Consider the following 115,343-nt stretch of genomic DNA (forward strand, 5'->3'; position numbering starts at 1 on the left):
CCCCCGGGCCCCCGGCACTACCATTGCGAATTCGCCGGGCCATGCCCGGCGGATGCGGATCAACCGGTGTTCTGCACGCCCTGCGCAACACCGTTCACGCAGGCCACCAGCGCGCGCAGCAACCCGTCATCCTCGCGCCCGCTGGCCCGCCAGCGCTGCAACAGGTCCACCTGCAGCACGCTGATCGGATCGACGTAGGGATTGCGCAGGCGGATCGACAGCGCCAGCCGCGCATCGTGGTCGAGCAGCGTCCGCTGGTCCATCAGCGCCAGCAGCCAGTGCCGGGTGAGTTCCAGTTCGCGCTGCACCTGCGGGAAGAAGTGCCCGTGCAGTTCACCCGACAACAGCGAAAACTGCTCGGCGATGGTGATATCGCCCTTGGACAGCACCATCGCGATGTCGTCCAGGAAGGTGCGGAAGAACGGCCAGTCCCGCGCCATCTCGCGCAGGGTCCGTTCGTGGCCGGCAGCAACCGCCGCCTGCAGGCCACTGCCCACGCCGTACCAACCAGGAATCACCGCGCGCGCCTGGCTCCAGGCGAACACCCAGGGAATCGCACGCAGGTTGCCCAGCGCGGCGTCCTGGCCGAGCCGGCGCGATGGCCGCGAGCCCAGCGTCATGCGTTCGATCACGTCGATCGGCGTGGCGGTGCGGAAGTAGTCCATGAAACCGGCCTGGCCAACGAACGCGCGATACACCTCGCTGCTGGCCGATGCCACCGCGTCCATTACCGGTCGCCACTCATCCTCGCGCGGCTCGGCGGCACGCGGGCGCAGGCTGGCACGCAGCACCGCACCGGTGGCCTGCTCCAGCGAGCGCAGGGCCAGCGCACGGATGCCGTACTTGCGATGGATCACCTCGCCCTGCTCGGTCACCCGCAGGCGGCCATCGATGCTGCCGCGCGGCGATGCGTCCACCGCGTGCGTGGTCTTGCCGCCACCGCGGCTGATCGAGCCGCCACGGCCATGGAAGAAGGTCAGGCGGATGCCGGCCTCGGCCGCCACCTCCAGCAGTTCCACCTGTGCACGCTGCAGGCCCCAGCGCGATGCGGCGATGCCACCGTCCTTGCTGCTGTCCGAATAGCCCAGCATCACCATCTGCACGTCATCGCGCGCTTGCAGGTGCGCGCGATAGATCGGGTCGGCCAGCAGATCACGCAGGGTCGCGGTGCCGCGCTTGAGGTCCTCCACCGTCTCGAACAGCGGCGCGATATCCAGCGGTACTGATCCGTTCTCTTCCACCAGGCCGCCACGGCGCGCCAGCGCCAGCACCGCCAGCACGTCGCTGCGGTCATGTGCCATCGAGATGATGTAGCTGCCCAGTGCATCGCCACCATGCCGCGCACGGGCATCGGCCAGCGCGGCGAACACGGCGTCCAGTCGCCGGTTGCCTTCGTCGTCGCCCTTCGGCAACGGCGCGTCACCACTGGCATGCGGCGCCAGCAGGCGCGCGCGGCCCACTGCATCCAGGCCGTCCCACGCTGCGTCGCCGCCCAGCACCGTGGCCAGCGCGCGCGCGTGCACGCTCGATTCCTGGCGCACGTCCAACCGCGCCAGGTGGAAGCCGAAGGTCTTCACCCGCCACAGCAGGCGCTGCACGGCGAAGCCACCGGCATGTTCGCCGCGGTTGGCGCGCAGGCTGTCGAGGATCAGCTGCAGGTCGTCGATCAGTTCGTCCGGGCCGGCGTAGGCGCCCTCGCCATCGTCCAGCGTTGCCTGCAGGCGTGCGCGCATGCGGTCGTTGAGCAGGCGGTACGGCATGTCGGCATGGCGCGGGCGCGACTGCACCTGCGGCAGCAGCTGCTGGTAGTGCGCCACGCGCGCCTGCAGCGCCTCGCTCACGCCCACCCGCTCGGTGGACTGGCTGAGCAGGCTGGCCAGCTGCAGCAGTTCCTTCTGGTAGCGACCCAGCACGGCCTGCCGCTGCGCGTCCAGCGTAGTGCGGATGGTGTGGGCATCCACGTTCGGGTTGCCGTCCATGTCGCCGCCCACCCACGTACCGAAGCGCAGCAGGCGCGGCAGCGGCAGTTCTTCGCCGTAGGTATCGCGCAGCGCCTGCTGCAGCGATTCGTACAGCACCGGGATCACCCGGTACAGCACCTGCACCAGATAGAAGCCGACGTGCTCGCGCTCGTCATCGACGGTAGGCCGCACCGGCGAGGAATCGGTGGTTTGCCACGAAGCGGTCAGCGCCATGCGGAAGCGCGCAGCATCGGCGGCCGCTTCCCCCGGCGTGCGCTGGCCGTCGAGGTTGTCGACCAGGCTGGCCACCATCAGCTGCTCTTTCTCCAGCAGCGCGCGGCGCACCGCTTCGGTCGGGTGCGCGGTGAACACCGGTTCGATGTCGATGCGCGGCAGCCACTGCGCCAGCTCATCCAGGCCCACGCCCTGCGCCTTCAGATGCTGCAGCGCATCCTGCAGGCCGTCGGGCTGCGCCCCGGCGGTACCGGCACGCTGGTAATCACGGCGGCGGCGGATGCGATGCACGCGCTCGGCGATGTTGACCACCTGGAAGTAGGTGCTGAAGGCCCGCACCATGGTCTCGGCCTGCTGCGGCGTGCGCCCGGCCAGCCCTTCGGCCAGCTCCGACAGCGGCGCCTGGTTCTCGCGGCGGGCAATGGCGCGGGTGCGCACGTCCTCGACATCGTCGAGAAAAGCGGCCGAAACCTGTTCGACCAGCAGGTCACCGACCAGTGCGCCGAGCCGGCGCACGTCATCGCGAAGCGGAAGATCGGGGGAAGCAAACTCGATGCTGCTGCGGTACTCGTTCATCGGCGACGCACAGGCCTCGGTCAACGGATCCAGACCCCAAGCCTATCCCAGATCGGGCGTCGTGCTGCGATGCAAGAATGGTTTCATCTGCACGTATCCATGGCGGACGCAGCCGAGCATGGGCTCGGCTCTACAAGCGTCATGGCGCGTGACACCGTGTAGCGCCCGAGCCCATGCTCGGGCGGCGGCGCAGCCGCACAGGCGGCCGCTGTTGCAGCGGCCACCCTCATGCACGTATCAGCGCTTCTTCTTCGCCGTGCCCTGCTCGGCCGGGCCGATGGTCTGCTCCAGCCAGCGCTCGCTCTCGGCCAGCATGGTCATGATCGATTCGCGTGCGCGGTAGGCATGCGATTCGTTGGGCAGCATCACCAGCCGCGCGGTGCCACCCAGGCCCTTCACCGCCGCGAACATGCGCTCGCTCTGGATCGGGAACGTGCCGGAGTTGTTGTCGTCCACGCCGTGGATGAACAGGATCGGATCCTTGATCCTGTCGGCGTAATTGAACGGCGCCATCTTCTGGTAGACGTCCTGCGCCTGCCAGTAGTTGCGCTCCTCGGCCTGGAAGCCGAACGGCGTGAGCGTGCGGTTGTAGGCGCCGCTGCGCGCAATGCCCGCCTTGAACAGGCGGGTGTGTGCCAGCAGGTTGGCCGTCATGAACGCACCGTACGAATGGCCACCAATGGCGATGTGATCGCGGTCGGTCACGCCACGCCGCACCACTTCATCCACGGCCGCCTGCGCATTGGCCACCAGCTGTTCGATGTAGGTGTCGTTCGGCTCCTTGTCGCCCTCGCCGATGATCGGCATCGACGGGCTGGCCAGCACCACGTAACCCTTGGCCAGGAACGCCTGCGGACCCCAGTAGCTGACCGCATTGAAGCGATACGGCGAATCGGTCACCTGGCTGGCCGCGGCCGCGCTCTTGAACTCGCCCGGGTAGGCCCACATCAGCAGCGGGCGCGGGCCGTCGCGCTTCGGGTCGTATCCCGGCGGCAGCAGCAGGGTCGCGGTCAGGTCGACGCCGTCCTTGCGCTTGTAGCGGATCTGCTCCTTCTGCACACCCTTCAGCTGCGGCAGCGGATGCGCGAAGTGGGTCAGCGCACGCGGCGCAGCACCGGCATCGGCCAGCGACTGCACGTAGAAGTTGGCCGGCTCGTCCGGGCTCTCGCGGCTCAGCAGCAGCGAGCTGCCCTGCTTGTCCAGCAATGCCACCGGCAGCGCATAGCTCGGCGCCTGCGAGTGGAACAGGCGCGTTGCCTTGCCCGTGGCGATGTCGAAGCGGTCCACGAACGGACGGTCGCCTTCCGGCGAAGCACCGGCGCCGGCCAGGTACAGGCTGCCGCCATCGGCGCTGGTCTGCAGCAGCGAACGGCCGCGCTCGTCGCTGGCCCGCAGCGGCCGGCCCGGATCGGCGTAGCGGTCCTGCGCATCGCGATCCCACAGCAGGCGCGGTTCGGCGCTGGCATTGTCCGGGGCGATCAGCCAGGTCTTGGTCCTGCGGGTCTTCCACCACGATTCGGTCAGCAGGGCCAGGTCGCCACGGCCCCAGCTGATACCGGCCAGGCGGCTGCCCAGCTGGGCCAGCGTCACCGGCGGCGTGTCGAACGGCGCGGCCTGCATCAGCACCGCATCGCGCACCTTGGCATCCCTGTTCGGGTCGCCACCATCCTGCGCTTCGGCCCAGACCAGGGTCGCGTCGGCATCACCACGCCAGCCGATGTCACGCACGCCGGTCACTTCGGCGTCGTTGCCGGTCGGCAGGCCTTCCACCAGTGGACGCACGGCCACGGTATGCACCAGCTTGCCGCTGGCACGGTCGATCACTTCAATGCGGCGCGGGAAACTGCTCACCGGCACCACGTAGGAATACGGGCGCTGCACCGGCTGGCGCAGCACGAAGCGGCCATCCGGCGACACGGAGAAGCCCATGAAGATCCCGGCCGCGCCGATCGGGCGGGTGCTGCCATCCAGGCTGACTTCCACCGGCTGTGTGGTGGCGTAGTAGTCGAACTGGCGCGCGTCAGCCTCGTTCTTCAGCAGGTCCTGGTAGGTACGGATCGACACCACGCCATCGCCCCGGCGGGTCTGCTGCACGGCCGGGCCGGTCGGGATGCCGTCGGTGGCCGGGGCCGCACCGAGGTTGGCCGGGCGGGTGAACACCACCAGCCCGCGGCTGTCCGGCAGCCACTGGTAACCGCTGCCGATCACCGTGTTCAAGCCGGCAACCAGGCGGCGGGCGCTGCCGGCGGCCACGTCCACCAGCCACAGTTCGTTGGCGCCGCTGGTGGCGTCGACCTGGTTGAAAGCGAGCCACTTCTGATCCGGAGACCACATCAGGCTGGCGATCGACAGCGTGGCCGGCAGGCCGCTGATCTGCCGTTCCTTGCCATCGGCCACGTTCATCAGCCACAGCTTCTCGCCGAAGCTGAAACGGCTGTCGGAGAACGTGCGCGGGTTGATGCGCAGGCCGGCCAGCTTCAGTTCCGGCTGCGCCACCACCCGGATCGACGGCAGCGACGGCATCTGCATCAACGCGGCCATGTCGCGGCGAGGCGACAGGTGCAGCGACGGCGCGCGCGGTGCGTCGACCACCGCCTGCAGCGCCGCCGAGGGCAGTTCGTAGCCATTGGCACCCTGCGCCTGTGCTGCAGCGGGCTGTGGGGCCAGCGCCCAGGCCAGCGGGGCCACGGCCAGCAGTCCCATCGACAGGACCAGGCCGGTCCAGCGCCGCGTACGGCGCGCGTGCATACTCATCGTTCTACCTGCGTGATGCGTGAAAGCACCGACCTTAACAGGCCGTGCACGCGCCCCCATCTGCCGATGGTTGGGTCATCCGGATGTCATGCCGGGGCCGCGATATAATGGGGGTTCTCCCCTGCCGAGGGGCGCTGCGACCGGATCCGATGAGGCCCGGCCAGGCTCGGTAAGGTGGCTTTGTAACAACGGCGCCCGGCTAGATGCGAGCACCCGCTCGCCCACAACCGGAGCACACGAATGAACGCTGTTGCCAAGACCTTCTCCACCGAAGGTGATTACAAGATCCGCGACATCACGCTGGCCGACTGGGGCCGCAAGGAACTGGACATCGCCGAGCACGAAATGCCGGGCCTGATGTCGATCCGCCGCAAGTACCAGGCCGAGCTGCCGCTGAAGGGCGTGCGCGTGACCGGCTCGCTGCACATGACCATCCAGACCGCGGTGCTGATCGAGACCCTGAAGGACATCGGCGCCGACGTGCGCTGGGCCTCGTGCAACATCTTCTCGACCCAGGACCACGCGGCTGCCGCCATCGCCGCCACCGGCACCCCGGTGTTCGCCTGGAAGGGCGAGACCCTGGAAGAGTACTGGGACTGCACCCTGGACGCGCTGACCTTCACCCTGGCCGACGGCACCCTGACCGGCCCGGAACTGGTGGTGGACGACGGCGGTGACGTGACCCTGCTGATCCACAAGGGCTACGAACTGGAGAACGGCAGCGACTGGGTCAACACCGCGTCCGCCTCGCACGAAGAACAGGTCATCAAGAACCTGCTCAAGCGCGTCGCCAAGGAGCGCCCGGGTTACTGGGGCCGCGTGGTCAAGGACTGGAAGGGCGTCTCCGAAGAGACCACCACCGGCGTGCACCGCCTGTACCAGCTGGCCCAGGCCGGCACCCTGCTGATCCCGGCGATCAACGTCAACGACTCGGTCACCAAGAGCAAGTTCGACAACCTGTATGGCTGCCGCGAGTCGCTGGCCGACGGCCTGAAGCGCGCGATGGACGTGATGCTGGCCGGCAAGGTAGCCGTGGTCTGCGGCTACGGCGATGTCGGCAAGGGCTGCGCCGCGTCGCTGCGTGCCTACGGCGCGCGCGTGATCGTCACCGAGATCGACCCGATCTGCGCCCTGCAGGCGGCGATGGAAGGCTATGAAGTCAACACCATCGAATCGACCCTGGGCCGTGCCGACCTGTACGTCACCACCACCGGCAACCGCGACATCATCCGCATCGAGCACCTGAGCGCGATGAAGGACCAGGCCATTGTCTGCAACATCGGCCACTTCGACAATGAGATCCAGGTCGACGCACTGGTGTCCTTCGCCGGCATCAAGCACGTCAACATCAAGCCGCAGGTCGACAAGTACATCTTCCCGAACGGCAATGCGATCTTCCTGCTGGCCGAAGGCCGCCTGGTGAACCTGGGCTGCGCCACCGGCCACCCGAGCTTCGTGATGTCCAACAGCTTCGCCAACCAGACCCTGGCACAGATCGACCTGTGGGCGAACAAGGACAGCTACGAGAAGAAGGTGTACCTGCTGCCGAAGAAGCTGGACGAAGAAGTAGCTCGCCTGCACCTGGAAAAGATCGGCGTGAAGCTGACCACCCTGAGCCAGGAACAGGCCGACTACATCGGCGTGCCGGTGGAAGGCCCGTTCAAGCCGGACCACTACCGCTACTGATCGTGCGCGGTGCCGGCCAGCGGCCGGCACTACCGGCGCAGGCGGGGTCGGATCCCTTTCCGCAGGAAAGCGCTCTGACCCCGGCAACAGATGCAGACAGAACGGGCGCCTTCGGGCGCCCGTTCTGCGTTGCGTCGCCCCGCAGCAGATCCGCGCGCCCTGTCACAGTGCCCTAAGAAGCCGCTTGCTAGTCTCTATGCCCCCATGGACTGCCAACTGCAGGCCATGCGCCGGGACGCAGACAGCAAAGGACAGGACATGCCGCGCAACAATGACCGAGTGACCCGGGCGATGAAGCCCCTGATGATCCTGTGCTGGGTGGCCCTGCTGGCCGCCTGCAGCCCGCCTGGCAGCGATGCCGGTGCCAGCGCGCCGGCAGCGAACACCGGCCAGGCAAGCACCGACGGCAAGGCAACCAGCACCCCGGCAGCGGCCACGGGCAGCAGCGCTGCCTGCGCCGAGGGGGCATCACAGGTGCAGACCCTGATCTGCAACGACCCCGCCCTGTTGCAGCAGGAAGGCGAGCTGGCCAAGGCCGAAGCCTCCGCACGCGACACCCTCGATGCCGCCGGCAAGGCCAAGCTGCAGGCCGAGCAGCAGCGCTGGATCCAGCATACGCGCGACCTGTGCGGTGACGCGCACTGCCTGCAACAGGTATTTGCCGATCGCCTCAAGGTGCTCTCGGCCACGCGCGACGGCCTGGTCGACCAGGACGCCTGCGAAGTGCCCGACGGCCAGCAGCAGTGCGTGGACCTGCTGGTGCTGCGCGACCCCAACAGCCGGTTGGCGAACTTCAACACGCTGCTGGGAGAAAACGGCCAGGAAGGCCGCCTGCTGGGCTGTACGGCCGCCACCAACGTGGGCGGTGGCCCCAATGCCGTGCTGGCGGCCAACTGCATCCAGGAAACCACCGCCGGCAAGCGCAACGTGCAGTTGTGCAGCAACCAGATGGTCGGCCAGTTCGCCCTCGAACCGGCATCGGCCGCCTACGGCACCCAGGCCGTCCGCCAGCTGCTCGGCTTCACGCAGCAGCACTGCGCCGGCTGACATCCGCTGGGTGCGCCCGGCGCTTTTTCCCACATTGAAGGACGATGACCATGGCAAAGGATTCCACCCTTACCCGCGAACAGCTGTCCACGCTGTTCCTCAACACGGAGCTGGGCGGCAACACCCGCCACCTGGACCACTTCTCATACGCGCAGAAAGGCGCAAGCACCTACTCGTTCGGACTGGTGCAGTTCGATGTCGGCGGCAATCCACAGGCCAGGCGTTTCCTGCGCGACAACGGCTTCACCGCCGCTGACATCGAACTGCTGTCCCAGCAGGGCGGATTGAGCACCCGGCAGCTGGCGGCGCTTGACGCCAAGTTGCAGGCCATTCCGCAGGCGAAGATGGACCAGCTCACCAACGACAAGCTGGACAGCGCCATCGAGCGCGTCGATGAAGCCATCGCCAAGGTGCGTGCCACCAACCCGGCCGCCGCCGATGCCATCGCGGCCAACCCCGAACTGCAGCTGGCCATGGCCGACTATGACAACCAGTTCGGCGGCATGGGCCCGCAGTTCATCAGCTATCTGGCCGGCAACGCGGAAAAGCTGCAGGGCGGTACGGTCCAGGCCGGCAATCCACCGACCCGCGGCGACGTGCAGAACTTCGTCGATGCCACCAAGTACGGCATCCAGTCGCCGGCCGCGGTGACCAGCCGCGATGAGCGCTTCGACCGGGCCATGACCCAGCTGGGCATCACCCCCACCCATGCCCCCTCGCACGGGTCGCCCGGCGCGCCCGGCGGCAACGGCGTACTGGTCAGCGGCGCCAGGGGCGATGAGGTAAAGGCGATGCAGCAGAAGCTGGCCGACCTGGGCTATCTGGGCAAGGACGGCAAGCCACTGGTAGCCGATGGCGATTTCGGGCCCGGCACCCTGGAAGCGGTCAAGCAGTTCCAGCATGAGCACCAGCTCACCGTCGATGGCAAGGTCGGCGCCACCACCCTGGGTGCGCTCGACAAGGCCATCGCGCAACAGCAACAGCAGGCCGCCGAACCGACCATGGCCACCCCCGGCCACGCCGACAACCCGCGTTACCAGCAGGTCGTGGAAAAGCTGGAAACGCTGGAAGAACAACGCCGCCAGGGTGGCCTGGCGCCACTGTTCAATGACCGCAGCCAGCTCGAGAACGCCGCAGGCCTGGTGGCTTACGAGTCCAAGCTGGCCGGCATGAGCCAGGTCGATACCGTGCTGGCGCGGCCGGACAACCAGGGCGTGTTCGCCGTGCAGGGCCAGCTTGGCGATCCCGCCATGCACCGCACTTACGTCGATCTGTCGCAGGCGGCGAACCACACGCTGCAGGACAGCACGCGGCATAGCCAGGCGCTGGACAACGAACTGTCGCAGCGACAGACCCAGGAACAGATTCAGACGCAGCAGTCGATGTCGCGCTGACGCGGGATGCCGACGATCACAGCCGGGACGGGCGCCTTCGGGGGCCCGTCCTGCGTTGATGCGCGAGTTTCGGTCAAGGCAATATCCCTACCTCGCGCTAGGATGCGCCCATGACCCCGGCCATCAACCTGCTCAAGCGCGAGAAGATCGCCCACACCGTGCGCAGCTACGTGCACGACGCCCACGCCGAATCGTATGGCGGCGAAGCCGTCGACAAGCTCGGCCTCGACCCGGCCCAGGTGTTCAAGACCCTGCTGGCCAGCACGGAAGCACACGAACTGCTGGTGGCGATCGTGCCGGTCGCCGGCCAGCTTGACCTGAAGGCGCTGGCCGAAGCCGCCGGCTGCAAGAAGTGCGAGATGGCCGCCGCCGATGCCGCACAGCGCGCGACCGGCTACCTGGTCGGTGGCATCAGCCCGCTGGGGCAGAAGAAGCGCCTGCGCACGTTCCTGGACGCCAGTGCCGAAGCGCTGCCCGCGCTGCATGTCAGCGCCGGGCGCCGCGGCCTCGAGGTAGAACTGGCACCGGCCGACCTTCTGCGCCTCACCGCCGGCCACTACGCTGCCATCGGCAAGTCACGCTGATGCGCTGGCCGTGGTCTGCAGCGCCGGTACCCCGGCTCGACGATGCACAGGCCGACGTGCTGCTGCAGGACCTGCTGTCGCGCGATGCCACGCGCATCACCGATGCCGCACGCACGGTGGCACGGCTGTTCAGCACCGCATCGTTGGACGCGTTGGTCGCACATGTGGATACGATCGAACGCAACTGCGAGGGCATCGCACTTGGCGGCATGCTGATCAGCAACCAGGCGCACCTGAAGGCGGCCCTGGAACGGCTGCGCTACTGGCGGGCGCGTGAGGGGTGCCTGTGCGCACTCTACCCTTCCTATGTGTTCTTCAACCCTGCACCGCTGCTGGAACAGGGCCACGTGCTGCTGCTCGGACGAGGCGAGGCCGAGGATGGCTGGGGTGAGTGCTACCGGGTGACGTGCACGTCCTGCACGCAGCCGTGGAGCGCCACCGAGCGTGAATACCACTACCCGTGGTGGGAGTGGAAGCGCCTCTGACAGTGATGCAGCCACGCACGGCGTGGCTCCGCTGCGGTACGTCCAGATCCATGCCATGCGTGGATGACGCTCACTCCACGAATTCATACCGCATCGGCATGCGCACGAGGGTCAACGCCGGCACCGTACCCTTCGCATCGGCGCGGCTGAAACGCCAGCCCTGCAGCTCCTCCGCTGCAGCGTCATCCAGCAACACATGACCGCTGGAGGTCTCCACGATCACGGCCGCAACGCGCCCCCGCGCATCGACCAACGCCTTCAGCATGCTGCGGCCGGACAGCCCCTGCCGCATGGCCTCCACCGGATAGCGCGGCGACACGCCGCGTGGAGGCAGCCAGGGAATACCTTCACCCGCGAACAGATCCCGGTTGCTGCGTGCCGCGCAGGACGTCGGCAGGCGCAGCTGCAGGGATACCTGCACCTCATTCACGGTCACGTGCGCCGGCGCGGCACAGGCATGCTGCACCAGCGCCTCCAGCATTCGTTGCTGCCGACGCAGCGCGTTGCCATTGGCCGCAGCCACTTCAATCACGCAGCGGCCGTCCTGCGGCTGCATCGACAGCGCGGTCACGCCTGCATCGCGCAGCCCGGGAAGGCGTGCCATGGGTTCGCAGGCCATCCCGGCAGAGGGCTTCGCGGCCAGTACCGGGGTGGCGGGCAGCGTGCCCGCCAGCAACATCAGGATCATCCTTGCCCAGACCGCCATGCCCTGCCCTCCTTGGGTTTGCCTGGCCCGATCATAGCGCGCGCCTGGGGTCGGATCCCCTCCTCAGGGAAAGGCTTCGACCGGGGGCTCGAATGATCGGGTCAGAGCCCTGCGATGCGGGGATCCGACCCCGGCCGCCAGTTGGCGTTGTTCTCCCAGAACTCCACCGAGCGCCGGTAGGCCTCCTTGTCCAATGGCACGCCGGAACCGCCCTCCTCCACTCCCAGCGCATTGCGCATCATGGTGATCGGCGCCATCGGCACTTCTTCCGGTTCGGCGGTATAGATGCAGCCGACGATGCCCCAGTCGGCTTCGATCGGTGAGCCTTCCCTGGCCAGCTGCTCGGCGTTGTACAGGATCACCACCAGGTAGTTCGCGCGCGGCGACTCCACGCCCTCGAACCAGCGCACCAGTACCGGCAGTTCCTCGCGGTTGCGCGCTTCGTAGCCGCTGCGCAGCTGGTGGCGGTTGGCCTCGGTGACCGGCACCGTCAGGCAGCGCGTGCTGGTCCAGTTCTCGTAGACGAACAACTTGCAGAACGGGGCGTAGCCGTCGAGCACCTTCAGCGGCGCGTGCGCATTGAGGTGTGCCTCGAACTGCTCGGCAGTGCAGTCCTGGATGGTATTGCCGCGTGGCACGCGCGGGAACAGGCGGGGACGGGCGAAATCGGTGAGGACGATGGACATGGCGCGGCGTGATCTGGGAATCCGCTGCACAGGGTAACCGCTGGCAGCACCTACAACGCCATCCGCTCGCGCAGCTCGCGTGCCTGCCGCCGCGATACCTCCACCTCGCTGCCATCATCCAGCGTCAGGTCATAGCCGTCGCCGATGCTGGGCGACACCCCACGGATACGGCGCAGGTTGACCAGTGTGTTGCGGTTGGCGCGGAAGAAAAGATCCGGCGGCAGGCGTGCTTCCAGCGCGCTCAGGCTGCGGGTCAGCAGTGCGTTCTGGTCGCGGAACCACAGCCGCGTGTAGTTGCCATCCACCACCAGCCGACGGATCTCGGAGACTGCCACGAACCAGCAGCGTTCACCCTCGCGCACGAACACCTGGTCGTGCGCGCCCAGCGTGCCGCGCGATTCCGGCACGTCGGCCGCAACCGCCTCGCACTGCCGCGCCCGCTCGAGCGCTTCCAGCAGCCGCGGCGCCTCCACCGGCTTCACCAGGTAGTCCAGCGCGTTGGCCTGGAACGCACGCACCGCATAGGTGTCGTAGGCGGTGACGAAGACCACGGCCGGCACCGTGTCCAGGCCGTCCAGCACGTCGAAACCACTGCCGGAGGGCATCTGCACATCCAGCAGCACCAGGTCCGGTGCCAGCGTGGTGATCGCCTCGCGTGCGGCGGGCACGTCGTCGGCCTCGCCCACGCACTGCACCCACGGCAGCGCCGACAGCAGCGTGCGCAGCTCCTGCCGGGCCAGCCGTGCGTCATCGACGATCAACACGCGCAGCATGCCAGTCATTGCGGAATCTCCAGCAGGGCCTGCATGCGGTCACCGGCCGGTTGCAGCACGAATCGGCCACGCATGCCCAGCTGCGCACGCAGGTAGGCCAGGCCGACGCCATGGCCATGGGTGGGTTCGCTGCCGGTTGGAAGTGGATTGTCCACCTGCAACCGCAGCACGTCATTGTCCAGCGTGGCGCGGATCTGCACCTCGCCGCCGCCGGGTCGGCTGGCGATACCGTGCTTGATCGCGTTCTCCACCAGCAACTGCAACGCCATCGCCGGCAGCTGCGCCTGCGTGGCATCGGCATCGATCTGCTGCCGCACCTGCAGGCGCTGTTCGAAATGGACCGCCTCGATGGCCAGGTAATCATCGACCACCGCCAGTTCCTCGGCCAGCGTGACCTGCTCGCTGCGGTTGTGGGCGAGCGCCTGGCGCAGCGTGCGCGACAGGCGGGTGACCATGTCACGGGCCCGTTCCGGGTCTTCCAGGATCAGCGCACGCAGGTTGTTCAGCGCATTGAACATGAAGTGCGGATTGAGCCGCGCACGCAGTGCGTCACGTTCCAGCGCACTGCGTTCGGCTTCGGCGCGCAGGCGTGCCAACTCGCTGTGGCGTGCCCGCCGCAGGCCGTGCAGGCCCGCCCACAAACCGGTCCACACCAGCAGGAACAACGCGGTGTTCATCCAATACAGCAGCACCGAAGACCACTGGTAATCCGCATGGCCGCCAGGCAGCTGCACCCAACCCAGCGCCAGCGCCGGCAGCAGCAGCGCCGCCGTTACCGCCTGTGCGACGCTGGCCCCGAGCACCACGCCGGCAGCCAGTTTCAGCACCAGGCTGCCCAGGCTGCCCTCCCACCAGCGCTGGCGCAGTGCAACCGAACGCAATGCGCCGCTGCACAGGCAGAGTGAGACCGCGACGCTGACGGTGATCAGCACGATGCCACTGAACACGATGCCGCCACCGATCCGCATGCCGACCCACAGCCCGTACAGCGCATAGCCGGCCCATGCCAGTGCATTGAGCGTCCAGAAACGGCGGGAAGGCGTGGTGGCGTCCATGCGGGCTCTCGGCGGTGGCAGGAGGGCGGACAAGGGTCAGGGATGCGCGGCGAGGAAACGCTGCACCTGTTCCTGCAACCAGCGCGGATCATCCCACATCAGGAAGTGGAAACCCTGCGCGCTCATCGCGATCTGCACGCCCTGCAGTTTCGCGTACTGGGCCTGGAACACCGCACGCGTGCCGTCCTCGGTGCCGCCCATCGGCTGGTAGCCGGCCCAGCTGCCGAGCACCAGCGTCGGCGCGGTGATCGAAGCGATGCTGTCGCGCAGGTCGGTGGTCATCACCGCATGCATCGCATCGGCCGTGGTCTGGCGGTCGCTGGCTTCGCCCCAGCGGCCCAGTTCGGCCTGGCGCCGCGGATCGCGGGTCATGCCCGGCAGGCCCGCCTTCAACTGCGCCTGCCATTGCGCGGCGTCGGCGGCCAGCATGCCCTTGCGCAGCTGGTCGGCCATCGGCCGCACGCTGTCAGCGGTGGCACTCGGGTCGCGCGCCGCCGGCAGGAACGGCAGGGCATCGACCACCACCAGTGCGCTGATCGCCTTCGGCTCGGCCTGCGCCATCTGCAGGCCCAGCACGCCACCGAGGCTGTGGCCGACCACCACCACCGGCCCCAGGTGCTGGTCATGCAGGTAGGCCAGCAGCTGCCCGCGCATCGCCGGCAGGAAGCCGGCCGGGCGCGGGTCGGCCGCTGCCGCGCCAGCAAAGCCCGGCAACTGCACCAGGTGGCACTGCACGTCCTTCAGGGCCAGGCAGGTCTCGCGCCAGGCCTCGGCGCTGCTGTTGAGGCCGGGGATCATCAGCAGCGGTCGCCCCATGCCGACCACCTCGACCTGTACCTTGCCAGCGGCCGAGCCGGTGGCGGCATGCGCGGAACCGGAGCCGAGCACGGCCATCGCCATGCCGATCATCGCCAGCCGGGCCAGGGCCTTCATCGCGTACCAGAGTGCCAGGAAGATCTTCATCGTGTGCTCCTTCATCAGGTGGGGGGTGCCGGGATGGGAGCAGCGTGCGCCCGGCTACGGCAGCCAGGTTGCGATTCCGGAGCAACGGCCGCAGACCCGGGCAAACGGTCGCCGGCGGCGGACGGTGCCAGTCCATGCAGCCAACTAACATCCATCTTGATGAAGCGATATACTGACCCGCACCCGCCGCTGCCGCCCGTGCCATGACCGCCATCAGCTTCGAGTTCTATCCGCCCAAGACCGACGAACAGCGCAGCCAGCTGGACCGCGCCGCGGCCAGGCTGAAGGACTACGGCCCCGAGTACGTGTCCTGTACCTTCGGCGCCGGTGGCTCGACCCTGAGCTATACCTCCGAGACCGTGCGCCACCTCAACCAGCACCACGGCTTCGAGGCTGCACCGCACCTGTCCTGTGTCGGCGGCACCCGCCAGGAAATCCGCGAACTGCTCAAGCTGTACCGCGCCATCGGCTGCCATCGCCTGGTCGCGCTGCGTGGCGACCTGCCCTCCGGCATGGGCTTCCCCGGTGACATGCGCTACGCCGCCGAGCTGATCGACTTCATCCGCGCCGAACACGGCACCGCCTTCCGCATCGAAGTCGGTGCCTATCCGGAGACCCATCCACAGGCCTCCGATGCACTGGCCGACCTGAAGCACTTCAAGGCCAAGATCGATGCCGGCGCCGACGCGGCGATCACCCAGTATTTCTACAACCCGGATGCGTACTTCCACTTCGTCGATGCCGTGCGCCGGCTCGGCGTGCAGGTGCCGATCACGCCCGGTATCATGCCGATCGCCAACTTCAGCCAGCTGCGCCGCTTCTCCGAGCAATGCGGTGCGGAGATCCCGCGCTGGATCAGCCGCAAGATGCAGGCCTATGGCGATGACGCCGAATCGGTGCGGGCGTTCGGTATCGAAGTGGTGGCCAAACTGTGCCAGCGCCTGATCGAGGGCGGCGCGCCGGGCCTGCACTTCTACACCTTGAACCTGGCCAAGCCGACCACTTCAGTGCTGAAACTGCTGCGGGGCTGAAAGCACGCCATGCGGACCGGATCGGCGCTACCCTGCGAGGATGATCCGGCTTTCCTTCCTGCTGTTGCTGCTGCCGCTATGCGTGCTGTCGAGCGTCGCCCGCGCACAGTCCACGCGCCTGAACCGCTGCACCGATGCGCAGGGCCAGAGCGTGTATACCGACCGGCCCTGCGACAGCGTGGGTGCACGGTCACGGCTGCCGCCGCCCTCCCCGACCGGCAATACCGCAGCGCGCGACACGCTGGGTGCACGCTGCCCGCGCCGGCTGAGCGAGCTCGTGGACGCATTGCGCAACGGCATCCTCAGCAACGACGTCAATCGGCTGTCCTCGCTGTACCTGTGGGGCGCGGTTTCTGATGCGGGCGCGCAGCGCATCCTCGGCCAGCTGGAATCGTTGGCGCGGCGGCCGCTGGTGGACGTGGTGCCGGTGTATCCGCGGCAGGACCAAGTCGCAGTGCCGGAGGAGGGTCAGAGCCCTGCTGCGCAGGGGTCCGACCCTGAGCCGCCGGCCGTGCGCCATCCGGTCGGCCTGCGCCTGGAGCAGACGCTGCCCGGCAGCGCGTCGCGAGCGTCCACGGTGCTGGGGTTGCGGCGGCAATACGGATGCTTCTGGATCACGTTGTGATCGGGAGGGGTCGGATCCCTTTCCAGCGGAAAGGGCTCCGACCCCGGATTGCCGCGATGGGGTCAGAGCCCTGCTGCGCAGGGATCTGACCCTGCATGCCGGCTCACGCCGGCCACAGCCCACGAATCGCAGCGATGCCCTGCCCGCCATGCCGACGCGCTTCGGCGATATGGCCGGCGGCCATGCCGCCCAACGCGTAGATCGGCAGCGATACCTGCGCGCGCAGCGCAGCGAAGGCCTCCCAGCCCAGCGGCACTGCCACGGGATGGCTGGCCGTGGCCTGCACCGGGCCGAGCACCGCGAAGTCGCAGCCCAACTGCTGCGCCGCCTGCAGCTGCTCCAGGTCGTGGCAGGACGCGGCGACCAGCTGTCCTTCCGGCAAGGGCCGCTCCTGCAGGGCCAGCAACTGCTCGCTGCCCAGGTGCACGCCCACGCCCAGTGTGCGGGCCAACGCGACATCGCGGTTGAGCAGCCACTGCACGCCGCGACGATGCGCGCGCACGGCCTGTTCGATCATCGCCTGCCGTTGCGGATGCTCCGGCGGCAGGCGCAGCTGGATGCGCTGCTGGCCCGCCGCCACTGCCTGCTGCAGCCGTTCATGCCAGTGCTGCACGCCGCCGGCATCTTCGGCCGGCGCCGGCGTGATCAGGTAGCGATCCGGTTGGCGCAGTGCGGCCACCACCGGCAGGTCGGCCGGCGGCATGGAATAGCGGCCCAGCTTGTCCTGCGCCACCCAGGTGATCGCCTGGCCCTCGCGCCCGCGCGGTGTGCCCTTCCAGCTGCGCACGTGGCGCACTTCCAGGGTCAGGTGCTTGTCCGGATAGCGCTGCGGCACATCCATCAGCCAGGGCCCGACATCGGCCTCGATGCCCAGCTCTTCGCGCAGTTCACGCACCAGCGCCTGTTCGGAGGTCTCGCCGGATTCGCGCTTGCCGCCGGGGAACTCCCACAGGCCAGCCATGTCGCGGTTCTCGGTACGGCGGTTGAGCAGCACGCGGCCACGGGCGTCGGTGATGACGGCGGCCACGACATGGATCGATCGGGTGGGAGAAACCATGGGGCCAGCATGCCCAGAACAGGGCGGCCAGCGCAATCACGAATCCGCGCCGGATCGCCCGCGCCAAAGCAGAAGGCCCCGCTTGCGCGGGGCCTTCCGGGGTCAGCTCAGCTGGCCGTGGCAGTGCTTGTACTTCTTGCCACTGCCGCACGGGCACGGATCATTGCGGCCGATCTTCGGCTCGTCGCGCTGCAGCGTGGCCACGCCCTGCTGGGCGGCTTCGACCTGCGCGGCTTCCTCGTCGGCGCTGTAACCGCCGGCATCCTGGTGCTGGAACTGCGACTGGCTCAGGCGCGCCTGCGCCTGCTGGCGCTCGGCCGCTTCCAGCGCCTGCACTTCCTCGTCGCTGCGGATGCGCACGCGGGCCAGCAGGGTCACCACTTCGCGCTTGACGTTCTCCAGCATGTCCGAGAACAGCTCGAAGGCTTCCTTCTTGTATTCCTGCTTCGGCTGCTTCTGCGCGTAACCACGCAGGTAGATGCCCTGGCGCAGGTAATCCATGCGCGCCAGGTGCTCCTTCCAGCTCTGGTCCAGCACGGTCAGCATCACGTGCTTCTCCAGCGCGCGCATGGTTTCTTCGCCCAGGCCGGCTTCCTTCTCGGCGAAGTGCTGGTTGACGCGCTCCTGGACCTTGGTGGCGATGGCCTCGGCGTCCAGCTCTTCGTGTTCCTTGACCAGGTCGGTCAGCGACATCTGCAGGCCGAAGTCCGACTCCAGGGTCGCTTCCAGGCCGCGCAGGTCCCACTGCTCGTCGATCGAGTTCGGCGGCACGAAGCGCGCCACGATGTCGAAGATCACGTCGTCGCGGATGCCATCGACATTCGCCTTCACAGACTCGGCATCCAGCAGCTCGTCGCGCTGGGCGTAGATCACCTTGCGCTGGTCGTTGTTGACGTCGTCGAAGTCCAGCAGGTTCTTGCGGATGTCGAAGTTGTGGGCCTCGACCTTGCGCTGCGCCTTTTCGATCTGGCGGCTGACCAGGCGGTCCTCGATGACGTCGTCTTCCTTCATGCCCATCATGCGCATGGCCTTCTGCACCCAGTCGGAGGCGAAGATGCGCATCAGGTTGTCTTCCAGCGACAGGTAGAAGCGGGACGAACCCGGGTCACCCTGGCGGCCCGAACGGCCGCGCAGCTGGTTGTCGATACGACGCGATTCGTGGCGCTCGGTGCCGACGATGTGCAGGCCGCCCGCCGCCTTCACTGCCTCGTGGCGCTTCTGCCATTCGGCCTTGACCGCTGCCTTCTGCTCGTCGGTCGCGTCCTCGCCCAGGGCGTGGATCTCGGCTTCCAGCGAACCGCCCAGCACGATGTCGGTACCGCGGCCGGCCATGTTGGTGGCGATGGTCACTGCGCCCGGGCGGCCAGCGTTGGCGACGATGGTCGCTTCGCGGTCATGCTGCTTGGCGTTGAGCACTTCGTGCTTCACGCCGGCCTTGCTCAGGTGCTCGGACAGCATTTCCGAGGTTTCGATCGAGGTGGTACCCACCAGCACCGGCTGGCCGCGCTTGGCGCACTCTTCGATGTCGGCCAGCACCGCATTGAACTTGCCCTTGCGGTTGAGGAACACCTGGTCCGGACTGTCCTTGCGGATGGTCGGGCGGTTGGTCGGGATCACCACCACTTCCAGGCCGTAGATGCTCTGGAATTCGAACGCTTCAGTGTCGGCCGTACCGGTCATGCCGGACAGCTTCTTGTACATGCGGAACAGGTTCTGGAAGGTGATGCTGGCCAGCGTCTGGTTTTCGCGCTGGACCGGCACGCCTTCCTTCGCTTCCACCGCCTGGTGCAGGCCGTCGGACCAGCGGCGGCCGGCCAGGGTACGACCGGTGAACTCATCGACGATGACCACTTCGCCGTCGCGCACGATGTAGTCCACGTCACGCTGGTAGATCGCGTGCGCGCGCAGGGCGGCGTTGAGGTGGTGGACCACGGTCAGGTTCTGCGCCGCGTACAGGCCTTCGGTCTCGCCGTCGAGGATGCCGGCTTCAACCAGCAGCTGCTCGGCGTGCTCCATGCCCGCTTCGGACAGGTGCACCTGCTTGCCCTTCTCGTCGACCCAGAAATCGCCCTCGCCGTCTTCCGCTTCCTGCTTGACCAGGTGCGGCACGACGCGGTTGACGCGGATGTACAGCTCCGGGGAATCATCGGCCGGACCGGAGATGATCAGCGGGGTACGCGCTTCGTCGATCAGGATGGAGTCGACTTCGTCGACGATGGCGTAGTGCAGGCCGCGCTGGTAACGGTCGGCCTTGGACAGCGCCATGTTGTCGCGCAGGTAGTCGAAGCCGAATTCGTTGTTGGTGCCGTAGGTGATGTCGGCCGCATAGGCTTCGCGCTTGTCGCTGTGCGGCATGCCCGGGTACACCACGCCCACGCTCAGGCCCAGCCAGTTGTACAGCTTGCCCATCTGCGCGGCGTCGCGGCGGGCCAGGTAGTCGTTCACGGTGACCACGTGCACGCCCTTGCCTTCCAGCGCGTTGAGGTACACCGGCAGGGTCGCCACGAGGGTCTTGCCTTCACCGGTGCGCATTTCTGCGATCTTGCCCAGGTGAAGCACCATGCCGCCGATCAGCTGCACGTCGTAGTGGCGCATGCCCAGCACGCGGCGGCCGGCTTCGCGGCAGACCGCGAACGCTTCCGGCAGCACCTTGTCCAGGGCTTCACCGCCGGCGATGCGCTGCTTGAACTCCGGCGTCTTGGCCTGAAGCTGCTCGTCGGAAAGCTTCTCGATCTCCGGCTCCAGCGCATTGATCTTGGCGACGATGCGGTTGAGCTGGCGCAGCTGTCGTTCGTTACGACTGCCAAATACGCGGGTAAGCAGGCTGTTGATCATTGAAGGAACCGGGTTGGATGGACACGACGCCCGGCCTCCCCCTTGGGATCCGTCCGCCGCAAACGAAACAGGGCGCCTGGCGCCCTGTCGATGGCAACACCCATTGTAGCTTGGGACGGGCGGCTGAGGTTTCAAGCGCCAATCCGGTCGCAATCGCCCCGGATTCGGCAAAGAAACACGGATGCGGGGTCGGACCCCTTTCGCCATGGCGAAAGGGCTCTGACCCCAGCCCTCAACCGAATCGGGTCAGAGCCCTTCCGCGGCGCGGAAGGAATCCGACCCGGGCATCAGCCGCGGCTGACGCGGCCGACCGGCGTGTTGCCGCCGTCGCCGAGGAACTTGCGCGGGTTGACCACGTTGCCGTTCTCCCACACCTCGAAGTGCACGTGGGCACCGGTCGAACGGCCGGTGGAACCGGCCTTCGCCACTTCCTGGCCGGCGCGGACCAGGTCACCGGCCTTCACCACCAGGCGCGAATTGTGCGCGTAGCGGGTGACATAGCCGTTACCGTGGTCGACATCGACGACGTTGCCATAGCCGCCCTTCACACCAGCGAAGCTGACCACGCCTTCGGCCACGGCCATCACCGGGTCACCGACCTTGGCGTGGAAGTCCATGCCCTTGTGGGTGGCGGCGCCGCGGCCGAACGGGTCGGCACGGGTGCCGAAGCCGGAGGTCACGTAGCTGTTGCGGATCGGCATGCGCGACGGCACGGCGTTCTGCTGCAGCTGGTGGTCGAACATCAGCGATTCCATCACCGACAACTGGCGGCCTGAAGCAGCGAAGCGCTGCTCCAGCACCTGTAAGTCGGCGTTGACGTCCTTGACCGGGATGTCGCTGGTCGGGCCGCCGGCGTCGCCGTCACCGAGGCCGGGGGTCTCGTTGAAGTCGAACTCGCCATCTTCCAGCTTGCCCATCTGGGTCAGCCGTTCGCCGAGGGCGTTCAGGCGGGTGGCCTGCGCCTGCAGCTCGCCGAGGCGGGCGGCCAGCGCGTTGACCTGGGTCTGCGCATCGCGCTTGACCTTGGCCAGCTCCGCATCCTGGCGCTCGACCTTGGCCTGCAGGCGCGAATCATTCAGCGCACTGGCGCCAATGCCGCCGGCAAGGCCGATAATGCAGCCTACCCCGAGCACGCTGCCCAGCAGGGCGCGGGGGCGGTCCTCGAAATAGAACCGCAAACGCGTGATCGGCGACGCCTTGGCCTGTCCTTCACGCGTTTTGATTACGATCTTTTTGAATGCCATCAGTGAGTTTTCATGTCTGAGCCGAAATCCAGCGTTCGCCCCGCGTCAGTGCCGAAACCGGCGCTGGATGCGGTAATGGCGGACAAAAGCGGGAACCCGCTGCGTCGGGCCTTGTGGCTCGACGCGCTGGACCGGCAGTTGCGCCCCCAGTTGCCGCCACCTCTGCGCAGCCGCTGCCGGCTGGCCAATGTGGACGGGGAACACCTCGTTTTTCTCGTCGAGTCCCCGGTCTGGCATGCCAAGTTGCGGCTTGCCGAAGCCCAGTTGCTCGACGCGGCCCGTTCCATCGGGCTGAAGGCCACCAGGGTGACCATCAAGACTGCGTCCACCACTCCCTCACGCTCCCCAGCGATCGACAACCGGAATGGCCCCCACGCAGTTTCAGCCGCCACGCACAAAGGGCTACGCGACGCCTTGGCTTGCCTGCAGGACGTTCCCTCGAAGCCGAAGAAGCGATCCTGATGGCAACGGAGCATCCGGCTCCGCTCCCCGTCGCGCGTGTCACCACGGCGTGAAACATTTCGGGGGCCGGGTCGCATCCTAGCGGCCATCCGGAGGCCTGTCGTTAGATTGAAGTTAAAACTCCGTTAAATTCAGGCTTCCGATCCAACAGGTTCACAAAACCGTGACCTTGAACCGGCCTTGACGCCTTTCAAGCACGCTGAATGCGTCGCAAGCGCCGGAAACAACGACGCCGCCCTGGAAGGCGGCGTTTTTATCTTGAAATTCAACGATCTACGGAATCAGGCGTAGGCCGGGGTGGCATATTCCACCGGATCCGGGGTGGTCGGCGAGTCGAAGCTGACCCATTCCCAGGCGCTGGCGTCGGCCATCAGGGCCCGCACCAGCTTGTTGTTGAGCGCGTGGCCGGACTTGAAGCCCTCGTAGGCGCCCAGCACCTGGCCACCGGCCAGGTAGAGGTCGCCAATGGCGTCAAGGATCTTGTGGCGCACGAACTCGTCGGCGTAGCGCAGGCCGTCTTCGTTGAGCACGCGGAACTCGTCCAGCACGATGGCGTTGTCCATCGAACCGCCCAGGCCCAGGTTGCGCTCGCGCATGTATTCCAGGTCGCGCATGAAACCGAAGGTGCGCGCGCGGGAGATTTCCTTGGTGTAGGCCAGCGTCGAGAACTCGATTTCCTGCCGCGACTGCTTGGCCGGGATCATCGGGTGGTCGAACTGGATGGTGAAGCCCAGCTTGTAGCCCTCGTACGGGGTGAAACGGGCCACCTTGTCGCCCTCGGTCACCTCCACGGTCTTGAGCACGCGGATGAAGCGCTTGGGCGCATCCTGTTCGATGATGCCCGCCGACTGCAGCAGGAACACGAACGGGCCGGCCGAACCGTCCATGATCGGCAGCTCGGCCGAGGACAGTTCGACGATGATGTTGTCCACACCCAGGCCGGCCAGCGCCGACATCAGGTGTTCGACGGTCTGGATCTTTGCGTCGTTGCAGGTCAGGCCGGTGCACAGGGTCACTTCGGTGACCAGTTCGGCCTTGGCCGGCACCTCCACCACCGGGTCCAGGTCCACGCGGCGGAACACGATGCCATGGTTGACCGGTGCCGGGCGCAGGGTCATGTAGACCTTGTCACCACTGTGCAGGCCAACGCCGGTGGCGCGGATCGTGTTCTTGAGGGTGCGTTGCTGGATCATGGGGGATGGACCGGAAGTGACACATTAGATTAACACGCGCACTCCCCTACCCCGGCTGAAACGCCAGTTGCAGCCACCGGCAGAATCCACCGGCACGCCGCTGGAAAGCGCGTGAAGCAGGGCGGCCGGGCCCATCCTGGCCCGGCGCCCGCGTTTTCAGGACATGGTGGCGCAACCCGGGGAGGACAACCCCGGGCCGCCCCGCTTAGTCCGCCTGGCGGCGCAGGAACGCCGGGATGTCCAGGTAATCGTTCGGCAGTTCCGCCGCCGCCGGGGCCGAAGCGGCCGGGGCCGAAGGGGCGGAGGCCGCTGCGGTATCGCTGCTGGCGCGACGCAGGCCCAGGCCCATGCCACCCACCGCCTTGGAGACGGCATCGCCGCCGTTGTCGAACTCGCCGAACTCCGGCTGGCCGGTGGTGGCGTTGCGGACCAGCTTGATCGGCGCACGCTCGCCCGGACGCTGGGTCTTGCTGGCCGAGACGCGGTTCAGGCCGGTGGCCACCACGGTCACGCGCACTTCGTCCTGCATGTCCGGATCGAGCACGGTGCCGACCACCACGGTGGCATCTTCGGAAGCGAAGCCATCGATGGTGCGGCCGATCTCGTCGAACTCGGCCATGGTGAAATCGGCGCCGGCGGTGATGTTGACCAGGATGCCGTTGGCACCAGCCAGGTTCACATCGTCCAGCAGCGGGTTCTGGATCGCCGATTCGGCAGCGGCCTGGGCGCGGTCATCGCCACGGGCGGTGCCGGTACCCATCATCGCCAGGCCCATTTCGGACATGACGGTGCGCACGTCGGCGAAGTCGACGTTGATCAGGCCCGGACGCACGATCAGGTCGGCGATGCCCTGCACGGCGCCCTGCAGCACGTCGTTGGCAGCGCGGAAGGCCTGGATCATGGTCGCGTTGCGACCCAGCACGGTGATCAGCTTCTCGTTCGGGATGGTGATCAGCGAGTCGCAGTGCTGGCTCAGTTCCTCGATGCCCTTCAGCGCCACCTGCATGCGGCGACGGCCTTCGAACGGGAACGGCTTGGTGACCACGGCCACGGTCAGGATGCCCATTTCCTTGGCCAGCTGTGCCACCACCGGCGCAGCGCCGGTACCGGTGCCGCCGCCCATGCCGGCGGTGATGAACACCATGTCGGCGCCCTGCAGCGCGTCCATGATGCGCTCACGGTCTTCCAGCGCGGCCTGGCGGCCGACTTCCGGGTTCGCGCCTGCGCCCAGGCCCTTGGTCACGTTGGTACCCAGCTGCAGCTGCAGCTTGGCACCACAATTCTTGATGGCCTGCGAGTCGGTGTTGGCAGTGATGAATTCCACGCCATCCACCGCCGAGTTGACCATGTGCGCCACGGCATTGCCGCCGCCGCCGCCCACGCCAACCACCTTGATCACCGCATTGGGTGCCATCTTTTCGATCAGTTCAAAATGCGCCATGTCCGTGTCCTCGTTGTATCCGCTTTGGCTGGCATGGGCATTCGGGCGTCCTGCCGTCCTGCTGCATGCCGACGTTGCGGCTGTGTGGGTTGTGTGTAGCCGGTATTGCGTTGTGATGCGGGTACTGCGGGTGTTGCGCCCGGGCGAGGCCCGGGTTTACGGGTTCCGCGTCAGAACTCGCCGCGGAACCAGGTCTTGAGTTTCTTGAACATGCTTCCGGCGCGCCCGGTGGGCAGCGACGGCCGCCGCGGGTGCTCGATCTGGCTGCCCATCAGCAGCAGGCCCACGCCGGTGGCGTGTACCGGGTTGCCGACCACTTCGCCCAGGCCGGTGACGTGCTGCGGGATACCCACGCGCACCGGCATCTGCAGCATTTCCTCGGCCAGTTCGACCACGCCTTCCATCTTCGACGCGCCACCGGTCAGCACCATGCCGGCGCGCACCAGCTCCTCGAAGCCGGAGCGGCGCAGTTCGGCCTGCACCATCTCGAAGATTTCCTCGTAGCGGCCCTGCACGGCCTGCGCCAGCGAATGGCGCGGCATGCGGCGCGGCGGGCGGTCGCCCACCGACGGCACCTGGATGCTCTCCTCGGCCGTGGCCAGCTGGGCCAGGGCGCAGGCATAGCGCACCTTGATCTGCTCGGCTTCCGGGGTCGGCGTGCGCAGCATGTGCGCGATGTCGTTGGTCACGTGGTCGCCGGCGATCGGCAGCGAGGCGGTGTGGCAGATCGCACCCTGCACGAACACCGCGATGTCGGTGGTGCCGGCGCCCATGTCGACCAGCACCACGCCCAGCTCGCGCTCGTCGGCGGTCAGCACCGCCACGCTGGAGGCCAGCGAGGACAGCACCAGGTCGTCCACCTGCAGGCCGCAGCGCTGCACGCACTTGCTGATGTTGGCCGCCGCCGACTGCGCGCACACCACCAGGTGCGCATGCACTTCCAGGCGCACGCCGGTCATGCCGACCGGGTTGCGGATGCCTTCCTGCGAATCGTCCAGCACGTACTCGCGCGGGATCGCGTGGAGGATCTTCTGGTCGGCCGGGATCGCCACCGCCTTGGCCGCGTCGAGCACGCGATCCAGGTCGCCCCAGGTCACTTCACCGTCGCGGATCGGCACGATGCCCGGCGAGTTCTTGCACTGCACGTGGTTGCCGGAAATCGAGGCGTACACCGAACGGATCTCGCAGCCGGCCATCAGCTCGGCTTCTTCCACCGCGCGCTGGATCGACTGCACGGTCGATTCGATGTCCACCACCACGCCGCGCTTCAGCCCGCGCGATTCGTGCGAGCCGATGCCGATCACTTCGATCGGGTTGCCCGGCGAATACTCGCCCACCAGCGCCACCACCTTGGAGGTGCCGATGTCCAGGCCAACGATCAGCGATTTGTCACCCTTGCGATTCATGTCCTTTCCTGCGTGCTTCTGGCCGGGGTCGCCGGCGTTTTCGCCGGCGTGGCCGGGGTACCCCAGCTCAGCGTGAAACCATTGGTGTAACGGAGGTCGGCGCGCTCGATCGGCGCGTCCTGACGGTTGAGCTGCGGCAGCACCTTGACGAAGCGCTGCATGCGCGAGCGCGCGTCGTCGCGGCCGACCACCACTTCGGTGCCGTTACTCAGCACCAGCGACCAGCTGCCGCGTGCGTCCATCGTCACCCGGCGCACATCGACGCCGGCCGGTGCGAACAATGCACGCGAGTCGCTGTACAGCTTCATCACTTCCGCGGTCTGGCTGTCCGGGCCATCCAGCTCCGGCAGCGCCAGGTCGGACAGCTTCTTCGGCGTGGGGAACAGCTTGCCCTGCTCGGACACCAGGCGGTCGGTACCCCAGCGGGCGAACGGCTTGTGCTCGACCAGGGTCACTTCCAGCACGTCCGGCCACTGCTTGCGGACCTGCGCGCTTTCCACCCACGGCAGCTTTTCCAGGGCGTCCTGCGCGTCCTGCAGCTTGACCGCGAAGAAACCGGCGCGCGCATACGGCAGCAGCACCTGCTGCAGCTGTTCGGCCGGCACCCGCTTGAACTCACCATGCACGCGTAGCTTCGCCAGCGGCCAGCGCTCGGCGCCGACCCAGCCATTGACTACGGCCACCACCGGCAGTGCAACCACCGACAGCGCCAACAGCCAGACGAAGATGCGCAGCACCGCATTCATGCGTGCGAGGCCTCCAGGGTCTGTTCCAGCACGCGCCACACCAGTTCCTCGAAACCGATGCCGGCCTGGCGGGCCGCCTTGGGCACCAGCGAATGGCTGGTCATGCCCGGCGCGGTGTTCACTTCCAGCAGGAAGAAACGGCCGCTGTCGCGATCGCGCATCACGTCCACGCGGCCCCAGCCACGGCACCCGGCGGCACGGAACGCGGCCAGCGCGATGCGCCGGATGTCCTCTTCGTCGCCACCGTCCAGGCCCGGACACAGGTACTGGGTGTCCTCGGCGATGTACTTGGCGTTGTAGTCGTACCACTGGCCCTTGGGCACGATGCGGATCGACGGCAGTGCGACGTCGCCAAGGATGGCCACGGTCAATTCGTCGCCGACCACCATCTGCTCCATCAGCAGCTGGCCGTCGTAGCGCGCAGCCAGGGCCACCGCTTCATCCAGCCCGGCGTCATCGGTGACCCGGCTGATGCCCACGCTGGAGCCTTCGTTGGCCGGCTTCACCACCACCGGCAGGCCGAGTTCGGCGGCATTGGCGTGCACGTCCTCGGCAGTGACCTTGCGGTACTGCGGGGTCGGCAGGCCCAGCGACAGCCACACCTGCTTGGTGCGGATCTTGTCCATGCTCAGCGCCGAACCCAGGACGTTCGAGCCGGTGTACGGCACGCCGAAGGCGTCCATCAGGCCCTGCACGATGCCGTCCTCACCGCCACCGTTGTGGCCGTGCAGGATGTTGAAGACGCGATCGATGCCACCGGCGGCGAGCGCGCTGGCGAGCGCCGGAATGCCGTCCACCGCGAACGCATCGACGCCACGCGACTGCAGGGCTTCGAGCACGTTGCGGCCCGAATCCAGCGACACCTCGCGTTCGCTGGAACTGCCGCCCAGCAGCACGGCGACGCGGCCGAACTCGGCCGGGTCGGTCACGCGCAGCGGCGGGAAGGTCAGCGTGCTCACGCCTGGCCCTCCCCCTTGAAACCTTCCACCGCGATATGGGTGGCCACGGCACCGATGTCGCCGGCGCCCATCATCAGCAGCAGGTCACCGTCCTGCAGCACGTCCGGCAGCACGCTGGCCAGCTCGGCGGCCTTGCCCACCACCACCGGCTCACTGCGGCCACGCGCGCGGATGGCACGGGCCAGCGCGTGCGAGTCGGCGCCGGCAATCGGTTCTTCACCGGCCGGGTAGACCTCGCTCAGCACCAGCGCATCAACGCTCGACAGCACGGCGGCGAACTTGTCGAACTGGTCGCGGGTACGGCTGTAGCGGTGCGGCTGGAAGGCCACCACCAGGCGCTTGTCGGCCCAGCCACCACGAGCGGCGGCGAACACTGCCTCCAGCTCGCTCGGGTGATGGCCATAGTCGTCGATGATGCGGACTTTGGCGCCACTGGCGGTGGTCACCTCGCCCAGATCGTTGAAGCGACGGCCGACACCGGCGAAGCCCTCCAGCGCGCGTGCGATCGCGTCCGGGGCCACGCCCAGCTGCCAGCCCACCGCAGCGGCGGCCAGCGCGTTGAGCACGTTGTGCCTGCCCGGCAGCGCCAGCACCACTTCCTGGCTGGTGCCCTGCGGCAGGCGCAGGGTGAAGCGCATGCGCGACCCTTCCTGCACCACGTTCTCGGCGCGCACGTCGGCCTGCGGGCTCATGCCGTAGCTCATCACGTGGCGCGGGGTCCTGGCGGCCAGCGCGGCGACTTCCGGATCATCGATGCACAGTACCGCCAGGCCGTAGAACGGCAGGCGCTGCAGGAACTCGGCAAACGCCGCCTGCACGCGGGCGAAATCGTTGCCGTAGTTTTCCAGGTGGTCGGCATCGATGTTCGTGATGATCGACATCAGCGGGTTCAGGCGCAGGAAGCTGCCATCGCTTTCATCGGCCTCGGCCACCAGCCACTGCCCGCCACCCAGCTTGGCGTTGGCACCGGCGGCCAGCAGCTGGCCACCGATCACGAACGTCGGGTCCAGGCCACCTTCGCTCAGCACCGCAGCGGTCAGGCTGGTGGTGGTGGTCTTGCCATGGGTACCGGCCACGGCGATGCCGCGGCGGAAGCGCATCAGCTCGGCCAGCATCGCCGCACGCGGCATGATCGGAATGCGCTGGCTGCGTGCTTCCATCAGTTCCGGGTTGTCCTCGCGGATGGCACTGGAGACCACCACGCAGTCGGTGCCCAGCACGTTGGCCGCGGAGTGGCCGCGCATGATGCGCGCCCCCAGGCTGGCCAGGCGGCGGGTCGCCACGTTGTCGGCGTTGTCCGAGCCGGACACTTCATAGCCCAGCGTCAGCATCACTTCGGCGATACCGCTCATGCCGGTGCCGCCGATGCCGACGAAATGCACGCGCGGGAACGCGCGCACCAGGTCGTTGGTGTCGTGCAGGCGGCGGATCATGCGCGGCCTCGCGCAGGGCAGGCGCGGTGGCATGCCTTCTTCATACAGCTTCCTCGAGAATGATATCGGCGATGCGCTCGGCGGCATCGACCTTGGCCAGGGCACGCGCGGCTTGCGCCATCTGCATGCGGCGGGCGGGATTTTCGGACAGATCGCGCAGCAGTGCGGCAATGCCGTCGGCCAGCGTTCCGTCCTGCTTCAGCAACACCGCCGCGCCGCGCTCGACCAGGTACTCCGCGTTGCGGGTCTGGTGATCGTCGACGGCAGCGGGGAATGGCACCAGCACGCTGCCGACACCGACCGCGCACAGCTCGGCCAGCGTGGACGCGCCGGCGCGGCAGACAACCAGGTCAGCCCAGGCAAAGGCTTCGGCCATGTCGGCGATGAACGGCGTGATTTCCGCCTGCACACCGGCCTTGGCGTAAGCCTCCACCGCTTCGGCATGCATCTTCTCGCCGCTCTGGTGGCGCACCTGCACCGGCAGGCCGGCGCCCAGCGCGGCAATCGCCTGCGGCACGCCGGTATTGAGGGCACGCGCGCCCTGGCTGCCGCCCACCACCAGCACCCGCAGCGGGCCCTGCCGGTCGGCGAAGCGCTGTTCCGGCGGCGCGATGGCAGCGATTTCCGCGCGCACCGGGTTACCGACGAACTCCTCGCCCTTGGCGAAGGTGCCCGGGAAACCGGTCAGCAGGCGACGCGCATAACGCGACAGGATGCGGTTGGTCAGGCCCGGCGCACGGTTCTGCTCATGCACGATCAGCGGCAGGCCATGCAGGCGCGTGGCCATGCCACCGGGGCCGGAGGCAAAGCCACCGAAGGCGACCACCGCGCGCGGCTGGCGCTGGCGGATGATGAGCCCGGCCGCGCGCAGCGCGCGCATCAGCCGCCACGGCGCCGCCAGCAGGGCCAGCTTGCCCTTGCCGCGCAGGCCAGTGATGGCCAGCGTATCGATGGCGATGTCGTGCTGCGGCACCAGGCGGGTTTCCATCGCACCGTCGGCGCCCATCCAGGTCACCGGCACGCCGCGCTGGCGCAGCACGCGGGCCACGGCCAGGCCGGGAAAGATGTGACCGCCGGTGCCTCCGGCCAGGATCATCACCGGGCGCCCACTCTCGGTGGCTGCACTCATGACAGCCTCCCGAAGGTCGGTTCGATGCGCGACTGCAGGCGGCTGGTGCCACGTGCGGCGCTCGCTGCAGCGGACGCGGGTGCGACCGGCTCGGCACGCATCGGCACGCTGGCGTCCACCGCTGCGGCGGGCTTGTCCATCGGTTCGGCCGCGGCGTCTTCGGCGCCACCGATGCGCACGGCCTGGCGGCGCTCGGCGCGCTTGAGTTCATACGACACGCGCAGCAGCAGGCCCATCGCCACGCAGGTCATCAGCACCGACGAACCGCCGGAGGAGATCAGCGGCAGGGTCAGGCCCTTGGTCGGCAGGATGCCCAGGTTCACGCCGATCGAGACGAAGGTCTGCATGCTGATCCACAGGCCGATGCCGAAGGCGATGTAGCCAGAGAAGTGGCGCTTCATTTCCACGCAGCGCATGCCCAGCCAGAAGGTGCGGCCGACCAGCAGCGCATACAGCGCCACGATCACGCAGGTACCCAGGAAACCGAATTCCTCGGCGGTGACCGAGAAGATGAAGTCGGTGTGCGCTTCAGGCAGGTAGTACAGCTTCTGCACGGAGTTGCCCAGGCCGACGCCGGTCCATTCACCACGGCCCACCGCCATCAGCGCGTTGGACAGCTGGTAGCCGTCGCCCTGCTGGTCGGCCCACGGGTCCAGGAAGGAGGTGATGCGGCGCATGCGGTACGGCTCGATGATCGCCAGCGCGCTCATGCCGACCAGGCCGATGATCACCGGCATCGACATGCGCGGCATGTTCACCCCGCCCAGCACCAACATGCCGGCGGTGATCGCCAGCAGCAGGGTCGAGGAACCGAAGTCCGGCTGCAGCAGCAGCAGCACCACCAGCGCACCGGCCACGCCCAGCGGCTTGAGCATTGCCGGCCAGGTCGCATTGACCTCGTCGCGGAAACGCACCAGGTAGCTCGACAGCCAGACGATGTAGAGCACTTTCACCGCTTCGACCGTCTGGAACTTGGAAATGCCCAGGTTGATCCAGCGGCGCGCACCGTTGACCGTGCTGCCCAGTCCCGGTGCGAACACCGCCAGCAGCAGTACGAAGCAGCCCAGCAGCAGCATCTGGTTGTACTGCTCGATCGACTTCAGCTCGGTGCGGGCGGCAATGACCGCCAGCACGATACCCACCGCCAGGAAGATCAGGTGGCGGTTGAGGTAATAGAACGGGCTGCTCATCAGCGCGATCGAGCTGGAGGCCACCATCACCACGCCGACACCGGTGAGCGCGATGATCGCGCCCAGCAGCCACTTGTCGTAGCTGCCTTCGATGGCTTCAAGGCGTGTTGCCTGGCGGGACAGGTCGTTCATCTCAGCGCACCTTCAACGTGGCCAGGCCGATCAGCACGAGCACGACGGAGATGATCCAGAAACGCACGATCACGCGCGGCTCCGGCCAGCCCTTCAGTTCGAAATGGTGGTGGATCGGCGCCATGCGGAACACGCGCTTGCCGGTCAGCTTGAACGAGGCGACCTGGATCATCACCGACAGCGTTTCGATGACGAACACGCCGCCCATGACCACCAGCACCAGCTCCTGGCGGGTGATCACCGCGATCGTGCCCAGCACCGCACCCAGTGCCAGTGCGCCGATGTCGCCCATGAAGACCATGGCCGGGTAGGTGTTGAACCAGAGGAAGCCCAGGCCCGCGCCGGCGATGGCCGCACAGATGATGACCAGCTCGCCGGCGCCCGGGATCTGCGGGATCTGCAGGTAGTTGGCGAACACCACGTTGCCCGAGGCGTAGGCGAACACGCCCAGCGCGCAGGCCACCAGCACGGTGGGCATGATCGCCAGGCCGTCCAGGCCGTCGGTCAGGTTCACCGCGTTGGAGAAACCGACGATCCAGAAGTAGGCGATGGCCACGAAGCCGATGCCGGCCAGCGGCAGCGCGACCGACTTGAACATCGGGATGTAGAAGGTCAGCGCCGCCGGCACGTCGGCCGTGTAGAACAGGAACAGGCCCGCAGCCAGGCCGAAGATCGACTGCAGCAGGTACTTCCAGCGCGACTTCAGGCCGTTCGGGTCACGGCGGACGATCTTGATCCAGTCGTCATACCAGCCGATGGCGCCGAAGCACAGCATCACCGCCAGCACCAGCCACACGTAGCGGTTGCGCAGGTCGGCCCACATCAGCACCGACAGGGTGATGGTGAGCAGGATCAGCGAACCGCCCATGGTCGGCGTGCCGGCCTTGGAGAAATGGGTCTGCGGACCGTCCTTGCGGATCGGCTGGCCGCCCTTGAACTGGGCAAGCTTGCGGATCATCGCCGGGCCCAGCCACAGCGACAGGAACAGGGCCGTCAGCGCGGCAAGGATGGCGCGGAACGTCTGGTAGTTGAACAGCCCGAACAGGCTCTCCAACTGCTGCAACCATCGAGCCAGTTCATACAACATGCGGGGATTCCTCTCCTTGCGCCAGCAGCGCTTTGACAATCGTGTCCATGGCGCTGCCACGGGAACCCTTGACCAGGCAGCGCACGCCGGCGTGCAGCTCGTCCTTCAGCGCCTGCGACAGCGCGTCGTGGGTGGCGAAATGGCGGCCGCCTTCGCCGAAGGCGGAGGCGGCCGCGGCGCTGAGCGGGCCCAGTGCATACAGGCGCTTCAGGCCGGCAGCACGTGCGCGGAGGCCGGCCTGCGCATGCAGCGCTTCCGCGTCCGGGCCCAGCTCGCGCATGTCGCCCAGCACCAGCCAGCCCTCTTCCGGCGCCGCAGCCAGGGCATCGATGGCCGCGGCCAGCGACCCGGGGTTGGCGTTGTAGCTGTCATCCACCAGCACCGCGCCATTGCGCAGCTGATGGGCGATCTGGCGACCCGGCACCGGCTGCGCTTCGGCCAGGCCGGCGGCAATCAGCGCCAGATCGACACCGGCGGCCAGCGCCAGGCTGGCGGCGGCCAGCGCATTGCTGACGTTGTGGCGACCCGGCAGGCCCAGCACCACGCGGGCTTCGCCGGCCGGTGCGACCAGAGTGAACTGGCTGCCCTGCGCACCGGCGCGGATATCGCGCGCGGTCACGTCCGCCGAGTGTTCCAGGCCATAGCGCAGCACGCGGCAACGCGCCGGGGTGCTGATGAAATGCTGTTCGAACCAGCGCCCATAGGCATCGTCGGCGTTGATCACCGCCACGCCATCGGCCGGCAGCGCGGCGTAGATCGCGCCCTTGGTCTCCGCCACGCCGAGCAGGCTGCCCATACGTTCCAGGTGCGCCGGGGCGATGTTGTTGACCAGCGCATAACGCGGGCGGGCGATGTCGGTCAGGTAGGCGATGTCGCCCGGCTTGCCGGCGCCCATCTCGTAGACGGCGTAGTCGGCATCTTCCGGCGCATCGATCACCGCCAGCGGCAGGCCGATCTCGTTGTTGCGGTTGCCCGGGTTGGCGTAGACCACCTTGTGCGCGTGCTGGGCCACTTGCTGCAGGATCGACAGCAGCAGGCTCTTCACGCTGGTCTTGCCATTGCTGCCGGTGATCGCGAACACCTCGGTGCCACGGTCACGCTGCATGCCGGTGGCGATCTTCGCCAGCGCCAGTTCGCTGTCGGCCACCAGCACCTGCGGCAGTTCGACCGGCAGCAGGCGCTCGACCAGCAGCGCACTGGCACCGCGCGCCTGCGCGTCGGCCGCGAAGTCATGGCCGTCGAAACGCTCGCCGCGCAGCGCCACATACAGACTGCCCGGACCGAGATTGCGGGTGTCATTGCTGACCGCATCGATGGCCACGTCGTCGCCGTGGATCTCGCCGCCGGCCCAGTGTGCGATCAGCGAAAGCAGGGTGCGCTTCATGCGGCGCCCTCCCCGGCCTGCGCGCTGAGCACACCGGCCTTGGCCGCCAGTGCAGCGGCGGCCACTTCGGTGTCGTCGAAGTCATGGCGCACGCCATTCACTTCCTGGTACGGCTCGTGGCCCTTGCCGGCGATCAGGATGATGTCGCCGGCACCGGCACGCTTCACCGCCAGGCCGATCGCACGCGCGCGGCTGCGCTGCACGGTCACGGCATCGGCGTTCTGGAAGCCGGCCAGGATGTCAGCCACGATCACATCGCCATCTTCGCCGCGCGGGTTGTCGTCGGTGACGATGACCTGGTTGGCCAGGCGCTCGGCAATCGCCGCCATCTGCGGGCGCTTGCCGGTGTCGCGCTCGCCGCCGCAGCCGAACACGCAGAACAGCGTGCCCTGCAGGTGCCCGTGGAGGCTGTCCAGCGCCTGTTCCAGCGCATCCGGGGTGTGCGCGTAGTCGACCACCACCGTCGGCAGGCCGTCTTCACCGCCCAGGCGGTTCATGCGGCCACGGATCGGCTGCAGCGCCGACAGCACCTCGGCAATACGCGGCAGCGGCTGGCCCTGCGCGCGCAGGGTACCGGCCACGGCCAGCAGGTTGTCCACGTTGAAGCGGCCCAGCAGCGGCGACTGCACCGTCGCGCACTGGCCGTCGATGACCAGCTCGAAGGCGATGCCACGACCGTCCAGCTGCAGTGCCTCGGCGCGCACGCTGGCGTCGGTGGCACCACGCGAGCTCAGCCCGATCGCCTGCACGCCGGCCGGCAGGCCCGCGAACAGCTGCCGGCCGAAGGCATCGTCCAGATTGATCACCGCCGCCTTCAGGCCCGGGCGATGGAACAGCCGCGCCTTGGCCGCGCCGTAGCTGGCCATGTCACCGTGGTAGTCCAGATGGTCGCGGGTGAGGTTGGTGAACACCGCCACGTCGTAGTGCACGGCGTCCACGCGGCCCTGGTCCAGCGCATGCGAGCTGACTTCCATCGCCACCGCGCGCGCACCGGCGTCGCGCAGCTGGGCCAGCAACGCATGCATCTGCAGCACCAGCGGCGTGGTGAAGCCGGTCGGCTCGACCGCACCATAAAGTCCGGCGCCCAGCGTGCCGATACTGCCACTGGGCGTTCCGAGCAGATGCCAGGCCTGGGCCAGCAGCTGCACGGTGGAGGTCTTGCCGTTGGTGCCGGTCACGCCGACCATCGCCATCGCCCGCGATGGCGCGCCATGGAACTGGTCGGCCATCGCGCCCATGCGCGCGCGCAGGCCCGGCACGGCGATCGCATCAGCCGGGGCCGGCAGATCGGCCGGTGCCGGCGGTTCGAACAGGATGGCACTGGCACCGGCAGCGCGCGCCTGCTCGACAAAGCCCAGGCCATGCGCGCCGAAACCGGCGATGGCGACGAAGGCGTTACCGGGGCGCACGGCACGGCTGTCCAGCACCAGGCCGGTCAGAACGGGATCATGACCCGCCAGGGCCACGTCCGGAAGCAACTGCGAAAGCAACATCGAAGGACTCATTGCGTGCCTCCCGTAGCGGGCGGCGTCTGGGCTTGCGCGCTTGGCAGCGCAGCGTCGAATTCAGCGGCGGCATCGACCGGCAGCGCGGTCTCGGCCGGCGGCGCAGGCAGAATCGACGCCGAATGGCCGACCTTGCCCGACTGCTGTGCGGCCAGCCACGACTGCAGGTCGTCCAGCGGCACGTCCATTAGGCGCAGGGTGCCTTCCATCACGTTGTGGTAGACCGGCGCCGACACCAGGCCGCCGTAGAACTTGCCGGCCTGCGGGTCGTTGATGACGATGACGGTGGCGAAACGCGGGTTGGTGGCCGGCACCACGCCGGCGAACAGCGCGTTGTAATGGCCGCGCTCATAACCGCCCGGGCCGGCCTTGCGCGCGGTGCCGGTCTTGCCGGCCACGCGGTAACCCAGCACCGCCGCCTGCTTGGCGCCGCCCTGGGTGACTACCGTTTCCATCATCGCCACCACCTGCCGGGCGACGTTCTCGTCGATGATCTGCTGGCCTTCATTGCGCTGGCCCTTGACGAAGGTCGGCGCGATCAGGCGCCCGCCGTTGGCCAGCGCCGAGTACGCGGTGGCAATCTGCAGCGGCGTGACCGACAGGCCGTAGCCATAGGACATGGTGGTCTTGGTGGTACCCGACCAGCGTGCCGGACGCATCACCACGCCGGCCGATTCGCCCGGGAAACCGCTGTGCGGCGCCGAGCCATAGCCGAAGCGGCGCACGCCGTCGTAGAAGGTCTGGTCCGGCATCTTCGCCGCAACCTTGGCCGCACCCACGTTCGAACTGCGGGTGATCACGCCGGTCACGTTGAGCACACCGTTGTTGCGCGGCACGTCGCGGATGGTGAAGCGGCCCAGGGTCATGTAGCCCGGGTTGGTGTCGATGATGGTGTCCTTGGTCACCGCACCGGCCTGCAGCGCGGTGGCGATGGTCAGCGGCTTCATCGTCGAACCCGGCTCGACCAGGTCGGTCACCGCGCGGTTGCGGCGCGTATCGGGGATCGCACCGGTCAGCGAGTTCGGGTTGTAGGTCGGCAGGTTGACCATGGCCAGGATCTCGCCGGTGGTCACGTCCATGATCACCATCGAACCACCGGCCGCCTTGTTGGCCACCAGCGCGTTGCGCAGTTCCTTGAAGGCCAGGTACTGGATGCGGCGGTCGATGCTGAGGGTCAGGTCCTTGCCCGGCTCGGCGGCGCGCAGCAGATCGCTTTCGACGGTCTCGCCCTTGCGGTTGCGGATCACCCGCTTGGCACCGGCCTTGCCGCGCAGCCATTCGTCGAACGCCAGTTCCAGGCCTTCCTGGCCGCGGTCGTCGATGTTGGTGAAGCCCAGCACGTGCGCCATCGCTTCGCCCTGCGGGTAGAAGCGGCGGAACTCGCGCTGCGCGGCCACGCCCGGAATCTTCAGCGCGACCACCTTCTCTGCCTCGTCCGGATTGATCCGGCGGCGCAGGTACATGAATTCCTTGTCCGACTTCTGCGACAGGCGGCTGCTCAGCTCATCCACCGACATGCCGACCGCCTGGGCCAGCTCCGGGATGCGCTCGGGCGAACGCAGCAGGTCCTGCGGGTTGACCCAGATCGAGGCGACCGGGGTGGACACCGCCAGCGGCTCGCCGTTGCGGTCGGTGATCATGCCGCGCGAGGTCTTGATCGGCAGCTCGCGCAGGTAGCGGGCCTCGCCCTGGCGCTGGTAGAAATCGCTGTTGATGATCTGCACGTAGGCCGCGCGACCCACCAGCGACACCGAGCACAGGCCAAGCGCCAGCGCGACCCAGCGCAGGCGCTGGCGCAGGTTGAAGGCGTTGCGCGGGCGGTTGCGGCCGGTCTTGCTCATGGGCGCACCACCACGATGTCAGCGGCCTCGGGGAACTTCATGCCCAGCTTCTCGCGGGCAATGCGGTCCACGCGGTTGGCTTCGGCCAGGGTGGCCTGTTCCAGCTGCAGGCGGCCGAACTCAAGGTTGATGTCATCGCGCTTGCGCTCGGCACGCGACAGCTCGATGAAGGTCTGCCGGTGGCGGTGGCGCACGAACACCACGCCGATCGCCGAGGCGACGGTGCAGGCCAGCAGGATGATCAGCAGCAGCCGGCTCATGCATCGCCCCCCCGCTTCTGTGCCACGCGCAGCACGGCGCTGCGGGCACGCGGGTTGGCGGCCAGCTCTTCGTCGGTGGCCTTGATGGCGCCGCCGATCAGGTCCAGCGTCGGCACGAACGCAACCGCCTCGGGCAGCCGGCGGTTGGCCGGCGGCGCCTTGGCCAGGCGGTTCATGTACTGCTTGACGATGCGGTCTTCCAGCGAGTGGAAGCTGATCACCGCCAGGCGGCCACCGGGCTTGAGCCGTTCCACCGCCGCATCGAGCCCGGCTTCCAGATCGGCCAGCTCGCGGTTGATGTGGATGCGGATGGCCTGGAAGCTGCGCGTGGCCGGGTGAATCTTGTCCTTCCCACGCGGCATCACCGAGGCGATCAGCTCGGCCAGTTCGGCGGTGCGGGAGAACGGCTGCTTCTCGCGGCGGGCCACGATGGCGCGGGCGATGCGCCGGCTCTGGCGCTCTTCGCCGTAGGTCCACAGCACATCAGCGATCTCGCGCTCTTCGACGCGGTTGATCCACTGCGCGGCGCTTTCACCGCTGTCCGGATCCATGCGCATGTCCAGCGGGCCGTCCTTGCCGAAGCTGAAGCCACGTTCGGCCACGTCCAGCTGCGGCGACGACACGCCGAGGTCGAACAGCACGCCGTCCAGGCCTTCGGCCGTCGCGTCCCACTGCAGCAGCTGGGCGAAGCTGCCCCGGAAAATGGACACGCGCGGGTCCGGCGCGAAATCGCGCTCGGCAACGGCGATGGCTTCCGGATCCTTGTCCATGACCAGCAGGCGCCCCTCGGGACCGAGCTGGGTGAGCACGCCACGTGCATGACCGCCACGACCGAACGTGCCATCCAGATAACGTCCGTTTTCGATCACCCTCAGGCCTTCAAGGACCTGGGTGTACAGGACCGGCAGGTGCACCGCCGGCGACTGCGACACCGGAAGGTGACCGGCCTGCGCTTCTGGGCGCATCCGGGCACCCCGGCTCACAACTTCAGGTCGAGCAACCCATCACCCAGATCCTCGTCAGACAACGTCTGCTGGATCAGGGCCCGATGCGCCTGCTCGCTCCACAATTCGAACTTGTCGCCCATACCGAGCAATACCGCCTTCTTCTCAATGCCCACCGCACCGCGGTGGCTGGCGGGGATGCTGATGCGACCGTTGCCGTCCAGTTCCAGATGGGCGGCCGAGCCGACCAGCTTCTGCTGCAACAGGCGCACGACGCGCTGGGTGTTGGGCTTGGACATCACATCGTCGCGGACCCGCTCCCATTCCGACTCTGCATACAGCCACAGGCAGCCGGCTTCGAACGGGTTGTAGGTCAGCACGAGACGGTTGTTGCTGGCGCGCGCGACGAGGTCGCGGTAAGCGGTGGGAACCGCCATGCGCCCTTTGTCGTCAACTGTGATGGCCGTCTCGCCCTGGAACACGACGCCTGCACCTTGTCCTTCGCCCGGTGAAACATTGAACCACGAAAACCCACAAAACACCCGGATTTCCCTCTGATGCCCACCTTAGCAGCGGGCCGAGGGTTGTCAACAACTTTTCAGCGGGGAAATCGCCAGCCGCATCAATGGCTTGCAACAACCTTTAGAGAATTGTTCAAGGCTTATCCACAAGTTGCTGATCCGTCTCAATTTTTGAGATTGAACGGAAGTTCAGGGGCGTGGAGAGGGCGTGAAACATCGGCCGCGCATTCATCCGGAACGGGCCGGAAACGGCGCCGGACTGCGCAAACCGTGCACAATGAGGCCATGTGCCTGCTCGCTCTTGGCTGGATGCACCACCCGCGCTGGCGGCTGGTGATGACCGGCAACCGTGATGAGTTCCACGCCCGCCCGACGGCGGCGCTGGCCCCCTGGCAGGATGAGACGTCCGTCATCGGCGGGCGCGATCTGCGCTCCGGCGGTGGCTGGGCCGGGGTTGGCGCCTCGGGCCGGATGGCGGTGGTCACCAACGTCCGCGACCCGCTGGCGGCCCAGACCGGCCCGTCGCGGGGCGCGCTGGTGGCCGACTTCCTGCGCGGCCGCGACCCGGCCGCCGTGCATATCGACCGATTGGCGACCGTGGCTGGCGCCTATGCCCCGTTCAATCTGTTGCTGGCCGATAGCGACAGCCTGGAGTACCTCGGCAACCATCCCGCCGAACGGCAGACCCTCGGCCCGGGCGTGCACGGCATGTCCAACGGCGCGCTGGACGCACCCTGGCCGAAGACCCGGCGGCTGATGGCGGCCCTTGAAGCCTGGCTGCAAAAGGACGGGGTCAGATCCCTTTCGCACGGCGAAAGGGATCTGACCCCGGACCTGACCCCACTCTGGAATGCTCTGGCCGACGAACACCGCCCTGCCGACAGCGACCTGCCCGACACCGGCATCGGCCTGGAACGCGAGCGCTGGCTGAGCCCGGCCTTCATCCGTGGCGATGACTACGGCACCCGCGCCAGCACCGTGCTGCTGATCGACGCCGACGGCCATGGCGAGATCCACGAACGCCGCTTCGGCCCGCAGGGCGCTCCCAGCGGCCAGAGCCACGTCATTTTCTGACCCGGTCATGACGGCCCTTGGCCGGATGCTCTTGGCGGGGGGGGTAGTGCCGGCCGCTGGCCGGCAACCTCTGGATCTTCGGATGCAGCATGAAGTTGCCGGCCAGCGGCCGGCACTACCCGCAGCGTGCTGTCGCGATCCACGCGACGGCAGTCGTCATCGCAGCGGGCCTGAAACGTCATTCAGCTTCCAGCCGCGACCGCGATCCGTCCGCGCCACAGCGGTTTCAGCATCACAGCCAGCCGACTGTGCCCTTTTCGCAATCGGCACTGTGTCTATAAATGTCGCCCCTGACCTCCCAGGGTGGTCGCGCCCGGCATCGCGCCGCGCAATCGACCACAACCCCCAAGGAGGCCCCATGCGTCGCATTCTCATCCTGTTCGCCACCCACCTGCTTGCTCTCGGCTTGGGCTTCGGCCTGGGCATCTATCTGCTGCCGATCCTGATCGCCCCCGATGACCCGCCGGTCACGCAGGTGCAGGCCGCGATGAACGACGCCACCTATCGCACCACCTTCCGTCGCGACCTCAAAGGCAGCGACGCGGTGCACTGGGCCGAAGGCAAGGTCAGCGTCAGCGCCACCCAGGTTGCCTTCGACGGCAAGATGGGACCGGGCCCGGACTACAAGGTCTACCTGGTCCGCGACTTCGTCGACAACAAGGCCGACTTCCTGAAGATCAAGGCGCAGGCCCAGCGCATCGGCGAGGTGAAGACCTTCAACCGCTTCCTGGTGGATGTGCCCGCGAACGTGGACGTGGACGACTACACCACGGTGGTGGTGTGGTGCGAGCGCTTCTCGCAGTTCATTTCCGCCGGCCAATACCGCACGCCGGGCTGAGGACAGCATGGGGTCGGATCCTTTCCTCCGGAAAGGGATCCGACCCCGCAATCACGGTAGCTCCACGCCATGCGTGGAAGAAGAAGGAGGCGGAGCCGGCCGATAAGCCGGGTTCTGTCGTGGACAGTCATTCCTCTAGGCGTTACGTCACCGCAACGCTCAAGCAACCTACCCGGATCCAACGCGGGCCGCGCCAAAGGATCCCTATTTGGTCTTGCTCCAGGTGGGGTTTGCCGTGCCGGTCTGTTGCCAGACTCGCGGTGCGCTCTTACCGCACCATTTCACCCTTACCGGCCTTCCGAAGAAGACGTAGGCGGTATCTTTCTGTTGCACTTTCCGTCGGCTTGCGCCGCCCAGGCGTTACCTGGCACCTTGCCCTGTGGAGCCCGGACTTTCCTCGGCACCCCCGAAGGGATGACGCGACTGTCTGGCCGGCTCCGCCAGCGCATATTCTAGCGTACGCAGGTCCTTCCTGCCGTGCTGATCGCGGCGTCCGGTTCATCCATCCACGCATGGCGTGGATCTTTTCCGCCGCTCTGGTGGGTGCGGATTCTGCTTTGGTGGGTGCGGACCTTGGTCCGCACGATCAATCAACTACCGTACAACGCCTTGCGCGGCGCGCCCGTCAGTTCCGCGGCCAGTTTGGCGGCGGTGGACGGTGGCAGGTGCTCGCTCAGCTTCGCGTAGACGCGGCGGCCATGTGCCAGCTGCGCTTGTTCGTCATCACCCGCGCCCTGCACCATCACCACGAACTCGCCCTTGCGCTGGTTGTCGTCGGCCTCGACCTTGGCCAGCAGGCCCGCCAGGTCACCATCGAGCACGGTCTCGAACAGCTTGGTCAGCTCGCGGGCCAGCACCGCCGGGCGTTCGCCACCGAAGATCGCCGCCATGTCGGCCAGCGATTCGGCGATGCGGTGCGACGATTCGTAGAACACCATCGTGCGCACTTCGCCGGCCAGCGCCTGCAGGCGGTCGCGGCGGCCGCTGGCCTTGGCCGGCAGGAAGCCCTCGAAACTGAAACGGTCGCTGGGCAGGCCGGCCACGCTCAGCGCGGCGATGGCGGCACAGGCACCGGGTACCGGGCTGACCTTGATGCCCGCCGCGCGCGCGGCACGCACCAGGCGGAACCCGGGGTCACTGACCAGCGGGGTACCGGCATCGCTGACCAGCGCCAGCGACTCGCCGGCCTGCAGGCGCGAGACCAGGCGCTGCGCCAGGGCCTCTTCATTGTGTTCGTGCAGGGCCACCAGTGGTTGCTGGATGCCGAAATGGGACAGCAGCTGGCCGCTGCGGCGGGTGTCCTCGGCACAGATGGCCGCCACCGAACGCAGCACCTCCTGCGCGCGCGGGCTCAGATCGGCCAGGTTGCCGATCGGGGTGGCGACGACGTACAGGGTTGGGACACTCATTTCAGCGGTACTCACGGGGCAAGGGTAGAATCGTAGCGTGTACCCGGCCAAGGCCGCTGCCCTCATCGCATGGACCCGATCATGAACAAGCCCGCCGCACGGTTCTCCGCCCTGTCGTTGTCGCTGATGCTGCTGGCCGGTTGTGCCACCACCAGCCTGACCAGCACCCCCGATTCGCCGGCCCAGGGCCAGGCGCTGGCGCTGATCGAACAGGGCAAGCCGCGCGACGCCGCACTGCAGCTGGAAGGCCTGGCCGCCACGCTGCGTGGCGGTGCCCGCAGCAACGCACTGGCCGATGCGGCCTGGGCCTGGCATCTGGCCGGTGACAGTGCCCGCGCGCGCAGCCTGCTGGGCCAGCTCACCGCCCGCCAGCTGTCCGGCGCCAGCCTGCAGCGCTACCAGCTGACCGGTGCCGAGCTGGCGCTGGCCGACAAGCAGCCGGCGCAGGCGCTGGCCCTGCTGAAGGATCATGCCGACAGCGTTGCGGTCGGCCTGCGCACCCGCTGGCTGCTGGCCCGCGCCCAGGCCCTGCAGGGCACCGGCGATGCCTTCGGTGCCGCCAACGAGCGCGCCCGTGCCCATGCCGGCCTGACCGGCAGCGCGCGCAGCGAGAACCAGGCCGCCATCGCCGGCCTGCTCGGCACCCTCGACGACGCCACCCTGCGCAGCCGTGCCGCCGCGCTGCCGGCCAACGACCCGCTGTACAACTTCGCCGGCCGTGCGCTGATCGCGCGCGGCCTGCCGCTGCCGCGCCCGTTCGACCGCGATGGCGCGGCCCAGTTCGACACCAGCAAGCGCCCGCCGGCGATGAGCGACGGTTACCGCCCGCCGGCCAAGCTGGCCGTGCTGCTGCCGCTCAGCGGCCGCCTGGCCACCGCCGCGCAGCCGGTGCGCGATGGCCTGTTGAGCGCCTACTACGGTGAAAGCCGCCGCCGCCCGGACATCAACTTCTTCGACACCGCCGGCACCCCGGCCGGTGCCCTCGCCGCCTATGACAAGGCGGTCGCCTCCGGTGCCGACTTCGTGGTCGGACCGCTGGGCCGCGACGAAGTGGACGCCGTGTACGGCCGCCAGCAGCTGCAGGTGCCGGTGCTGGCCCTGAACCGTGGCAAGGACGCACCGCCGGCCGGCAGCGCCGGTTTCTCGCTGGCACCGGAAGACGACGGCATCGTCGCCGCCGAATACCTGCGTGGCCGCGAACGCAACCGCGCACTGGTGATCAGCAGCAATGACGACACCGGCCGCCGTTCCGCCGCCGCCTTCGCGCAGCGCTTCGCACAGCGCGGCGGGCAGGTGGTGGCCACCTTCAACGTCAGCGATGCCGTTGGCGATGTCGGCGCGCAGGTGCGCAATGCCGGCCAGGTCGATGCGGTGTTCCTCGCCGTGCGTGCACCGCAGGCCCGCCTGCTGGCGCCGCAGCTGGCGCTGGCCGGTGCCGGTGGCGCCACCCGCGTCGGCACCTCGCAGCTGACCGTCGGCAGCGGCAAGGTGGAAGAAGACGTGGCCCTGGACGGCATCGTCTACCCGAATGAAGCCTGGAACGTGCGCAGCGTGTCCGGCCTGCCCTCGGCCAGCCAGGTGGCCAGCACCCTGCCGAGCGCACGCGGTGCGGCCGGCCGCCTGTTCGCCTTCGGCGCCGACGCCTGGAAGATCACCGCCTATCTGGACAAGCTGTCCAACGAAGGCGGCCTGGACGGTGCCACCGGCACCCTGTTCCTGGACAGCAACGGCAACATCCTGCGCCAGCCGGCATGGTCGACCTTCAATGGCGGCCGGCCGATGCCGATCGTCGGTGGTCGCTGAGCGCAGCCAACGTGGCTCGGCGGTGGAAGCCGCCGCCGAGCAGCATCTGCAACAGGCCGGACTGCAGCCGCGCGCGCGCAACGTGCGTTATCGCGGCGGTGAACTGGACCTGGTGATGGACGATGCCGGCATCGTGGTGTTCGTGGAGGTGCGCTATCGCGCGCGATCAGAGTACGGTGGCGGTGCCGCTTCAGTCGATGCGCGCAAATGCCGGCGCCTGGCGCATGCCGCGCAGCTGTACCTGCAGGACCACCCCGCGCTGGCCAATGCGCCCTGCCGCTTCGACGTGGTGGAAGCCAGTGGCGAACCGCCGCAGCTGCATTGGCTGCGTGACGCATTCCGGCTGGATGATTGCTGATGTGTACTGTCCGCCTTGGTAGAAGCCGACCTTGGTCGGCGCGTCTGTGCCAACCAAGGTTGGCCCCCGCCAGAGCGCAGCCTGGCCGGCACTACCATGGTGCGTGACTGATGCCTTCGATCATCACCCATGCCGCCGTGCCGCTGGCGCTGTGGTGCGCCGCTGATCGTGGCCGCATCCCGCCGCGCCTGCTGGTTGCAGGCGTGATCGCCGCGATGCTGCCCGATGCCGATGTACTGGCCTTTGCGCTGCACATTCCCTATGCGGATGCCTTCGGCCATCGCGGTGCCAGCCATTCGCTGCTGTTTGCCGGAGTTCTGGCGGCATTGGCGGCGGCGTTCGCATTCTTTGGTAGCGGCCGACCTTGGTCGGCACCACACAGCCCCGGTAGTCGCCGACCTTGGTCGGCGCAGCACAGCTCCGGTAGTCGCCGACCTTGGTCGGCGGTTTCGTGCCAACCAAGGTTGGCACCTACCAAGGCAGGGCCAACGGTGGCATCGACCGTACAAGCCGCTGTATTCGTCTTCGTCTGCGCCGCCAGCCATCCACTGCTGGATGCGATGACCTCCGGCGGCCTCGGCGTCGCACTGGCCTGGCCGTGGAGCGAACACCGCTTCTTCGCACCGTGGCGACCGATCCGCGTTTCACCCTTCGCCCCACAGTTCTTCAGCGCACGCGGCGTGGCTACCCTGCTCTCCGAACTGCGCTGGGTGTGGCTGCCACTGGCCGGCGCCGTTGTCGCCTGGAAACTGATCCAACCCGCTCCTGCTGCCTCTCGAGATCCGTCATGAGTCCTGCCCTGCCTGCTGCCCTGGTCGCCGAACTGTCCACCCTGCTGGGCGCGGAGGGCTGGCGCATGGATGACAGCGCGCTGGAGGCCAACGCGCAGGACAATTCATGGCGCCGCCAGCGTCCGGCAGCCGTGGCGCTGCCCGCCGACGTCGAACAGGTTCAGGCACTGGTACGTGCCTGTCGCGCGCATGGCGTGGCGCTGGTCGCGCGCGGCGCCGGCACCGGCACGACCGGTGCAGCCGTCCCGCAGCCGGGCAGCATCGTGCTGTCGTTCACCCGCATGGACCGCATCGTCGAGATCCGCGCCGGTGATCGCTGCGCGGTCGTGCAGCCCGGCGTGCTCAATGGCACCCTGCAGCAGGCACTGGCCCCGCATGGCCTGTTCTGGGCGCCGGATCCTTCCAGCGCCGAGATCTGCAGCATCGGCGGCAACCTCGCTTGCAATGCCGGCGGCCCGCGCGCGGTGAAGTACGGCACCAGCCGCGACAACGTGCTGGGCCTGGTGGCGGTGACCGGCACCGGCGAGGTGATCCGCTGCGGTGGTGCCTACACCAAGGACGCCACCGGCTACGACCTCACCCATCTGCTGGTGGGCAGCGAAGGCACGCTGGCACTGATCGTGGAAGCCACGCTGAAGCTGACCCCGTTGCCGGTCAGCCAGGCCGGGCTGCGCGTGCTGTACCGTGATGCCGATGCTGCTGCGGCCGCCGTGTCGCGGTTGATGTCGCAGCCGGTGGTACCCACCCGCCTGGAATTCATGGACGCGCGCAGCCTGGAGCTGCTGCGGCTCAATGGTGCTGACGTGCCGGAGGCCGGTGCGATGCTGCTGGTCGAGGCCGATGGTGACCACGACACCCTGCCCTATCTACTGCAGGCCCTGGCCAGCGCCGCCGAAGGCGACGGCATGATCGAGCTGGACGTGGCGATGGAAGGCCGTGCACGTGACCAGCTGTGGGCCGCACGCAAGGCACTGTCACCTGCGCTGCGCAGTGTGGCGCCGGGCAAGATCAATGAAGATGTAGTGGTCCCGGTGTCGCGCATTCCGGAGCTGGTGGCCGGCGTGCAGGCGCTGGCACGTGACTACACGCTGACCATCGTCACCTTCGGCCATGCCGGCAATGGCAACCTGCACGTCAACATCCTCTACCACCCGGACGATGCCGACGAGAACGCACGCGCGCATGCCGCGCTGCCAAGGATCTTCGAGCTGACGCTGGCATTGGGCGGCACGTTGTCGGGCGAACACGGCATCGGCCTGGCCAAGCGCGATTTCATGGCGCAGGCCTTCACCCCGGAAACGCTGGCAACGATGCGCGCGATCAAGGCCGCGCTGGACCCGGACGGCATCCTCAACCCCGGTAAGGTGCTGCCGCCGGCATAGACTGCGCGCACTCCTGCGCGCTCCTGTAGAGCCGAGCCATGCTCGGCTCCTCTTCGACCAGATCGCGATGACGCCCGCGCTGTGTGCGCAAGCCGAGCGTGGGCTCGGCTCTACAACGACGTGTCGTTCACCTTCGCGCTCCTGTAGAGCCGAGCCATGCTCGGCTCCTCTTCGACCAGATCGCGATGACGCCCGCGCTGTGCGCGCAAGCCGAGCGTGGGCTCGGCTCTACAACAACGTGTCGTTCACCTTCGCGCTCCTGTGGAGCCGAGCCATGCTCGGCTGCTCTTCGACCAGATCGCGCAAGCCGAGCGTGGGCTCGGCTCTACACCGTCTTGTCGGCTGCGATATCGATCAGGGTCTGCCGGAAGCTGGGCAGCAGCACGCGGTTGCCATGGCCGCTCAGGTGATCGTTGTCGAAGAACAACGGTTCGCCCTCTTCCACCGCCGAACAGGTCTGCGGCCCGCACAGCAGCGGCAGCGGATCCCACACGGTCATTGACGGGTAACGTGCCGCCAGGTCATCCAGCAGTGCCATCTGCGGCGCCCGCAGCATTTCCAGATCCGCACGCGGCATGCTCAGACCGCCGGCACACGCCGGATTGCGGCGGTTGAACCAGTCTGAACAGCGGTACGCACCGGCCTTGAACAGCGGCAGCGGTGCGTCGATCACCACCTGTACGCCCAGCTTCTGCAAACGCCCCAGCACGCGTTCGGCTTCGTCGCGTGCAGCCTGTGCATGCGCGGGCGTGCGCTCGGCCAGCAGCTGTTGATAGATCTGCTGTGCATCCTGCCGCTGCCAGTCGAACCCACGCAGTTCCGGCATGCGCAAGGCCGCCAGCAGCACGATGTCACCCGGGCGCGCCTCGCGTTCGATGGTCGACAGCGTGTCTTCAATGAAGTCCTGGCAGTCGGCCGGGCTGGCCCGCAGCAGGTTGACGAAGCTGCAGCCGCCGCGATCCTGCTGGCGCACCTCCATGCCGGTCTGCCGCGCGACCATGCTGGTCATGGTGCGATACGCCGCCGCATGCGAGTCGCCGGCCACGAACAGGCGCCGCCCTTCAAGCGCCGGCGCACTCACCGGTTCCAGCGGGCGCCACGCCGGGTAGCGACGCGCCTGCCATGCGTAGCCGTTGCGGGTGACGCTGAGCGAGACCTGCTCGTGGTACTCGACCGTGGCCCAGGCGCCGGCACCGCACAGCGCCACCAGCGGAAACGCCATCGCCAGCACCTTGGCCGGTGCCAGCCGCAGCAGCGGCGCCGCACTGCGCAGCGGGCGCTCGATGAAGTGGTAGGACGCGGCCGACACCGCCAGCAGCAGCACCGGATACAGCCACAGCGCGACGCCATGCAGACCATACGTCCAGCGCAGCAGTACCAGCAACGGCCAATGCCACAGGTACAGCGAATAGGACAGCCGACCCAGGTAGGCCAGCGGTGCGCAGCCCAGCGCACGGGCGATGCGCGATGTCCCCGCTGTCGACACGCCCGCCAACAGCAGCAGGGTACCGGCCACGGTCGCCAGCACGCCCGGCACCGGCATCGCCAACTGCGGGGCGATCAGCACACCCGCGGCCAGCAGCGCCAGGCCCGCCACGGCAGCCGCGTCGCTGCCCTGGCGTGGCGTACGTTTATGCATCCACTGGTAGAGCAGCGCACCCGCGGCCAGCTCCCAGAACCGCGCCGGCAGCAGATAGAACGCCGACGCCGGCGCCGATTGCGCCTGCCAGCCCGCCCACGCCAGCGACAGCACGGTGAGCACCGGCAACAGCCAACGCGACCCCGGCCAGCGCTCGCGCCCGCGCAACCACACGAAGAACAACAGCGGGAAGACCAGGTAGAACTGCTCTTCCACACCCAGCGTCCAGGTATGCAGGAACGGATTGAGTTCAGCGCCGGGCGAGAAGTAATCGTCCTGCTGGCCGGCCAGCACGATGTTGCTGAAACCGACCAGCGCGGCCCAGCCGGTCTGGTCGAACTGTTCATTGCGCCACGCGCGGGGAATGAACAGTGCCGACAGTACGAAGGTGGCCAGCAGCATCACCAGCAGCGCCGGCAACAGGCGCAGCACGCGACGCCGGTAGAAATCGAGCAGCATCGCACCCAGCGATGCTTGGGCGCGCGAGGCCAGCGACTGGCTGATCACGAAGCCGGATACCACGAAGAACAGGTCCACACCGGTGAAGCCGCCGGGCAGCCACGTCGCGTTGGTGTGGAAAAGGACGACGGCCAGCACCGCCAGTGCACGCAGGCCATCGATGGCGGCGTTGTGGGAACGTTCGGGAGAGGACACGCGGGCAACCGGCAGAAGACAGGGCGGCAGCATCGCCACCGTTTGCGCAGTCATTCAATGGACAATCGCGACAGACGTGGACAACGTTCAGGTCCAGTCCCGGATCGGCGCGATTGTAGAGCCGAGCCCTGCTCGGCTGACCTTCGTCCAGATCGCAGTGAGCCGAGCATAGGCTTGGCTCCACAGCAGCAACTGGGGGTCAGAGCCCATTGCCTTGGCAATGGGATCCGACCCCGCTTCATGCGCTTACCAGGCCATGCGCAGACCCAGCTGGCCGCCTACGTTGCGGTAGCCATGATCGCCGCGCTGCACGCTCACGCCACCCCACGCACCCCAACGCTGGCCCAGCCTCAGCTCGGCACCGGCCTGCACTTCATAGCGGTTGCGCGGCACGTCCGCACCCAGCGTGCCGCCGTTGAACTGCAACGTACTGGTGCCGCTGCCACGCAGCCAGTTCACGCCCAGGTACGGCTGCACGGTGTTGCCGGCGGCCGTGCCATGGCCGAACACACGCACGCCCAGGCGCCCGCTAAGGCCACCGGCGTCGGCATGGTCGACCACCGTACCGTTGCTCTCCACGTGGCGATCGGCGCGGAAATCGACATGGCTCAGCTGCAGTTGTGGCTGCACATACAGTGCGCTGGCGGTGTCCTGCCACACATTGAATGTGTAGCCGGACTCCAGTGACGCAGTGGCCATGCGCGAGTCGTAGTGCTCCGGCGCCAGGCCGATGCCCTGCACGCGGTTATCGAAGCGGCCGTACTGCAGGGCTGCATCCACATACGCGCCCCGCGTGCCGTCCGCTTCCTGCATCCAGGTGCCGTACCCACCCACGGCGCTGCCACGCACCCGGCCCTTGGCGCTGTAACCGGTCAGATCGGACACTACGCTGCTGTCGGCGCGGCCGCTGCCCAGCATCACACCGGCAACCGCGTTGCCACGCTGCAGCAGGTCAGTGCCGATCTGCAACATCGAGGTGTTGCCATCAATCGACAGCTGGCCGCCGACCGCGCTGAAATCCGCCTGCTGCCGACCCACGCGTGCCCAGGCTTGGCGCTCGCCGTCCATCGAACGTGCGCCATTGCGCTCGTGCATGCGGTGCGCGAACAGGTTGATCGCCGCCGACTGGTTGGCCAGGTAAGCCCCCGCTTCCGGGCGCAGCACCGGTGGCGGCAGGATCGGATCGCCCGGATCAGTCGGATCAGTCGGATCAGTCGGATCAGTCGGATCGGTTGGATCCGGATCCGGATCCGGGCCCGGATCGACCACGCACCCCGGTGCGGCCGGGTTGTCCTGGCAGATATCGAACCACTGCGAACGCAGATACCAGTTGCCATCGGAAGGATCGGCCAGGCCGCCCTGGAACAGGAAGTACTCGTACGATCCGCCCACCGCGCGGCCGCTCAGCGTGTAACTCGCCAGCGATGCACCGTCGATCTCGATCAGCGCGATGCCATCCACTGTAGGTGCGCCTACGCCACCGATGTTCTTCACCGCGATCAGCGCGTCGCCGGAGCTGTCGCCGCGCACGTGCAGGCGGTCCATCGCGCTGTCATCGCCGGCCAGCGTGCCCTGGAACAGGAACGTCGCCCCTGCGCTGTGCAGGTCGCCGTCCACGGTGAGCGTATTGAAACGGCCGCTGCCGTCGGACAAGGCCACGCCACTGTTGAGTACCTGCAACTCGCCCACCGTGGCATCACCGGTCAGCGTCCACTGGCTGCCGTTCTCGATCGCCATCGTCTGCACCAGATCCGACGAACCCTGCCAGAGCGAACCATCGGCCAGCCGTACATGCACGTCCGACTGTGGCGGCAGCCCAGCGTCCTCGTCCTCCGGGGTGATGGCGATGTCACCGTCCATCCGCGAGCGGCCCTCCAGCACCACATCGAAGCGCCCGGCCACTGCGGCATCCAGTGCCAAGGCGATGCCATTGCCGCCCGATACCACCGCACCATTGGACAGGGTCAGGCCCGGGTCGCGGCTGCTACGCAGCCATACGCCACCATGCTGGACGCTCACCAGCGAGCCGCCGTCGATACGCATCCGACCGTTGTCATTGATCACCGCCGCCCACGCGCCCTCGCCTTCGGTGCGTACATGGGTGTTGTTCAAAGCGATCTGCCCAGCACCACCGGCAATGACACCGTGCGAGGATCGGCCGACGGTCTGCAAGCGGCTGTCGACCAGCGTGACGGTCCCGCCGGTGCGCGCAATCGCCGCAGCAGACCCATCTCCTTCGGTCAGCACCTGGGTATCGACCGCCTCGATCACGGGCGGCCGCCCCGCGCCGCCCTGCGCATACAGACCATGGGCAGAACGCCCCCCTGTACGCAGGTTGGTACTGAAAAGCTGCGCGCTGCCGCCTCGTGCATCAAGGCCGAGCCCACCGTCTCCCTGGGCCACCACTGAAGACTCACTCAGCACCAGCGTGGAATCGTTCGGCATCCAGATGGCGGTACCTGCAGACGTTGCAAGCGAGCTGCGCTCCACTGTCACGACGTTGCCTCGGCCATTGATATCCAATGCGACCAGCTCGCTGCGGACACTGCTGTCACGCAGGTTCACGCTGCCATTGTCCATCAGCCTCAGTCCCGTATTGCCGGACAGCTCGCTGCTCTGCACGTCCAGCGCACCACCTGACTGATCGACGGCACGACCATGGGCGCCCTGCACGCTGATGCGGCTGTCGGAAACGTTTACGCTGCCTCCCATCGCCAGACCGACGGCGGCGTCACCGCGCATGTCGATGTCCACACCCTTCATCACCAGGCGCGCGCCGCGATGCGCCGTTGCGGCCACACCCGAATGACCCACGCGTCCAATGCTCGCGTCCTGCAGGACGACCTCGGCCGTGCCGGTCGCCAGGACACCATTGCCCGCGTCACCCGCCATGTCGATGTGGACCCCATCCAGCGTTGCTGTGCCCGCATTCGCATACAGACCGTAAGTACCGTAGCGGTTCACCTGCAACTGAGCGCCCTGAACCTGCAGCGTGCCCCCCATCAACCGCAGCGCATCGCCGCCAGTGCTGCGGACCTGCACGTTTCTCAGCACGGCATCCGCGCCCTGCACCTGTACCCCGTGGGCGCTGTTGCCGCGTGTCTCGATCACTGCATCGGCGGCCTCCAGTCGGGCGCCTGCGGCAACTGACGCGCCTGCTGCGGAGATGCCGGTGGTGCTCACCGATGCACCCTGCAACAAGATCAGACTGCCGGCGCCCTCGGCGTGCGCAGCGTGCGCTCCGCGTCCTTCGGTAGAGAGATTGACCGGCCCTGTCGGAAGAATGCGGCCGCCGTTGATTGCGTAGAAGGCATGCCCCGACGGGTCGCCCGGCAGCACCGGCTCAGTGGTGTGGTAATCGCCTTCGGCAGGCATCTGGTCGTCGCCGTCGGCCACGATCTGCTGGGCCGAGGCGGGAATGCTGGCAAGCAGTGCAATGGCGAGGGCGGCGGCCAGCGCATGGTGGCGTGGGGTGAGTGTATGCATGGGGTTGCTCCTGAAAGGAGGCGCCATGCTCGTCATCTCCTGTCACTGCCTCCATCGAATCACTTGCAACCCGCCTGCGACAGGCTGTCGCAGTGCTGGCTGAAAGCTGAAGGCGCTACCGGTGTTCAGTGTGCTTTACAACTTTTTGCATGGGTTCGGCCGGGCTGCGCACAGAGACTGGCGCCAGTAGAGACACGTGACTTCGCAATTGCCCACCCTTCACGCCATTATCACGGAGATGAAGGATATACGGCACTTCGTCTGAATGCGGTTGCGTCGTGTCGCGTCTCTCCCCCTTCTCCGACACAAGGATTCCCCCATGAAGCGCACCGCCACCGCATCCCATCCTCCGACGCCGCGCCCGCTGTTCCGCAGCCTGTTGCTGGCGCTGGCGTCCCTTCCCGCCGGGGTCGTTTTGGCCGGCGATCTCGATGGCCAGACTGCGGAGGTCGGTGCTGGCGATCCGGTCGAAGCGTGGACGTTGAAGAACGGCTCGCTGCTGACCGTGAACGGAGGAGCGGCCCAGACCATTCTGGCCGATGACTCACGCGTAACGCTGGTTGCTTCGACGGTCTCGCGCAAGCCATCGGGCGACTACGCCGAACATGCCGTAAAGCTGGATGGAAATTCGCTGCTGGACGCGCGTGACAGTACTTTCGTGGGGAACCTGCGAGTACAAGATCAAGCGCAGGTTACGCTTTCCGGCTCTCACGTTGTGGTCTCGCCCGGTGCAGGCCAGCAACCTGGTGACAGGCAGTCCGTAGGCCTGGACTTTTCCGGGATGAGCGTTGGCAGTGGGCGCATCCTGCTCGACGCAAGTACCGTCAGGGTTGATGCCCTGCCCACGAGCAGTGGCTATCCTCTCTCGGACGGCGTGGGGGCACTCATGACCCATGGCAGTCTCGTGCTGCACAACCGCTCCCGTATCGATGCCGAGAATCATGGTGTTGTCATCTCGCCAGTCGCAAACGGACAGAATTTCGAGGTGCATTTGGACCGTTCAACCCTGTCGGCCAAGAGCGCGGCAGCCATCTGGGTCCATGGCCGTGCCAGTGATGCTCACATCGATGTCGCCGTTGCCAACGGCAGCCAACTGCATGGAGGGGATGGAATTCTCATCCAACTGAAAGGGCGGACCGCTGTCGCAGCTGGCCGCACCACAGTGGATTTCACTGTCGATGACTCGCGCATCGCTGGCGATGTGGTGCTGGACACGACAACGGTCCCCAACGGCATGATCAACGTGGAACTGCGCAACAAGGCACAGATCGACGGCCGCTTCTTCAACGTCACCTCGGCCAGCATCGACGGCGACAGCACCTGGCTGATGTCCGGCGACAGCACTGTCGGTCACCTCGCGCTGGGTAGCACCGGTACGGTGGCGCTGGGCAATGGCAGTACGTTCAACACGCTCACCGTGGATACCTTCGACGGGGCCGGTGGCACCCTGCTGTTCAACACCCAGCTGGGCGACGACAGTTCGGCCACCGACAAGCTGATCATCAAGGGCGACGCCAACGGCCAGGCCAACGTGCGTGTGCTCAATGCCGGCGGCGCAGGCGCCAAGACCGACAAGGGCATCGAGCTGATCCGTGTGGGCGGTGCGTCCAATGCGCAGTTCGACCTGCAGGGCCGCGCGGTGGGTGGGCAGTACGAGTACTTCCTGTTCAAGGACGCGACCAACGGCGGCTGGTACCTGCGCTCGGAACTTGCCGGGGCGCCGGATCCGTGTGTGATCGACCCGACGCTGCCGGAGTGTAAGCCGGTCGATCCGGTGGACCCGGTGGATCCGGTCGATCCGGTCGATCCGGTCGATCCGGTCGACCCCACGCCGGTGCTGCGCCCGGAAGCCGGCGCGTACCTGGCCAACCAGTTCGCGATGGACCAGCTGCTGCGCCATGGCTGGCGCGACCGCCAGGGCGGCAACACCTCCGCCATTGATGGCGTGCGTGGCTGGGCCCGCGTGGACGCTACACAGAGCAAGCTGTCGGCGGTGGAAGACCAGCTGGACCTGCGCGTGGACCGCTCGCGCCTGCAGCTGAGTGCGGACATTGGCGTGTTCGACAACGGCCAGGGCCGCGTGGGTGTGATGGGTACGCTGGCCAGGTCCGACGCCACTTCACGTTCGCAGCTGACCGGCTACAGTGCACGCGGCAAGATCAACGGTGGCGCGCTGGGCGTGTACGGCAACTGGAGCAACGATGTACTGTATGTGGATGCCAGCGTGCAGCGCGGCCAGTTCCGCAACCGCGTGCAGGGCGAAGGCCTGGCCGAGGAACGCTACGACTCGGACATCTGGCAGAGCTCGCTGGAAGCCGGCTACCGCATTGGCATCGGCCAGATCGGCAGCACCGCGCTGAGCCTGCAGCCGGAACTGCAGCTGGTCTACACCGACGCCAACACCGATCGCCACGAGGAAGCCAACGGCACGGTGGTGCGCAGCCTGGGCGACAGCGGTCTGTCCGGCCGCGTGGGCCTGCGCCTGCAGGGCGAAGGCCGCAGTGCCGCCGGCGCGTCGGTCAGCCCGTATGTGGTGGCCAACTGGTACCGCGATGGCGCCAGCAACGGCATGGCGTTCGATGATGAAGCGCTGAAGGCCAGCGTGCCGCGCAACCGCTACGAGTTGAATGCCGGTGCGCGCGTGGACTTCCGTTCCGGGCTGAGTGCGTGGGGTGGCTTCGGCGTGATGCGCGGTGACCATGGTTACCGCGAGGCGACGGCGAACCTGAGCATGTCGTACAAGTGGTGAGGTAGAAGCGCGTTCTGCTTTCTGTAGAGCCGAGCCATGCTCGGCTGCTTCTCGATGAGATTGTGATGAGCCGAGCGTCGGCTCGGCTCTACACGAATGTCGCGATTGCCACGCTGTGGCGTGCGCCGCACGATTGCAACGCTTTCGAACTTTCCAACAATTCTCATTGGCGGCACTGGCGCTTCATGCAAATCATGTAGCGCCACCGACAACGGGTGGCACGGGCTTCCAATCCCGTTAGGTTGATGTGTTGGTTACGCTTGCCTGCCGGCGTCGCTCTTTCCTTGTTGGGTGGCGTCGGCAGGCATTCTGTCCGCGCTTACATGGCGGGCGGTGCGTGGGGGCCTCGTGCCCGCCGGCGCTTCTACATCGACCTCCGGTATTGGAACCATGCACCGTCCGCCACCCTCGCTGTTAAGCGGGGTGGCCCCCTTGCCGCTTGCACAAGGACGCCGCCATGACCACTTCCCCCTACCCGCACCTGTTCGCCACCCTGGGCGAGGCCGCCATGCGCCTGCCCGATGACCTGGCCCGCACGCTGGAAGACACCTTCGTTGCGCTGCAGACCGGTAACAGCCCTGGCGCCATCACCCTGCAGGCCTGCCTGCAGTACATCCGCCAGGGCGATGCCGCCGATGGCCAACCGTGGCCCGGCAGCAACCGCACACCCGGGCAGCGTTTGGCCTTGGCTCGAATCGACCGCGCCAATGCGGGGCTGAGTTTCCTGCTGGAACTGCTGCACGCCACCGAACGTGTGCGCGTGGACGGTGACGTCGATGAGCAGATGGGCGATGGCGCGCGCGAAGGGCTGTTGCTGGCCTGCCGTGGGCTGGCCGAGTATGTGGATGTGCAGTTGCGAGCAGCGTAAGCACCCAACAAGGAGAAGTGCGGGGTAGCGCTCAGTTCAGTTGCACGCTGCACGCAATTGCAACGATTCCGATGGCTCATCATCACAGGAGCACCAATAGTGCGCACTTCTTTCAGGGAGTGCCCGGATGCACAAGATGATGATTCCGCTTGTCCGCTATGCACAGTTCAATGGCCGCGCCAGCCGCGGTGAGTTCTGGTGGTTCCAGTTGTTCATCATGATCCTGTTGATTCCGTCGAATGTGCTGGGCTTCATTGCTGGCTACACCGGTTCAAGCACGCTGGCACTGATATCGACGGGCGCGGGCGCGTTGGTGTGGCTGGCGATCATCGTGCCGATGATTGCAGTGACCGTGCGCCGCCTGCATGACACCGACCGTTCAGGCTGGTGGTACCTGCTGATGCTGGTGCCGATTGTGGGCCTGGTGGTGCTGGTGTTCCTGCTGCTACCCGGCACGCCGGGCAACAACCGCTTCGATACAGCGGTTCCGCACGTGTAACCCGCCCGCGTTGGTGGGTGTCGACCTTGGTCGACACGCTGTTGGCACGGGCGGCTGACACATCCGTGCCAACCAAGGTTGGCACCTACCAGAGCAACACCGAGGTATTCCCGCCTGGGTACGTGTCGACCTTGGTCGACACGCTGTTGGCAGGGGCGGCTGACGCATTCGTGCCAACCAAGGTTGGCACCTACCAGAGCAACACCGAGGTGTTCCCGCCTGGGTAGGTGTCGACCTTGGTCTACATGGTGTTGCCACCGGCCGCTGAAACATTCGTGCCAACCAAGGTTGGCACCTACCAGAGCAACACCGAGGTATTCCCGCCTGGGTAGGTGTCGACCTTGGTCGACACCATGTTGGCACGCGCGACTGACACATCCGTGCCAACCAAGGTTGGCACCTACCAGAGCGCACCGATGCGCCTCCGCGTTGGTGGGTGTCGACCTTGGTCGACACGCTGTTGGCACGGGCGGCTGACGCATTCGTGCCAACCAAGGTTGGCACCTACCAGAGCAACACCGAGGTGTTCCCGCCTGGGTAGGTGTCGACCTTGGTCGACACGCTGTTGGCACGCGCGGCTGACACATTCGTGCCAACCAAGGTTGGCACCTACCAGAGCAACACCGAGGTATTCCCGTCTGGGTAGGTGTCGACCTTGGTCGACACGCTGTTGGCACGGGCGTCTTACACATCCGTGCCAACCAAGGTTGGCACCTGCCAGAGCAACACCGAGGTGTTCCCGCCTGGGTAGGTGTCGACCTTGGTCGACACGCTGGTTGGCACGGCGCGTCTGACGCATTCGTGCCAACCAAGGTTGGCACCTACCAGAGCAACATCGAGGTGTTCCTGCCTGGGTAGGTGTCGACCTTGGTCGACACGCTGGTTGGCACCTACCAGAGCGCACCAATGCGCCTCCGCTTTGGTAGGTGTCGACCTTGGTCGACACGGAGTTGCCACGCGCGGCTGACACATCCGTGCCAACCAGGGTTGGCACCTGCCAGAGCAACATCGATCTGACCCCACCCTAAGCTTGGCACCCAGCAGGGCGGTACCGCTGCGGCTACGCGAAGTGCTGGTAACCGCCGTCGGCGGCTTCGCCATCCACATGCACGCCCTGCCCTTCGGCAATCCGACCGATGCGGGTGAGCGGCACGTCCAGCGATTCGGCGAGGTAGTGCAGTGCGTCGCGCTGGTCGGCGGCGGCGGTGAAGCACAGTTCGTAGTCGTCGCCCCCGCGCAGTGCGCAGTCGCGCGCAGTGTCGCGGCCGAGCAGCTCACGCAGCGCGTGCGAGATCGGCAGCGAATCGGCGTCCACATGCGCGGCCACGGTGCTACGCGTGGCGATATGACCGAGGTCGGCCAGCAGGCCGTCGGACACATCCACCGCCGCGTGCGCGAAGGCCCGCAGGCGCAGGCCCAGGGTCACGCGCGGCGTCGGCCGCAGCAGGCGCAGGCGCAGGCTTTCGTAGTCGGCCAGCAGCGTGGCGGTGGCGATGCTCAACGCACCTTGTTGCCACAGGCGCAGCGCGCCGGCGGCATCGCCCAGCGTGCCACTGATCCAGATGTCATCGCCTGCCTGTGCGCGGTCGCGCCGCAGGGCCTGGCCACGCCCGACCTGGCCCATCGCGGTCACCGACAGCGACAGCGGACCGCGCGTGGTGTCGCCACCGATCAGCGCGATGTCGTGCTGGTCGGCCAGGGCGAAGAAGCCATCGGCAAAGGCCTCGATCCAATCTTCAGACGCTTCCGGCAGTGACAGTGCCAGCGTGCACCACGCCGGGCGCGCGCCCATCGCGGCCAGGTCCGACAGGTTGACCGCCAGGGTCTTCCAGCCGATGTCGAAGGCAGGCGTCTCAACCGGGAAGTGCACGCCGCTGTTGAGCGTATCGGCGGTGACCACCAGTTGCTCGTTGGCACGCGGCTGCAGCAGCGCGGCGTCGTCACCGATGCCGAGCAGGATGTCGTCGCGCTCGAGGGTGCGGGCGCGGATGCGGTCGATGAGGGCGAATTCGGCCAGGGACATGGGGCGTTCTGCTTTTTTGTAGAGCCGAGCCATGCTCGGCTGCAGTTCGATCACGCGCCGCATTGCCGAACGCAACCGTGCGCTGCACGGTGAGCCGAGCATGGCTCGGCTCTACAGAAATCGGGTCAGTGACCCGATTCGACCTTGCGCCATTCCACGGCGGCACGATCCAGCACGCCGTTGACGTAGGTGTGGCCGTGTTCGGAACCGAAGCGCTTGGCCGATTCGATCGCTTCGTTGATCACCACGCGGTATGGCACGTCCAGGCGGTAGCGCAGCTCGTAGGCGGCCAGGCGCAGCACCGCGCGTTCGATCGCGTCCACTTCCTCGATGCCACGGTCCAGGTACGGGCCGAGCGCTTCGTCGATGTCGCGGCGGTTGTCGAGCACGCCGTGCAGCAGCGCCTCGAAGTACGCCAGGTCAGCGATTTCACGGGCCTGCTCGTGGGCGAACTGGGCGATCAGCGACTGTGCGTTGCCGCCGGAGATCTGCCAGGCGTAGATGGCCTGCACGGCACGACGGCGGGCGCGCGAGCGCAGCACCGGATCGACGCCATCGCGGCGGACGGGTTTACCGGAGGGCTTGCCCTGGGTGTTCTTGTTCATGGCAGTTGCTCCAGCAGATTGACCATTTCCAGTGCGGCGAGTGCGACTTCCTCGCCCTTGTTGCCGTGGCTGCCGCCTGCGCGCGCCTCGGCGTCTTCAACGCGTTCCACCGCCAGCACGCCGTTCAGCACCGGCACGCCGAAATCCAGCTGCACGCGCATCAGGCCTTCGGCGCAGCGGTCGGCCACGTGTTCGTAGTGGCGGGTGTCGCCACGGATCACGCAGCCCAGGGTGAGGATGGCGGCGTGTTCATGGGCGGCGGCCAGGCGCGCGGCCACCAGCGGCAGTTCCCAGGCACCCGGCACGCGGATCACGTCGATGTTGGCTTCGGTGATGCCGTTGCCGGCCAGGCTCAGGCGCGCGCCTGCGACCAGCGCGTCGGTGATGCGGGCGTTCCAGCGGCTGGCCAGGATGGCGAAGCGCGCCGACTCGGGAGTGCGAAGATCGCCTTCGTAGTGGCTCATATGCGGCTTGGGGACTCGATAAGGGGGTAATTCTAGCGTGGATGGGCCCCGGCCGTGGCTGGCGGGGGCCCGCAGGGTGTGCCGACCAACGGTCGGCACCCACCGGTGGCATGGGGCCGGCACCCACCGGTAGTGCCGGCCGCTGGCCGGCAATCCCCCATTACAGGGTGACCGTCTCCACCACTTCCAGGCCGTAACCGGCCAGGCCAACCTGGCGGCGCGGGGTGCCCAGCACCCGCAGCTTGCCCAGGCCCAGGTCAGACAGGATCTGTGCGCCGGCACCGTTGCGGCGCCACTGGCCCACATCCTTGTCCTTGCCCGGCACCACCGGCGCCGGCTGCTGGCGCAGGCGGGCCAGCAGGGCTTCACCGTCGCGCGGGGCCGACAGCACCACCATCACGCCGGCGCCCTCGGCATCGATCGCGCGCAGGGCATCGGTGGCCGCCACGCCGAAGTCGTCGCGGCGCCAGTGCAGCAGGTCGGCCAGCGGGTTTTCCACCTGCACGCGCACCAGGGTCGGGGTGCCCGCATCCGGCGTGCCACGAACCAGCGCGAAGTGCAGGTCGTGGGCGATGCGGTCACGGTAGGTCACCAGCTTGAACGGACCGAATTCGGTGTCGATCTCGCGCTCGTCCACGCGCTCGACGGTCTTTTCGGTGGCCAGGCGGTAGGCGATCAGATCGGCGATGGAGCCCATCTTCAGGCCGTGCTCGCGGGCGAACACTTCCAGCTCCGGGCGGCGCGCCATGCTGCCATCCGGGTTCAGGATTTCCACCAGCACGCCGGCCGGTTCCAGCCCGGCGAGCATGGCCAGGTCGACGCCGGCTTCGGTGTGGCCGGCGCGGGTCAGCACGCCGCCCGGCTGGGCGATCAGCGGGAAGATGTGGCCCGGCTGGTGCAGGTCCGACGGCTTGGCATTGGGCTTTACCGCGGTGCGGATGGTATGCGCGCGGTCATGCGCCGAAATGCCGGTGGTGACGCCCTCGGCGGCCTCGATGCTGACCGTGAAGTTGGTCTGGAACTGGGCGGTATTGGCCTGCACCATCGGCGCCAGGCCGAGGTCGGCGGCGCGGCTGCGGGTCAGCGGCAGGCACACCAGGCCGCGGCCGTGGGTGACCATGAAGTTGATGTCCGACGGCTTGACCAGCTCGGCGGCCATGATCAGGTCGCCTTCGTTCTCGCGGTCTTCGTCATCGACGATGACCACCATGCGGCCCAGGCGGATGTCTTCCAGGATTTCCGGAATCGGGGCGAAGTTCATGCTGCGTCTCCCTGTGGGTGCTGACCGTTGCTCGGCACACCCATCAATCGCTCGACGTAACGGGCCACCAGATCGATTTCCAGATTGACCGCGCTGCCCACGCCGGTGGCGGAGAAGGCGGTGTTGGCCACGGTGTGCGGGATCAGGGCGACTTCAAAACCGTCGTCGTCCACTTCGTTGACGGTGAGGCTGACGCCGTCAACGCAGATCGAGCCCTTCTTGGCGATATAGCGGCGCAGCGAGGCCGGCGCGGCGAAACGCCAGCGCTGGGCCCGCGCGTCGTCATGGATGGACAGCACCTGGCCGAGGCCGTCGACGTGGCCGCTGACCAGATGGCCGCCCAGGCGGTCGGTCGGGCGCATGGCGCGCTCCAGGTTGATGACCGCCCCTTCGCCCAACTGGCCCAGCGTGGTCAGGCCCAGGGTCTCGGTGGAGGCATCGGCCTGGAAGCTGCTGGCGTCGAACGCGATGACGGTGAGGCAGACGCCGTTGATGGCGATGCTCTCGCCCATCTGCACGTGGTCGAACGGCAGATTCCCGACGTGGAAGGTGAAGCGGACATCGCCGCCGATGGATTCGCGTGCGGCCAGACGGCCGACGCCTTCGATGATTCCAGTAAACAAGTAACGTTCTCCGCGAAAAGTGAGCGAAAAACGCCGCAAGGCAAACAGGCGGGCGCAGGGCCGCGAAGGCCCTGTGGCACCGTCTTCTTTCATCCGGACTATGACCGTCGGCTCCGGCATTGGACCGGATCTGCTGACCCCCGGCCGTGGGCCGGGGCGCTCGCGGGCTCGTGCTTGCGCACCTACCGCCGGTGGGGAATTGCACCCCGCCCTGAAGACGTTTGTGTACCGGCGAACCGGCGCGGCTAGTGTACCAGCCCGTGCTGAACGGGGTGGGATGCCCGGGGTCGGATCCCTTTCCGCTGGACGGGGCTCTGATCCCGGCCCTCTCGAAATCGCTACGGGTCAGAGCCGTTTTCCGGCGGAAAACGGATCCGACCCCGATCCAGGCCCGCTCGCACTCTGATGACCGGGGTCGGATCCCTTTCCGCAGGAAAGGGCTCTGACCCCGGGTCCCTCGAAATCGCGGAGGGGTCAGAGCCGTTTTCCGACGGAAAACGGATCCGACCCCGATGCAGGCCCGCTCGCATTCTGATGACCGGGGTCGGATCCCTTTCCGCAGGAAAGGGCTCTGACCCCGGGTCCCTCGAAATCGCGAGGGGTCAGAGCCGTTTTCCGACGGAAAACGGATCTGACCCCGTTGCAGGCCGGCTCCAGCTTGTGACGGCCGTCTCTCGCATTTTGTAAAACTTTCATTAAAATCCGCAGCGGACGACATGAGGTCGCCACGGGCAGCCGCGAGGGCAGGCCCGCCAATGGACTGAAATTCACAGGAATTCCCATGCGCAAGATCCTGATCGTGGCCGCCCTGCTGGCCGCTGCTCCGTTCTCGGCTTCGGCCGACGCCCTGAGCTACACCTACGTGGAAGGCGGCTGGACCCAGGTCCAGGTTGACGACAACGTGCTGGACGACCCGAAGGTCGACGGCGGCTACCTGCGCGGCTCGGTCGCGCTGGCCGAGCAGGTCTACGTGTTCGGTGGCTGGTCGCGCACCAGCAAGACCCGCCACTACGGCGAAGACTCGCTGAAGCTGGAACTGAACCAGCCGGAGCTGGGTATCGGCTACCACATGCCGTGGACCGACCGCCTGGACTTCACCGCCGATGCCGCCTGGGTGCGCCAGAACGCCGAATCGACCCTGCGCTACGACGGCGTGCGTTACCACGGCAAGGACCACACCAACCTGGGCCGCGTCACCATGGGTATCCGCGGCAAGCCGTCGCGCATGACCGAAGCCTGGGCCAAGGCCGGTTACATGGATGGCGGCAACAACTACAAGGGCACCTGGGTCGGCACCGTCGGCGGCCAGGTCAACTTCACCAAGACCTGGGGTGTAGTGGGCGAGATCGCCGGCTACCGCGACGTCACCCAGTACTCGGTCGGCGTCCGCGCCAGCTTCTGATTTACCGATCGCTCCTCGTCGTGCGATCGAACGGGCCCCGCAAGGGGCCCGTTTTTTTTGGGCCCGCGCGCGCCGGCAGGCGGCCACAGGCACCAACGGGCCTGCGCAAAGATGCGCTACGCTTGCGCGCCTCTGGAACAGGAAACACCGTCATGAAGACTCCCTTGCGTACCCTGCTGGCCAGCGCCCTGCTGGCGGCCCCGCTGCTGGCCGGCGCCGCCCCGGCCACACTGACGCCCGAACAGGCTTTCGACCTGTACGCACGCGTGCTGCTGGAAGATGACGCCGTGGCGACCCGCGCGCTCAACGATGCACTGAAGCCGGCGTTCGAAGGCCAGGACGCGGTGACCCCGAACCCGGGTGCGCTGGCCAAGGCGCTGGCCGAACCGTGGCAGGTCGTGCTTGCCAGCACCGGCGCAAAGGCCGACGCGGCCGCCAGCGAAGCGCTGTATGCCAAGGCCCTGCGTGATTCGAAGTGCCGCGCCAGCAAGAGCGTGATTGAAGACAACGAGTACGTGGAAGACCAGAAGCTGGCGCGCATCACTTTCAGCTGCCAGGTGCCCGACCTCGGCAAGGTGCGCCCGCTGTTCGCCGCCAGCCTTGCAGCCGACGCCAGCCCGGCCGCGCGCAAGCAGTTCACCGACGCCTACACCCAGGCGCTGCAGAGCGGTGCGCGCGTGCCGGTCAGCGGCACCTTCACCCTGTACCCGGCCAAGGACAACGGCTACTGGTACAGCGGCAACTTCGACGATCTGGTGGGTACCGTGACCGGCGCGCTGGCACCGTTCGAGGACTGGATGCAGGACGCGCAGGCGGCCAGCGCACCGAGGGTGACCGGCGTACCCGGCTGTGACCTGCTGTTGCAGCAGCACCGCGCCTGCGTGGCGAAGATCGCGCCGGACCAGATCAGTGGCGTGGATGCCATGACCGAGGAACTGAAGGCCAAGGCCAAGGTGAAGTCAGCCGAAGACATGACGCAGGAATGCAAGGCACTGCGCCCGATCGCCGAGATGATGTGGACCGACGAATGCGCGTAAGTGCGATGTAACGCCGAGCCTACGCGCTGCCCAGCGTTGCCGACGGCAAGGGCAACTGCATTTTCAGAACCCTTGCATGGCCCTGCGCGGCCTGCATGGTCAATGCTGTTGCCCTCTTCCACCAGGGCAACCGCATGAAACACCGTATGACGTCGACCGCGCTCATGTTGCTGGCGCTGATGGTGTGCTGGCAGGCCGAAGCGTCCAGGTTCAAAGCCACGAAGATCATCGTCGTCCAACCCTCAGTCGCCTTCGAGTCAACGCAGCTGAGCGACAGGCACCTGGATGCGTGGATGAGTGAGGATGATCACTGCCGCGACTTCCTGATGTACCACGACCAGTGTGCCGTGCTGGTACTGCCGGATGAGTACGACGACGGTTTTACGCGTCGCCAGTTGCGGTTCAAGGCGAGGCAACTGCCGGGCGAGGCGCTCGGCGCGTACTGCCGCGACCTGCATGTGCTGTGGAAGCAGCAGTGGAAGGGCCAGTGCCCGGTCGGCGAAGAAGACGACGAAGCGGCCTGACGCCATGGGCGTAGCCCCCTGCCCTGCGTCATTCCTTCATGGGCGCAGCAGCAGCCTGTTGTCCTCGCCGACCTGGCGCTGGTCAACCACGCGCAGGCGACGCTGCTGGTCCATGGCATCGATGCCGAGGTCAGCCAGCAGCGGGCGGCCGTTGTCGCCCAGCAGCGTGGGCGCCTGATAGAGCAGAAGCTCATCGACCCAGCCACCGCGCAGCAGCGCACCGGCCAGTGTCGCGCCGGCTTCGGTGTGCACTTCGTTGATGCCGCGCTCGGCCAGCAGCGTCAGCACCGCGCCCAGGTCCAACCGCCCCTCTGCGCTGGGCACGCTGGCGAATTCGGCGTCGGCCGCGTCCGGTGCGCTCACCGCCGCAGCGTGCAGGTACAGCGTCGGTGCCCCGCCCTCGCGCACGCGGCTGCATTCGAGCGAGCGCAGGCGCGAATCCAGCACCACACGCAGTGGTGCCATCACTTCGGTATCGGCCAGGCGCACGGTCAGCATCGGGTCGTCGGCCAGCACCGTGTCGCCGCCGGTCAGGATCGCACCGGCGCGCGCGCGCCAGTGCTGCACGTCCTCGCGCGCGGCCGGCCCGGTGATCCACTTGGAACTGCCATCGGCCATCGCGGTACGGCCATCCAGGCTGGCGGCCAGCTTCACCCGCAACCACGGCCGATTGCGCTCCACGCGCGACAGGAAGCCCTTGTTGAGCTCGCGCGCCTGCGCCGCCATCAGCCCTTCGGCGACGTCGATGCCGGCATTGCGCAGCAGATCGAACCCACCGCCATCGACCTTGGGGAATGGATCACGCATCGCCGCGACCACGCGCGACACGCCGGCTTCGATCAAGGCCAGCGCACACGGTGGCGTGCGCCCGTAGTGGGCGCAGGGTTCCAGGGTGACGTAGGCGGTGGCACCGCGTGCTTCGGTGCCGGCCTCGCGCAGGGCGAACACTTCCGCATGCGGGCCACCGGCGCGCTGGTGCCAGCCCTGCCCGACCACGCGTTCGCCATGGGCGATCACGCAGCCGACCATCGGGTTGGGGCGGGTGGTATAGGCAGCGCGCTCGGCCAGGCGCAGCGCGTTGGCCATGTGCAGGTGGTCGAGGACGGAGAACGAAGTGGTCATGCAGCCATGGTAACGCCGCCGGTGTTGATCCATGCCGTCAGTGCCAACCAACGGTTGGCACCCACCAGTGAATGCGGCCACCGGTGCCCACCAAGGTTGGCACCCCCAAGGCAGAGGCAGTCAGCCCTTCTTCTTCTTGGTCAGGGCGATCACATCGCCCAGCAGCTGCAGCTGTTCGGTACTGGACGGCAGGTCGCGCTCGAGCTTCTCGATCTCCTCGCGGAAATCGGCCACGTCCTCGAAGCTGCGGTAGACCGAAGCGAAGCGCACGTAGCCGACATGATCGAGCTTGCGCAGTTCGTTCATCACGAACTCGCCGACCTTGATCGAGGGCACTTCGCGCTCGCCGCTGATGCGCAGCTGGTGAACCACCGCACGCACCGCTGCTTCGATCTTGTCTTCGGCCACCGCACGCTTCTGCAGCGCGCGGTCGAAGCCAGCGCGGACCTTGCGCTGGTCGAACGCCTCGCGGGTGCCATCGCTCTTGACGATGGCCGGCAGCTTCAGTTCGACCGTTTCCAGGGTGCTGAAGCGCTCGCCGCAGGCTTCACATTCACGCCGACGACGGATCGTCGCGCCGTCTTCAGAGACGCGCGAGTCGATGACCCGGGTATCGGCATGTTGGCAGAAGGGGCAGTGCATGGAACGCCTGGCTCAGGAAAGTACCTATTGCCACGGTCATGGCAGCGTCGCAAAGGTACCTGAGAAAGGGCGCAGCGGCAAATGCTGTCTGCGCGGAAGTACCTGCATTTCGGCCAACCAGAGCGTCCAGTGAGGTCAGCAGGACCAGACGTTCAACCAGGTGCCGACGGCACCGGGGCCGCGCGTGCCCAGCGCAGCCACGCCAGGTGCCCGGCCATCACCAGCAGCGGCGGGCCGAACCCAAGGAAGGCCAGGGTCGAGATTTCCCCATGCTTGAAGGTGAAGTACAACGCGGCGGCGACCACGGCCAACGCGGCCAGCACCCCCAGCGCAAGGCCGACCCAGGCGACAACCGGTGATTGGCGCAGGCCGGCAACACCGCGCCACAGGAACAGGCCGCTCAGCCACAACCACGACAGCAGGCCGATGATTCCAGCCGACGACCACAGCAGCAACCACGTGTGCTCGTCGCCCGTCAGGTACTTGCCGTCCCATACGACCATCAGCCCCAGCACGGCACCCGTGCCGCCGGCCTGCTGGTGGGCAGGCCCACCAGCAGGCCGGCGATCGCCATCCAGCGTTTGTGCAGACGCTCATCCATGCGTTCGATTTCCTTCCATGGGCCACGTCATGCGCGGCGTTTGATCCACACCAGCATCGCAGCCGGCACCAGCATCGACGGGCCCAGCAGCAACAAGCCGATGCCTTCGGCATGCACGGCGATGCCCCACCACAGCGCCAGCCCCAGCGGGGGCAAGGCGGCGAGACCGCCCGCCAGCAGCATCCACCACCAGAGGCGGTGCACGTGCAGCCCGGCACGCCCCTGCAGCAGAAAACCCGCGCTGAGCCACAACCAGGCCAGGCAACCGGCAATGCCGGCCAGGCCCCACAGCATCACCGTCACCGAGGCCAGCGTGCCATGACCGAACTGGCCCAGCCCCATCAGCAGCAGCATCGTCGCCGCCGCGCCGCCCATCACCAGGCTGGGCAGGCCAAACAGCACCGCCAGCGCGGTGTACAGGTACTTGAGGTGGCGCTCGTCCACGCGGGCCTACTCCTCTGATCGCGCCGGGCCGGATGGCTCGCCCAGGGCGTCAGCACGCAGCCGCAGGAGGATCAACGTACCGGTGGGCACCAACAGGGACGGCCCGGCGAACAGCCCGCTGAGCACGGACGAACCCAGCTCGGCGAAGTAATACAGCGCCATCGCCAGCAAGGGCAGGCCTGCCAGCACGCCCAGGCCCAACAGCAGCCACCAGCGGCGTGATGCCATGTGCAGCCCGCGTGAACCATCGCGCAGCCAGACGATGCTGAGTGCGACCCAGGCCACGAGGCCGGCGATCGCGCACGATCCCCACGCGAGCATGCCGGCGGCAAACCACAGGTTGTCCGCGTCCAGCGAGACCAGCCCGATCACGCCCATGACCACGGCGATGCAGGCGCCGGCACCGCCGAAGAACAGGCTGGGCAGGCCGAACAGCACCGCCAGTGCGATGTACAGGTACTTGAGGCGGCGCTCATCCATGCGCGGGATTCCTGATGACGGGGTCAGAGCCCTTCCCTGCGGGAAGGGATCCGACCCCTGCGTCGATCCGGAAGGCGGGGTCGGATCCCTTTCCGCCAGGAAAGGGCTCTGCCCCCACTCTCCGATCAGCCGTAGACCGGGTACTTGCGGCACTGCGCGCTGACGGCGTCGCGCACGCGGGCGATGACCGCGTCATCGTTCGGTGCGTCGAGCACGTCGGCGATCCAGTTGGCCAGATCCACGCAGTCCTGTTCGACGTAGCCACGGGTGGTCACCGCCGGCGTACCCAGGCGCAGGCCCGAGGTCACGAACGGCGAACGCGGGTCGTTCGGCACCGAGTTCTTGTTGACGGTGATGTGGGCCTTGCCCAGCGCGGCTTCCGCGTCCTTGCCGGACACGTCCTTGCCGATCATGTCCACCAGCATCAGGTGGTTCTGGGTGCCGCCGGAGACGATCTTGTAGCCACGCGCGATCAGCGTATTGGCCATCGCCTGGGCGTTCTTCACCACCTGCTGCTGGTAGGCCTTGAAGCCCGGCTCCAGCGCTTCCTTGAAGGCCACGGCCTTGCCGGCGATGACGTGCATCAGCGGACCGCCCTGGATGCCCGGGAACACGATCGACTGCAGCTTCTTGACCAGGTCTTCGTCGGCGCCCTTGGCGATGATGATGCCGCCGCGCGGGCCGCGCAGGGTCTTGTGGGTGGTCGAGGTGACCACGTGGGCGTGTTCCAGCGGGCTCGGGTAGACGCCTGCGGCGACCAGGCCGGCGACGTGGGCCATGTCGACGAACAGGTAGGCGCCGACCTTGTCGGCGATGGCGCGGAAGCGCGCCCAGTCGATCACCTGCGAGTAGGCCGAGAAGCCGGCCACGACCATCTTCGGCTTGTGCTCCAGGGCCAGGCGCTCGACTTCGTCATAGTCGATCAGGCCCTGGTCGTTGACGCCGTACTGCACGGCGTTGAACAGCTTGCCCGAGGCATTGACCTTGGCGCCGTGGGTGAGGTGGCCGCCGTGGGCCAGGCTCATGCCGAGGATGGTGTCACCCGGCTGCAGCAGGGCGAAGTACACGGCCTGGTTGGCCTGCGAACCGCTGTGCGGCTGCACGTTGGCATAGTCCGCATCGAACAGCTGCTTCAGGCGGTCGATCGCCAGCTGCTCGGCGATGTCCACGTATTCGCAGCCACCGTAGTAGCGCTTGCCCGGGTAGCCTTCGGCGTACTTGTTGGTCAGCTGGCTGCCCTGCGCTTCCATCACCGCCGGGCTGGTGTAGTTCTCGCTGGCGATCAGCTCGACGTGGTCTTCCTGGCGCTGGGTCTCAGCGGCGATGGCCTTGGCCAGTTCGGGATCGTAGGATTCGATGCGGACGTCACGCGGGAACATCGGGTACTCCAGCAGGCAGGGAAAAGGGGTACGGCTCAGCCCTCGATTGTAGCTCCGCACTGGCCCGCTGGGGCCGAAACGGACGGGGCCGGCATCCCCGAAGGAATCCGGCCCCGTATGGTTTCGATCGATAGTTGTGGGGTCAGAGCCCTTTCCGTTGGAAAGGGATCCGACCCCGGCCGCGATCCTCAGCGACTGAGCACGTACTGGGCGATCACACCGGTGGCGATGGCCACCAGCAGCATGTTGCCGCGATCATCCCGGATCCACTGATGGCCGTACGGCGGGCGGCGCAGGTTGTAGCGCGGGTAGTCGTTCACCACGTAGACCGGGCCGCGGTAGTAGTCGCGGTAGCGGTGGCCGACCTTCCAGCCATAGCCCGGGCCATAGGCCGGGCGATAGACCACGCGCGGCGGTGCCGGGCGGTAGTAGCGATCATGGTCACGGTGCCAGTCGCGGCGGTCGCGTTCCCAGTCGCGCCGGGCCTCGCGGCGGTCGCGCTCCCAGTCGCGGCGGTCCTGTCGCCACTCACGGCGATCCTCGCGCCACTCGCGGCGGTCGTGGTCGCGGCGATGGTCGTTGTCGGCGAAGGCCGGGGTCACGGCGCCCAGCGCCAGCACAGAGGCCACGGCGCCGGCCATTACTCGATTGATGCGCATGTCAGACCTCTGCTTGGGTGGGTGGTGAGCCCATATTGCGCAACCGATCTGAACCGTTTCCGGCTGGAAACGCTTCCCGCTGCAGGACTGTGACGGAGTATTCAGGCCACGGCCAGCCTGCGCGGCTCCGGCCGGGCGCGGGCCGGAACCGGTTCCGGCTATAATTGGCGGTATTCCATTCCAGTCTGTGCCCGCTGCCGCAACGGGATGTTCCCGTGACGGGTCGGGCGCAGGGCCGCGCCTACGGAGACCGCATGTCCTCGCAATACATCTACACCATGAACCGCGTGTCCAAGGTGGTCCCGCCCAAGCGGCAGATCATCAAGGACATTTCCCTGTCCTTCTTCCCGGGCGCGAAGATCGGCCTGCTGGGCCTGAACGGCGCCGGCAAGTCCACCGTGCTGAAGATCATGGCCGGCGTGGACACCGATTTCGAGGGTGAAGCCCGCCCGCAGCCCGGTATCAAGGTCGGTTACCTGGCGCAGGAACCGGAACTGGACCCGAACAAGACCGTGCGCGAGTCGGTCGAGGAAGGCGTGGGCGAAGTGCTGCAGGCCCAGGCCGCGCTGGAGGCGGTGTACGCCGCCTACGCCGAGGAAGGCGCCGACTTCGACGCGCTGGCCAAGGAACAGGAGCGCCTGGAGGCGATCCTGGCCGCTGGCGACGCGCATACCCTGGAAAACCAGCTGGACGTGGCTGCCGATGCGCTGCGCCTGCCGCCGTGGGATGCCAAGATCGCCAACCTGTCCGGCGGTGAAAAGCGCCGCGTCGCACTGTGCCGCCTGCTGCTGCAGAAGCCGGACATGCTGCTGCTCGACGAACCGACCAACCACCTCGACGCCGAGTCGGTGGAATGGCTGGAACAGTTCCTGGCGCGCTATACCGGCACCGTGGTGGCCGTCACCCACGATCGCTACTTCCTGGACAACGCCGCCGAGTGGATCCTGGAACTGGACCGCGGCCGCGGCATTCCGTGGAAGGGCAACTACACCGAATGGCTGGTGCAGAAGGATGAGCGCCTGAAGCAGGAAGAGAACCAGGAAAAGGCCCGCCAGAAGGCGATCCAGAAGGAACTGGAGTGGTCGCGCCAGAACGCCAAGGGCGGCCGCTCCAAGGGCAAGGCCCGTCTGGCCCGCCTGGAAGAGCTGCAGTCGCAGGATTACCAGAAGCGCAACGAGACCAACGAAATCTTCATCCCGCCGGGCGAGCGCCTGGGCAACATGGTGATGGAGTTCAAGAACGTCTCCAAGAAGTTCGGCGACCGCCTGCTGATCGACAACCTGTCGATGCTGATTCCGCCGGGCGCGATCGTCGGCATCATCGGCCCGAACGGCGCCGGCAAGTCGACGCTGTTCAAGATGATCACCGGGCAGGAGAAGCCGGATTCGGGCGAGATCGTGATCGGCCCGACCGTGCAGCTGTCCTACGTGGACCAGAGCCGCGACAAGCTGGAAGGCAACCACAACGTCTTCCAGGAAATCGCCGGTGGCCTGGACATCCTCAACATCAACGGCATCGAGATCCAGTCGCGCGCCTACATCGGCCGCTTCAACTTCAAGGGCCAGGACCAGCAGAAGATGGTCGGCTCGCTGTCCGGTGGTGAGCGTGGCCGCCTGCACATGGCCAAGACCCTGCTGCAGGGCGGCAACGTGCTGCTGCTCGACGAACCGTCCAACGACCTGGACATCGAAACGCTGCGTGCGCTGGAAGACGCGCTGCTGGAGTTCCCGGGCAACACCTTCGTGATCTCGCACGACCGCTGGTTCCTGGACCGCATCGCCACGCACATCATCGCTTTCGAAGGCGACTCGCACGTGGAGTTCTTCCAGGGCAACTACCGCGAGTACGAGGAAGACAAGAAGCGTCGCATGGGCGACGATGCCGCGCCGAAGCGCCTGCGCTTCAAGGCGCTGAAGTAAGAAAGGAAGAACGGCCGCGCTCTGCGCGGCCGTTCTGCATTCGGGTAGGTCACGACCGTTGGTCGTGACACCTTATTGTTGCGAGACGCCCCATGTCCCTGTTCGAACGCCTGTTCCAGCTGCAGCAGCACGGCACCACCGTGCGCACCGAGCTGCTGGCCGGTGTCACAACCTTCCTGACGATGTCCTACATCGTCTTCGTCAACCCCGAGATCCTCGGCACCACCGGCATGGATGCGGGTGCGGTGTTCGTGGCCACCTGCCTGGCCGCGGCGCTGGGTTCGGCGGTGATGGCGCTGGCGGCCAACTTCCCGGTCGGCATGGCACCGGGCATGGGCCTGAACGCGTTCTTCGCCTTCACCGTGGTCGGTGCCGCCGGCCTGCCGTGGCAGCAGGCACTGGGCGCGGTATTCATCTCCGGCCTGGTGTTCCTGGTGCTGTCGCTGACCGGTGTGCGGGCGTGGCTGGTGTCGGGCATTCCTTCGTCGCTGCGCTCGGCGATCGTGGCCGGCATCGGCCTGTTCCTGGCGATCATCGCGCTGCAGAAGTCCGGCGTGATCGTCGGCAATGAAGACACGCTGGTGGCGCTGGGCCCGTTGAATACGGCGCCGCCGCTGCTGGCACTGGCCGGCTTCCTGCTGATCGCGGTGCTGGAAGCGCGCCGTATCCGTGGCGCGATCCTGATCGGGATCCTGGCGGTGACCGGCGCGGGCTGGGCATTGGGCGACGTGCAGTACCAGGGCCTGGTCTCGCTGCCGCCGAGCCTGGCGCCGACCTTCCTGCAGCTGGACCTGCCGGGCCTGCTGCACCACAACGGTGGCGCGCCGATCGCCGTGTTGCTGCAGGTGGTGCTGGTGTTCGTGCTGGTGGAAGTGTTCGATGCCACCGGCACCCTGTATGGCGTGGTCGGTCGCGCCGGACTGCTGAAACTGCCGGGCGCGCAGAAGCGTTTCGGCCGCGCGCTGCTGGCCGACAGCACGGCGATCGTGGCCGGTTCGCTGCTGGGCACCAGCAGCACTACCGCGTTCGCTGAAAGCGCCTCGGGCGTGCAGGTGGGCGGCCGCACCGGCCTGACTGCACTGGTGGTGTCGGCACTGTTCCTGGCCGCACTGCTGTTCTCGCCGCTGGCGGCGATGGTGCCCGGCTATGCCACCGCACCGGCGCTGCTGTTCGTGGCCGGCCTGATGCTGCGCGAACTGGTGGACGTGGACTGGAGCGACCTGACCGAATCGGTGCCGGCCGCACTGTGTGCCCTGGCGATGCCGTTCACCTACTCCATCGCGAATGGCCTGGCGTTTGGCTTCATCGCGTATGCGGCGCTGAAGGCCGGCACCGGCCGCTGGCGCGAAGTGCATCCGGCGGTGTGGCTGGTGGCGGTGCTGTTCGCGCTGCGCTACGCGTTGGAATAATCGGGGCGCGATGCCGGCCAGCGGCCGGCACTACCGGATGGTGATTCACCTGCCACCCGGGGCACGATGCCGGCCAGCGGCCGGCACCACCCGGCGCGGGATTCACCTCCCACCCACGGTGCTCTGGGATGATGCGGCCATGGTTCGGCCCGACCTTCCCACGGATCCGTCTTCGCCGTTGCGCCGCCGGTTGCTGCGCGCGGCAGTGCTGGCACCACTCGCCGCTACGCTCGCCACCCTGCCCGGCTGTTCGCTGCCGGTGCAGGTGGATGGCACCTTCCTGCAGCCCTGGCGCAGCCATCTGCAGTGGGGCCCGGCCGACTGGCAACGTTCCTTGAAGCTTGCCCATGCGCTGGGCTGCCGGCAGCTGGTGCTGCAGTGGACCGGCATCGTCGGTGGCAGCGATGGCGACTGGTCGCTGCCGGACAGCAGCCTGCAGCAGCTGTTCACCGCGGCCAGCGAGAACGACATCCGCATCCGCGTTGGCCTGCCCTTCCAGCAACGCTGGTGGCAGGCCATCGGCGCCGACGACGCCACGCTGCAGGCGTTCCTGGCCGACAGCCTGGCGCACGCGCGCAGCTGGTTGGCACAGTCGCCGTGGGCGCAGCAGCCCGCCTTCGGCGGCTGGTACCTGCCCTACGAACTGGAGCAGTTCCACTGGGCCGATCCGGCCCGCCAGCAATGGCTGGCGCAGTGGCTGCACGGGCTGGCGCAGGCCGCCAGCGCGCGCGGCGGTGACTGTGCGATCTCCTGCTACTTCAGCCGCCTGCAGACCGACGGCGACCTGGTCGCGCTGTGGCAGGCGGTGCTGGCACGGGCCGCGCTGCGGCCGATGGTGCAGGACGGCGTGGGGGTGGCCGGCGCCGGCAACGTGCAGCAGCTGCAACCGCTGCTCGGCCATTTCCGGGCACAGGGCATCGGGTTCGATGCGATCGTCGAACTGTTCCGCGAACTGCCCGGCAGCCCCGCCGACGGCAGCGCGTTCAAGGGCGAAACCGCAGATGCCGCGCGCATCCAGCGGCAGCTGGCGTGGGCGCACGACAGCGGTGCGCAGCACGTGCTGGTCTATGCACTGGAGCCGTGGCTGACCCAGGACACGCCGCAGGCCGCGGCGCTGCGACGACGTTGGGGCCTGCCTCAGTAGGAGAGGATGGCGGTGGCGAACAGGCCCTTGGCGCGCTGCGTATCACCGCCGCCGATCGCGAAGCGGTACTGCACGGTCAGGTCCAGGTAGGAACGCGGCGTGTTGTAGTGGTCTTCGCGGAACCAGTAGCGCACGCCCACGCCCGGCCCTGCGCCGAGTGACCAGCTACGCCGCGTATCGTTGAGTGCGAACGACTGCGCCGGGAACAGCGGGTAGCGGATGTCGCGCACGCGCGAGCGCTGGTCCAGCCAGTCCGCCCCCACCACCCCATACGGCGTGACCACCCAGTGGGTCTGCCCGGCACCAAAGCGGAAGCTGCGGCCGGCGCGCAGTTCACCGGCAGCGAACCACTGTTCGCGATGCAGGCGCCCGTTGGCATCGCCCACCCGGCGCACCGGCGTGCCATTGGCATCGAGTGCGTCGAGGGTGAAATGCGCGCTGTTGTCATCCCACGTGTAACCGCCCTGCGCGTAGCCACTGACCATCCACCACTGATTCACGTCGGTGCGCAGGTCGGTGCCGTGGTAATAGCCGTAGGTCAGGTAGGACATCCAGCCACCGGACCCGCTGGCCAGGCGGTAGCGGGCCAGTGTGCTGGCTTCCAGTGGCGGGTTGCGGGCCAGCTGCAGGCTGCATTGCACGGCCGCCGAAGCGGGGTAGACATCGCCCGTGCGGGTGGCGCTGCCGAGGAACTGGCGACGCTCGATGCCGGCGCTCAGGCCGGTCTGGCCGAAGGCGTAGCGCAGGCCGAACGAGGCGATGGTGGACGGCCAGCCGGTGGTGGAACGCGAGCGGCTGAGCCGTTCGGCGCGCGCGCGTGCATCGGGCGTCGATTCGCCGGTGCACGGGTCCACGGCGCGGATCGACTCGTAGGTGCCACCCTCGTCGTACAGGGTGTTGAGCAGCCGCGCGTAAAGCTCCAGCGTGCCGTGCTGGTCATTGAAAGCCGGCGGGCGCCAGAACGCTTCAAGCGTGCTGAACACCGAATCACCCGGCGTACTGATCGCCGCGCCGCCGACATTGGTCGCCGCCTGGCGCGCGCCACGGAAGCCGGCCGAGGCGATCACGCCCCACTCGCGCGAATAGTTGGCGATGGCATTGCGCACGTTGTGGCGCTGGTGCGCATCCAGTGGCAGCTCACCGGCATCGGCACGATCAATGGCCGTCCGCAGCAGGGTCACCGCCTGCGGGTGATCGCCGTTGGCCGCGCTGGCGTAGGCCTGGTCAAGCACCACGCCCTTTGGTGCCCTGCCGGTGGCCTCGGCGGCACGGAAGTCGGCCAGTGCGCGCGCCGGCTCGTGCGCCTTCTGGTTGAGGTAGCCGCGCTGCATCAGCGCCTCCGCATCGTCAGGGCGCTGTGCCAGCGCCGCATCCAGGCGCTGCCGTGCTTCGTCCTGCTGGCTGCGGTTGCCTGCCGCCAGCGTGGTGGTCAGCAGGCCGTGCAGGCTCGCGTCGTCCGGTGCGAGCTGCACGGCCTGCCGCGCCTCACCGATGGCCTCGGCATAGTCCCGGCGCGCGTAGGCCGCGTAGGCACGCTGTGCGGCACCACCGTCGCCCTGCAGGTCGGCCGGCATCAACTCGCAACGGTTGCCGCTGTCGCCAGACTGGCAGTGCTGGAACGGCGCCGGATAGGTCTGCGCGCTCAAACGCGGACGCTCGCGACTGGAACGGACCGCCTTGGCGCGCTGCTCGATGCCCTGCTGCAGCAGCTGCTGCGCGCGTGCATCGCTGGCATCTGCTGGCAATGCCGCGCGCAGCGGCGCCAGCAGTGCAGCCGCACGTGCGCGATCCCCAGCGGCCAGGGCCGCATCCACCGCCAGCAGGCGCACGTTGCGCTGCTGCGTCGTTGAGCCCGGCATGGCGAGCGCGGCGTCGAAGTCCTCGTTGGCGAGCAGGCTGTTGCCCTGGCGCTGGCGCAGGTAGCCGCGCATCACCCGCGCATTGAGATCCTGGCCGTCGGCCTGCAACGCCTGGTCGGCACTGCGCTCGGCGTCGGCCAGCTGCCCCTGCTGCAGCTGCGCGGTAATCAGCAGCAACCGGTACGTCGCCACCTCCGGTGCCAGCTCGACAGCGGCACGTGCCTGCGCAACGGCCGCGGCATCATCCTGCGTGGACAGCGACCGGTACGCCTGCTGGGCCTGCAGCAGCGCGCGCTGTCGATCCAGCGCCACGCGCCGTGCGCGCAATGCCTCGACATTCGGCGCGCCCAGCTGCAGCGCGGTGGCAATGGCGGCGTCGGCCTGTTCGGGCTGCTGCTGTGCCTCCAGCGCGGCCACCCACAGCATCGCCCAGGCGCCCTGCGTTGGCTGCTGCCGGAAGGCCTGCTCGGCCTTGCTGGCTGCCTCTCCCATCCGCCCGGCGTCATAGGCGGCGTAGGCCTCGGTGGCCAGCGCGTAGGCCTGCTGCCTGGCGCGGTCTGCGCCGCTGCCAGCCACGCGCGGTGGGGAGGGTGCACGCCCGCTCCTGGCATCCGGGGGCGTGCTGCGCGCAGCGGTGGCAGCGGCCAGCGCCGGCAACGCCGGATCCTTCAACCCCGCATCCAGTGCACGACGTGCCTGCTGCTGGGCCTCGGCACCCCGCCCCAGTTTCTGCAGCGCATAGATCTGCAACAGGCGCAGCCGCACCACGTCCGGGCGCAGCCGGATCGCTTCGGTGGACTGCCGGTAAGCCGCCGGGTAGTCACCGCGCTCATAGGCGGCAAACGCCTGCTCGGCGACGCGGTAGGCCGCACCGGACAACGGCAGTGCTGCATCGGCCTGGGCCAGCACCGGCGCGGCCGCCGTGGCCAGTGCCACGGCAATGACGGAGGACAGCAGCGTGGTCTTCATGCCGGCAAGGCTCCGGGAGGCGGCGACTGCAGCGCGGCCGCACGCCGGCGCTGTTCCTGCATGGCCTGGGCCACGGCGTCTTCGGTGGTGATGCCCTGCTTGACCAGGTAATCGCCGATGCGGCCGTCGCGCTGCGGCTTGTACGCGTCCAATGCGATCTCGAAGCGCGCGTGGTCGATCAGGCGCATCTCCACCAGCAGGTCGCCCAGCAGGGGCACGTTGTCCAGCTGCCAGTGCCGGTCGCCGCCGATCAGGCGCAGGCCTGCGTTGATTTCGCTTTCGCGGGCAATGCTCTGTTCGATGTGCTCGCTGCGGGTTTCCTGCTTCAGCAGCGCCAACGCTTCTTCGGGCAATGGGCTGGCCACGGCCAGCCGCAGGGTGCCCTGCTGGCGCGGTGGGAGCGGCAACATGCGCCATTGCACGCAGGCATCGGCACTGACCGGGAAGTGGCAGGCGCGCAGGTAGTCCACGTCGATCACCGCACGAGGCAGGTCGCCCTGGAAGGCGATCGCCTCGGCCAGCGTTTCATCATCCAGCCAACCCTGGGTGAGCAGGATGCGGCCCAGTGGCTGCTGCCGGCCGGCATGCTGCTGGTCCAGCGCCTGCTGCAGGCGCTCCGGCTCCACCGCCTGCCAGGTGGTCAACAGCTCGCCGAGCTGCTTGCGCGTCTGCACCAGCTGCGCCGCATCCGGGAAGTCGTGCATGGTCTTGTCCCAGACCATGCGCTTGCCGAACAGCAGGTAAGCCAGGAACACCTTCCACGCACGCGCGGTGGCCATGAAATTGATCATGTTGCCGACCACCATCCGCGGGATCGACATCAAGGCATGCTCCCAGCCGTACAGCCGGTTGACGAAGTAGAAGCGCTGCACGACGCGGGTGGCCAGCGCTGCGGTGGTCAGCAGCGCGACGTTCATCTGCCAGGTACCGGCCTGGAACACGCTGGGAAACTGCATCGTCCACACCCCGGACATCTTCAGCAGCCAGAACAGCAGCAGCTGCAGGAAGATGAGGTAGGCAATGATGCTGACGAACGAGGTGATGATGCCCTTGCGGTCGCGCGCCAGCAGGTACTTGGTGGCCAGCGAGCCACGCCAGCCCAGCGACTCCCAGCTCTGCAGGCCGATGCCCAGCACCCAGCGCGCCTTCTGCCGGTACGAGGCACGGAAGTTGTCGGGGAAGTACTCGCGCACGCACAGCGCCATCTGCTGGGTGCGCTCGCGCACCGGCCCCCAGCCGAACCAGGACGGGCGACGCACGCGGAACTGCACCGGGAAGCGGGCGAAGATCGACTGCATGCCCATCGCCGCCAGCCGCGCACCGACGTCATAGTCCTCGGTGAGGCTGTCGGTGTTGAAGGGCTGGTTGCCGGTCTGCGCGCTCAGCGCCAGCAGCGCGCGCCGCGAGAAGCAGGTACCGACGCCCGCCGATGGCACCATGCCGGAAACACTTTCACGCACGACCAGATCCTTGGCGTGCCATTCGGCGAATTCGTCCATGTAGACACCGGCAACCAGCTCATACCACTCGCGGTCCAGCGAGGTGACCGGCAGCTGGATCATGTCCTTGCGCGGCAGCAGGTAGTTGTAGAAGCGCAGTTCCATCGGATGCAGCACGTCCTCGCTATCGTGCAGGATCACCCCGGCGAACTCGATGTCGTGGCGCTTCTCGTAGTCGAAGATCGCCAGGATCAGCCAGTTCAGGCAGTCGGCCTTGCTGGTCGGCCCGTCGTGCGGCACTTCCACGCGGCGCAGTCGCTTGTAGCGGCGACGCATGCGCTCGACCTCATCGATGGTCTGCTGGTCGTTGGGATAGGTGCCGACGAACACGACGTACTCGCGGTAATCGAGCACGTTGATCATGTTCTCCACCATCTGCGCGATGACGTCGTACTCCATCCACGCCGGCACCATGATCGCCAGCGGCTGCTGCGGGCGCTGCAGCAGGTCGTCCTGGGTCAGCGGCCGGTAGGCATCGCGGCGCTTGATCGTGAGCGCGCGCCAGCTCTCGCGTACCCAGTACCAGACATCGATGAACAGGTCATCGAGGCTGGAGATCAGGATCAGCACGGCCACCGCCGCCGCCGTGGTTTCCAGGGCGGCGTAGTAGTTGGCCAGCTGGATGTTCCAGAACAGACCGTCCACGGTGGATCAGTGCCCTGTGTTGGCGGACTTGCGGCGACGCACCTGGGTGACGCGGGCGGCCAGCAGCGCGAACACGATCACGCCGACCAGCAGCAGCAGCCAGACCATGTGCCGTTCCCACTTCGATTGCGGGTTGCCGTCCTGCGCGATACGCGTGCCGTAGGGATCCTGGCGGTCGAATTCGCGCACGGCATCACTGCCGTCGAGCACGGCGAGATCGCCCCGCAGCAAACGGAATGGGGCGCCGAACGGCGGTGACTGCGCACCGAGGTCGCTGTAAACAACGCCCAGCTGGCCACCGGACGACCCCACCTGCACCACCGCGGCACGATCCAGCCCGCTCACATCCAACAGCGGTTGCGGCTTGCCGCCGATCAGCAGGTGGCCATCCTTCAGGCCGGCCATATCGACACCGGATGGCGCCACGCCGAACGCCAGCCACGGCGCGCCCGGGCTGACCACGGCACCGGCTTCGACCACCTTCAGTTCCGATGCCTCCGGCGATGCGCCCACTGCGCTGGTCACCGCGATGACCTTGCCCAGCGAGGCCGGCGCATCCTGCAGCCAGGTGCCGGGCACGAACACCTGGTTGCCGCGCGACAGCTGGCTGCTGGCACCCACGAAGTCACTGCCCAGCGAACGCTTGGCCAAGGTCAGGTGGCTGCTGGGCAGGATCGAGACCGGATAGCCCGTGGCCGGATCGTGGCAGTAGGGACGCGCCGGCTGGCGCAGGAAGCTGACACGGATCTCGTTGCGTGCCGACAGCGCGTAGGCCGGCACCTTGGCCACCAGCCGTTGCGGCTGGCCGTTGGCCGACAGCACCTTGCCACCCAGCAGGTAATCGTTGAGGTAGATCGTGGCGACCGCGCCCTGCCCGGCCGCGTTGGGGGCCGCCGAGACATCGATCACCACCTGCTCGGGCAGGCGGCCATCGGCCGACAGTGCGCCGAGGTCGAAGCTGGCGCTGCGGTCGGCGCGGGTCACCACATCCATGGTGCCGGCGATGTTGCCGAGCCGGCTCAGCAGTACCTGGTCACCGTCCAGTCTGGGCGTGCCCGCTGCGCTGACCTGCAGGCTGCGGCCCAGTGCATAGCTGCGCCACTGCTCGGCGAGCAGCCCGGCGACCTTGCCCGCCGCCGCCGGGTCGACCACCAGCGTCGGACGCCCGGCCACGGCCACCACGCTGACCGACGCGTTGGCGGCGGGCTTTTCCAGGCCGCCCATGTCGGTACCGCGCCACGCGGCGAACGCGGTGCCCGCATCGGCCCCTGCCGCGCCGACCTGTACGGCCAGCGCATCCAGCGCCGCACGCACGCCGGCGCGCAGTGCATCGCTGCCGATCATCACATCGGCGGCCAACGGCCCGCTGTCGCGCAATGACAGCAGCGCGCCGACTTCGGCCAGATCCCTGATCGCATGCCCGCGCTCACCTGTGGCCAGCGCGGCGTAGGCCGGCACGTCCTGCAGGCTGGCCGGGATGCTGATACCGGCGAGGTCAACGCTGTCACCGACCTTGGGCAGGGCCACCACCTGCACCTGTTTGCCCCCGGCCTGCAACGCGGTACCGATGCGCCAGGCCGCATCGTAGGCCGTTGCCTGCAGCGCCTTGCCATCCACCAGCAGGCGCACCCGCGGTGGCAGCGCCCCCCACGCCTTGGCAACGGTATCCACGGCGCGGCCGTCGAAGCGGTAGCTGAAACGCGAGTCCGGCGACAGCCGCAGCACATTGGCCGGCGCGCTCTGGTCGGCGCACTGGTAATCGGACACGATCGACCACCAGCCGACGCCGACCCGTACGAAGCCGCTCTGGCGGGGTTCGCCATCGATGGCCAGCAGCTGGCTGGCATCGCCCTGGGCATCGGTGATCGAACGCGCCGCGATCGGGTCGCCATCGACCGACCACAGGCCCGAGGTGCGCCCGGCGTGGCCGCGCACATAGCGCCCATCCAGCTGCAGCTGCGCGTCGCGGGTGGCCACACCGGCCGGCACCGGCAGGTAGACCTCGCGCTGGCTCTCCTGCCCGCTCAGCACCAGTGGCTGGCGGAAACCGAGTTCGCGCAGGGTCATCTGCCGGTTCATCGTGCTGTCGCTGCTCCATTCGGTGAACTGGCCGGCGACGCTGTCGGCGGCATGGGCACTGCCAACCACGCCCGACAGGACGAACGCAGCGGCGGATGCAAACAGGGAAGAGCGGCCGGTCTGGGTCATGGCGTCACTTCGCGTGGATGGGGTGGACGGCGCCGCTGCTGCGGACGCCGGGCGAGAATTCGGGAAGGGGCGCACCGCGCAGGGCGGCGACGATGCGGGCGCTGGCGCGGCCATCCCCGTACGGGCTGGCATCGGGGTCGAAGCGGGCCGGCTGCGGGGGGCGTGCCAACACCGCGTTGACCGCATCGACGATGCGCGAGGGCGTGGTGCCGACCAGCGTGACCACACCGGCTTCGACCGCCTCCGGCCGTTCGGTGACATCGCGCATCACCAGCACCGGTTTGGCCAGCGCCGGGGCTTCTTCCTGCACGCCACCGGAGTCGGTGAGGATGACGTCGGCGCGCTGCATCAGGCGCACGAAGCGCAGGTAATCCTGCGGCGGCACCAGGTGCACGTTGTCGAGGTTGCCGAGGTGGGCATTGACCGGGCCCTGCACGTTCGGGTTGAGGTGCACCGGGTACAGCACCTGCAGGTCCGGCCGCCGTGCCAGCTCGGCCAGCGCACGGCAGATGTCCTCGAAGCCCTGGCCGAAACTCTCGCGGCGATGGCCGGTGACCAGCAGCAGCCGGCGGCCGGGTTCGAGCATATGGAAGGGTTCGTCGGCCTGCGCACGCAGTGCCGGATCGGCATCCAGCCGCTGCACGGTCTGCTGCAGGGCATCGATGACGGTGTTGCCGGTGACCAGGATCTGCCCGCCCAGGTGCTCACGGGCCAGGTTGGCGCGCGAGCCGGGAGTGGGTGCATACAACTGATGGCCGACCACATCGATCACCCGCCGGTTCATCTCCTCCGGCCACGGCCGGTGGATGTCGCCGGTGCGCAGGCCGGCCTCGACATGGCCGATCGGGATGCGGTGATGGAACGCGGCCAGGGCCGCGGTCATCGCCGTGGTGGTATCGCCATGCACCAGCACGTAGTCGGGGCGGACCTGCGTGTAGAGCGCGTCAAGCCGTTCGAACAGCCTGGAACACAGGCCATTGAGGGTCTGGTTGGGCACCATGACATCGAGGTCATGGTCGGCGGTGATCTCGAACAGCGCCATCACCTGGTCGAGCATCGCCCGGTGCTGCCCGGTGATGCAGACCACCGATTCGATATCCGCAGCGTGTGCCAGGGCGCGCACCAGCGGTCCCATCTTGATGGCTTCCGGTCGCGTGCCGAACACCGACAGGACCTTCACCGGAGCGCTCCCGAAAGCCGGCGCGGAAGGGGGCAAGCAGCAGTAGCCACGTCTGGATCCTTTCGGCGTTGCCGTCCAGCACCCGCAGGCAGGAGACGGTCACCTCATGAGGAAACTCCAAATTCGCGACATACATCACACTAAGGCGTCTGTATGCGCGTCGTGGCATCGATCTTCATCGTTGCAGGATCAAGACGCAGTCAACGCCGCCCGTGAGCCGGGCGACGTTGCGGCGGAACGCAGCAGGGGCAGCCGCCGGGGCGGCCTTACTCGTACTGGATGGTGAACGTGGCCTGGCCGTTTGCGACACCCGCGCCCACCGTACCGGCCTGGGTCTGCACGTAGCGCGCGCGCAGCGGCAGCGCCATGACGCTGGTACCCGGCGCGGTGGTGCCAACGCTGATGGTCTGGCCGAAGCGCACTTCACGCTCGGTGCTGCCATCGCGCTGGACCATCTGGATGCCGATGCGGGTGGCACTGTTGCTGGCCGCGCTCAGCTTCAGCACGCCCGGCATGTTCGAGCTGTCCTGGTCGGCATCGAGGCGGATGCCGATCTTGCTCTGGTAGGCGGCAACGTTGCTGCCCTGGCAGTTCAGGCGGATCTCGAAGTCGCGATCAACGGCCTTGGAGCCGACACCAGTGAAGGTGGTGTTGGGCACGCTGCCGAAATCGACGGCAATGTTGCGGCTGCCGGCCTGCACTTCACAGGTCGGGCTGACCACGGTGGTGCCCGAGCCCTTGAACGTCGAGGTCAGTACCGGGCGCCCGGGGCCATCGCCGTCGAAGTAGTAGTTGGTGAAGCGGCCGTTCGGCGCGATCACGCCCGAACCGGTCTGCGCAGCGGTCTTGATCAGCTGGATGCGGAACTGGCCACCGATGAGGCTGACCACGGAACCGCCACCGAAGTTGATCGAGTGCGGGTAGTAGGTCTGGATCGCACCCGAATCGCGGTACAGGCGGATGCCGACGCCTGCCACATCGGTTTCATAGACGTTCGAGAAGCCGGCCACGGGGCGCTTCTGCGCTGCGTTGACGTACTCACCGATCGAACGACCGCCGGTCCAGGAATCGCAGCGGGCAACGCTGTTCTGCTGGGTGATCGGTTCACTGATTTCCTTGATCACACCGCCGACCGGGGTGCTGGGCAGGATCACGATCTGGCCCATGTCCATGGTCACGTCCTGGGCGATGAACCAGCTGTTCTGGATGCGGCAGGCGGCGCTGGCCTGCTGCGCCAGCAGCACGCCGCCCAGTACGGCCAGCGCGGCCAGCGCCTGGCGGCCACGGGAAGAAATCATCGGCATGCTGCCTCCAGCGGGATGAAGCCGGTCTTGGACGCATCGGCGCCCGCCGGTACCTGGTAATCAATGGTGCAGCGCTGGTCGGCACCGGCGCCCCACTCGACCTGCAACTGGCCCTGGTTCTTCTCGCTGCGCACGTACAGGCGGCCGCCCTGGCTGACCATGCCGACCGGCTGGCCCTGTTCGTCCTTGACCTGCGCACCGAACGGCATGCTGCGGCCATCGGCGTTGCGCACCTGGATCAGCAGCGCGTTGCCCTTGCGGGTGTCGAAGCGCAGGTAGCTGATGGCACCGGCGAACGGCGCGATGGACTGGCTGGTGCTTTCCAGTTCGACGTCGTGGGCCATGCCCTGCGGATCGAGGGTGACGGTGTTGAGGCGGTACGGCGACACGTACGGCACCACGGCGTAGCCGCGGCCATCGACGCGCAGGCCCGGCGCGTTGCTGACGATCGCATCGCGCGCGCCCGGCGCTTCGACCAGCACCATGGTGTCGCCGCGCTGCGGGGTGAAGGTGAAGCCGCCCGGATGCACGACCACGCTGCCGTTGGCACCGACCGACGCCTGGCGGAAATCACGCGAGTGGCTGTAGGTGGCGTTCAACGCCGAGTAGCGGCTGCGGTACTCGGCATTGCCGACCGCAGTGGTGCCACCCTCGCGGGAATCGGACAGGGCCACGCCGTAGCTGAAGTTGTTGTCGACGCCGGCCGAACCGGTGATGCCGACGCGGCTGTTGTCGTAGCCACCGCGGTCGCGCGCGCCAAGGTCGGCGCTGAACGACACCGGGTGGGTGCCCCGGCCCAGCGGCACGCTCATCGACAGCAGGTACTGGGTATCGGAACGGCCGAGCACGCCTTCTTCGGTGCGCAGCGCCGAGAAGCCGTAGTTCACCGAGCGCCAGGCGTTGTTGTAGCCCACCTGGTACTGCTTGGAGGTGCCGGAACGGTCGTAGAAGTCACGCACCGAGCCGGTCACGTACAGCGCACCGCCACGTCGGCCCAGCGGCTGGTTCAGCGTTACCTGGAACTGGCTGCGCTGACGGCCACGGGTGGTCGGGTCGATGCCGCGCTTGTCCGAATCACGGCCATACAGCGCGTCCTGCAGGCTGTAGAAGCCTTCAGTGGAGTAGCGGTAGGCGGCCAGGGTCAGGTTGGTCCCGGTCTCGCCGATCATGTTGCTGTAGCTCAGCCGCACACTGGCGCCGGTATGGCTGCCGTAGTGGTCGAACGAGGTCCGTGCATGGGTGACGTCGGCAGCGAAGGCACCGACGCGCGTGGACAGGCCAACACCGTACAGCAGCGACAGGTAGCCTTCGCTCAGCGCGCTGCCGCCGTACAGGGTCAACTGGTTGCCGATGCCACGCTGGTAGGTACCCTGCACCAGCCACGGCTCATCGGCCAGCAGCTTGTTGCGCACCTGGCCGGCGGTCAGCGAGTAGCGCGACACGCCTTCGCGCAGCATCTGCGGCACAGAACCGAACGGCACCTTGAATTCGCGGCGGCGGCCGTCGGCCTCGATCACGCTCACTTCCAGGTCGCCGCCGTAGCCGGTCGGGTACAGGTCGTCGATGACGAAGCTGCCCGGCGATACGGTGGAGGAGTAGATCAGCTGCTGGTTCTGGCGCACTTCGATGCGCGCGTTGGTTTCGGCAATGCCGCGCACGACCGGCGCGTAACCGCGCAGCGAATCGGGCAGCATGCGGTCGTCGCTGGCCAGGCTGGCACCCCGGTAACCGATCGAATCGAACAGCTCGCCCGTGGTGTAGGCCTCACCAATGGTGAGCATGCCGCGCACCTGCGGGATGCCGCGCTGCGCATAGGTGGCAATGCTCTGCCAGTGGCGGCCGTTGCCTTCGGACCAGGTCAGGTTGGAATCGTGGCGGAACTGCCAGCCTCCCAGGTTCAGGCCGGCGTTGAGGCCGAGGTAGGCGCTGCGATTGCGCTGCCCCCCTTCAACACGGCTGTCGCTGTCGATGGCGTTGAAGCTGTAGCCGACGAAGCCAGCGTTGATGCCGCGGTCCCACAGCGACGGATTGACGTAGCCGCGCGCCTCGCGGCGCAGGAACACCTGCGGGATGCTGAGGTCGTAGCGCAGGTTGCCGCTGTCATAGATGCCATAGGCATTGGCCATGCGCCGCTGTACCGGCACGCAGCTGGTCGTGTCGGTCGGCAGCGTCGGGTCCTGCTGCAGCAGCACGGCCTCGCTGTCCACACCCATTTCTTCCAGCATCGGCAGCGGCAGGCAGGCGTCGACGCGGCCCTGCTCATCGGCCTTGAACTGCAGATCGCGACGGCCCTGCCAGCCACCGTTGACGTAGACGTCGACACGGTAGGTGCCAGCCACCATCGGGTTGCCATTGGTGAAGGAGGCCAGGTCGACCTGCTTGGCCTGGCCGGAGAGGAAGCTGGAGTTGAACTGGGCCGACTCGGGTGCACGCGCATTGGCCGCACCGCTCTGCGCCATCAGCGCCTGTTCGCCGAGATTGGCCGGCGCAGCCAGCGCCCATCCTGGGCAGGCCACGCCAGCAACCAGCAGGCAGATCGCCTGGTGGATCGACAATGTCAATCTGTTTCCGATCACACTGACATTCCTTCAATTCGCCGCACGGCGGCGGTGGCGGGATGCGCAGGCCCATGGCCGGCGCGGCGCGTTCAGCCCCCGGTACTGCCGAGGCGGACCGTGTGCTCCACCCGACCGCCGTAATCGTTGATGGTGATGAAGCGCACCTGGTCGGAGCCCGCCGGTGCGGTGAACTCCAGGCTCTGCTTCGGCGCGACCATGGCGCCCTTGTCCTCGACGGTCTTCTCGCTGCTGCCGGTCACGGCATGCACTTCGGCCAGCGTGACGTGGAAGGGGCTGGGGTTTTCCACCCGCAGGCGATCGCCCGTGCGGGTCCAGCGCAACGCTGCCGGCGCGTCGTTGGCGACGCCCTTCAGGCCCTGCGGCCGGTAGAACAGTTTCAGGCGCGAACGGAACGCGACCTGCAGGTAATTCTGGTCGCCGCTGTCGGCGTTGTCGGGCGACGGCGGCACATCCAGCACGTTGAGCCAGAACACCGACTCACGATCGGTCGGCAGCTGCGCACCGGAGAAGATCACGCGCAGCGCCTGGCTGCGGCCCGGCTCGACACGCGCGATCGGCGGCGTCAGTACAAACGGGGCGTCGCTGTTGTCGGCGGTCTGGTTGGCGTCGCCGCTGTCGATCCAGGCCTGGACCAGCGCCGGCGAATCGCCCACGTTGTCGACCTGCACGGTCACTTCGCGCGCCTGCGCCGGATAGATCACTCGCGTGCCGTTGACCACCACGCCGGCCAGAGCGTTCTGGCAGAAGGGCAGCGTGAACGCTGCCAGCAGCAGCGCCCGGGGAAAGATTGCTTTCATCGGAAGTACTACGCTCGAGGGGTGTGGCCAGGGGCCGCGAAGCACTGGCCGGCGCGTACGCCGGCCAGTGCGGGTACGACGACGATCAGTTGTAGATGATCGTGTACTTGACGCTGCTGGTGACGTCGCCCGGGGTGGCGGCGGCAGTGGCGTAGTACTCAGCGTAGTAGTTCAGATCGGCCGAGCCGTCGGTGCCGACGGTGACCCACTGCGAGTTGGTCTGCGCCAGGCCAGCGCCGGCAGCCTTGATCGGCAGGAACTGGTTGTTCGAGCCCAGCAGCTGCAGCTGCACGTTGGTGGCAGCGTTGGCCGAGGCCTGGTTGACCAGGCGGCCGCTGTTGAAGTCGACGGTCGAACCCGGCTCGAAGTAGGTGGCGACGTTGCCGGCGCTGCACTTGGTCAGGTTGATGTCGAACGGGGTACGGCCCGCAACGGCACCGGCGGTGGCCAGGGTGTTCTTGGACACGGTCGGCAGGGTCACGGCGAAGTCCTTGCCGCCCGGGGTCGAGATGGTGCAGGTCTTGTCGGTCACCTTGCCATTGAAGGTGATGGTGCCGTCGGCGGCGTTGGCGGCCAGCGGAGCGGCGGCCAGCATCAGAGCGGCAATGAGGTTCATCTTGTGCATTCGCTTTTACCTAACCCTACTGAAGAGATGAGAAGTAGAGGAGGAAGCAAGGAGCACTGCCGGGCTAACAAGACCCATCCTTGCGTCTCACCTGTGGCCGGACTCGGACATACCTCTCCCTGAATCCGTGACGCAAGTATAGGCACAACTGTGATGAAAGTCTCATTATTTTTCTGAACGCCAATTCATTGACGCATTAAATGTGACGTGCTAGGCGAAATCACAGCCTCGGGGTGCGGGGGATTTGACGCGGGGCCCGGTCACGCTACAAACGACTGGGGATGTCGCATTGCGCGACGCGTTCGGCACGCGCGGAAACAGGCATTTTTCAGGGGGAATTTGGCTTCTTTGATGCGCATCACTCTTTCTTGGTGATGGCCCTAGCAGATTCGGAATCGTCCTATTAAAGGTTGATCGATCCTGTCGCTAACTAGGACACACCGAACCAGAGAACGTGTCATGAGGAACTCCATTCTGCTGTGCGTGGCCCTGATGTCCGTCAGTGCGCTGGCCCAGGCCAGCAGCGGCAGCATCCGTTTCAGCGGCCGTATCGCCGAGCCGGGCTGCACGACGAACCTGTCCCAGGGTGAGCTGAGCCTGGCGGCCTGCCCGCCGTCGGCCAAGGGTTCGACGGTGGCCGTGACGGCACTGGCCGATGGCCAGGCGGCGACGCTGCGTGACGGCAAGCGCCAGGGCCAGAAGCTGTCGGTGTCGGCCAGCGCGATGCGCGCCGGCGATATCGCCTTCTCCGAGCGCTACAGCGTGCAGGCTTCGAAGCAGCAGCCGCTGCAGGGCGCCTACCTGGTGGTCGTCGACTACCTGTAAGCCCTGCAGGCCGGTATTACTCCGGCTGCGGCAATTCGAACACCTGGCGCAGGTAGGCCAAGTAACCCGGGTCGTCGCACATGCTCTTGCCCGGCGAATCGCTGAGCTTGGCCACCGGCTGGCCGTTGCAGCGGACCATCTTGATGACGATGTTGAGCGGCGTCGGGCCCAGGTCATTGGTCAGGTGGGTGCCAACGCCGAACGCGACCTGGCAGCGACCGCGGAAGTAGTCGTACAGCCGCATCACCTTGGCGATGTCGAGCCCATCGCTGAACACCAGCACCTTGCTGCGCGGATCGACCCGGCGCTGCTGGAAATGCGCCAGCATGCGGTCGCCCCAGTCGAACGGATCGCCGGAGTCATGGCGCACACCGTCGAACAGCTTGCAGAAATACATGTCGAAGTCGCGCAGGAACGCGTCCAGGCCGACCACGTCGGACAGCGCGATGCCAAGATCGCCGCGGTACTCGCGCGCCCACGATTCCAGTGCTGCCACCTGCGAATCACGCAGGCGCGGGCCGAGCGCCTGGAACGCCTGCAGGTACTCGTGGGCCATGGTGCCGTGCGGGGTCATGCCATACAGGCGCGCGAAGTGGACGTTGCTGGTACCGACCAGCTGCGGGCCAAGCGCGTCGCGCAGCAGCGGCAGCAGGCGGGCATGCCAGTCACGCGAGTAGCGGCGGCGGCTGCCGTAGTCGGCGATGCGGCAGTGCTCGAAACCGGGGGTATCGCGCAGCAGCGCGGCCTTGGCCTGCAGGCGGCGCTCGCCTTCGGCGAAGTCGGCCGTGGTGGTGTTGCGGAACCAGACTTCGTTGATGATCGCCAGCAGCGGCACTTCGAACAGGATGGTGTGCAGCCACGGGCCGGTGATGTCCAGCTCGATCTCGCCGGGCACGGCCGTCGACGCACGCAGCTGGATGTACTTGCGGTCCAGGTGGAACAGGCCGAGGAAATCGGCGAAGTCCGGCTTCACGAAGCGCAGGCCACGCATGTAGTCCAGTTCCGCGTCGCTGAAACGCAGGCTGCACAGGTGGTCGATTTCCTCATCGATCTGGGCGATGTAGCTTGCCAGGTCGATGCCGGGGGTGCGGCACTTGAACCGGTACTGCACCTGGGCGCCGGGGTGCTGGTGGAGCACCGCCTGCATCATGGTGAACTTGTACAGGTCGGTGTCGAGCAGGGACTGGATGATAGGCATGGGGCGGATTATGCGCCCGGCGGAGTGAACCGTGGGCGCGGCGAGTGGAGCCACACCATGCGTGGATGACCCTTTCCATGCAGCCGAGCGTGGGCTCGGCTCTACAACGACCTGCGCAGCAGGCGCGGCACCAGCATCAGCGCATGCGCCCAGATCGCAGCCCATACCGCCGCGCGCGCCGGCAGCGAACGCTGCCTGGCCTCGAACTTCTGGAAGTAGCGCCACAGCCCCCTGTGCTTGTGCCATTCCACGAAGAACGGCCGCGAGCGGCTGGAGACACCGCGCACATGGGTAACCTGCAGGTCGTTGGCGATCGCTACCACCGCGCCGGCTTCGCGCGCGCGCCGGCACAGGTCCAGGTCCTCGGCGTGCAGGCGATAGCCCGCGTCCCAGCCACCGATACGGTCGAACAGCGCGCGCGGCATCATCAGCAGTGCGCCGGACAGTGCCGGCACCCGCTGCAGTGCCTGGTGCGGCTCACGCGGAACCGCCAGCTTCGAGCCCTTGCCGGGCGAACGCAGCATCCTCAGGAAATCCGGGTCGCGGCGGCGCACCGCCTCGTCGGCATGGCCATGCTCGTCCACCTGTTCAACGCCCAGCAGGCAGTCGCCCAGCGCTTCGGCGCGGGAGCGCAGTTCGGCCAGCGTGTCCGGCTCGACCATCAGGTCCGGGTTGATGAAGGCCAGCCACGGGCTGTGCGAGTCGGCCACGCCCTGGTTGTTGGCGGCGGCGAAGCCGGGATTGTCCGGGTTGCCGACGAAGCGCACGCGTGGATCGTGGCTGGCATGCCGCTGCACGATGTCCAGGGTGCCATCCAGCGAACCATTGTCGATCACCCGGATCTCGGCCACATCCTGCGCCTGGCGCAGGCGCGAGAGGCAGGCATCGATGGTGCTCCCACTCTGGTAAGTGACGACGATGGCGGCGATGGCAACATTCAAACGGGTGGCTCCGGCACTGACGGGACGAACAGGTCGCCCTGTTCCTTCGGCATTATCGCCTGCCGCATGCGCTGCTGCAGGTCGGCGCGCAGCCCGTGCAGCGGGTCGTGCATCAGGAAATCGGCCAGCCGCGGTACCCAGGCCGGCCAGCGCGCGGCCAGGGCCTCCAGATCGCCATCGCGGCTGACCGCCTCCCCTGCCCGGCTGACGAAGGCGGTCTCGCACAACACGTTGCGCCAGCCAAGGCCGGCCATGCGCAGGCTGAGGTCGACCAGTGCCGCGTTCCAGCCAGCGTAGCTGTCCACGTCCAGGCCGCCGGCGCGACGGCGCGCGTTGCCGCGCACCAGCACCGCGTGGGTGACCGCCGATGGCAGCTCCGGGTGCAGCGTCGGCAGCGTCGCGCAGGTGTGCGCCAGCAGGACCGGGTCCTGCGGCTCGGGATTGATCTCGCCCAGCCGTGGCCACGCGGCGGTCTCGCCGGCATTGCACCAGGGGGTTGCGGTGGCGATCGCGGCATCGCGGGCGAAGGCATCCTGCAACTGCTGCAACCAGCCGGGTGATGGCACGCTGTCCGGCGCCAGCACGGCCACGTCCAGGCCATCGCAGGCGCGCAGCATCTCGTCCAGATGGGCGACTTCGCCCAGTGGCCGCGCGCGCCGGGTGTACTCGGCCTGCAGCGGCGTATGCGCCAGCCAGTGTTCCACCACCGCCTGCGCGCGTGGCCCGGTCTGTGCGTCATCGGCCAACCAGACCGCGGTCCCTGGCGCCGTGCCGGCATCCAGCGCGGCCAGGCAGCGGTCGAGTGCGGCATCGTCCACGCACAGCGGCAACAACACGATCGCCCCCATCCCGCCTCCGTGGTTGTCGGTGGCCACAGCGTAGCACCGGGAGGGTATCGGCCGGGTTGCACCCGGCACCCGCGGAGGCTGGAGCCGAAGCCGAAGCAACAGCCAGAGCGGGTTCCTGGGGGATGGCGGGGTGGGTCCGGTTGCGGGGGACGCTGCAAGTACGTCCATGTAAGCTCGGTCGCCGCATCCATGCGGCTCACGCCCCCGCAACCAGACCCACCCCGCCTTCGACAGATTTCTGCGATCTGTCGGCAAAGCCTGGGGTCAGATCCGTTTTCCAGAGGAAAACGGATCTGACCCCATTTTCTGATTTCGAAATCTGACAGACAGTCATCCACGCATGGCGCGGATCTACCGTGTCGACCAAGGTCGACACCTACCAACAGCCGCGGGACTCTGTCAGAGGTGGGTCGGCGTGGGGTGGCAGGACCGTTGGCGCCATGGATGGCGCCATCGAGCCCCCAGGGACGGGTTTACGGCGTGTCCTGCCACCCCACGCCGACCCACCCTCCCTCAGTAAACCCGCTGTTGCTGTTGCTGTTGCTGTTGCTTTCGCTTTGGCCGTTGCCGTTGCTCCGGCCTCGGCGGGTGCCGGGGCGCCGCCCGGCCGAAACCCCTTACTTCTTCGCGCGCGGCTGGTTCAGCGGCTCCATCGCGCGGAAGCGCTTGCTGTACTCGTCGGTCAGGTTGCGCGATTCCTGGCTGTTGCGCACGATGGTCGGGGTCAGCAGCACGATCACTTCCGAACGACGGCTGGTGCGGGTCTTCTGCCCGAACAACGCACCGACCACCGGAATCCTGCTCAACCCCGGGATGCCGCTGCTGCCGTCGGTGGCCGAATCGGTGATCAGGCCCGCCAGCATGATGGTGTCACCGCTCTGCACCGCCGCTTCGGTGGACAGCTTCTTGGTCGAGATGCGCGGGTTGCAGTTGCGCTCGGTCGGGTTGCAGGCCTCCGGCACGTCCGAGGCGCTGCTGACTTCCTGCACGATGTCCAGGAACACGGTGCCGTCGCGGGTCACGCGCGGGCGCACCTTGAGGATCACGCCGGTGTCGATGTACTGCACCGAGCTGTAGGTGCTGGTGCCCACGCCGGTGTTCACCGTGGTGGTGTTGATCGGCACCTTGTCGCCGACGTTGAGCGTGGCCTCGGCGTTGTTGCGGACGAACACCGACGGCGTCTGCAGCAGGCGCAGGTCGGTCACCTTGTCCAGTGCACTGACCACCGCGGCCGCGTTGTGGCCGGTGAAGGCCCAGCCCACACCGTCATTGCCGGTGACGCCGCCGGCGAAAGTGTTCCACGAACCACCTGCAGCCGGCGGCAGGGTCAGGCCCGCCAGGGCTCCGGTGAGCGCGCGACCAGCCACGGCATTGTCGAAGAACCAGTTCACGCCGTACTTCAGGTCACCGGTCAGCGCGACTTCGGCCACCTGTGCCTCGATGTGTACCTGCAGCGGCATCACGTCCAGCTTCTCGATCACCTCGCGGATCGAGCGCCACGCCTGCGGCGTCGAGCGCACCAGCAGGGTGTTGGTTTCCTCCACCGCCGACACGCCGACGCGGTCGCCCTCCACTTCCAGGCTGACACTGACGTTGCCGGGCTGGCGCTGCGGCAGGTTCAGGCTGCCATTGCTGCTGCCACTGCCACTACCACTGGTTCCGCCCAGCGTCGAACCCAGGTTGCTGCTGCTGTTGTCCATGCCACGGTCGCCGTCGCCGCCCAGCTGCGACGGAATGGCGCCCGGTGCCAGCGAGGCCGGGCTGGAGCCGCCGCGGTTGCCACTGCTGGCGAAGGCCTCGCTGAGGCGCTCGGCCAGGTCGCGCGCCTTGATGTAGCGCAGCTCGTAGGAGAACAGGCGGGCGCTGCCACCAGCGGTGTCGATGCGATCCAGCCACTGCTGGATCTGGTCCAGGTAGCGCACCTGCGGCGTGATCACCAACACGGCGTTGGCATTCTCCAGCGGCAGGAAACGGAACATGCCGGCGCTGGGCGTCTTGCTCTCTTCGCCGAACACCTTTTCCAGGTCGGCCGCGACCTGCTCGGCCTTGCCCGACTGGATCGGGAACACGCCCACCGACATGCCCGACAACCAGTCGACGTCGAAGATCTCGACGGTGCGCAGGTAGTTTTCCAGTTCCGCGCGGGTACCCCCCAGGGTGATCACGTTGCGGCCACTGTCCACGTTGACGATGGCGTTGGGGCGCGCGTACGGCTCCAGCACCTTCTTCATTTCGGTGGCGGAGATGAACTGCAGCGGGACCACGCGGACTTCGAAGCCGCGCGCGCTGGCCGCGGGTGCCGTGCTTGGCGCGACCGTGCCGGCCAGCGCCTGGTCGGCGGCGACGATGTTGTAGCGCCCACCGCTGTAGACCATCCGCGCGTTGTTCCAGCCCAGCACCATCTCCAGCAGGTTCAGTGCCTGCGCCGGCGATACCGGCTTGGGCGTGGCCAGGGTGACCGTGCCCTGCACGCCTGGTGCGATCACGTAGTTCTGGCCAAGCATGTCACCAAGGATGGCCTTGACCACCGCATGCAGCGATTCGCCTTCGAAGTTGAAGGTCGCCTCGCCGGTACTGGCACCGTGCAGCGCCGGTGCCGGCGCACGCGCGGCCTCGCGGTTGATCATGGTGCCGGTGCCGCGGCGGATCACCGCCTGCGGTGCCCCCTGGCTTTCACGGGCGGCATCGGCAGCGACATCGGCCGCCTGGCCGGCGTCGGCGCTTGGCGACAGATTGCCGTTGCGCTGCACGTGCGGCGCGGACACCGTACTGCAGCCGACCAGCAGCGCGAGGGCAAAGGACCAGGGAAGAAAACGCAGGTTCATGCATTCACTCTATCGGTTGGTGCCATCGCCCGGGGGCGGCGACGGTTGTTGCTGCTGTTGCTGCAGCTGGCGGCGGCGGGCCTGGATGCGCTCGCGGATGGCCTGCATCTGCGCTTCACTGGGACCGTTGTTGTTGGCCGGTGGGGTTGTTGCAGCGGCCGCCGCAGGCGCTGGTGCATTGCCAGCGGGCGACGGCGATGGGATTGCCGCGGGCGGTGGCGGCGCCGGCGGAGCGCCCGCCGAGGGCGGCACCACGATCGCACCTGCAGGCGGTGCGCCGTTGGCACCGCGCAGCACCGTCGGCGGCTCACCGCCCTGGCCGTTGAACACCGCCAGTTCCAGGACCTGGTTGCCACCAGGGCCGATCACCGTCGCCTGGCGCGGCTGCAGCGCCACCAGCTGCCAGCCATCCACGGCTTCGCCGTTGAGGCGCAGGCGCAGCGAGCGGTTCTGTTCGGTGGTGAACGTGGCCATGCCGAAATCGCCGGTCAGCAGCACACCGGTGAGGCGCAACGCGGCGCTGGCCGCCGGTTCGCTGCCACCCAGCAGATAAGGCCGCGGCCTGCGGTCTTCGGCGAACAACGGGCGCTCACCGATCGCGCTGTAGCTGTCGGCGCTGGCCATGCGCTCGGCCGCCAGCGGCGGCAGCGATGGCAGCGATGGCGCGGCGTCGGCATCACCGCCGGCACCCGGCAGCTGGCTGCCCAGCCCGAAGCCGGTCGCCAGCCAGACGGCGGCCGCCCAACCGGCCAGCGCCAGCAGGAAGCCGGTACGCAGGCTGATCTGCTCAAGCTTCATCGGCCACCTCCTGCCCTTCGGACGGGGGCGCCGGCTGCGGCGCAGGTGCGGCCTCGGCCGGCGACGCGGACGGTGCCGGTGTCGCAGCGGGCGCCGGAACCGTGCCATCGGCGGCAGCGCCCGGCAGCAGATAGCCGGCCAGCTCGAAGGACACGTCCAGGCCCAGCCCCGATTCGTTCGGTGATTGCTGGAAGCGCTGCGCGATCAGGTTGAGATTGTCGACGAACAGGCGTGGGCTGCCGGTTTCCAGGCTGTGCAGCACGGTGGCCAGTTCGGCCACCCCGCAGCGCAGGCGCACCTGCATGGCGACGCGCACGAACTCGGCGTCGCGCCGGTTGTCGGTCAGCGGCGTGCGGTTGCTGATGGTGCAGCTGCGGTTGCCCGGGCTGGCCATCGCCACCGCATCCTGCAGCCGGGCGCCCAATGCAGCGGCGGCAGCTTCGGCAGTGGCTTCGCGCAGGAAGCCTGGCCGCTGCTGCAGTGCCTCGCGGGTAGCGCGAAGGCGCTGTTCGATCTGCGGCTGCTGCTGCAGCTGCGCCTGCACGCGCGACTCGCGTTCGCGCAGGGCGGCGACATCGGCATCGATCGCACGCAGCGGCTGGGTGAACCAGGGGTGCACCAGCAGCAGATAGGCCAGGCCCAGCACTGCCAGCAGCAGTGCCAGCGCCAGCCAGCGGTCACGGCGTGCGCTTGGCATCGGCATCGGCCGCCTCCGGGGTTGGTGCGGCGGCCGGCAACGGCTGCAGTTCGGCGGTCATGGTGAAGCGGTCGCGGCCACTGGCCGCGCCATCGGCCTGCAGCACCCCGGTCAGGTTGACCTTGCGCCACTGCGGTGCGTCCTGCAGCAGCTGCACCAGCTGCGACGCCTCGCGGCTCAGGCCGATCAGCTGCAGGTTGTTGTTCTCGATCGCCAGCTTCTCCAGGTAGGTACCTTCCGGCAGGCGCCGGGTCAGTTCGTTCCAGATTTCAACGGTGCCGGCGCGCTGGCTGCGCTGCTTCTCCAGGAATGCGGCGCCATCGATCAGCGCCTGCAGCTGCGCGCGTTCGCTGGCCACACCTCGCGCACTGCGCGCGCTGCGCTCGACCTGTGCACGCAGCTCATCGGCGGCGGCCTGGCGGTTGTCGAGCAGCTGCACCGCGGCCAGTACCAGCATCACGACGGCAGCCACTGCCAGCAGCAGGTTCCAGCGTCGCATCGGGTCTGGCCGCAGTTGGCGCTGTGCGGGCGGCAGCAGGTTCACCTGCAGCACGTTGCCCTGCGCATCGATGGCATCGACGCCCGCCAGCGCATCGGCCCATGGGCCCACACTGGTGCGCCATGCGTCCAGCTGCCGCAATGGCCACGCCACCAGTTCGACCTGCAGCTGGCCCTCGCCGCCCGCGCCGAGCTCACGCACGTCATAACTGACCTGGGATGATTCGAACGGGGTCTGCCGGTCGATCTCGAAACCGACCACGGCGCGCAGGCGGTCGGCCGCTGCGGCAGGCAGGCGCAGGCTACGCCGCAGGACGTCCGTCGCCGGCAGCAGCCACACCCGCGGCAGAGTACGCAGGCGAGGCTCCAGCACGCGGTCCAGCTCCACCGGCGACAGCGGCCACGGCAGGCGCGCCACCGCTTCGCGGCGTTCGCCGGCTTCACGCCAGACCTGCAGCTGGTCGCCCTCGTGCAGCAGCAGCAGGCGTGCCTGGCCCCAGCCCAATGCCCATTGCCAGCGCACCGGCACCCAGGCCAGCAGCGACTGCCGCCACCAGCGCAGGAAACGGCCGGCGCCCGGGCCGATCCGGCCCTGCACCTGCCGCAGACTGTCCTGCCACGCCGTCATCTTGCTGTCATTCCCTGCTCCCAGCGAAGCACTGTGTAAGTCCGCCCGGGAACCCCGCCCGAGCCACTGCGTACCACTGCCTGCAACACCGACCTGCGTCCACTGCCGTCGATGGCACCGGACTCGATACTATAGGTGCCGCTGCTGCTGGCAAGCGTTGTCGTGCCGCCAGCGGAATCTGCATCACGCTCCTGCTGTGCGCGCTGCGCCATCACACTGTCCGCATCCAGGCCCAGCGCGGTCAGCACCGGCGCGCTGGCGAACTGCGGATCCGGCCGTGCCTGGCGGCTGTAGAGGGTCAGGTGCGGCAGCATCGCCCGGTACAGGGGTCCGCGCATGCCCAGGACCCGCTGTAGCTCGCCCAGGGTCTCGAAGCGCTTGTTGCGTGGGCCGTAGGGCAATCCGGCTGCGGCGTAGTCCGGCGCTTCGGCGCCACCGCCCGGTTGCAGCAGGCTGTCCTCGTCGCGCCAGTCGATGATGGCGCCGGCCAACTGCCGGGCCTGTGCATCGTCTTCGCCCAGCGCCTTGAGGAAGGCGGTCAGCAGTGCGGCGTCGGCCAGGTTCAGGTTGATCTTGCCGTTCTCGTCCAGCACCTTGATCTCGATGCTGGCGTCGTCGAACTGCCAGCGGTAGGTACGGCCATCGGCACGCCAGGGCGCCCGTTGCGGATCGGCTGACAGGCGCAGGAGGGCATATTCGAGGCCGGCGCGCGCACGTTCCTGCCCGCGTGCATCGTCATCCAGCACGCGCTGCTGCAGGTGCTCGACCCGTGCGCTCAGCGCGAACGCACCGACCAGCGCCGTCATCAATGCGATCAGCCACAGCACCAGCACCAATGCCGCCCCGCGCTGACGGCTCATCGCGTGCCTCCACTGCCACCGGCACGCAGCGCCACCACCAGTGGCGGCCACGGCGCGCCCCGGGATGGCACGATCTGGATTTCCACCAGCATCGGCAGGCGGCGGGTGTCATCCCAGCGCGGCAGCCAGTCGGTCACCTGCCCGGTGCCGGCATCGATGCCGCGATAGCGCAGCTGCACCGACTTCAGGTTGTCCACCAGCACCTCTGGCGGGCGCGGCGGATTCTCGGCGATGCGCTCGCCTTCCTGCAGCAGCACGAGGTCCAGCAGCAGGCGCTGTTGGCCACCGCGTCCGTCCACCTGCAGCGCGTGCAGGTAGGGGCCGCCACGGCCGAGGTAACCGGGCAGGTCGGCGGCGAACAGCATGCGTTGCTCCTCGCCCTGGAAGAAGATGGGTTCGCGGGTGGGGTCCGGGGCCTCCAGCGGGGTGCGCAGTGCACCCGCCAGCTGCCTGCGCAGCAACGACTCGACCGCGCGCATGCGTTCGCTTTCAGCGGCGATCTGCTCGCCGCGCTGGCTGACCGCCATCGCCGAGCGCACGCTGGCAAAGGCCAGTGCCAGGCCACCGGCCAGCAGCACGGTGGCCAGCATCACTTCGACCAGGGTGAAGCCCGCGGCGCGCCGCTTCATCGCGCGTTCTCCAGGTCGGGCGGCAACAGGCGCAGGCTGCGCCAGTGCAGTTGTTCGCGCTCGCTGTCGCCCCAGCGCACCCGCAGCTGCAGTTCGGCCAGCCATGGGGTGCCCGCTGACGTGGCCTGCACGACGTTGCCGGCGCGTGGTTCCACCCACGGCTGGACCTGCAGCTCCCAGTGATAGCGCCCCTGTTCCCAGTCACCCTGCTGGCTGCCCACCTGCAGCGGCGCGGCGACACCGGCCTGGGCCAGCAACGACTGTGCATGCAGCACCGCGCGCGTGCGCAGCTCGGCGTCACGTACCTGCTTCGCGCCACCGGACAGGCTGCCCAGCAGCAGGGTCAACGCCAGGCCCAGCAGGGCGAAAGCGATGATCACTTCCAGCAGGGTGAAGCCACGCGCGCGCCGCTTCATTGCGCCCGCCAGGGGCCGGAGCGGACCTCGCCGGTCAGCCAGCCGACGTCGACGCGCCATTCGGCACCGTCGCGCTGCAACCGGATACGGCCGCCGCTGGAGCCACCATCGGGATGGAACTCGATCACGCCCTGCCCCGCCGCGGTGGCCAGCTGTGCGGCGCCTTCGAACTGCACCTGCAGCTGTGCCGGCACCTCACCGTGGCGCTGGTTGGCCCCCTCCCAGCGGCGCCGTGCCGGTTCGATCACGAAGCGCTGCGGTTCGCCGCGGGCGATCGCCTGCGCGCGCACCATGCGCAGCTGGCTGGCGATGTCCTTGCCGGCGCTGCGCAGCTGCATGCCGGCGAACCCGCGCGACAGGCCGGCGGCGGTGATCAGGCCGATCGCCGCGATCAATGCGATCACCAGCAGCATTTCCAGCAACGACAGTCCAGCCGCGCGCCTGCCGTGCAGGCGCGGGCGTGGCAACCGGCGCGGCAGGAAGTGCGTCATGCGCGGTTACGGCTGGTAGCGGATGTCAGCGTCGACGCTGCTGCCGCCAGCCTTGCCATCCTTGCCCAGGCTGACCAGCTCATACGGCTGGCCTTCGCCCGGCGCCCGGTACTCCAGTGCGTGGCCCCACGGGTCATTCAGGTCGGCGGGCTTGGCGTACGGGCCGAGCCAGCCGCCGACACCGGCCGGCGCCGTCACCAGGTCGTTGAGCGTGGCCGGCAGCTTGCCGGTGTCGATCTGGTAGTTGTCGATCTTGGAGGCGACGGTCTGCACCTGCGCCTTGGCGATGTTGGCCTTGCCACGGTCGGCGCCGCCCAGCACGCGGCTGGCGACCAGGGTCAGCACCGCGCCGATCAGCACGATGACGATGATGATTTCCAGCAGGCTCATACCCGACTGGTTGCGCGCGGCGGTGAAGGAAAGGCGGATCGGTCGGCGACGGGCAATCATGGACGGTCCTTTCAGTTGCGGAGTATCGGGTTGCAGGGAGTGCCATCGTCAACCGATGGCATTGGTCAGGTCATACAGCGGCACCAGCACGGCCACGATCACCGCGCCGACCACCGAGGCCAGCACCAGGGTGATCGCCGGCACCATCGCCGCCAGCATGCGGTCGATGCGCCGGGCGCTGTCCTGTTCGAAGGTGTCGGCGGCCTTGAGCAGCATGGTATCGAGTGCGCCGGATTCCTCGCCGACCTGGATCATCTGCAGCGCCAGGCGCGGGAACCGCTTGCCGCGCGACAGGGCCAGCGACAGGCCGGCGCCGTTCTTCACTTCATCGGCGGCCGTTTCGACGTCAGCGGCCAGGGCGCGGTTGCCCAGCACGTTGCGCGCGATGCCCAGTGCCCCCAGCAAGGGGACGCCGTTGCGCAGCAGTGTGCCCAGCGTGCGCGCCAGCCGGGCGGTTTCCAGCTCGCCGATGAGGCGACCGATGCCACGCCGCTGCAGCAGCCAGCCATCCAGCGCCAACCGGAACGCCGGTTGCCGCGCCTTGCGCTCGAAGAACAGCACCAGCACGCCGGGCACCACCAGCAGCAGCACCCACCAGTCACGCACGAACAGGCCCAGCTGCAGTACCGCGTTGGTGAACCACGGCAGCGCCACGTCCAGGCTTTCGTACATCTGCGCGAACTGCGGCACCACGTAGCCGAGCAGGAACAACAGCGCGCCACCGACCACCACCAGCAGGATCGCCGGGTAGACCAGCGCGTTGATGACCTTGCCCTGCAGCGCGCGGCTGCGCTCGAGGTAGTCGGCCAGGCGTTGCAGGGTTTCATGCAGGCTGCCACCGGCTTCGCCGGCGCGCACCATGTTCACGTACAGGCGCGAGAACAGCCCATGCTGGCGCTCCAGCGCGGTGGACAGCGGTGCGCCACCGCGCACCACGTCGCGGATGTCGGTGATCGCGCGGCGCGATCGTTCGTCCTCGGGCAACCCCAGCAGGATCGACAGCGCGCGGTCCAGTGGCTGGCCAGCACCGAGCAGGGTCGCCAGCTGCTGGGTGAACTGCAGCAGCGCGGCCCCCTGCAGCGGGCGCTGCTGCAGCAGGTTGCGCCAGCTGCTGCCGCCGATCGCGCCGGCGTCGGCCAGCTGCGTCTCCATCGGCAGGTGGCCCTGGTCCTGCAGGCGCGCGATCAGCTCGGCCTCGCTGGCCGCTTCCATCTGCCCATCGAAGACCTCGCCATGCGGATTGAGCGCCTTGTAGCGATAGTTCGGCATGTCAGCCCCGGCGTCCTGCACGCATCAGCTTTCCTCGGTCACGCGCAGCACTTCCTCGATGGTGGTCTGCCCGCTCAACGCCTTGGACAGGCCATCCTCGTACATGGTGCGCATGCCGGCCTCGCGGGCGATGCGCTCGATCTCGCCCATGCCATCGCGGCGCATCACCGCACGGCGCAGCGCATCGTTCATCACCAGGAATTCCATGATGGTGGTACGCCCCAGGTAGCCGGTCGGTGCCAGCGCAGACGGCTTCGGGCGGTACAGGTGGATCGGCCCTTCCGGCTGCAGGCGGCGCAGTTCGAACCGCTCGATCTCTTCCGGCGAGGCTTCGTAGCGCTCGGCGTGGGTCGGCTCCAGCCGGCGTACCAGGCGCTGGGCCAGGATGCCGTTGATGGTGGACGTGAGCAGGTAGTCCTCCACGCCCATGTCGAGCAGGCGGGTGATGCCACCGGCTGCGTTGTTGGTATGCAGGGTGGACAGCACCAGGTGGCCGGTCAGCGCCGACTGGATGGCGATGCGCGCGGTTTCCAGGTCGCGCATTTCACCGATCATGATGATGTCCGGATCCTGGCGCACGATGCTGCGCAGGGCATTGGCGAAGTCGAGGCCGATCTGCGGCTTGGCCTGGATCTGGTTGATGCCTTCTATCTGGTATTCCACCGGGTCTTCGACCGTGATGATCTTGACGTCGGCGGTGTTGAGCTGGCTCAGCGCGGTGTACAGCGTGGTGGTCTTGCCCGAGCCGGTCGGGCCGGTGACCAGCAGGATGCCATGCGGCTGTTCCAGCACCTTGCGGAACTGCGGCAGGAAGGCATCGGTGAAGCCGAGCCGGTGGAAATCGAACACCACCGTTTCGCGATCCAGCAGGCGCATCACCACGCTTTCGCCATGCGCGGTCGGTACCGTGCTCACGCGCAGGTCCAGCTCCTTGCCCTGCACGCGCAGCATGATGCGGCCGTCCTGCGGCAGGCGGCGCTCGGCGATGTTGAGCCGGGCCATGATCTTGATGCGGCTGATCACCGCAGCGGTGAGGTTGGCCGGCGGGCTTTCGCCCTCCACCAGCACGCCATCGACGCGGTAGCGGACCTTCAACCGGCTCTCGAACGGTTCGACATGGATATCCGAAGCGCGCAGCTCCACCGCACGCTGGATCACCAGGTTGACCAGGCGGATCACCGGTGCTTCCGACGCAAGGTCGCGCAGGTGCTCGATGTCGTCGACCGCACCGCCCTCGCCATCCGCGGTTTCCACGATCGCGCCCATCGCGCTGCGGCCCTGGCCGAACCAGCGCTCGACCAGGTCATCGATCTCCGCGCGCATGCCCAGCACCGGTGTCACCGGGACCCCAAGGGCCAACTGCACGGCCTGCTGTGGATAGGCGTCGTGGGCATCGGCCAGCCACAGCCGCACCCCGTGTTCATCCAACTCCAGCGGGCACACATGGAACTGCTTCAGGAAGCGCAGCGACAGCGGAAGTCCCTCGGCCAGCGCCTGCGGCGGGGCCTCCGGCACCTGCTTGCCCTCCAGCAGCGGCAGGCCCAGCACCTCAGCGCTGGCCTGTGCCTGGTCGCGTTCAGACACCAGGCCCAGGCGCACCAGCAGGCCCAGCAGACTGCCGCCGGCCTCGGCATGCAATGGCCGCGCGCGTGCCAGGTCTCCTTCCTTGAGCCGGCCGCGCGCCAGCAACGCATCCAGGATGCGGCCTTCGGCGTCGTCGGTAACGGTTGCAGCGAGCGCGTTCACGTGACTCTCCTGTCAATCGGCCCGACTTTAGCAGTTAAGCCGTGATTTCCGCCGCCCTGCGGCCACCTTTCGTAAAAAGACGAAGCCCGTCACACAGGGTGACGGGCGTCGGCCGTTCAACTACGACACGAGGTGATTACTGCGTGGCGAGAATGCTCACGCCGTTGTATGCCGCTTCGCCCACCACCTTGATGTAATAGGTGCCCGCCACCGGCTTGTTCACCCGCACCGTTTCGGACGTGCCGGGACGGGTCGACTTGCCGTCGTTGTCGCTGGCGCTCGGCTCACGCCCCTGGGCAATGTAGACCGAGACGTTGCCGGTGCCACCGTAGGTGATCACGCTGAGCTGCTTTCCGGCAACGGCTTCGAAGCTGTACAGCTTGCTGCTGCCGGCAGCACCGTTCAGGCCGCCGACTGCGGCCTTGTTGGTCAGCGGCGTGGCCGCCGGCCCGCAGTTTTCGGTGCACGGTTCTTCCAGTGCCTTGGCCAGCGCGGCCTTGGCATCAAGGATGCCGGTACCGATCGGGGTCGCCGCCGGGATGGCGACCGGGAACGGACGCGCCGTTTCCTTCAGCAGGGTACGCATCGCGGCCGGGGTCAACGGATCCTTGCCCTTGGCGATCAGTGCGCTCTGCACCAGTGCCGCAACGGCGGCCACATGCGGCGAGGCCATCGAGGTACCGCCCATGCCCATGTAGCCCGGCGTGCCCGATTCCGGCGTGGTGGCCGCATTGGAGCCGGTCTGCCAGATGTAGCCGCCCGGGTTGCCGTCGACACTGCCGCCACCGCCCGGACCGGACAGGTCCACGCGGGCTCCATAGTTGGAGTAGTAGGTGATGCCACCGGTGATGCGGGTGGCACCCACGGTCACCACGCCTTCGCAGCTGGCCGGCTGGTACTTGGACGCGTTGTCGGCTTCATTGCCGGCAGCCACCACCACCGTGGTACCGCGCGAGATCGCGCCGTTGATCGCGTCCTGGTAGGTGCTGGCGCAGGAACCACCGCCCCCCAGGCTCATGTTGATGATCTCGGCCGGATTGGTGTTGGCCGGAATGCCGGTCACGGTACCGCCGGAGGCCCAGGTCACCGCATCAGCGATGTCGGACAGGTAGCCGCCGCACTTGCCCAGCACGCGGACCGGCAGCACCTTGGCCTTGTAGGCGACACCGGCCATGCCGACGCCGTTGTTGGTCTGCTCGGCCACGGTGCCAGCGACGTGGGTGCCGTGCCAGGAACTGTCGTCGGCCAGCGAGCCGTCATAGCACTCGTTGTCGTTCTCGACCCAATCACCGTAGTCCTGCGCACCCGGCACGCGATCGTTGGTCGGGCGCCGCGAGGTCTCCGCATCGCTGATGAAGTCGTAGCCTTCCAGCAGGTTTCCGACCAGGTCCGGATGCTGCGGCAGGACGCCGGTATCGATCACTGCCACCACGATGCCCTCGCCCTGCGAGACATCCCACGCCGCCGGTGCGTTGATGCCGCCGACCGCATTGTGCAGATGCCACTGGTTCTGCTGGTAGAAGGGATCGTTCGGCACCAGCGCCGGCTGCACGTTGCCGGCACGCAGTTCGCTGCGGCGCAGTTTCACGTCGGCTTCGGCGTACTGCACCGACGGATCGGCCTTCAGTTCCTTCAGCACGCGCTGCAGTTCGGCCGGTGCCAGGCGGCCCTGCACACGGATGAGGTCCGCACCGGTAGACAGCTTGCGGACCACCTGCGGGCCGAGCGTGCTGGCGCGTGACGTGCCGCCGGAGAGACTGGCACGGGTCAGTGCGGACTGCACGGTGGACAGCTTCGCCGAGCGGTCGGTGGCGGCAGCAGCGCCGGCCCGGTACTTGACGATGATGCGCTCGGTACCCGGCTGGGCGGTGCTGGCCTGGCGCACCGGTTCACGGGTCGGCAACCCGGCGGCGTGGACGGCACCGACCGCCGTCATCGACAGCACGGCGGCGGCAAGCACATTGATGCGAAGGTTCTGCTTCTTGATCACGTCGAATTCCTCTTCTGGGTCATGGATCGAACCAACACTGCGGCCATCATTCCTTGACGACTCCCGGCCGGCCCAGCCGGGATTGCCGTGACCTCCCCCCAGGCCCTCACTGCAGGTACGGCGCCGGCGTGGGTGGCCGCCGGCGCGATGGAGTGGCTTACCAGCCGAAGCCGGCACCGACGCCGACCGAACTGTCGTCACTGCTGAAGGCGCCGCCGAAGGTGACCGTGGCGCGATCGCTGATCGCACGCTGGTAACCCAGCGACAACGCCGACTCGCCACCCTGGAAACCGATGCCGACGCCGACACGGTTCTGGGTGCGGATACCGGCGGCACTGGTGGCCATGTTGAGCATCGCTGCGCTCATCGCGCCCTGGCGGTCGATGCGGCGGTCCATGTGGCGCAGGCGTCCGTCGATCTCGCCCTTGAACACATCGAAGCTGTCGGCAACGGCCTGGACGCGGCTGTCGGTGTAGCTGTTCGCCGTCGCCATGCCACGGTCCAGCTGGCCCTTGTTGACGGCGTCGGTGGCGGTGGTGCCCGCGGCGACGTTGGTGACCTGGCGTTCGTTGCCTTCGCTGCCCACCGAGACCGTGTTGGCACGATCGGCAACCGAGCCCTGGCCCAGCGCCACGGCATTTGCCGCCGTGGCACTGGCGCCCTGGCCGATGGCCGTGGACGAAGCGCCGCTGGCTACCGCGCCATCGCCCATGGCCACGGCGTTGAAGCCGGTGGCCGGGGTGCCGACCGGAATGCCCGCCCCCGCCGCGGCCACCGTCGGCGTGCCCTGCACGCGTGCGGTACTGGCCGGCGCGGCATCGGCCGTTGCCGGTGCGTCGGCCACGCTGGCCTGCGGGCTTTCATCCAGCGAAGCACTCATTGCGCGCAGGCTGGACGCGCCTGCACGCGTGCCACCGGCAGTACGACGGTCAATCTCACTGACCTTGCGGTCCAGCGCGCCCAGCGCATCGCCGACATTGCTGTAGGTGGCGCCCTGGATCACGTAGTTCGGCGCCACGAACACACCCTGCATGCCGACGCTGGCACCACCGCCGAGGAAGCTGGCGGCATCACTGAGCGACTGGAACAGCTGCCCGCCATTGATCGCCTGGCGGCTGCCGGCGGCGATGTTGCCCGCGCCGACGTTGTCGATGGTGGTGCCCTGGAAGCCGGACAGGGTCAGGCGGTCACGGCTGGCGTCGTCATAGCCGACGGCGCTGGCCGCCGTGGTCTCGACCGTGGCGATGCGCGAGTCGAAATCACCGACACGGGTTTCCACGGCGCCCACGCGCTGGTTGGTGACGTTGAGCTGCGAGCCGGTGACCGCGTCGCTGCTGCCGGCGGCGATGCGGCCGTCGGCCACATTGACGATGCGGCGCGCGGCCGGGCCATCGGTGCCGTTGCCACCACCGACCGACACCACGTTGGCATCGAGCGCACGCGAGCCCGCACCCAGTGCCACCGAGTTCGCACCGGACGCGCCGGCACTGTTGCCCAGTGCAAGCGCACCGTTGCCGATGGCCATCGCATTGGCACCCAGCGCATTGCTGCGTGCGCCGCTGGCACTGGCGGCCGAACCGATCGCTGCGGCATCGCTGCCGCTGGCACTGGCGGTACCCGCGCCGCTGGCCTTGACGTAGCGTGCGGTGCCATCGGCGGTCGCCGCGACCGCATCGAGCTGGCCACGATTGACTGCATCGGTGCGCTCGGTACCGGCGGCGACACGGGTGATCTGACGATCACTGCTGGCACTGCCGACCGACACGGTGTTGGCACGATCAGCCACCGAGCCTGCGCCCAGTGCGATGCTGCCGGCCGCCGAAGCGTTGGCACTGACACCCACCGCGGTGGCGTTCGCACCGGTGGCCTTGCTGCCGTAGCCCACCGCAGTACCCAGTCGACCACTGGCTTCGGCGTAGCTGCCCAGCGCCGAGGCGCCATCGGCCGAGGCAGTGGCGCGGAAACCGCTGGCCTGCGACTGCGTGCCGCTGGCCGTGGCCTGCGCGCCGCTGGCGGTGCTGTAGGCGCCCTTGGCCTGGGCGCCGGCGCCGGTAGCGCTGGCGCCGAGTTCACTGGCGCGGGCAGCGCTGCCCACGGCCACGCTGTCGACACCACTGGCCTGTGCGTTGGTACCCAGTGCCGCCGCGTTGCTGCCGGTCGCCAGGGCGTCGGCGCCTACCGCCGTGGCGTTGGCGGCCATCGCGTTGGCGCCACTGCCCAGCGCGGTGGCACCGTTGCCGATGGCGTTGGACGCGTTGCCGGCGGCCAAGGCGTTGTCACCGTCCACCAGGGCACCGGCCTCGCCATCGGCATTGCCGCTGGCCTGGAACTGGCGGCTGGTCCTGTCGGCGACGCTGGCAACGGCATCCAGCTGGCCCTTGTTCACCGCGTCGGTGGCTTCGGTACCGGCTGCCACATGGGTCACCTGGCGTTCGCCACCGGCCTTGCCGACGGCCACGGTGTTGTCACGGTCGGCCTTGGAGCCGGCACCGAGGGCGACACTGTTGCTGCCGTTGGCGGTGGCGTTGGCGCCCAGGGCCGTGGCATTGCTGCCGGCGGCCCACGAGTTCCAGCCGATTGCCGTGGCGTAGTCTTCGGTCGCCCATGCGCCGGCACCGAACGCCGCCGCACCGGTGCCACTGGCACGCGACGGGATCAGGCCGAAGAAGGTGCTGCCACCGATGGCCACGCTCTCCTCGCCGCTGGCCTCGCTGGACTGACCCACCGCCACGGCACCGGTACCGGCTGCAGCAGCACCGAAGCCGACGGCGGTCGTGTTGGCACCACTGGCCGCCGAGCCGTAGCCCAATGCGGTGCCGAGGCGTCCACTGGCCTCGGCATAGCCACCGACGGCAGTGGTGCCATCGGCAGAGGCGGCACTACGGAAGCCGCTGGCCAGGGCCTGCGTGCCGCTGGCGTTGGATTCGGTGCCGGTTGCCGTGCTGTACGCACCGCTGGCCTGTGCACGCGCACCGACCGCGCTGGCGCCGAGCTCGCTGGCGCTGGCACCGGTGCCGAGCGCAAGGCTGTCTTCACCGCTGGCCTGCGCTGTGCTGCCCAGCGCCGCCGCATTGTTGCCGGTGGCCAATGCATCGATGCCCACGGCCGTGGCGTTGGCCGCCAGCGCGTTGGCACCGCTGCCCAGCGCGGTGGCCCCGTTGCCGATGGCGTTGGCCGCATCGCCGGCCGCCAGCGCGTTGTCGCCCTCGACCAGTGCCCCTGTTTCGCCATCGGCGTTGCCGCTGGCCTGGAACTGCCTGCTGGTCTTTTCCGCTGCGGCGGCTACGGCGTCGAGCTGGTTCTTGTTGACCGCATCATTGCCCTGCGTGCCATCAGCCACGTTGGTGATCTGGCGGGTGTTGCCACCGCCCCCGACCGACACGGTGTTGTCGCGGTCGGCGATCGAATCGGCACCCAGCGCCACGCTGTTGGCAGCGCGCGATTCGGCGGCGTTGCCCAGCGCGGTGCTGTTGATGCCACCGGACCAGGCGCCGCCACCGACGGCGGTGGAGTAGTTGCCCGATGCTTCGGTGGCCAGCACGCCGAACAGCGATCCGCCGACGGCGACGCTGTTGGTGCCGGTGGCCAGGCTGCCCTGGCCAGTGGCGGTGCTGTAGGCACCGGAGGCTTCCGAATCACCGCCCAGCGCCACGCTGTTGGAGCCGGAGGCATTGGCGAAGTTGCCGAAGGCTGTGGCATTGAAGGCCGAGGCCTGTGCATAGCCACCGATGGCGGTGCTGTAGCCGCCGGTCGCCTCGGCACCGATGCCGAACGCTGCCGACGCGGTGCCACTGGCGACACTCTCGCTGCCGACCGCGGTGGCGCCGCTGCCACTGGCATTGCTGAAGTACCCCACTGCCACCGCCTCCTCGCCGGAGGCTTCGGACAGCACGCCGGTCGCGGTGCTGCCAGCACCGCTGGCGATGCTGGCCGCACCGAACGCCGCACTCTGCTCGCCACTGGCCTCGCTTTCCGCACCCTGCGCGGTTGCGTATTCAGCGGTCGCCTGCGCATTTGCACCGACCGCGCTGGCGTTGGCGGCGCTGGCCAGGGCGTTGACGCCCAGTGCCTGCGCATTGCTGGCCAGCGCGTTGGCGCCACTGCCGAGTGCGGTGGCCCCGTTGCCGATGGCGTTGGCCGCATCACCGGCGGCCAGCGCGTTGTCACCGTCCACCAGTGCACCGGCCACATCACCGCCGTTGCCGCTGGCCTGGAAGAAGCGGCTGGTGGTGGCTGCCGCGCCCGCCACGGCATCCAGCTGCGCCTTGTTCACCGCGTCGGTGGCCTGGGTACCGGCGGCGACGTTGGTCACCTGGCGTTCGTTGCCGGTGCTGCCGACCGAAACGCTGCGGGCGCGGTTGGCGACCGAGCCGGCGCCCAGTGCGACGGCGTTGCTGGCGCTGGCGTTGCTGCCGGCACCGAGCGCGATCGCGCTTTCACCACCGGCCACCGTGTTGGTGCCGATGGCGATGCTGTTGAGGCTGTTGCCCAGCGCCTGGAAGCCCAGCGCCACGCTGTTGTCGCCATAACCGAATGCGCCGCGACCGACGGCGGTGGAGCTGGTGCCGTTGGCCCAGCTGTTGTAACCGATGGAGGTCGCACCACTGCCACTGGCCCAGGCCGCGTTGCCAAATGCCGAGGCATTGGTGGCCGTTGCCCAGGCGCCGGAACCGAACGCACTCGCCCCGCTTGCGGTAGCCCAGCTGTAGCCACCGACGGCGGTGCTGTCGTCACTGCTGGCGAAGGCGCTGTCGCCAACCGCAACCGCGTAGCTGCCGGTCGCACGCGACTTGCCGCCGGCCGCGAAGCTGTTGTCTCCGCTGGCCCTGGCGGCGTTGCCGAACGCACTGCTGGCAGCACCGGTCGCCTGCGCACCACTGCCGACCGCTGTGGCGTCGGCGACGGCAGTGGTGCCGACCTGCTGTGCCGTACCGTCGGCACCGATGATCGGCTGGTTGTACTCGTCGTAGGCCTGGCCGAGGCCACCGATGGCAACACCGCCATTGCCGGTGGCGTTGCTGTTGCGACCCACCGCCACGGCGTCGTCACCGATGGCCGAGGCTGCTGCGCCCTGTGCAATCGCGCCGGCGCCGATCGCATTGCTCGACGAACCCGCCGCAACCGCACCTTCGCCCTCGGCCAATGCACCCGCATCGCTGCCTGCTTCCGGCTGGGCCTGGAAGAAGCGCGCTGTGCTGTCGGCGGTGCTGGCCACCGCGTCGAGCTGCGCCTTGTTCACTGCATCGGTGGCTTCACTGCCCGCGGCGACGCTGGTGATCTGCCGTTCGTTGCCGGCACTGCCCACGGCCACGCTGTTGGCACGCACCGCTTCGGAGTTGGCGCCGAGCGCAACGCTGTTGGCACCGCGTGCGGTGGCGTAGTAGCCCACGGCGGTGCTCTGCGCGCCGCTGGCCCAGGTCTGCGCGCCGAGCGCGCTGGCGTTCTCGCCCGGTGCGTAGGCGAAGTAGCCGACCGCAGTCGCTTCGGCGCCGGACGCTTCGGTCAGGCTGCCGTTGGCCACCGCGCGATCACCGCTGGCGATGGCACCGGCGCCGACGGCGGTCGACGCTTCGCCGCTGGCCTGGGTCTGCACGAAGAAGCCCAGGCCTGGAATCAGATCGGCCGGGCCGCCGATGGCCACGCTGCTGGTGCCGGTGGCATTGCTCTGCGTACCCAGCGCGGTGGAGTAATCACCGATGGCATTGGCAACCGCACCGAACGCGGACGACTGCGCGCCGGCGGCATATGCGCCCACGCCAAAGGCAGACGCGGCGAAACCGCCGGCCTCGGCACTCGCACCCACCGCAGTACCACCGACACCGGCACTGGTGGCGCCGGTTTCCACCGGCACGCCGCCACTGGTGATCAGCGGATTGCCATCGGCATCCACCGCAGCACCACCGACGGCGACACTGCCTGGGCCGTTGGCCTGCGCGTTGTTGCCGAACGCGGCACTGTTCTGACCTGAGGCCAGTGCGTTGTTGCCCACCGCGGTCGCGTTCTGTGCGACGGCATTGGCGCCCGCGCCCACGGCGGTGGTGCCGTTGCCGATGGCGTTGGCCGCCTCGCCAGCCGCCAGCGCCTCGTCGCCCTCGGCCAATGCACCCGCATCACTGTTGCTGCTGCCAGTGGCCTGGAAACGCTTGGCGGTGGCATCGGCCACGGCGGCGACGCCCTTCAACTGGCCGACGTTGACCGCGTCGGTGTCTTCGGTGCCCGCCGCGACGCTGGTGATCTGCCGGGTCAGGCCGTATTCGGCGGCGCCGACCGACACGGTGTCGACACGGTCGGCCAGCGAGCCGGCGCCCAGCGCCACGCTGCCGGTGGCGACCGCCGCCGAGTTGGACCCCAGCGCGGTGCTGTACTCACCCACGGCAGTGCTGAACGCCCCCACCGCGATCGATGCTTCATTGGCGGCAGTGGCGCCGCGGCCCAGTGCGGTGCTGCCCGGGCCCATCGCCACGGCACCACCGCCGACGGCCGTCGCGCCATCGGCAGTGGCTTCGGACAACGCACCGAGTGCGGTGGCCGCGCCGTTCTCGCTGGCTGCGTACGCGCTGGCGCCGACGGCTGTATCGCCAAGCCCGAACGCGGCCGCGCTCTGCCCGACCACCACGCTGGCATCGCCGATGGCCAGGGCGCCCTGGCCGAAGGCACTCGCGCCGAGACCGGCGGCAATGGCCTGGGTTCCGATGGCGGTGGTGGCGTTGGCCAGCGCCTGTGCACCGGCGCCGGCCGCGACTGCGCCCTGCCCCTCGATCTTCGCCGCGTCGCTGTCATCGCCTGCGCCGTCGGCCTTGAAATAGCGGTTTCCATCGGCGGCGACATCAGCCAGCGCGGCCTGCGTGGCGCGCGCCTGCGCGTCCAGCTGCGCCTTGTTCACCGCATCGGTGCCCTGCGTGCCAGCAGCCACGTTGGTGATCTGCCGCTCCTTGCCGGCATCGCCGATGGACACGGTATTGGCCCGCGTGGCCTTGGAGCCAGCGCCCAGCGCCACGCTGTTGGCGGCGCTGGCATTGCTGTTGCTGCCGATCGCCACCGCGTTGCTGCCCTTGGCCGTGGCCGAGCCTTCGATCAGGCACTTTTCCAGCAGCTTGCCGCTGAATGCAACGCAGGTGGCGCTGCCGCCGATCTGCACCGACTGTGCCGTCGCGCTGCCGCTCATGCCCAACCCCAATACCAGGCCCAGTGCCACCGCCAGCAGTGCGGGCGTGGCCTGTGTCGCATCGCGGCGCTGGTCGACGACCCCGCCACTGCTGCTGTCGGAGGAGGCCAGTTCCGAGGCCACCACCAACTGACCCAGTGCTTTGTTCCAGACCTTGCGATAAATCCGATTCATCGGTACGGCTCCTGATTGGACTGGTTTTGGGCAAAGCAACGCCACCGCTGGGCTTTCCGGCCCAACGTCCCCTGGGGGCGTTTATTCGCGTGATTTACTGCGGGGTATTGCCGAACGGCGCGCAGCGACAGAAAACCGAGCGCGTGCGCCAACCGGTTACTGCGAAATGAATGATTCTGAAACGGGGTTCAAGTGTTAACGGCAACTTTGCAGATCGTCAAGACTTTGACACGACAAATCCTATTGCCGTGAAGCAGTTCACTATTTCACGTGTTTATAAAGGCATTTTGTTAGACATACGTGACGAACTGCTGGCGCATGAAAACGGATGTAACTAGCGGCCAGATCAGCAATTTCACGCACACAAAGAAAAACCCGCCGACAAAGCGGCGGGTTTTTCCATACGCGGTGGCATTGCGGCCTGCGCGGAACGATGCGATCAGCCGCACCACACCCGCGCGTTGCGGAACATGCGCATCCACGGCGAATCACCCTGCCATTCAGCCGGTGCCCAGCTCAGGTTGAGCGCGCGCGGGGTGCGCTCCGGGTGCGGCATCATGATGGTGACGCGGCCGTCGGTGCTGGTCAGGCCGGTGATGCCGTCCGGCGAACCGTTCGGGTTCAGCGGGTACTGGCTGGCGACGTTGCCATGGCCATCGATGTAGCGCAGCGAGACGCGGGCGGCAGCCTGGTCGACGGCGTTGTCGAACACGGCCTGGCCTTCGCCGTGCGCCACCGCTACCGGCAGGCGCGAGCCGGCCATGCCACGCAGCAGGATCGACGGCGATTCCACCACTTCCAGCAGCGCGGTGCGGGCTTCGAACTGCTCGCTGGCATTGCGGCGGAACTGCGGCCAGTGTCCGGCACCCGGGATGATGTTCTTGAGCTGGCTCATCATCTGGCAGCCGTTGCACACGCCCAGCGCGAAGCTGTCTTCGCGCGCGAAGAACGCGGCGAAGGCATCACGCAGCGCACTGCGCTCCAGGATCGAGGTGGCCCAGCCACGGCCGGCACCGAGCACATCGCCGTAGCTGAAGCCGCCGCAGGCGACCAGGCCGGTGAAATCCTGCAGCGCCACGCGGCCTTCGATCAGGTCGCTCATGTGCACGTCGAAGGCGCGGAAGCCGGCACGTTCGAAGGCGTTGGCCATTTCGATCTGGCCGTTGACGCCCTGCTCGCGCAGCACCGCCACGCGCGGACGCGCACCGGTGCTGATGAACGGTGCCGCCACATCCTCGTTCAGGTCGAAGCTGAGCTTGGGCTTCAGGCCCGGTGCGTTGAAGGCACGGGCGACCTCGCGCTCGGCATCGGCGTTGGCCGGGTTGTCGCGGCGCTTCTGCATCGCGTGGGTGACCGACCACCAGGCGTCGAACAGTGCGTCCCAACGCCATTCGGCCAGGTTCTCGCCACCCAGCGACACGCGCACCACCGGCGCGGTGGTCGGCTTGGCGATGCGCTGTGCGCATTCGGTCAGTGCGTGGCGTTCGACCAGGTCGGCGAACGCAGCGCGGTCTTCGCGCGCGATCTGCACCACCGCACCCAGTTCTTCGTTGAACAGGCTGCGGAACGGATCATCGCCCCAGGCATCGAGCGTGATGTCCAGGCCAAGGCGCGAAGTGAAGGCCATTTCGCACAGCGCGGCGAAGGCACCACCGTCGCTGCGGTCGTGGTAGGCCAGCAGCAGGCCGGACTGGCGCGCATCGCGGATCAGCTCGAAGAAGCCACGCAGGCGCTGCGGATCGTCCAGGTCCGGAGCGGCACCGGCGAAGGCCGGCAGATCGCCATGGTCGGCGTGCACCTGGGCCAGGATCGAACCGCCCAGGCGCTGCTTGCCGGCACCCAGGCCGATCAGCCACAGCTCGCTGTCCACGTCGCGGTCGAGCAGCGGGGTCAGCTGCTTGCGCACGTCGGCGACCGGCGCGAACGCCGAGATCACCAGCGACACCGGCGACACGCTCTTGTGCGCTTCGCCCTGGTCGTGCCACTGCGCCTGCATCGACAGCGAGTCCTTGCCCACCGGGATGCTGATGTCCAGCTGCGGGCACAGTTCCATGCCCACCGCCTTCACCGCGTCGTACAGCAGTGCGTCTTCGCCCGGATGGCCGGCCGCGGCCATCCAGTTCGCCGACAGCTTGATTTCATCCAGCGCATCGACCGGGGCCGCACACAGGTTGGTCAGCGCTTCGCCCACCGCCATGCGTGCCGACGCAGCGGCGTCGAGCAGGGCCAGCGGGGTGCGCTCGCCGATCGACATCGCTTCGCCGGCCACGCCATCGAAGTCGGCCAGGGTGATCGCCACGTCGGCCACCGGCAGCTGCCACGGGCCGACCATCTGCTCACGCGCGGTCAGGCCACCGACGCTGCGGTCACCGATGGTGACCAGGAAGTTCTTCGAGGCGACGGTCGGGTGCGCGAGTACGCGCAGGCCGGCTTCCTGCAGGTCCAGGCCGCCGGTCTTCAGCACCGGCCAGCGCGGTGCCGGCGGGTGCGCGGTGTCGCGGTGCATCTTCGGCGGCTTGCCGAACAGCACGTCCATCGGCAGGTCGATCGGCGCATCGGCCGGGGTGTGGCCCGGCACGGCACCGTAGGCCACCACCAGGTGCTCCTCGGCGG

Annotated in this window: 86 protein-coding genes, 1 other RNA gene, 3 pseudogenes and 2 riboswitches (1 of these 92 running past the window's edge); of the genes and pseudogenes, 24 read left to right on the forward strand and 66 right to left on the reverse strand. The window is 67.9% G+C overall.

Features of this window, described 5'->3' with window-relative positions:
- Nucleotides 1–59: 59 nt before the first annotated feature.
- Both ppc and VG561_RS13900 read right to left on the reverse strand, forming a co-directional pair.
- On the reverse strand, nucleotides 60–2,771 hold the full coding sequence (gene ppc / locus VG561_RS13895; RefSeq protein ID WP_423179691.1) for a phosphoenolpyruvate carboxylase: 2,712 nt from the start codon (nucleotides 2,769–2,771) through the stop codon (nucleotides 60–62).
- 237 nt (nucleotides 2,772–3,008) lie between these two features.
- Nucleotides 3,009–5,525: a S9 family peptidase gene (locus VG561_RS13900; RefSeq protein WP_423179692.1), complete on the reverse strand. Its 2,517-nt coding sequence runs from the start codon at nucleotides 5,523–5,525 to the stop codon at nucleotides 3,009–3,011.
- A 120-nt stretch (nucleotides 5,526–5,645) separates the two neighbouring features.
- Nucleotides 5,646–5,729, forward strand: a riboswitch (S-adenosyl-L-homocysteine riboswitch).
- A gap of 36 nt (nucleotides 5,730–5,765) precedes the next feature.
- On the opposite strand from VG561_RS13900, the gene ahcY reads away from it, so the two are divergent.
- The 5 genes from ahcY to VG561_RS13925 all read left to right on the forward strand — a co-directional run bounded on the left by ahcY (nucleotide 5,766) and on the right by VG561_RS13925 (nucleotide 10,721).
- Nucleotides 5,766–7,211, forward strand: a complete 1,446-nt coding sequence (gene ahcY, locus VG561_RS13905; RefSeq protein ID WP_014645960.1) for an adenosylhomocysteinase — start codon at nucleotides 5,766–5,768, stop codon at nucleotides 7,209–7,211.
- Nucleotides 7,212–7,469: 258 nt separating this feature from the next.
- Entirely contained in the window at nucleotides 7,470–8,258 is a 789-nt protein-coding gene (locus VG561_RS13910) for a lysozyme inhibitor LprI family protein (RefSeq protein WP_423179693.1), read from the forward strand.
- Between the two features lie 50 nt (nucleotides 8,259–8,308).
- A complete protein-coding gene (locus tag VG561_RS13915) occupies nucleotides 8,309–9,652 on the forward strand; it encodes an XVIPCD domain-containing protein (protein ID WP_423179694.1) in 1,344 nt (447 codons plus the stop codon).
- Between the two features lie 110 nt (nucleotides 9,653–9,762).
- Complete coding sequence (gene ybaK / locus VG561_RS13920; RefSeq protein WP_014645957.1) at nucleotides 9,763–10,236, forward strand: Cys-tRNA(Pro) deacylase; 474 nt, start codon at nucleotides 9,763–9,765, stop codon at nucleotides 10,234–10,236.
- The gene (locus VG561_RS13925) at nucleotides 10,236–10,721 is read left to right on the forward strand and encodes a hypothetical protein (protein WP_423179695.1); all 486 of its coding nucleotides are present in this window, start codon (nucleotides 10,236–10,238) and stop codon (nucleotides 10,719–10,721) included. Before ybaK ends, VG561_RS13925 begins: the two co-directional genes overlap by 1 nt.
- Before the next feature lie 70 nt (nucleotides 10,722–10,791).
- Here the strand turns inward: VG561_RS13925 and VG561_RS13930 are convergent, their stop codons facing one another.
- The 5 genes from VG561_RS13930 to VG561_RS13950 all read right to left on the reverse strand — a co-directional run bounded on the left by VG561_RS13930 (nucleotide 10,792) and on the right by VG561_RS13950 (nucleotide 14,904).
- Nucleotides 10,792–11,427: an energy transducer TonB gene (locus VG561_RS13930; RefSeq protein ID WP_262225261.1), complete on the reverse strand. Its 636-nt coding sequence runs from the start codon at nucleotides 11,425–11,427 to the stop codon at nucleotides 10,792–10,794.
- A 101-nt stretch (nucleotides 11,428–11,528) separates the two neighbouring features.
- A complete protein-coding gene (locus tag VG561_RS13935) occupies nucleotides 11,529–12,113 on the reverse strand; it encodes a DUF3228 family protein (RefSeq protein WP_014645954.1) in 585 nt (194 codons plus the stop codon).
- Between the two features lie 50 nt (nucleotides 12,114–12,163).
- A complete protein-coding gene (locus VG561_RS13940; protein ID WP_014645953.1) occupies nucleotides 12,164–12,895 on the reverse strand; it encodes a LytR/AlgR family response regulator transcription factor in 732 nt (243 codons plus the stop codon).
- On the reverse strand, nucleotides 12,892–13,941 hold the full coding sequence (locus tag VG561_RS13945) for a sensor histidine kinase (RefSeq protein ID WP_423179696.1): 1,050 nt from the start codon (nucleotides 13,939–13,941) through the stop codon (nucleotides 12,892–12,894). Before VG561_RS13945 ends, VG561_RS13940 begins: the two co-directional genes overlap by 4 nt.
- Nucleotides 13,942–13,977: 36 nt before the next feature.
- Complete coding sequence (locus tag VG561_RS13950) at nucleotides 13,978–14,904, reverse strand: alpha/beta fold hydrolase (RefSeq protein WP_032956694.1); 927 nt, start codon at nucleotides 14,902–14,904, stop codon at nucleotides 13,978–13,980.
- Nucleotides 14,905–15,107: 203 nt separating this feature from the next.
- Here VG561_RS13950 and metF point away from each other — a divergent pair, with 203 nt between their 5' ends.
- Together metF and VG561_RS13960 are read left to right on the forward strand one after the other, a co-directional pair.
- Nucleotides 15,108–15,935, forward strand: a complete 828-nt coding sequence (gene metF, locus VG561_RS13955) for a methylenetetrahydrofolate reductase [NAD(P)H] (protein WP_423179697.1) — start codon at nucleotides 15,108–15,110, stop codon at nucleotides 15,933–15,935.
- Between the two features lie 40 nt (nucleotides 15,936–15,975).
- Entirely contained in the window at nucleotides 15,976–16,560 is a 585-nt protein-coding gene (locus tag VG561_RS13960) for a DUF4124 domain-containing protein (RefSeq protein WP_423179698.1), read from the forward strand.
- Between the two features lie 103 nt (nucleotides 16,561–16,663).
- On the opposite strand, the gene VG561_RS13965 is transcribed toward VG561_RS13960, so the two are convergent.
- From VG561_RS13965 to VG561_RS13975, 3 genes are all read right to left on the reverse strand, one after another.
- Nucleotides 16,664–17,617 carry a Nudix family hydrolase gene (locus VG561_RS13965; RefSeq protein ID WP_423179699.1) on the reverse strand — a complete coding sequence of 318 codons (954 nt, stop codon included), beginning with the start codon at nucleotides 17,615–17,617 and terminating at the stop codon, nucleotides 16,664–16,666.
- 102 nt (nucleotides 17,618–17,719) lie between these two features.
- Nucleotides 17,720–20,452: a preprotein translocase subunit SecA gene (gene secA / locus VG561_RS13970; RefSeq protein WP_014645947.1), complete on the reverse strand. Its 2,733-nt coding sequence runs from the start codon at nucleotides 20,450–20,452 to the stop codon at nucleotides 17,720–17,722.
- A gap of 287 nt (nucleotides 20,453–20,739) precedes the next feature.
- Nucleotides 20,740–21,696 carry a M23 family metallopeptidase gene (locus tag VG561_RS13975; RefSeq protein WP_014645946.1) on the reverse strand — a complete coding sequence of 319 codons (957 nt, stop codon included), beginning with the start codon at nucleotides 21,694–21,696 and terminating at the stop codon, nucleotides 20,740–20,742.
- 12 nt (nucleotides 21,697–21,708) lie between these two features.
- On the opposite strand from VG561_RS13975, the gene VG561_RS13980 reads away from it, so the two are divergent.
- Complete coding sequence (locus tag VG561_RS13980) at nucleotides 21,709–22,158, forward strand: DUF721 domain-containing protein (protein WP_032956682.1); 450 nt, start codon at nucleotides 21,709–21,711, stop codon at nucleotides 22,156–22,158.
- A gap of 281 nt (nucleotides 22,159–22,439) precedes the next feature.
- On the opposite strand, the gene lpxC is transcribed toward VG561_RS13980, so the two are convergent.
- The 15 genes and pseudogenes from lpxC to mraZ all read right to left on the reverse strand — a co-directional run bounded on the left by lpxC (nucleotide 22,440) and on the right by mraZ (nucleotide 39,290).
- Nucleotides 22,440–23,351, reverse strand: a complete 912-nt coding sequence (lpxC, locus tag VG561_RS13985; RefSeq protein ID WP_049440195.1) for a UDP-3-O-acyl-N-acetylglucosamine deacetylase — start codon at nucleotides 23,349–23,351, stop codon at nucleotides 22,440–22,442.
- A 205-nt stretch (nucleotides 23,352–23,556) separates the two neighbouring features.
- Nucleotides 23,557–24,792 (reverse strand): cell division protein FtsZ, encoded by a 1,236-nt coding sequence (ftsZ, locus tag VG561_RS13990; RefSeq protein WP_005415297.1) that lies wholly within the window; start codon nucleotides 24,790–24,792, stop codon nucleotides 23,557–23,559.
- Nucleotides 24,793–24,962: 170 nt separating this feature from the next.
- Nucleotides 24,963–26,198, reverse strand: a complete 1,236-nt coding sequence (ftsA, locus tag VG561_RS13995) for a cell division protein FtsA (RefSeq protein ID WP_005408083.1) — start codon at nucleotides 26,196–26,198, stop codon at nucleotides 24,963–24,965.
- A gap of 68 nt (nucleotides 26,199–26,266) precedes the next feature.
- Nucleotides 26,267–26,944 (reverse strand): annotated as a pseudogene (locus tag VG561_RS14000) (cell division protein FtsQ/DivIB); the annotation flags it as partial.
- A complete protein-coding gene (locus VG561_RS14005; protein ID WP_014645943.1) occupies nucleotides 26,941–27,903 on the reverse strand; it encodes a D-alanine--D-alanine ligase in 963 nt (320 codons plus the stop codon). The gene VG561_RS14005 and the pseudogene VG561_RS14000, both read right to left, overlap by 4 nt.
- Entirely contained in the window at nucleotides 27,900–29,336 is a 1,437-nt protein-coding gene (gene murC / locus VG561_RS14010) for a UDP-N-acetylmuramate--L-alanine ligase (protein WP_014645942.1), read from the reverse strand. Before murC ends, VG561_RS14005 begins: the two co-directional genes overlap by 4 nt.
- Before the next feature lie 40 nt (nucleotides 29,337–29,376).
- Nucleotides 29,377–30,465, reverse strand: a complete 1,089-nt coding sequence (gene murG / locus VG561_RS14015) for an undecaprenyldiphospho-muramoylpentapeptide beta-N-acetylglucosaminyltransferase (protein WP_049406067.1) — start codon at nucleotides 30,463–30,465, stop codon at nucleotides 29,377–29,379.
- Complete coding sequence (ftsW, locus tag VG561_RS14020; RefSeq protein ID WP_014645940.1) at nucleotides 30,462–31,787, reverse strand: putative lipid II flippase FtsW; 1,326 nt, start codon at nucleotides 31,785–31,787, stop codon at nucleotides 30,462–30,464. The genes murG and ftsW overlap by 4 nt, the downstream gene beginning before the upstream one ends.
- Nucleotide 31,788: 1 nt before the next feature.
- Nucleotides 31,789–32,874 (reverse strand): phospho-N-acetylmuramoyl-pentapeptide-transferase, encoded by a 1,086-nt coding sequence (gene mraY, locus VG561_RS14025; protein WP_423179700.1) that lies wholly within the window; start codon nucleotides 32,872–32,874, stop codon nucleotides 31,789–31,791.
- Nucleotides 32,864–34,258 carry a UDP-N-acetylmuramoyl-tripeptide--D-alanyl-D-alanine ligase gene (locus VG561_RS14030; protein ID WP_423179701.1) on the reverse strand — a complete coding sequence of 465 codons (1,395 nt, stop codon included), beginning with the start codon at nucleotides 34,256–34,258 and terminating at the stop codon, nucleotides 32,864–32,866. Before VG561_RS14030 ends, mraY begins: the two co-directional genes overlap by 11 nt.
- Nucleotides 34,255–35,763 (reverse strand): UDP-N-acetylmuramoyl-L-alanyl-D-glutamate--2,6-diaminopimelate ligase, encoded by a 1,509-nt coding sequence (locus VG561_RS14035; protein WP_423179702.1) that lies wholly within the window; start codon nucleotides 35,761–35,763, stop codon nucleotides 34,255–34,257. Before VG561_RS14035 ends, VG561_RS14030 begins: the two co-directional genes overlap by 4 nt.
- Nucleotides 35,760–37,604: a peptidoglycan D,D-transpeptidase FtsI family protein gene (locus VG561_RS14040; protein WP_014645937.1), complete on the reverse strand. Its 1,845-nt coding sequence runs from the start codon at nucleotides 37,602–37,604 to the stop codon at nucleotides 35,760–35,762. Before VG561_RS14040 ends, VG561_RS14035 begins: the two co-directional genes overlap by 4 nt.
- Entirely contained in the window at nucleotides 37,601–37,864 is a 264-nt protein-coding gene (gene ftsL / locus VG561_RS14045) for a cell division protein FtsL (RefSeq protein WP_005415286.1), read from the reverse strand. Before ftsL ends, VG561_RS14040 begins: the two co-directional genes overlap by 4 nt.
- Entirely contained in the window at nucleotides 37,861–38,829 is a 969-nt protein-coding gene (gene rsmH / locus VG561_RS14050; RefSeq protein WP_014645936.1) for a 16S rRNA (cytosine(1402)-N(4))-methyltransferase RsmH, read from the reverse strand. The genes ftsL and rsmH overlap by 4 nt, the downstream gene beginning before the upstream one ends.
- 14 nt (nucleotides 38,830–38,843) lie before the next feature.
- Nucleotides 38,844–39,290, reverse strand: a complete 447-nt coding sequence (mraZ, locus tag VG561_RS14055) for a division/cell wall cluster transcriptional repressor MraZ (RefSeq protein ID WP_004143635.1) — start codon at nucleotides 39,288–39,290, stop codon at nucleotides 38,844–38,846.
- A gap of 324 nt (nucleotides 39,291–39,614) precedes the next feature.
- Between mraZ and VG561_RS14060 the strand changes: the two genes are divergently transcribed.
- Together VG561_RS14060 and VG561_RS14065 are read left to right on the forward strand one after the other, a co-directional pair.
- A complete protein-coding gene (locus tag VG561_RS14060) occupies nucleotides 39,615–40,403 on the forward strand; it encodes an NRDE family protein (RefSeq protein ID WP_049440203.1) in 789 nt (262 codons plus the stop codon).
- Nucleotides 40,404–40,761: 358 nt separating this feature from the next.
- Complete coding sequence (locus VG561_RS14065; protein WP_049405822.1) at nucleotides 40,762–41,241, forward strand: DM13 domain-containing protein; 480 nt, start codon at nucleotides 40,762–40,764, stop codon at nucleotides 41,239–41,241.
- A gap of 87 nt (nucleotides 41,242–41,328) precedes the next feature.
- On the opposite strand, the gene rnpB is transcribed toward VG561_RS14065, so the two are convergent.
- Together rnpB and rsmI are read right to left on the reverse strand one after the other, a co-directional pair.
- Nucleotides 41,329–41,680: RNase P RNA component class A (gene rnpB / locus VG561_RS14070), an RNA gene on the reverse strand.
- Between the two features lie 151 nt (nucleotides 41,681–41,831).
- Nucleotides 41,832–42,650, reverse strand: coding sequence for a 16S rRNA (cytidine(1402)-2'-O)-methyltransferase (rsmI, locus tag VG561_RS14075; protein WP_014645933.1), 819 nt, complete (start codon nucleotides 42,648–42,650; stop codon nucleotides 41,832–41,834).
- An 81-nt stretch (nucleotides 42,651–42,731) separates the two neighbouring features.
- On the opposite strand from rsmI, the gene VG561_RS14080 reads away from it, so the two are divergent.
- The 4 genes from VG561_RS14080 (at nucleotide 42,732) to VG561_RS14095 (ending at nucleotide 46,984) form a co-directional block, all read left to right on the forward strand.
- Complete coding sequence (locus VG561_RS14080; RefSeq protein ID WP_032956659.1) at nucleotides 42,732–44,453, forward strand: penicillin-binding protein activator; 1,722 nt, start codon at nucleotides 42,732–42,734, stop codon at nucleotides 44,451–44,453.
- A complete protein-coding gene (locus tag VG561_RS14085; RefSeq protein WP_041864068.1) occupies nucleotides 44,443–44,811 on the forward strand; it encodes a YraN family protein in 369 nt (122 codons plus the stop codon). The genes VG561_RS14080 and VG561_RS14085 overlap by 11 nt, the downstream gene beginning before the upstream one ends.
- 110 nt (nucleotides 44,812–44,921) lie before the next feature.
- Nucleotides 44,922–45,602 (forward strand): metal-dependent hydrolase, encoded by a 681-nt coding sequence (locus VG561_RS14090; RefSeq protein WP_423179703.1) that lies wholly within the window; start codon nucleotides 44,922–44,924, stop codon nucleotides 45,600–45,602.
- Nucleotides 45,599–46,984, forward strand: coding sequence for an FAD-binding oxidoreductase (locus VG561_RS14095; protein ID WP_142235438.1), 1,386 nt, complete (start codon nucleotides 45,599–45,601; stop codon nucleotides 46,982–46,984). Before VG561_RS14090 ends, VG561_RS14095 begins: the two co-directional genes overlap by 4 nt.
- 325 nt (nucleotides 46,985–47,309) lie before the next feature.
- Here VG561_RS14095 and VG561_RS14100 read toward each other — a convergent pair whose 3' ends face one another.
- Complete coding sequence (locus tag VG561_RS14100) at nucleotides 47,310–49,331, reverse strand: acyltransferase family protein (RefSeq protein ID WP_197574522.1); 2,022 nt, start codon at nucleotides 49,329–49,331, stop codon at nucleotides 47,310–47,312.
- Nucleotides 49,332–49,523: 192 nt separating this feature from the next.
- The gene (locus VG561_RS14105) at nucleotides 49,524–52,763 is read right to left on the reverse strand and encodes an autotransporter outer membrane beta-barrel domain-containing protein (RefSeq protein WP_423179704.1); all 3,240 of its coding nucleotides are present in this window, start codon (nucleotides 52,761–52,763) and stop codon (nucleotides 49,524–49,526) included.
- Between the two features lie 319 nt (nucleotides 52,764–53,082).
- Here VG561_RS14105 and VG561_RS14110 point away from each other — a divergent pair, with 319 nt between their 5' ends.
- The 3 genes from VG561_RS14110 to VG561_RS14120 all read left to right on the forward strand — a co-directional run bounded on the left by VG561_RS14110 (nucleotide 53,083) and on the right by VG561_RS14120 (nucleotide 56,879).
- Complete coding sequence (locus VG561_RS14110; protein WP_423179705.1) at nucleotides 53,083–55,512, forward strand: autotransporter outer membrane beta-barrel domain-containing protein; 2,430 nt, start codon at nucleotides 53,083–53,085, stop codon at nucleotides 55,510–55,512.
- 457 nt (nucleotides 55,513–55,969) lie between these two features.
- Nucleotides 55,970–56,380 (forward strand): hypothetical protein, encoded by a 411-nt coding sequence (locus tag VG561_RS14115; protein ID WP_053495669.1) that lies wholly within the window; start codon nucleotides 55,970–55,972, stop codon nucleotides 56,378–56,380.
- Nucleotides 56,381–56,507: 127 nt separating this feature from the next.
- The gene (locus tag VG561_RS14120; protein ID WP_423179706.1) at nucleotides 56,508–56,879 is read left to right on the forward strand and encodes a DUF805 domain-containing protein; all 372 of its coding nucleotides are present in this window, start codon (nucleotides 56,508–56,510) and stop codon (nucleotides 56,877–56,879) included.
- 1,060 nt (nucleotides 56,880–57,939) lie between these two features.
- Here the strand turns inward: VG561_RS14120 and thiL are convergent.
- The 5 genes from thiL to VG561_RS14145 form a co-directional block, all read right to left on the reverse strand.
- Nucleotides 57,940–58,902, reverse strand: a complete 963-nt coding sequence (thiL, locus tag VG561_RS14125; RefSeq protein WP_134808499.1) for a thiamine-phosphate kinase — start codon at nucleotides 58,900–58,902, stop codon at nucleotides 57,940–57,942.
- A gap of 125 nt (nucleotides 58,903–59,027) precedes the next feature.
- A complete protein-coding gene (nusB, locus tag VG561_RS14130) occupies nucleotides 59,028–59,507 on the reverse strand; it encodes a transcription antitermination factor NusB (protein ID WP_005408062.1) in 480 nt (159 codons plus the stop codon).
- Complete coding sequence (gene ribH / locus VG561_RS14135; RefSeq protein WP_005415267.1) at nucleotides 59,504–59,971, reverse strand: 6,7-dimethyl-8-ribityllumazine synthase; 468 nt, start codon at nucleotides 59,969–59,971, stop codon at nucleotides 59,504–59,506. The genes nusB and ribH overlap by 4 nt, the downstream gene beginning before the upstream one ends.
- 160 nt (nucleotides 59,972–60,131) lie before the next feature.
- On the reverse strand, nucleotides 60,132–61,232 hold the full coding sequence (gene ribB / locus VG561_RS14140) for a 3,4-dihydroxy-2-butanone-4-phosphate synthase (RefSeq protein ID WP_423179707.1): 1,101 nt from the start codon (nucleotides 61,230–61,232) through the stop codon (nucleotides 60,132–60,134).
- Nucleotides 61,229–61,855 (reverse strand): riboflavin synthase, encoded by a 627-nt coding sequence (locus VG561_RS14145; protein ID WP_014645921.1) that lies wholly within the window; start codon nucleotides 61,853–61,855, stop codon nucleotides 61,229–61,231. The genes ribB and VG561_RS14145 overlap by 4 nt, the downstream gene beginning before the upstream one ends.
- A 77-nt stretch (nucleotides 61,856–61,932) precedes the next feature.
- A riboswitch (FMN riboswitch) is annotated at nucleotides 61,933–62,078 on the reverse strand.
- Nucleotides 62,079–62,636: 558 nt separating this feature from the next.
- Between VG561_RS14145 and VG561_RS14150 the strand changes: the two genes are divergently transcribed.
- The 3 genes from VG561_RS14150 (at nucleotide 62,637) to VG561_RS14160 (ending at nucleotide 64,818) form a co-directional block, all read left to right on the forward strand.
- A complete protein-coding gene (locus VG561_RS14150; RefSeq protein ID WP_014645920.1) occupies nucleotides 62,637–63,257 on the forward strand; it encodes a hypothetical protein in 621 nt (206 codons plus the stop codon).
- A 152-nt stretch (nucleotides 63,258–63,409) separates the two neighbouring features.
- Nucleotides 63,410–64,294 (forward strand): hypothetical protein, encoded by an 885-nt coding sequence (locus tag VG561_RS14155; protein WP_262093755.1) that lies wholly within the window; start codon nucleotides 63,410–63,412, stop codon nucleotides 64,292–64,294.
- Between the two features lie 95 nt (nucleotides 64,295–64,389).
- Nucleotides 64,390–64,818, forward strand: coding sequence for a hypothetical protein (locus VG561_RS14160; RefSeq protein ID WP_080052962.1), 429 nt, complete (start codon nucleotides 64,390–64,392; stop codon nucleotides 64,816–64,818).
- A gap of 36 nt (nucleotides 64,819–64,854) precedes the next feature.
- Here VG561_RS14160 and ribD read toward each other — a convergent pair whose 3' ends face one another.
- The 7 genes and pseudogenes from ribD to VG561_RS14195 all read right to left on the reverse strand — a co-directional run bounded on the left by ribD (nucleotide 64,855) and on the right by VG561_RS14195 (nucleotide 70,145).
- Nucleotides 64,855–65,940 carry a bifunctional diaminohydroxyphosphoribosylaminopyrimidine deaminase/5-amino-6-(5-phosphoribosylamino)uracil reductase RibD gene (gene ribD, locus VG561_RS14165; protein WP_423179708.1) on the reverse strand — a complete coding sequence of 362 codons (1,086 nt, stop codon included), beginning with the start codon at nucleotides 65,938–65,940 and terminating at the stop codon, nucleotides 64,855–64,857.
- 120 nt (nucleotides 65,941–66,060) lie between these two features.
- Nucleotides 66,061–66,582, reverse strand: coding sequence for a transcriptional regulator NrdR (nrdR, locus tag VG561_RS14170; RefSeq protein WP_010481984.1), 522 nt, complete (start codon nucleotides 66,580–66,582; stop codon nucleotides 66,061–66,063).
- A gap of 152 nt (nucleotides 66,583–66,734) precedes the next feature.
- A pseudogene (locus tag VG561_RS14175) lies at nucleotides 66,735–67,183 on the reverse strand (hypothetical protein).
- 27 nt (nucleotides 67,184–67,210) lie between these two features.
- Complete coding sequence (locus tag VG561_RS14180) at nucleotides 67,211–67,627, reverse strand: hypothetical protein (protein ID WP_329768661.1); 417 nt, start codon at nucleotides 67,625–67,627, stop codon at nucleotides 67,211–67,213.
- A 6-nt stretch (nucleotides 67,628–67,633) separates the two neighbouring features.
- Nucleotides 67,634–68,107 (reverse strand): hypothetical protein, encoded by a 474-nt coding sequence (locus tag VG561_RS14185; protein WP_069118004.1) that lies wholly within the window; start codon nucleotides 68,105–68,107, stop codon nucleotides 67,634–67,636.
- A gap of 125 nt (nucleotides 68,108–68,232) precedes the next feature.
- Nucleotides 68,233–69,486 (reverse strand): serine hydroxymethyltransferase, encoded by a 1,254-nt coding sequence (glyA, locus tag VG561_RS14190; RefSeq protein WP_014645914.1) that lies wholly within the window; start codon nucleotides 69,484–69,486, stop codon nucleotides 68,233–68,235.
- A gap of 188 nt (nucleotides 69,487–69,674) precedes the next feature.
- On the reverse strand, nucleotides 69,675–70,145 hold the full coding sequence (locus VG561_RS14195; RefSeq protein WP_049408719.1) for an RcnB family protein: 471 nt from the start codon (nucleotides 70,143–70,145) through the stop codon (nucleotides 69,675–69,677).
- A gap of 254 nt (nucleotides 70,146–70,399) precedes the next feature.
- On the opposite strand from VG561_RS14195, the gene ettA reads away from it, so the two are divergent.
- The 3 genes from ettA (at nucleotide 70,400) to VG561_RS14210 (ending at nucleotide 74,617) form a co-directional block, all read left to right on the forward strand.
- Nucleotides 70,400–72,064, forward strand: a complete 1,665-nt coding sequence (gene ettA / locus VG561_RS14200; protein ID WP_005415249.1) for an energy-dependent translational throttle protein EttA — start codon at nucleotides 70,400–70,402, stop codon at nucleotides 72,062–72,064.
- 92 nt (nucleotides 72,065–72,156) lie between these two features.
- Nucleotides 72,157–73,473: an NCS2 family permease gene (locus VG561_RS14205; RefSeq protein WP_032962452.1), complete on the forward strand. Its 1,317-nt coding sequence runs from the start codon at nucleotides 72,157–72,159 to the stop codon at nucleotides 73,471–73,473.
- A 139-nt stretch (nucleotides 73,474–73,612) separates the two neighbouring features.
- The gene (locus tag VG561_RS14210; RefSeq protein WP_227864472.1) at nucleotides 73,613–74,617 is read left to right on the forward strand and encodes a DUF4434 domain-containing protein; all 1,005 of its coding nucleotides are present in this window, start codon (nucleotides 73,613–73,615) and stop codon (nucleotides 74,615–74,617) included.
- Here the strand turns inward: VG561_RS14210 and VG561_RS14215 are convergent.
- The 8 genes and pseudogenes from VG561_RS14215 to VG561_RS14250 form a co-directional block, all read right to left on the reverse strand.
- On the reverse strand, nucleotides 74,611–77,445 hold the full coding sequence (locus VG561_RS14215; RefSeq protein ID WP_423179709.1) for an NfrA family protein: 2,835 nt from the start codon (nucleotides 77,443–77,445) through the stop codon (nucleotides 74,611–74,613). The genes VG561_RS14210 and VG561_RS14215 overlap by 7 nt on opposite strands.
- Nucleotides 77,442–79,589, reverse strand: a complete 2,148-nt coding sequence (locus tag VG561_RS14220; protein WP_197606345.1) for a glycosyl transferase family protein — start codon at nucleotides 79,587–79,589, stop codon at nucleotides 77,442–77,444. The genes VG561_RS14215 and VG561_RS14220 overlap by 4 nt, the downstream gene beginning before the upstream one ends.
- 6 nt (nucleotides 79,590–79,595) lie before the next feature.
- Nucleotides 79,596–81,797 carry a hypothetical protein gene (locus VG561_RS14225; protein WP_423179710.1) on the reverse strand — a complete coding sequence of 734 codons (2,202 nt, stop codon included), beginning with the start codon at nucleotides 81,795–81,797 and terminating at the stop codon, nucleotides 79,596–79,598.
- Nucleotides 81,794–82,977 (reverse strand): annotated as a pseudogene (wecB, locus tag VG561_RS14230) (non-hydrolyzing UDP-N-acetylglucosamine 2-epimerase). The gene VG561_RS14225 and the pseudogene wecB overlap by 4 nt, the downstream one beginning before the upstream one ends.
- 266 nt (nucleotides 82,978–83,243) lie before the next feature.
- A complete protein-coding gene (locus tag VG561_RS14235) occupies nucleotides 83,244–84,281 on the reverse strand; it encodes a fimbrial protein (RefSeq protein WP_046428755.1) in 1,038 nt (345 codons plus the stop codon).
- Nucleotides 84,272–86,836: a fimbria/pilus outer membrane usher protein gene (locus VG561_RS14240; RefSeq protein ID WP_049408715.1), complete on the reverse strand. Its 2,565-nt coding sequence runs from the start codon at nucleotides 86,834–86,836 to the stop codon at nucleotides 84,272–84,274. The genes VG561_RS14235 and VG561_RS14240 overlap by 10 nt, the downstream gene beginning before the upstream one ends.
- Nucleotides 86,837–86,928: 92 nt before the next feature.
- Nucleotides 86,929–87,657 (reverse strand): fimbrial biogenesis chaperone, encoded by a 729-nt coding sequence (locus VG561_RS14245; RefSeq protein WP_014645904.1) that lies wholly within the window; start codon nucleotides 87,655–87,657, stop codon nucleotides 86,929–86,931.
- Between the two features lie 85 nt (nucleotides 87,658–87,742).
- On the reverse strand, nucleotides 87,743–88,282 hold the full coding sequence (locus tag VG561_RS14250; RefSeq protein WP_423179711.1) for a fimbrial protein: 540 nt from the start codon (nucleotides 88,280–88,282) through the stop codon (nucleotides 87,743–87,745).
- Nucleotides 88,283–88,741: 459 nt separating this feature from the next.
- On the opposite strand from VG561_RS14250, the gene VG561_RS14255 reads away from it, so the two are divergent.
- A complete protein-coding gene (locus VG561_RS14255) occupies nucleotides 88,742–89,107 on the forward strand; it encodes a hypothetical protein (RefSeq protein ID WP_014645902.1) in 366 nt (121 codons plus the stop codon).
- Between the two features lie 16 nt (nucleotides 89,108–89,123).
- Here VG561_RS14255 and pncB read toward each other — a convergent pair whose 3' ends face one another.
- From pncB to purL, 17 genes are all read right to left on the reverse strand, one after another.
- A complete protein-coding gene (gene pncB, locus VG561_RS14260; RefSeq protein ID WP_014645901.1) occupies nucleotides 89,124–90,305 on the reverse strand; it encodes a nicotinate phosphoribosyltransferase in 1,182 nt (393 codons plus the stop codon).
- A 101-nt stretch (nucleotides 90,306–90,406) separates the two neighbouring features.
- The gene (locus tag VG561_RS14265; RefSeq protein WP_423179712.1) at nucleotides 90,407–91,246 is read right to left on the reverse strand and encodes a glycosyltransferase family 2 protein; all 840 of its coding nucleotides are present in this window, start codon (nucleotides 91,244–91,246) and stop codon (nucleotides 90,407–90,409) included.
- Nucleotides 91,243–92,094, reverse strand: a complete 852-nt coding sequence (locus VG561_RS14270) for a glycosyltransferase family 2 protein (protein WP_046428748.1) — start codon at nucleotides 92,092–92,094, stop codon at nucleotides 91,243–91,245. The genes VG561_RS14265 and VG561_RS14270 overlap by 4 nt, the downstream gene beginning before the upstream one ends.
- A 617-nt stretch (nucleotides 92,095–92,711) precedes the next feature.
- Nucleotides 92,712–94,919, reverse strand: coding sequence for a type II secretion system secretin GspD (gspD, locus tag VG561_RS14275; RefSeq protein WP_014645898.1), 2,208 nt, complete (start codon nucleotides 94,917–94,919; stop codon nucleotides 92,712–92,714).
- Between the two features lie 9 nt (nucleotides 94,920–94,928).
- Entirely contained in the window at nucleotides 94,929–95,717 is a 789-nt protein-coding gene (locus VG561_RS14280) for a hypothetical protein (RefSeq protein ID WP_014645897.1), read from the reverse strand.
- On the reverse strand, nucleotides 95,707–96,420 hold the full coding sequence (gene gspM, locus VG561_RS14285) for a type II secretion system protein GspM (protein WP_032957951.1): 714 nt from the start codon (nucleotides 96,418–96,420) through the stop codon (nucleotides 95,707–95,709). Before gspM ends, VG561_RS14280 begins: the two co-directional genes overlap by 11 nt.
- Nucleotides 96,395–97,540 (reverse strand): PilN domain-containing protein, encoded by a 1,146-nt coding sequence (locus VG561_RS14290; protein ID WP_111205443.1) that lies wholly within the window; start codon nucleotides 97,538–97,540, stop codon nucleotides 96,395–96,397. Before VG561_RS14290 ends, gspM begins: the two co-directional genes overlap by 26 nt.
- On the reverse strand, nucleotides 97,537–98,400 hold the full coding sequence (locus tag VG561_RS14295; protein WP_046428741.1) for a general secretion pathway protein GspK: 864 nt from the start codon (nucleotides 98,398–98,400) through the stop codon (nucleotides 97,537–97,539). Before VG561_RS14295 ends, VG561_RS14290 begins: the two co-directional genes overlap by 4 nt.
- Nucleotides 98,397–99,029 (reverse strand): type II secretion system protein J, encoded by a 633-nt coding sequence (locus VG561_RS14300; protein ID WP_100449328.1) that lies wholly within the window; start codon nucleotides 99,027–99,029, stop codon nucleotides 98,397–98,399. The genes VG561_RS14295 and VG561_RS14300 overlap by 4 nt, the downstream gene beginning before the upstream one ends.
- On the reverse strand, nucleotides 99,026–99,445 hold the full coding sequence (gene xpsI / locus VG561_RS14305; RefSeq protein ID WP_049442164.1) for a type II secretion system protein XpsI: 420 nt from the start codon (nucleotides 99,443–99,445) through the stop codon (nucleotides 99,026–99,028). Before xpsI ends, VG561_RS14300 begins: the two co-directional genes overlap by 4 nt.
- Nucleotides 99,442–99,936, reverse strand: coding sequence for a type II secretion system protein XpsH (gene xpsH, locus VG561_RS14310; protein WP_014645891.1), 495 nt, complete (start codon nucleotides 99,934–99,936; stop codon nucleotides 99,442–99,444). Before xpsH ends, xpsI begins: the two co-directional genes overlap by 4 nt.
- A 6-nt stretch (nucleotides 99,937–99,942) precedes the next feature.
- On the reverse strand, nucleotides 99,943–100,386 hold the full coding sequence (gene gspG, locus VG561_RS14315; protein ID WP_014645890.1) for a type II secretion system major pseudopilin GspG: 444 nt from the start codon (nucleotides 100,384–100,386) through the stop codon (nucleotides 99,943–99,945).
- Between the two features lie 48 nt (nucleotides 100,387–100,434).
- Nucleotides 100,435–101,655 carry a type II secretion system protein XpsF gene (xpsF, locus tag VG561_RS14320; protein ID WP_032956504.1) on the reverse strand — a complete coding sequence of 407 codons (1,221 nt, stop codon included), beginning with the start codon at nucleotides 101,653–101,655 and terminating at the stop codon, nucleotides 100,435–100,437.
- Between the two features lie 24 nt (nucleotides 101,656–101,679).
- Entirely contained in the window at nucleotides 101,680–103,401 is a 1,722-nt protein-coding gene (gspE, locus tag VG561_RS14325) for a type II secretion system ATPase GspE (RefSeq protein ID WP_014035931.1), read from the reverse strand.
- A gap of 136 nt (nucleotides 103,402–103,537) precedes the next feature.
- Nucleotides 103,538–105,391 (reverse strand): S8 family peptidase, encoded by a 1,854-nt coding sequence (locus VG561_RS14330; protein WP_142235425.1) that lies wholly within the window; start codon nucleotides 105,389–105,391, stop codon nucleotides 103,538–103,540.
- Nucleotides 105,392–105,548: 157 nt separating this feature from the next.
- Complete coding sequence (locus VG561_RS14335) at nucleotides 105,549–112,730, reverse strand: ESPR-type extended signal peptide-containing protein (RefSeq protein WP_423179713.1); 7,182 nt, start codon at nucleotides 112,728–112,730, stop codon at nucleotides 105,549–105,551.
- 439 nt (nucleotides 112,731–113,169) lie between these two features.
- Nucleotides 113,170–115,343, reverse strand: the 3' portion of a protein-coding gene (gene purL / locus VG561_RS14340; RefSeq protein ID WP_111205448.1) for a phosphoribosylformylglycinamidine synthase. The gene runs 1,711 nt beyond the window's last position; 2,174 of the gene's 3,885 nt are visible here — the last part of the coding sequence; its start codon lies beyond the right edge, outside the window; the stop codon is at nucleotides 113,170–113,172.

It is taken from the genome of Stenotrophomonas sp. CASM110, assembly GCF_049384345.1.
GTDB classification, from domain to species: domain Bacteria; phylum Pseudomonadota; class Gammaproteobacteria; order Xanthomonadales; family Xanthomonadaceae; genus Stenotrophomonas; species Stenotrophomonas muris.

Coding starts and splice junctions, on each gene's coding strand:
- VG561_RS13925 (WP_423179695.1), top strand. CDS start 10,236: ATGCGCTGGCCGTGGTCTGCAGCGCCGGTACCCCGGCTCGACGATGCA.
- VG561_RS14290 (WP_111205443.1), bottom strand. CDS start 97,540: ATGACGGCGTGGCAGGACAGTCTGCGGCAGGTGCAGGGCCGGATCGGC.
- VG561_RS13950 (WP_032956694.1), bottom strand. CDS start 14,904: ATGAAGATCTTCCTGGCACTCTGGTACGCGATGAAGGCCCTGGCCCGG.
- VG561_RS13975 (WP_014645946.1), bottom strand. CDS start 21,696: ATGGCATTCAAAAAGATCGTAATCAAAACGCGTGAAGGACAGGCCAAG.
- VG561_RS14250 (WP_423179711.1), bottom strand. CDS start 88,282: ATGCACAAGATGAACCTCATTGCCGCTCTGATGCTGGCCGCCGCTCCG.
- xpsH (WP_014645891.1), bottom strand. CDS start 99,936: ATGACGCACTTCCTGCCGCGCCGGTTGCCACGCCCGCGCCTGCACGGC.
- VG561_RS14185 (WP_069118004.1), bottom strand. CDS start 68,107: ATGGATGAGCGCCGCCTCAAGTACCTGTACATCGCACTGGCGGTGCTG.
- VG561_RS13935 (WP_014645954.1), bottom strand. CDS start 12,113: ATGTCCATCGTCCTCACCGATTTCGCCCGTCCCCGCCTGTTCCCGCGC.
- VG561_RS14095 (WP_142235438.1), top strand. CDS start 45,599: ATGAGTCCTGCCCTGCCTGCTGCCCTGGTCGCCGAACTGTCCACCCTG.
- VG561_RS13965 (WP_423179699.1), bottom strand. CDS start 17,617: ATGGTTTCTCCCACCCGATCGATCCATGTCGTGGCCGCCGTCATCACC.
- xpsF (WP_032956504.1), bottom strand. CDS start 101,655: ATGCCGAACTATCGCTACAAGGCGCTCAATCCGCATGGCGAGGTCTTC.
- VG561_RS14105 (WP_423179704.1), bottom strand. CDS start 52,763: ATGCATACACTCACCCCACGCCACCATGCGCTGGCCGCCGCCCTCGCC.
- VG561_RS14150 (WP_014645920.1), top strand. CDS start 62,637: ATGCGCAAGATCCTGATCGTGGCCGCCCTGCTGGCCGCTGCTCCGTTC.
- VG561_RS14040 (WP_014645937.1), bottom strand. CDS start 37,604: ATGAGCAAGACCGGCCGCAACCGCCCGCGCAACGCCTTCAACCTGCGC.
- VG561_RS14115 (WP_053495669.1), top strand. CDS start 55,970: ATGACCACTTCCCCCTACCCGCACCTGTTCGCCACCCTGGGCGAGGCC.
- xpsI (WP_049442164.1), bottom strand. CDS start 99,445: ATGAAGCGGCGCGCGCGTGGCTTCACCCTGCTGGAAGTGATCATCGCT.
- ahcY (WP_014645960.1), top strand. CDS start 5,766: ATGAACGCTGTTGCCAAGACCTTCTCCACCGAAGGTGATTACAAGATC.
- VG561_RS14225 (WP_423179710.1), bottom strand. CDS start 81,797: ATGACCCAGACCGGCCGCTCTTCCCTGTTTGCATCCGCCGCTGCGTTC.
- VG561_RS13910 (WP_423179693.1), top strand. CDS start 7,470: ATGCCGCGCAACAATGACCGAGTGACCCGGGCGATGAAGCCCCTGATG.
- VG561_RS14245 (WP_014645904.1), bottom strand. CDS start 87,657: ATGAAAGCAATCTTTCCCCGGGCGCTGCTGCTGGCAGCGTTCACGCTG.
- secA (WP_014645947.1), bottom strand. CDS start 20,452: ATGATCAACAGCCTGCTTACCCGCGTATTTGGCAGTCGTAACGAACGA.
- VG561_RS13940 (WP_014645953.1), bottom strand. CDS start 12,895: ATGACTGGCATGCTGCGCGTGTTGATCGTCGATGACGCACGGCTGGCC.
- VG561_RS14295 (WP_046428741.1), bottom strand. CDS start 98,400: ATGAGCCGTCAGCGCGGGGCGGCATTGGTGCTGGTGCTGTGGCTGATC.
- lpxC (WP_049440195.1), bottom strand. CDS start 23,351: ATGATCCAGCAACGCACCCTCAAGAACACGATCCGCGCCACCGGCGTT.
- VG561_RS14065 (WP_049405822.1), top strand. CDS start 40,762: ATGCGTCGCATTCTCATCCTGTTCGCCACCCACCTGCTTGCTCTCGGC.
- VG561_RS14235 (WP_046428755.1), bottom strand. CDS start 84,281: ATGCCGATGATTTCTTCCCGTGGCCGCCAGGCGCTGGCCGCGCTGGCC.
- VG561_RS14035 (WP_423179702.1), bottom strand. CDS start 35,763: ATGAGTCCTTCGATGTTGCTTTCGCAGTTGCTTCCGGACGTGGCCCTG.
- VG561_RS13960 (WP_423179698.1), top strand. CDS start 15,976: ATGATCCGGCTTTCCTTCCTGCTGTTGCTGCTGCCGCTATGCGTGCTG.
- VG561_RS14110 (WP_423179705.1), top strand. CDS start 53,083: ATGAAGCGCACCGCCACCGCATCCCATCCTCCGACGCCGCGCCCGCTG.
- gspM (WP_032957951.1), bottom strand. CDS start 96,420: ATGCCGATGCCAAGCGCACGCCGTGACCGCTGGCTGGCGCTGGCACTG.
- glyA (WP_014645914.1), bottom strand. CDS start 69,486: ATGTTCCCGCGTGACGTCCGCATCGAATCCTACGATCCCGAACTGGCC.
- pncB (WP_014645901.1), bottom strand. CDS start 90,305: ATGCCTATCATCCAGTCCCTGCTCGACACCGACCTGTACAAGTTCACC.
- ettA (WP_005415249.1), top strand. CDS start 70,400: ATGTCCTCGCAATACATCTACACCATGAACCGCGTGTCCAAGGTGGTC.
- ftsL (WP_005415286.1), bottom strand. CDS start 37,864: ATGAGCCGGCTGCTGCTGATCATCCTGCTGGCCTGCACCGTCGCCTCG.
- mraY (WP_423179700.1), bottom strand. CDS start 32,874: ATGTTGTATGAACTGGCTCGATGGTTGCAGCAGTTGGAGAGCCTGTTC.
- thiL (WP_134808499.1), bottom strand. CDS start 58,902: ATGTCCCTGGCCGAATTCGCCCTCATCGACCGCATCCGCGCCCGCACC.
- VG561_RS14030 (WP_423179701.1), bottom strand. CDS start 34,258: ATGAAGCGCACCCTGCTTTCGCTGATCGCACACTGGGCCGGCGGCGAG.
- ftsW (WP_014645940.1), bottom strand. CDS start 31,787: ATGAACGACCTGTCCCGCCAGGCAACACGCCTTGAAGCCATCGAAGGC.
- VG561_RS14280 (WP_014645897.1), bottom strand. CDS start 95,717: ATGAAGCTTGAGCAGATCAGCCTGCGTACCGGCTTCCTGCTGGCGCTG.
- VG561_RS14080 (WP_032956659.1), top strand. CDS start 42,732: ATGAACAAGCCCGCCGCACGGTTCTCCGCCCTGTCGTTGTCGCTGATG.
- VG561_RS14090 (WP_423179703.1), top strand. CDS start 44,922: ATGCCTTCGATCATCACCCATGCCGCCGTGCCGCTGGCGCTGTGGTGC.
- VG561_RS13945 (WP_423179696.1), bottom strand. CDS start 13,941: ATGGACGCCACCACGCCTTCCCGCCGTTTCTGGACGCTCAATGCACTG.
- ribH (WP_005415267.1), bottom strand. CDS start 59,971: ATGAGCCACTACGAAGGCGATCTTCGCACTCCCGAGTCGGCGCGCTTC.
- VG561_RS14255 (WP_014645902.1), top strand. CDS start 88,742: ATGAGGAACTCCATTCTGCTGTGCGTGGCCCTGATGTCCGTCAGTGCG.
- gspG (WP_014645890.1), bottom strand. CDS start 100,386: ATGATTGCCCGTCGCCGACCGATCCGCCTTTCCTTCACCGCCGCGCGC.
- rsmI (WP_014645933.1), bottom strand. CDS start 42,650: ATGAGTGTCCCAACCCTGTACGTCGTCGCCACCCCGATCGGCAACCTG.
- VG561_RS14160 (WP_080052962.1), top strand. CDS start 64,390: ATGGTCAATGCTGTTGCCCTCTTCCACCAGGGCAACCGCATGAAACAC.
- VG561_RS14120 (WP_423179706.1), top strand. CDS start 56,508: ATGCACAAGATGATGATTCCGCTTGTCCGCTATGCACAGTTCAATGGC.
- murC (WP_014645942.1), bottom strand. CDS start 29,336: ATGATCCGCCGCCTGCACGACACCAACGACCTGGTGCGCGCGTTCCCG.
- ribD (WP_423179708.1), bottom strand. CDS start 65,940: ATGACCACTTCGTTCTCCGTCCTCGACCACCTGCACATGGCCAACGCG.
- gspD (WP_014645898.1), bottom strand. CDS start 94,919: ATGAACCTGCGTTTTCTTCCCTGGTCCTTTGCCCTCGCGCTGCTGGTC.
- VG561_RS13980 (WP_032956682.1), top strand. CDS start 21,709: ATGTCTGAGCCGAAATCCAGCGTTCGCCCCGCGTCAGTGCCGAAACCG.
- ybaK (WP_014645957.1), top strand. CDS start 9,763: ATGACCCCGGCCATCAACCTGCTCAAGCGCGAGAAGATCGCCCACACC.
- VG561_RS14335 (WP_423179713.1), bottom strand. CDS start 112,730: ATGAATCGGATTTATCGCAAGGTCTGGAACAAAGCACTGGGTCAGTTG.
- VG561_RS14155 (WP_262093755.1), top strand. CDS start 63,410: ATGAAGACTCCCTTGCGTACCCTGCTGGCCAGCGCCCTGCTGGCGGCC.
- VG561_RS13915 (WP_423179694.1), top strand. CDS start 8,309: ATGGCAAAGGATTCCACCCTTACCCGCGAACAGCTGTCCACGCTGTTC.
- VG561_RS14270 (WP_046428748.1), bottom strand. CDS start 92,094: ATGGGGGCGATCGTGTTGTTGCCGCTGTGCGTGGACGATGCCGCACTC.
- ftsA (WP_005408083.1), bottom strand. CDS start 26,198: ATGAATCGCAAGGGTGACAAATCGCTGATCGTTGGCCTGGACATCGGC.
- VG561_RS13930 (WP_262225261.1), bottom strand. CDS start 11,427: ATGGCGGTCTGGGCAAGGATGATCCTGATGTTGCTGGCGGGCACGCTG.
- ftsZ (WP_005415297.1), bottom strand. CDS start 24,792: ATGGCGCATTTTGAACTGATCGAAAAGATGGCACCCAATGCGGTGATC.
- nusB (WP_005408062.1), bottom strand. CDS start 59,507: ATGAACAAGAACACCCAGGGCAAGCCCTCCGGTAAACCCGTCCGCCGC.
- ribB (WP_423179707.1), bottom strand. CDS start 61,232: ATGAACTTCGCCCCGATTCCGGAAATCCTGGAAGACATCCGCCTGGGC.
- nrdR (WP_010481984.1), bottom strand. CDS start 66,582: ATGCACTGCCCCTTCTGCCAACATGCCGATACCCGGGTCATCGACTCG.
- VG561_RS14210 (WP_227864472.1), top strand. CDS start 73,613: ATGGTTCGGCCCGACCTTCCCACGGATCCGTCTTCGCCGTTGCGCCGC.
- VG561_RS14215 (WP_423179709.1), bottom strand. CDS start 77,445: ATGAAGACCACGCTGCTGTCCTCCGTCATTGCCGTGGCACTGGCCACG.
- rsmH (WP_014645936.1), bottom strand. CDS start 38,829: ATGCGCCCAGAAGCGCAGGCCGGTCACCTTCCGGTGTCGCAGTCGCCG.
- VG561_RS14300 (WP_100449328.1), bottom strand. CDS start 99,029: ATGAAGCGGCGCGCCGCGGGCTTCACCCTGGTCGAAGTGATGCTGGCC.
- VG561_RS14195 (WP_049408719.1), bottom strand. CDS start 70,145: ATGCGCATCAATCGAGTAATGGCCGGCGCCGTGGCCTCTGTGCTGGCG.
- VG561_RS14060 (WP_049440203.1), top strand. CDS start 39,615: ATGTGCCTGCTCGCTCTTGGCTGGATGCACCACCCGCGCTGGCGGCTG.
- murG (WP_049406067.1), bottom strand. CDS start 30,465: ATGAGTGCAGCCACCGAGAGTGGGCGCCCGGTGATGATCCTGGCCGGA.
- metF (WP_423179697.1), top strand. CDS start 15,108: ATGACCGCCATCAGCTTCGAGTTCTATCCGCCCAAGACCGACGAACAG.
- VG561_RS13900 (WP_423179692.1), bottom strand. CDS start 5,525: ATGAGTATGCACGCGCGCCGTACGCGGCGCTGGACCGGCCTGGTCCTG.
- VG561_RS14100 (WP_197574522.1), bottom strand. CDS start 49,331: ATGACTGCGCAAACGGTGGCGATGCTGCCGCCCTGTCTTCTGCCGGTT.
- VG561_RS14205 (WP_032962452.1), top strand. CDS start 72,157: ATGTCCCTGTTCGAACGCCTGTTCCAGCTGCAGCAGCACGGCACCACC.
- ppc (WP_423179691.1), bottom strand. CDS start 2,771: ATGAACGAGTACCGCAGCAGCATCGAGTTTGCTTCCCCCGATCTTCCG.